The 115,343-nt window shown below is 43.9% G+C and carries 96 protein-coding genes and 2 tRNA genes (2 of these 98 running past the window's edge); 46 read left to right on the top strand and 52 right to left on the bottom strand.

Annotated elements, in window-relative coordinates; genetic code table 11:
- Both mnmA and gltX read right to left on the bottom strand, forming a co-directional pair.
- Nucleotides 1-307, bottom strand: partial view of a tRNA 2-thiouridine(34) synthase MnmA gene (mnmA, locus tag ABU615_RS09775; protein ID WP_370388924.1) — the start only. It extends 800 nt beyond the left edge of the window; only the first 307 of its 1,107 coding nucleotides appear in the window; it begins with the start codon at nt 305-307; its stop codon lies off the left edge, out of view.
- Between the two features lie 258 nt (nt 308-565).
- The gene (gltX, locus tag ABU615_RS09770) at nt 566-1,957 is read right to left on the bottom strand and encodes a glutamate--tRNA ligase (RefSeq protein ID WP_367490565.1); all 1,392 of its coding nucleotides are present in this window, start codon (nt 1,955-1,957) and stop codon (nt 566-568) included.
- Nucleotides 1,958-2,070: 113 nt separating this feature from the next.
- Here gltX and ABU615_RS09765 point away from each other — a divergent pair, with 113 nt between their 5' ends.
- The 7 genes from ABU615_RS09765 (at nt 2,071) to ABU615_RS09735 (ending at nt 12,264) form a co-directional block, all read left to right on the top strand.
- Complete coding sequence (locus tag ABU615_RS09765) at nt 2,071-3,072, top strand: asparaginase (protein WP_370388923.1); 1,002 nt, start codon at nt 2,071-2,073, stop codon at nt 3,070-3,072.
- Nucleotides 3,073-3,422: 350 nt separating this feature from the next.
- The gene (locus tag ABU615_RS09760; RefSeq protein ID WP_267403752.1) at nt 3,423-4,631 is read left to right on the top strand and encodes a sugar efflux transporter; all 1,209 of its coding nucleotides are present in this window, start codon (nt 3,423-3,425) and stop codon (nt 4,629-4,631) included.
- 423 nt (nt 4,632-5,054) lie between these two features.
- Nucleotides 5,055-6,329, top strand: a complete 1,275-nt coding sequence (gene gabT / locus ABU615_RS09755) for a 4-aminobutyrate--2-oxoglutarate transaminase (RefSeq protein WP_367489002.1) — start codon at nt 5,055-5,057, stop codon at nt 6,327-6,329.
- An 81-nt stretch (nt 6,330-6,410) separates the two neighbouring features.
- Nucleotides 6,411-7,868: an NAD-dependent succinate-semialdehyde dehydrogenase gene (locus ABU615_RS09750; protein ID WP_370388922.1), complete on the top strand. Its 1,458-nt coding sequence runs from the start codon at nt 6,411-6,413 to the stop codon at nt 7,866-7,868.
- Between the two features lie 154 nt (nt 7,869-8,022).
- Nucleotides 8,023-9,402, top strand: a complete 1,380-nt coding sequence (locus tag ABU615_RS09745) for an amino acid permease (protein WP_370388921.1) — start codon at nt 8,023-8,025, stop codon at nt 9,400-9,402.
- Nucleotides 9,403-9,551: 149 nt separating this feature from the next.
- Nucleotides 9,552-10,802, top strand: coding sequence for a kynureninase (gene kynU, locus ABU615_RS09740; protein WP_370388920.1), 1,251 nt, complete (start codon nt 9,552-9,554; stop codon nt 10,800-10,802).
- Nucleotides 10,803-10,884: 82 nt separating this feature from the next.
- On the top strand, nt 10,885-12,264 hold the full coding sequence (locus ABU615_RS09735) for an amino acid permease (protein ID WP_370388919.1): 1,380 nt from the start codon (nt 10,885-10,887) through the stop codon (nt 12,262-12,264).
- A 343-nt stretch (nt 12,265-12,607) separates the two neighbouring features.
- On the opposite strand, the gene ABU615_RS09730 is transcribed toward ABU615_RS09735, so the two are convergent.
- Complete coding sequence (locus ABU615_RS09730) at nt 12,608-13,021, bottom strand: DUF2628 domain-containing protein (RefSeq protein WP_367489010.1); 414 nt, start codon at nt 13,019-13,021, stop codon at nt 12,608-12,610.
- A 317-nt stretch (nt 13,022-13,338) separates the two neighbouring features.
- Complete coding sequence (htpG, locus tag ABU615_RS09725; protein WP_370388918.1) at nt 13,339-15,237, bottom strand: molecular chaperone HtpG; 1,899 nt, start codon at nt 15,235-15,237, stop codon at nt 13,339-13,341.
- A gap of 213 nt (nt 15,238-15,450) precedes the next feature.
- Here htpG and ABU615_RS09720 point away from each other — a divergent pair, with 213 nt between their 5' ends.
- From ABU615_RS09720 to ABU615_RS09695, 6 genes are all read left to right on the top strand, one after another.
- Nucleotides 15,451-16,551, top strand: coding sequence for a conjugal transfer protein (locus ABU615_RS09720; protein ID WP_367418160.1), 1,101 nt, complete (start codon nt 15,451-15,453; stop codon nt 16,549-16,551).
- Nucleotide 16,552: 1 nt separating this feature from the next.
- The gene (locus ABU615_RS09715; RefSeq protein WP_370388917.1) at nt 16,553-17,035 is read left to right on the top strand and encodes a low molecular weight protein-tyrosine-phosphatase; all 483 of its coding nucleotides are present in this window, start codon (nt 16,553-16,555) and stop codon (nt 17,033-17,035) included.
- Nucleotides 17,036-17,201: 166 nt separating this feature from the next.
- Nucleotides 17,202-17,930 (top strand): YebC/PmpR family DNA-binding transcriptional regulator, encoded by a 729-nt coding sequence (locus ABU615_RS09710; RefSeq protein WP_100139871.1) that lies wholly within the window; start codon nt 17,202-17,204, stop codon nt 17,928-17,930.
- Between the two features lie 69 nt (nt 17,931-17,999).
- Nucleotides 18,000-18,209: a dioxygenase gene (locus ABU615_RS09705; protein WP_100139870.1), complete on the top strand. Its 210-nt coding sequence runs from the start codon at nt 18,000-18,002 to the stop codon at nt 18,207-18,209.
- Complete coding sequence (locus ABU615_RS09700; RefSeq protein WP_267408164.1) at nt 18,206-18,592, top strand: VanZ family protein; 387 nt, start codon at nt 18,206-18,208, stop codon at nt 18,590-18,592. Before ABU615_RS09705 ends, ABU615_RS09700 begins: the two co-directional genes overlap by 4 nt.
- A 2-nt stretch (nt 18,593-18,594) precedes the next feature.
- Nucleotides 18,595-19,917 carry an aminopeptidase P N-terminal domain-containing protein gene (locus tag ABU615_RS09695; protein WP_370388916.1) on the top strand — a complete coding sequence of 441 codons (1,323 nt, stop codon included), beginning with the start codon at nt 18,595-18,597 and terminating at the stop codon, nt 19,915-19,917.
- Between the two features lie 75 nt (nt 19,918-19,992).
- Here the strand turns inward: ABU615_RS09695 and hslO are convergent, their stop codons facing one another.
- On the bottom strand, nt 19,993-20,907 hold the full coding sequence (gene hslO, locus ABU615_RS09690; RefSeq protein WP_267408373.1) for an Hsp33 family molecular chaperone HslO: 915 nt from the start codon (nt 20,905-20,907) through the stop codon (nt 19,993-19,995).
- Between the two features lie 615 nt (nt 20,908-21,522).
- On the opposite strand from hslO, the gene ABU615_RS09685 reads away from it, so the two are divergent.
- From ABU615_RS09685 to ABU615_RS09660, 6 genes are all read left to right on the top strand, one after another.
- Entirely contained in the window at nt 21,523-23,157 is a 1,635-nt protein-coding gene (locus ABU615_RS09685) for a calcium-binding protein (protein WP_267390018.1), read from the top strand.
- Nucleotides 23,158-23,691: 534 nt separating this feature from the next.
- The gene (locus ABU615_RS09680) at nt 23,692-24,561 is read left to right on the top strand and encodes a hypothetical protein (protein WP_367489021.1); all 870 of its coding nucleotides are present in this window, start codon (nt 23,692-23,694) and stop codon (nt 24,559-24,561) included.
- A 290-nt stretch (nt 24,562-24,851) separates the two neighbouring features.
- Nucleotides 24,852-25,727 carry a hypothetical protein gene (locus ABU615_RS09675; RefSeq protein ID WP_370388915.1) on the top strand — a complete coding sequence of 292 codons (876 nt, stop codon included), beginning with the start codon at nt 24,852-24,854 and terminating at the stop codon, nt 25,725-25,727.
- Nucleotides 25,728-26,015: 288 nt separating this feature from the next.
- The gene (locus ABU615_RS09670) at nt 26,016-26,888 is read left to right on the top strand and encodes a hypothetical protein (protein WP_370388914.1); all 873 of its coding nucleotides are present in this window, start codon (nt 26,016-26,018) and stop codon (nt 26,886-26,888) included.
- A 57-nt stretch (nt 26,889-26,945) separates the two neighbouring features.
- The gene (locus ABU615_RS09665) at nt 26,946-31,787 is read left to right on the top strand and encodes a hypothetical protein (RefSeq protein WP_370388913.1); all 4,842 of its coding nucleotides are present in this window, start codon (nt 26,946-26,948) and stop codon (nt 31,785-31,787) included.
- Between the two features lie 170 nt (nt 31,788-31,957).
- Entirely contained in the window at nt 31,958-32,800 is an 843-nt protein-coding gene (locus tag ABU615_RS09660; RefSeq protein ID WP_267391194.1) for a class II glutamine amidotransferase, read from the top strand.
- Nucleotides 32,801-33,509: 709 nt separating this feature from the next.
- Here ABU615_RS09660 and ABU615_RS09655 read toward each other — a convergent pair.
- The 5 genes from ABU615_RS09655 to ABU615_RS09635 all read right to left on the bottom strand — a co-directional run bounded on the left by ABU615_RS09655 (nt 33,510) and on the right by ABU615_RS09635 (nt 39,742).
- Nucleotides 33,510-34,871: a sodium-dependent transporter gene (locus tag ABU615_RS09655; protein WP_267408171.1), complete on the bottom strand. Its 1,362-nt coding sequence runs from the start codon at nt 34,869-34,871 to the stop codon at nt 33,510-33,512.
- Between the two features lie 228 nt (nt 34,872-35,099).
- Nucleotides 35,100-35,903, bottom strand: coding sequence for a carbon-nitrogen hydrolase family protein (locus ABU615_RS09650; protein ID WP_367489041.1), 804 nt, complete (start codon nt 35,901-35,903; stop codon nt 35,100-35,102).
- A 1,461-nt stretch (nt 35,904-37,364) separates the two neighbouring features.
- The gene (locus ABU615_RS09645) at nt 37,365-37,865 is read right to left on the bottom strand and encodes a Fur family transcriptional regulator (protein ID WP_267408176.1); all 501 of its coding nucleotides are present in this window, start codon (nt 37,863-37,865) and stop codon (nt 37,365-37,367) included.
- Between the two features lie 11 nt (nt 37,866-37,876).
- Nucleotides 37,877-38,629 carry an SDR family oxidoreductase gene (locus tag ABU615_RS09640; RefSeq protein ID WP_100152321.1) on the bottom strand — a complete coding sequence of 251 codons (753 nt, stop codon included), beginning with the start codon at nt 38,627-38,629 and terminating at the stop codon, nt 37,877-37,879.
- 162 nt (nt 38,630-38,791) lie between these two features.
- On the bottom strand, nt 38,792-39,742 hold the full coding sequence (locus ABU615_RS09635; RefSeq protein WP_100139853.1) for a D-alanyl-D-alanine carboxypeptidase family protein: 951 nt from the start codon (nt 39,740-39,742) through the stop codon (nt 38,792-38,794).
- Between the two features lie 409 nt (nt 39,743-40,151).
- On the opposite strand from ABU615_RS09635, the gene clpX reads away from it, so the two are divergent.
- Complete coding sequence (clpX, locus tag ABU615_RS09630; RefSeq protein ID WP_370388912.1) at nt 40,152-41,426, top strand: ATP-dependent Clp protease ATP-binding subunit ClpX; 1,275 nt, start codon at nt 40,152-40,154, stop codon at nt 41,424-41,426.
- Between the two features lie 177 nt (nt 41,427-41,603).
- On the opposite strand, the gene ABU615_RS09625 is transcribed toward clpX, so the two are convergent.
- Nucleotides 41,604-42,281: a helix-turn-helix transcriptional regulator gene (locus ABU615_RS09625; RefSeq protein WP_100139851.1), complete on the bottom strand. Its 678-nt coding sequence runs from the start codon at nt 42,279-42,281 to the stop codon at nt 41,604-41,606.
- Between the two features lie 183 nt (nt 42,282-42,464).
- Between ABU615_RS09625 and ABU615_RS09620 the strand changes: the two genes are divergently transcribed.
- Nucleotides 42,465-42,740: a hypothetical protein gene (locus ABU615_RS09620; RefSeq protein WP_100139850.1), complete on the top strand. Its 276-nt coding sequence runs from the start codon at nt 42,465-42,467 to the stop codon at nt 42,738-42,740.
- A 202-nt stretch (nt 42,741-42,942) separates the two neighbouring features.
- On the opposite strand, the gene mpl is transcribed toward ABU615_RS09620, so the two are convergent.
- The 3 genes from mpl to pnp all read right to left on the bottom strand — a co-directional run bounded on the left by mpl (nt 42,943) and on the right by pnp (nt 47,765).
- Entirely contained in the window at nt 42,943-44,337 is a 1,395-nt protein-coding gene (gene mpl / locus ABU615_RS09615) for a UDP-N-acetylmuramate:L-alanyl-gamma-D-glutamyl-meso-diaminopimelate ligase (RefSeq protein ID WP_367489044.1), read from the bottom strand.
- A 351-nt stretch (nt 44,338-44,688) separates the two neighbouring features.
- Nucleotides 44,689-44,982 (bottom strand): hypothetical protein, encoded by a 294-nt coding sequence (locus ABU615_RS09610; RefSeq protein ID WP_367489046.1) that lies wholly within the window; start codon nt 44,980-44,982, stop codon nt 44,689-44,691.
- A gap of 659 nt (nt 44,983-45,641) precedes the next feature.
- Nucleotides 45,642-47,765, bottom strand: coding sequence for a polyribonucleotide nucleotidyltransferase (gene pnp, locus ABU615_RS09605; protein ID WP_370388911.1), 2,124 nt, complete (start codon nt 47,763-47,765; stop codon nt 45,642-45,644).
- A gap of 417 nt (nt 47,766-48,182) precedes the next feature.
- On the opposite strand from pnp, the gene ABU615_RS09600 reads away from it, so the two are divergent.
- Nucleotides 48,183-48,758: an acyl-CoA thioesterase gene (locus tag ABU615_RS09600; RefSeq protein WP_180295869.1), complete on the top strand. Its 576-nt coding sequence runs from the start codon at nt 48,183-48,185 to the stop codon at nt 48,756-48,758.
- A 228-nt stretch (nt 48,759-48,986) separates the two neighbouring features.
- Here ABU615_RS09600 and rpsO read toward each other — a convergent pair whose 3' ends face one another.
- Nucleotides 48,987-49,253, bottom strand: coding sequence for a 30S ribosomal protein S15 (gene rpsO / locus ABU615_RS09595; RefSeq protein WP_100139845.1), 267 nt, complete (start codon nt 49,251-49,253; stop codon nt 48,987-48,989).
- An 88-nt stretch (nt 49,254-49,341) separates the two neighbouring features.
- The gene (gene truB, locus ABU615_RS09590; RefSeq protein WP_367490572.1) at nt 49,342-50,265 is read right to left on the bottom strand and encodes a tRNA pseudouridine(55) synthase TruB; all 924 of its coding nucleotides are present in this window, start codon (nt 50,263-50,265) and stop codon (nt 49,342-49,344) included.
- 596 nt (nt 50,266-50,861) lie between these two features.
- Here truB and adhP point away from each other — a divergent pair.
- On the top strand, nt 50,862-51,875 hold the full coding sequence (adhP, locus tag ABU615_RS09585; protein ID WP_370388910.1) for an alcohol dehydrogenase AdhP: 1,014 nt from the start codon (nt 50,862-50,864) through the stop codon (nt 51,873-51,875).
- Nucleotides 51,876-51,940: 65 nt separating this feature from the next.
- Here adhP and nagZ read toward each other — a convergent pair whose 3' ends face one another.
- From nagZ to ABU615_RS09530, 11 genes are all read right to left on the bottom strand, one after another.
- Nucleotides 51,941-53,038, bottom strand: a complete 1,098-nt coding sequence (nagZ, locus tag ABU615_RS09580) for a beta-N-acetylhexosaminidase (RefSeq protein ID WP_370388909.1) — start codon at nt 53,036-53,038, stop codon at nt 51,941-51,943.
- Nucleotides 53,039-53,213: 175 nt separating this feature from the next.
- On the bottom strand, nt 53,214-54,689 hold the full coding sequence (locus ABU615_RS09575; RefSeq protein WP_370388908.1) for a DegQ family serine endoprotease: 1,476 nt from the start codon (nt 54,687-54,689) through the stop codon (nt 53,214-53,216).
- A gap of 80 nt (nt 54,690-54,769) precedes the next feature.
- Complete coding sequence (nth, locus tag ABU615_RS09570; RefSeq protein ID WP_367489051.1) at nt 54,770-55,411, bottom strand: endonuclease III; 642 nt, start codon at nt 55,409-55,411, stop codon at nt 54,770-54,772.
- On the bottom strand, nt 55,408-56,076 hold the full coding sequence (locus ABU615_RS09565) for a thermonuclease family protein (RefSeq protein ID WP_367413066.1): 669 nt from the start codon (nt 56,074-56,076) through the stop codon (nt 55,408-55,410). Before ABU615_RS09565 ends, nth begins: the two co-directional genes overlap by 4 nt.
- 162 nt (nt 56,077-56,238) lie before the next feature.
- Entirely contained in the window at nt 56,239-56,907 is a 669-nt protein-coding gene (rpiA, locus tag ABU615_RS09560) for a ribose-5-phosphate isomerase RpiA (RefSeq protein WP_100139840.1), read from the bottom strand.
- An 81-nt stretch (nt 56,908-56,988) separates the two neighbouring features.
- The gene (gene ispF / locus ABU615_RS09555; RefSeq protein ID WP_367489059.1) at nt 56,989-57,471 is read right to left on the bottom strand and encodes a 2-C-methyl-D-erythritol 2,4-cyclodiphosphate synthase; all 483 of its coding nucleotides are present in this window, start codon (nt 57,469-57,471) and stop codon (nt 56,989-56,991) included.
- Entirely contained in the window at nt 57,468-58,175 is a 708-nt protein-coding gene (gene ispD / locus ABU615_RS09550) for a 2-C-methyl-D-erythritol 4-phosphate cytidylyltransferase (protein ID WP_370388907.1), read from the bottom strand. The genes ispF and ispD overlap by 4 nt, the downstream gene beginning before the upstream one ends.
- On the bottom strand, nt 58,172-58,909 hold the full coding sequence (gene dnaQ, locus ABU615_RS09545) for a DNA polymerase III subunit epsilon (protein ID WP_367489062.1): 738 nt from the start codon (nt 58,907-58,909) through the stop codon (nt 58,172-58,174). The genes ispD and dnaQ overlap by 4 nt, the downstream gene beginning before the upstream one ends.
- Nucleotides 58,910-59,499: 590 nt before the next feature.
- Nucleotides 59,500-60,891: a TolC family protein gene (locus tag ABU615_RS09540; protein WP_370388906.1), complete on the bottom strand. Its 1,392-nt coding sequence runs from the start codon at nt 60,889-60,891 to the stop codon at nt 59,500-59,502.
- A 96-nt stretch (nt 60,892-60,987) separates the two neighbouring features.
- Nucleotides 60,988-62,925, bottom strand: a complete 1,938-nt coding sequence (locus ABU615_RS09535) for a MacB family efflux pump subunit (protein WP_370388905.1) — start codon at nt 62,923-62,925, stop codon at nt 60,988-60,990.
- 3 nt (nt 62,926-62,928) lie between these two features.
- Nucleotides 62,929-64,125 (bottom strand): efflux RND transporter periplasmic adaptor subunit, encoded by a 1,197-nt coding sequence (locus tag ABU615_RS09530; RefSeq protein ID WP_370388904.1) that lies wholly within the window; start codon nt 64,123-64,125, stop codon nt 62,929-62,931.
- A gap of 365 nt (nt 64,126-64,490) precedes the next feature.
- On the opposite strand from ABU615_RS09530, the gene coaD reads away from it, so the two are divergent.
- Nucleotides 64,491-65,006 (top strand): pantetheine-phosphate adenylyltransferase, encoded by a 516-nt coding sequence (gene coaD / locus ABU615_RS09525; RefSeq protein ID WP_370388903.1) that lies wholly within the window; start codon nt 64,491-64,493, stop codon nt 65,004-65,006.
- A gap of 199 nt (nt 65,007-65,205) precedes the next feature.
- On the opposite strand, the gene ABU615_RS09520 is transcribed toward coaD, so the two are convergent.
- Nucleotides 65,206-65,352 carry a hypothetical protein gene (locus tag ABU615_RS09520; RefSeq protein WP_267404518.1) on the bottom strand — a complete coding sequence of 49 codons (147 nt, stop codon included), beginning with the start codon at nt 65,350-65,352 and terminating at the stop codon, nt 65,206-65,208.
- Between the two features lie 603 nt (nt 65,353-65,955).
- On the bottom strand, nt 65,956-66,849 hold the full coding sequence (locus tag ABU615_RS09515) for a LysR substrate-binding domain-containing protein (RefSeq protein WP_267391221.1): 894 nt from the start codon (nt 66,847-66,849) through the stop codon (nt 65,956-65,958).
- Between the two features lie 102 nt (nt 66,850-66,951).
- Between ABU615_RS09515 and ABU615_RS09510 the strand changes: the two genes are divergently transcribed.
- The 3 genes from ABU615_RS09510 to ABU615_RS09500 all read left to right on the top strand — a co-directional run bounded on the left by ABU615_RS09510 (nt 66,952) and on the right by ABU615_RS09500 (nt 69,632).
- On the top strand, nt 66,952-67,356 hold the full coding sequence (locus ABU615_RS09510; protein ID WP_367489076.1) for a CidA/LrgA family protein: 405 nt from the start codon (nt 66,952-66,954) through the stop codon (nt 67,354-67,356).
- 37 nt (nt 67,357-67,393) lie between these two features.
- On the top strand, nt 67,394-68,083 hold the full coding sequence (locus ABU615_RS09505) for an LrgB family protein (protein WP_370388902.1): 690 nt from the start codon (nt 67,394-67,396) through the stop codon (nt 68,081-68,083).
- 178 nt (nt 68,084-68,261) lie between these two features.
- A complete protein-coding gene (locus tag ABU615_RS09500) occupies nt 68,262-69,632 on the top strand; it encodes an NAD-dependent succinate-semialdehyde dehydrogenase (protein WP_370388901.1) in 1,371 nt (456 codons plus the stop codon).
- 100 nt (nt 69,633-69,732) lie between these two features.
- Here ABU615_RS09500 and ABU615_RS09495 read toward each other — a convergent pair whose 3' ends face one another.
- The 9 genes from ABU615_RS09495 to gluQRS form a co-directional block, all read right to left on the bottom strand.
- The gene (locus ABU615_RS09495; protein ID WP_267408193.1) at nt 69,733-70,215 is read right to left on the bottom strand and encodes a hypothetical protein; all 483 of its coding nucleotides are present in this window, start codon (nt 70,213-70,215) and stop codon (nt 69,733-69,735) included.
- A 29-nt stretch (nt 70,216-70,244) separates the two neighbouring features.
- Nucleotides 70,245-70,607, bottom strand: a complete 363-nt coding sequence (locus ABU615_RS09490; protein WP_367489083.1) for a DUF423 domain-containing protein — start codon at nt 70,605-70,607, stop codon at nt 70,245-70,247.
- Between the two features lie 263 nt (nt 70,608-70,870).
- Nucleotides 70,871-71,152: a hypothetical protein gene (locus ABU615_RS09485; protein WP_100139828.1), complete on the bottom strand. Its 282-nt coding sequence runs from the start codon at nt 71,150-71,152 to the stop codon at nt 70,871-70,873.
- 253 nt (nt 71,153-71,405) lie between these two features.
- Nucleotides 71,406-71,528 carry a cytochrome bd-I oxidase subunit CydX gene (cydX, locus tag ABU615_RS09480; protein WP_100139827.1) on the bottom strand — a complete coding sequence of 41 codons (123 nt, stop codon included), beginning with the start codon at nt 71,526-71,528 and terminating at the stop codon, nt 71,406-71,408.
- Between the two features lie 58 nt (nt 71,529-71,586).
- On the bottom strand, nt 71,587-72,735 hold the full coding sequence (gene cydB / locus ABU615_RS09475) for a cytochrome d ubiquinol oxidase subunit II (RefSeq protein ID WP_370388900.1): 1,149 nt from the start codon (nt 72,733-72,735) through the stop codon (nt 71,587-71,589).
- 9 nt (nt 72,736-72,744) lie between these two features.
- The gene (locus ABU615_RS09470) at nt 72,745-74,289 is read right to left on the bottom strand and encodes a cytochrome ubiquinol oxidase subunit I (protein WP_370388899.1); all 1,545 of its coding nucleotides are present in this window, start codon (nt 74,287-74,289) and stop codon (nt 72,745-72,747) included.
- Between the two features lie 399 nt (nt 74,290-74,688).
- On the bottom strand, nt 74,689-76,347 hold the full coding sequence (locus ABU615_RS09465) for an amino acid ABC transporter ATP-binding/permease protein (RefSeq protein ID WP_370388898.1): 1,659 nt from the start codon (nt 76,345-76,347) through the stop codon (nt 74,689-74,691).
- Nucleotides 76,344-78,047 carry a thiol reductant ABC exporter subunit CydD gene (gene cydD, locus ABU615_RS09460; RefSeq protein ID WP_370388897.1) on the bottom strand — a complete coding sequence of 568 codons (1,704 nt, stop codon included), beginning with the start codon at nt 78,045-78,047 and terminating at the stop codon, nt 76,344-76,346. The genes ABU615_RS09465 and cydD overlap by 4 nt, the downstream gene beginning before the upstream one ends.
- Before the next feature lie 38 nt (nt 78,048-78,085).
- Nucleotides 78,086-78,979 carry a tRNA glutamyl-Q(34) synthetase GluQRS gene (gene gluQRS / locus ABU615_RS09455; protein WP_367645578.1) on the bottom strand — a complete coding sequence of 298 codons (894 nt, stop codon included), beginning with the start codon at nt 78,977-78,979 and terminating at the stop codon, nt 78,086-78,088.
- 247 nt (nt 78,980-79,226) lie between these two features.
- Between gluQRS and tsaB the strand changes: the two genes are divergently transcribed.
- The 10 genes from tsaB to ABU615_RS09405 all read left to right on the top strand — a co-directional run bounded on the left by tsaB (nt 79,227) and on the right by ABU615_RS09405 (nt 88,794).
- Complete coding sequence (tsaB, locus tag ABU615_RS09450; protein WP_367434085.1) at nt 79,227-79,910, top strand: tRNA (adenosine(37)-N6)-threonylcarbamoyltransferase complex dimerization subunit type 1 TsaB; 684 nt, start codon at nt 79,227-79,229, stop codon at nt 79,908-79,910.
- Nucleotides 79,907-80,338: a ribosomal protein S18-alanine N-acetyltransferase gene (rimI, locus tag ABU615_RS09445; protein ID WP_367489118.1), complete on the top strand. Its 432-nt coding sequence runs from the start codon at nt 79,907-79,909 to the stop codon at nt 80,336-80,338. Before tsaB ends, rimI begins: the two co-directional genes overlap by 4 nt.
- On the top strand, nt 80,332-81,177 hold the full coding sequence (locus tag ABU615_RS09440) for a uracil-DNA glycosylase family protein (RefSeq protein ID WP_370388896.1): 846 nt from the start codon (nt 80,332-80,334) through the stop codon (nt 81,175-81,177). The genes rimI and ABU615_RS09440 overlap by 7 nt, the downstream gene beginning before the upstream one ends.
- 90 nt (nt 81,178-81,267) lie before the next feature.
- Entirely contained in the window at nt 81,268-83,241 is a 1,974-nt protein-coding gene (locus tag ABU615_RS09435) for a cation:proton antiporter (RefSeq protein WP_370389360.1), read from the top strand.
- A 65-nt stretch (nt 83,242-83,306) separates the two neighbouring features.
- Nucleotides 83,307-83,382 (top strand) — tRNA-Val (locus ABU615_RS09430).
- Between the two features lie 33 nt (nt 83,383-83,415).
- Nucleotides 83,416-83,492: transfer RNA gene (locus tag ABU615_RS09425), tRNA-Asp, on the top strand.
- 979 nt (nt 83,493-84,471) lie between these two features.
- Nucleotides 84,472-85,422 carry an ABC transporter ATP-binding protein gene (locus tag ABU615_RS09420; protein WP_367489124.1) on the top strand — a complete coding sequence of 317 codons (951 nt, stop codon included), beginning with the start codon at nt 84,472-84,474 and terminating at the stop codon, nt 85,420-85,422.
- Nucleotides 85,422-86,222, top strand: a complete 801-nt coding sequence (locus ABU615_RS09415; protein WP_367489127.1) for an ABC transporter permease subunit — start codon at nt 85,422-85,424, stop codon at nt 86,220-86,222. Before ABU615_RS09420 ends, ABU615_RS09415 begins: the two co-directional genes overlap by 1 nt.
- A gap of 398 nt (nt 86,223-86,620) precedes the next feature.
- The gene (locus tag ABU615_RS09410; protein ID WP_370388895.1) at nt 86,621-87,592 is read left to right on the top strand and encodes a LysR family transcriptional regulator; all 972 of its coding nucleotides are present in this window, start codon (nt 86,621-86,623) and stop codon (nt 87,590-87,592) included.
- Between the two features lie 194 nt (nt 87,593-87,786).
- The gene (locus tag ABU615_RS09405; RefSeq protein WP_267408202.1) at nt 87,787-88,794 is read left to right on the top strand and encodes an aldo/keto reductase; all 1,008 of its coding nucleotides are present in this window, start codon (nt 87,787-87,789) and stop codon (nt 88,792-88,794) included.
- An 88-nt stretch (nt 88,795-88,882) separates the two neighbouring features.
- Here the strand turns inward: ABU615_RS09405 and ABU615_RS09400 are convergent, their stop codons facing one another.
- The 5 genes from ABU615_RS09400 to ABU615_RS09380 form a co-directional block, all read right to left on the bottom strand.
- Complete coding sequence (locus ABU615_RS09400; protein WP_370388894.1) at nt 88,883-89,923, bottom strand: zinc-dependent alcohol dehydrogenase family protein; 1,041 nt, start codon at nt 89,921-89,923, stop codon at nt 88,883-88,885.
- Between the two features lie 807 nt (nt 89,924-90,730).
- Nucleotides 90,731-91,408, bottom strand: coding sequence for a protein-L-isoaspartate(D-aspartate) O-methyltransferase (locus ABU615_RS09395; protein WP_323811358.1), 678 nt, complete (start codon nt 91,406-91,408; stop codon nt 90,731-90,733).
- Nucleotides 91,402-92,154 carry a 5'/3'-nucleotidase SurE gene (gene surE, locus ABU615_RS09390; protein WP_370388893.1) on the bottom strand — a complete coding sequence of 251 codons (753 nt, stop codon included), beginning with the start codon at nt 92,152-92,154 and terminating at the stop codon, nt 91,402-91,404. The genes ABU615_RS09395 and surE overlap by 7 nt, the downstream gene beginning before the upstream one ends.
- Nucleotides 92,155-92,570: 416 nt before the next feature.
- On the bottom strand, nt 92,571-93,707 hold the full coding sequence (locus ABU615_RS09385) for a polyamine ABC transporter substrate-binding protein (protein ID WP_370388892.1): 1,137 nt from the start codon (nt 93,705-93,707) through the stop codon (nt 92,571-92,573).
- A 176-nt stretch (nt 93,708-93,883) separates the two neighbouring features.
- Nucleotides 93,884-95,461, bottom strand: coding sequence for an inorganic phosphate transporter (locus ABU615_RS09380; protein ID WP_267404546.1), 1,578 nt, complete (start codon nt 95,459-95,461; stop codon nt 93,884-93,886).
- A 650-nt stretch (nt 95,462-96,111) separates the two neighbouring features.
- Here ABU615_RS09380 and ABU615_RS09375 point away from each other — a divergent pair.
- Complete coding sequence (locus tag ABU615_RS09375; protein WP_267404548.1) at nt 96,112-97,755, top strand: lactate permease LctP family transporter; 1,644 nt, start codon at nt 96,112-96,114, stop codon at nt 97,753-97,755.
- A gap of 55 nt (nt 97,756-97,810) precedes the next feature.
- Here ABU615_RS09375 and moaA read toward each other — a convergent pair whose 3' ends face one another.
- Complete coding sequence (gene moaA / locus ABU615_RS09370; protein WP_267391243.1) at nt 97,811-98,785, bottom strand: GTP 3',8-cyclase MoaA; 975 nt, start codon at nt 98,783-98,785, stop codon at nt 97,811-97,813.
- Nucleotides 98,786-98,970: 185 nt separating this feature from the next.
- Between moaA and ABU615_RS09365 the strand changes: the two genes are divergently transcribed.
- From ABU615_RS09365 to glp, 4 genes are read left to right on the top strand one after another with little or no spacing between them, the layout of a single operon-like run.
- Nucleotides 98,971-99,219: a MoaD/ThiS family protein gene (locus tag ABU615_RS09365; RefSeq protein ID WP_367489147.1), complete on the top strand. Its 249-nt coding sequence runs from the start codon at nt 98,971-98,973 to the stop codon at nt 99,217-99,219.
- Between the two features lies 1 nt (nt 99,220).
- Nucleotides 99,221-99,682: a molybdenum cofactor biosynthesis protein MoaE gene (locus ABU615_RS09360; protein ID WP_267391245.1), complete on the top strand. Its 462-nt coding sequence runs from the start codon at nt 99,221-99,223 to the stop codon at nt 99,680-99,682.
- Entirely contained in the window at nt 99,673-100,257 is a 585-nt protein-coding gene (locus tag ABU615_RS09355; RefSeq protein WP_267391246.1) for a molybdenum cofactor guanylyltransferase, read from the top strand. Before ABU615_RS09360 ends, ABU615_RS09355 begins: the two co-directional genes overlap by 10 nt.
- 23 nt (nt 100,258-100,280) lie before the next feature.
- Entirely contained in the window at nt 100,281-101,471 is a 1,191-nt protein-coding gene (gene glp, locus ABU615_RS09350; RefSeq protein WP_370388891.1) for a gephyrin-like molybdotransferase Glp, read from the top strand.
- A gap of 489 nt (nt 101,472-101,960) precedes the next feature.
- Here glp and ABU615_RS09345 read toward each other — a convergent pair whose 3' ends face one another.
- The 7 genes from ABU615_RS09345 to fdnG all read right to left on the bottom strand — a co-directional run bounded on the left by ABU615_RS09345 (nt 101,961) and on the right by fdnG (nt 110,903).
- Entirely contained in the window at nt 101,961-102,521 is a 561-nt protein-coding gene (locus tag ABU615_RS09345) for a hypothetical protein (RefSeq protein WP_267404555.1), read from the bottom strand.
- A gap of 141 nt (nt 102,522-102,662) precedes the next feature.
- Complete coding sequence (locus ABU615_RS09340; protein ID WP_267391249.1) at nt 102,663-103,592, bottom strand: formate dehydrogenase accessory protein FdhE; 930 nt, start codon at nt 103,590-103,592, stop codon at nt 102,663-102,665.
- 253 nt (nt 103,593-103,845) lie between these two features.
- The gene (locus ABU615_RS09335) at nt 103,846-105,171 is read right to left on the bottom strand and encodes a cation:dicarboxylate symporter family transporter (RefSeq protein ID WP_100139801.1); all 1,326 of its coding nucleotides are present in this window, start codon (nt 105,169-105,171) and stop codon (nt 103,846-103,848) included.
- A gap of 89 nt (nt 105,172-105,260) precedes the next feature.
- On the bottom strand, nt 105,261-106,073 hold the full coding sequence (gene fdhD / locus ABU615_RS09330; protein ID WP_370387162.1) for a formate dehydrogenase accessory sulfurtransferase FdhD: 813 nt from the start codon (nt 106,071-106,073) through the stop codon (nt 105,261-105,263).
- Between the two features lie 133 nt (nt 106,074-106,206).
- Complete coding sequence (locus ABU615_RS09325; protein ID WP_100139799.1) at nt 106,207-106,869, bottom strand: formate dehydrogenase subunit gamma; 663 nt, start codon at nt 106,867-106,869, stop codon at nt 106,207-106,209.
- On the bottom strand, nt 106,869-107,783 hold the full coding sequence (gene fdxH, locus ABU615_RS09320; RefSeq protein WP_100139798.1) for a formate dehydrogenase subunit beta: 915 nt from the start codon (nt 107,781-107,783) through the stop codon (nt 106,869-106,871). The genes ABU615_RS09325 and fdxH overlap by 1 nt, the downstream gene beginning before the upstream one ends.
- A gap of 12 nt (nt 107,784-107,795) precedes the next feature.
- Nucleotides 107,796-110,903, bottom strand: a complete 3,108-nt coding sequence (fdnG, locus tag ABU615_RS09315) for a formate dehydrogenase-N subunit alpha (protein WP_370388890.1) — start codon at nt 110,901-110,903, stop codon at nt 107,796-107,798.
- Nucleotides 110,904-111,374: 471 nt separating this feature from the next.
- Here fdnG and modA point away from each other — a divergent pair, with 471 nt between their 5' ends.
- The 4 genes from modA to ABU615_RS09295 are packed head-to-tail and all read left to right on the top strand — an operon-like array spanning nt 111,375 to nt 114,407.
- Nucleotides 111,375-112,142, top strand: a complete 768-nt coding sequence (gene modA / locus ABU615_RS09310) for a molybdate ABC transporter substrate-binding protein (RefSeq protein ID WP_370388889.1) — start codon at nt 111,375-111,377, stop codon at nt 112,140-112,142.
- Nucleotides 112,143-112,193: 51 nt separating this feature from the next.
- Nucleotides 112,194-112,874 (top strand): molybdate ABC transporter permease subunit, encoded by a 681-nt coding sequence (gene modB / locus ABU615_RS09305; RefSeq protein WP_370388888.1) that lies wholly within the window; start codon nt 112,194-112,196, stop codon nt 112,872-112,874.
- 56 nt (nt 112,875-112,930) lie between these two features.
- Entirely contained in the window at nt 112,931-113,620 is a 690-nt protein-coding gene (locus ABU615_RS09300; RefSeq protein ID WP_370388887.1) for an ATP-binding cassette domain-containing protein, read from the top strand.
- On the top strand, nt 113,538-114,407 hold the full coding sequence (locus ABU615_RS09295; protein WP_367489193.1) for a TOBE domain-containing protein: 870 nt from the start codon (nt 113,538-113,540) through the stop codon (nt 114,405-114,407). Before ABU615_RS09300 ends, ABU615_RS09295 begins: the two co-directional genes overlap by 83 nt.
- Nucleotides 114,408-114,845: 438 nt before the next feature.
- Here ABU615_RS09295 and ABU615_RS09290 read toward each other — a convergent pair whose 3' ends face one another.
- Nucleotides 114,846-115,343: the 3' portion of a TPM domain-containing protein gene (locus ABU615_RS09290; protein ID WP_370388886.1), read on the bottom strand. The gene runs 24 nt beyond the window's last position; the window shows 498 of its 522 coding nt (coding positions 25-522); its start codon lies beyond the right edge, outside the window; its stop codon occupies nt 114,846-114,848.

Genomic DNA, 115,343 nt, shown 5'->3' with positions numbered 1-115,343 from the left:
CATCCGGATTTGGTGTGCGCCCTGCCTGATATTCCTGTAGAAAGTAGGCAAAGACATTATCTTTATACTCGCTGGCAAAATTGACAATGTCTATATCCATACCAATCACATCGGCCACTGTAACAGCGTCAAGTGAGTCCTGCTTGATGGAGCAATACTCGTCATCGTTATCGTCTTCCCAGTTTTGCATGAAAACACCGCGCACATCATAACCGCCCTGTTTGAGCAGCAAGGCAGTCACCGATGAATCCACACCACCAGACATTCCAACAACAATACGTTGAGATAAATCAGCTTTTGTATTCATTTACATTTATCCAAAATCGGCGCCGATTTTGCCACAGCCGGAGCATAGCGACAACTTACAGGCAGCATTGATACTGCATAAGGCTCGCTAACCGCCAGCATAAACACACAATACACTGCAATAAACATTAATGTGTTTACACAAGCAAACATCAATTTGAATAGGAACAAAATAAAAAACACAGGCTGTCATCACTGCGTAATCTGCCTTAAGCAAATCAATCACAATCCCGACAGCCTGTGCAAATGCAAATCAGACTCAATTCTGATGCAGGCGGTGCAATACTTCATCCCGCCCCAGTAAAGCCAATACCTGATCAATCGACGGCGTTTTGCCAGTACCACAGACTGCCAGCCGCAATGGCATACCTAATTTACCCATTTTAATATTTTCTGCTTCACAGAATGGCGCAAACAAGGCATGTATACTTTCCGCATCCCACTGTGGTAGCTTTTCCAGCTCAGCGGCAAAACGCTGCATTCGTAACGGTGCATCCATATCCCAGTGTTTGGCCACTTCTTTTTCGCTCGGTGTGGCTTTAACATAAAAATAGCTACATTCTGAGGCTAGCTGATTCAAATCCTGTGCTCGTTCCTTTACCAAAGCTATTACATCGGTCAAAGCCGGCTGTTCAGTCACCGCAATGCCCTGCTGTTCTAATCGTGGGCGTACCAGTTCAGCCAGACGTGTATCATTACTGGCTTTGATGTGCTGAGCATTCAGCCACAGCAGCTTTTCATGGTCGAAACGGCTGGCAGACGGGCTGACATCTTTTAAATCAAACCATTGCACAAATTGAGCCATCGTGAAAAATTCGTCATCACCATGCCCCCAGCCCAAGCGTGCCAGATAATTCAACAGAGCTTCCGGCAGAATACCCTGTTTATCATAATCCACCACACTAACTGCATCACGGCGCTTACTCATTTTCGCGCCTTTTTCATTCAAAATCATTGGCAGATGTGCATATTGCGGCAGCGTGGCTCCCATTGCACGCAGAATATTAATCTGTTTAGGAGTGTTATTAACGTGATCATCACCACGAATAACCTGCGTAATCCCCATATCATAATCATCTACCACCACACAGAAATTATAGGTAGGGGTACCATCGGCGCGGGCAATAATCAGGTCATCTAAATCTTGATTTGCTATAGCAATATGGCCTTTGACCAAATCATCCCATGCCGTTTCACCAGTCAGCGGCATTTTAAAACGCACTACCGGCTGCACACCCTCTGGTATTGGAGGTAGAGTTTTACCCTCGTCGGGACGCCAGCGCCGGTCGTACCAGAAATGTTCGCCACGTGCTTCTGCTTCCTGCCGCATCGCTTCCAACTCTTCACGGCTGGTGTAGTCATAATAGGCATGGCCAGAAGCCAGTAGCTCACGCAATACTTCAGCATAGCGGTCAAAACGCTGCGTCTGATAAAACGGGCCTTCATCATAGTCCAGACCTACCCAGTGCATCCCATCCAAAATTGCCTGCACCGATTCAGCAGTAGAGCGTTCCAAATCAGTGTCTTCAATGCGTAACACAAATTTACCCTGATGTTTACGCGCAAATGCCCATGAAAACAAAGCCGTGCGCACACCGCCAATATGTAGAAAACCGGTAGGACTGGGAGCAAAACGAGTACGTATCATGATAACCATTTCAGACGCAGAAAAACCGCTATTGTACGCGTAAGCCAGCCTGAACAAAACCCGTTCATGCTATGCTTGCTATTGCTACCCATAAGCTTTGGAAAGGCGGAATCTTTATGACAACACCGAAACATCTGGCTGTTTACTACACTGGCGGCACCATCGGCATGCAGTCCACTCCTGCCGGATTAGCGCCGGCAAACGATCTGCCGCGTCTGGCCGCCCCCATCTTTCAGGAATTTAGTGAAGAAGTACATTGTGATTGGTTTATCAGCGACCCCTTGATTGATTCGTCGGCCATTACCTTGAGCAACTGGCAACATTGTTTAGAATGGATAGACAGCACAGCCACAGATTATGATGGTTTGCTGATTCTGCATGGTACTGATACCATGGCTTATACTGCCAATATCATCGCACAGGCACGGCCACAGCTAGGTATTCCTCTTATCTTGACTGGCGCCATGCTGCCACTAGCAGCTGATAACAGCGATGCCCCACTAAATCTGCGCACAGCATTGGCCGCGTTTAGCTTACGCGATTTTAATCAGACCGCTATCGCATTCAACGGACAGCTCTGGCCAGCAGTTGGCAGTGTAAAAATCAGTACCGAGCGGCCGGAGGCTTTTGCCAACCCACAATTTGGCACACTGGCACAATGGTCGGCTACCGAAGGTTGGTTTAACACTAACCTTCCAGCCACACCCCCCTCTACTGCACCAGCAAGCTACCTCATTAGCAACACCGTTCGAATCCATTGTTTTACCCTTACACCGGGAGCCAATCTAGACATGATTAGCGCCAGCCTAAATCAAAACGCGCCGGACGGAGTGGTACTGCAAAGCTACGGCAATGGCAATACACCAACTGATGCAAGCTTTCTGGCAGCCATTCGCCGCATCAGTCAACAATCCATACCGGTATTAAATATCAGCCAAGTTTTGCAAGGCAACGCCTCCGCAGTTTATGCCCAAGGACATGAACTGCGCGCTGCTGGTGTGATTAATGGCGGTAAATGCAATCTGGAAACCGCTGTAGCCATTCTGACTCTCGCTGCTAGCAATCATTGGAGTAAAGAAAAAATTGAAAATCTGTTAGAAGAGCAACAGCTGATTTAACCGGTTCTACCATAATGCAGGATAATCTGTCGAAACCAACTTGTTATCCTGCATATCCCGATATACTCAAAAAAATATTATTTTTGTTTTTATCTTAATAACATTATTAATTAAAAAATTTTTTTGATTAACAAATAAAATCCTCAATTTTCATTTTCATGTATTTCCACTATTACCTGCATCCTATTTGAAATATTGTTTATCAAGCATTTATATTCACTATTTAATTTATTTATTAACAATTTCTCTGATCGCGCTTTACATATTAAACAGCCTTTGGGTACCAGCTTTTACAATGTATCAGCCGATATGTGATATAACACTTTTATTTCAGTATAGATAAATTAAGCGTGGAAGAAAAAAATAGTTTAAAACAAAAGGCCTATATTATTCTTGGTTCTTTTCTGGTGGCCGCATTCATTATTGGTATTGCCGGTGCGCTACAGGCACCCACTCTCAGCCGTTATCTGGCGAAAGAAGTGCAAGCTAACCCCTATCAGATCGGCCTATTTTATTCAGTCAATGCCATTGCTGGTATTGTTGTGAGTTTTCTTCTGGCGCAGTATTCAGATAATAAAGGTATCCGCCGCAATATTATTTTATTCTGTTGTCTGATGGGCATCGGCAACTGTATTACCTTCGCCTTTTCACGCCACTACCTATTGCTTATCTCTGTGGGTATCTTTTTTTCCGCATTCACGTCAGCTGCAATGCCGCAGATTTTTGCTTCAGCACGCGAATATACCGACCATACCGGACGTAATGTCGTGGTATTCAACGGCATTCTCCGCGCACAGTTATCATTAGCATGGGTTATCGGACCGCCCTTATCCTTTACATTGGCAGTTAAATATGGTTTTACCGCCATGTATCTGAGTGCAGCGGCTATGTTCTTGGTTGCCCTCCTAATTATTTTTATGTTTTTTCCTGCTATCAGACGTTCTGCTCCAGCCAGCAAATCTTCAGAACCAAAAGAAAAAATATTTCGCAACCGCAACGTAATGTTTTTATTTATCGCTTCAATCTGCATGGGCACAGCCAATATGATGTATTTAATTGACATGCCGCTGTATCTGAACCAGATTTTGCCATCCGCCCCATCCCTGCCCGGACATTTGATGGGCGTAGCCGCAGCCATTGAAATTCCGGCCATGCTGGTGGCTAGCATGCTGGTACCACGTTTTGGAAATAAAAACCTAATTTGCTTTGCCGTAATATGTGGCATCATTTTCTATATAGGCATGATTATCAGTCAGAAAGAATGGATACTGATTGCGCTACAACTATTCAATGGCCTGTTTATCGGTATTGTAGCCAGTATTGGACTGATTTATTTTCAGGACCTGCTGCCAGGGCGGACGGGAGTAGCTTCAACACTATTTAATAACTGTATTTCGTGCAGCATCATTCTGGCCGGTATGTTGCAAGGCACCGCTTCAGCCAATTTTGGCCATCATTTAATTTATATCCTTGCTTTAATCATGGTATCGGTTTCCCTGATTTTCAGTCTAATAATTACCAATCCGGTACATAAAAAAACCAAACACTTAAAAAATTGATTCACACATCCTGAGCCATTTCTGGCCATCTTTCAGGCTGAACTAAACGGTTCAGCTTTTTTTACAGCATATACCTAAACTCAGATTTCTGTATGGCGAGCGCCCACCAAAAAAAGAATATATGCATAAATTAAGCAATTAAATAACCATATCAAATTAGTTTGCAATACTAATTACCAACATTAATACAGATAAAATTATATAATTCCACTCATTCAGCATTTAAAACCATAATTTTTGCACATGCATCTTTCGGTTGCATTGACAGTGCAAATTTAATCCCGTAACTTAACAGAAAAATCCAAATCTTTTTTTGGTTGAATAAATACAGTCAGTTAATGACATAGTTACATCGCATTACCATACATTCAGTATGCGAAAACACCAGCTCAGGCCGGTCTACATTTTTCTGGAGAGAATTTTATGAATCAAACAAGCAACGTGCGTCAGCGCCAGCTGGCTGCCGCCCCGCGTGGCGTCGGCTTTATGTGTGACTTTTATATTGATCACGCTAAAAATGCCGAATTTTGGACACCTGAAGGCAAACGTTATATTGATTTTGCCGGTGGCATCGGCGTACTCAATACCGGTCACCTACACCCTAAAGTTCAACAGGCTGTGGCCGACCAGTTGCAGAAATTTTCTCATACCTGCTTTAATACCGTGCCGTATGAGCTGTATGCCAAAGTCGCCGAAAAAATCAATGCACGTGCGCCCATCTCCGGCGATAAACGTACAATGTTTGTTACTTCCGGTGCCGAAGCAGTAGAAAACGCCATCAAAATTGCCCGGGCCTATACCAAACGGCGCGGCGTCATTGCTTTCAATGGTGCTTTTCATGGCCGTACCAATCTAACCATGGCTTTAACCGGTAAAATTGCCCCTTATAAAGTTGATTTCGGGCCATTTCCAGCCGACATCGTTCATGCGCCCTTTCCCAACGCTTTACATGGCGTGAGCATAGAGGATGCCCTTCATGGTCTGCATAATATTTTTAAATGCCATCTGGCCGCCAGCGACGTTGCAGCCATCATCATCGAAGTAGTACAAGGTGAAGGAGGCTTCAATGTTACCCCAAATGAATTCCTGCGCGCTTTACGACAGCTGGCAGATGAACACGGCATTGTGCTGATTTTTGATGAAATCCAATCTGGTTTTGCACGTAGCGGCAAGCTGTTCGCCACAGAATGGACAGGTGTTGAACCCGATTTAATGACTATTGCCAAATCTCTGGCCGGTGGATTTCCCTTATCCGGCGTAGTAGGCAAAGAAGTTATTATGAACGCACCGGTAGTCGGTGGTCTGGGTGGTACCTATGCAGGCAGCCCGCTGGGTCTGGCTGCGGCTGATGCTGTGATCGATGTGATTGAAACCGAAAAATTGTGTGAACGCGCCACAGTGCTGGGCAACCGTTTAAAGGAACGCTTCAACAGTCTGAAACAAACGATACCAGAAATTGCCGAAGTACGCGGCCCCGGCTCCATGGTTGCACTGGAACTAGTGAAAGCAGGCACGTCCGAACCCAATGCCGAAATGACCAAAAAAGTTCAGCAGTTAGCACTTGAAAACGGACTGATGATTCTCACCTGCGGCCAGTACTATAACGTCATCCGCTGCCTGTACCCGCTCACCATTGAAGACAATGTATTTGATGAAGCACTAAACATACTTGAAGCAGCCGTGCGTCAGGCTCAATAATAACTACTCAGCAAGCTGCCGGTGCTCACCGCATATTTGGCAGCCTGTAATGTCTGATACAGTTAATTTGGAAAAAAAATTATGCAACTGCATGATCCTGCACTTTTAAAAACCCAATGTCTGATAAATGGCCAATGGGTAAATGCTGATAACAGCGCTGTTATTTCCGTTATCAATCCGGCCAACGGACACAATCTGGCCGATGTACCACGCATGGGCGCCGCAGAAGCAAAACGTGCCGTCGCCGCGGCACAGGCTGCCTTGAAACCATGGCAGGCTAAATCAGCCAAAGAACGCAGTAATCTGCTGCGCCGCTGGTTTGAGCTGATGATGCAGCATCAGGAAGATTTAGGCATTATCCTAACCTCAGAACAAGGCAAACCTTTAGCCGAAGCCAAAGGTGAAATTGCCTATGGTGCATCTTATCTAGAATGGTATGCCGAGGAGGCTAAACGCATTTACGGCGACACCATACCAGCACCATCCAACGACAAACGCATTATGGTACTCAAGCAGCCGATAGGTGTGTGTGCCGCGATTACCCCGTGGAACTTTCCCAATGCCATGATTACGCGCAAAATTGCGCCGGCGCTGGCTGCTGGGTGTACTTTTGTTATCCGTCCTGCATCACAAACCCCGCTCTCTGCACTGGCTATTGCCGAACTAGCTCAACGTGCTGGTATTCCAGCCGGCGTAGTGAATGTTATCACTGGCAGCTCAAGTGAAATCGGCAAAGTACTTACCGAAGACGAACGGGTGAAAAAATTCAGCTTCACCGGTTCCACCGAAGTAGGCCGCAAACTGATTGCGCAATGTGCCGGCACCGTGAAAAAAGTTTCCATGGAGCTGGGCGGCAATGCACCATTTATCGTATTTAACGATGCCGATATCGATGCCGCCGTTGAAGGCGCAATGATTTCCAAATTCCGAAATGCCGGCCAGACTTGTGTCTGTGCCAACCGCTTATACGTACAAAGCGCAGTTTACGATGAGTTTGTCAGCAAACTGGCACAGGCCATCGCTAAACTGAAAATCGGCAATGGGCTAGAACAAGATGTCACTGTCGGCCCCTTGATTGACGCCAGTGCTGTAAACAAGGTTCAAGAACACATTGCTGACGCAGTAAGCAAAGGTGCAGAAATTGTAACCGGAGGTACTTCAGACCATCACGGCGAACTCTTCTTTCAGCCCACCCTGCTGAAAAATGTGACACAAGAAATGAAAGTGGCACGTGAAGAAACCTTCGGTCCGTTGGCACCGGTATTCCGCTTCGACAACGAAGAAGAAGTGGTCAGCTGGGCAAACGATACAGAATTCGGACTGGCCAGCTATTTTTACAGTCGAGACATCGGCCGTATCATTCGTGTCAGCGAAAATCTGGATTATGGCATGGTAGCCATCAATACCGGCCTGTTGTCGAATGAAGCTGCTCCATTTGGTGGCGTCAAACAATCAGGCCTTGGACGTGAAGGATCCAAATACGGCATTGAAGATTACCTAGAAATCAAATACATATTACTGGCCGGTATCGATCAGTAAATTCTGAATCTGCGGCAGCATCCTTTCATGCTGCCGCATTCCCCGCTGCAATTATAAAAATCCTGAATGCTTTGCATCAATCAGGAAGACTTTTTGCGGGCTGCAATTGACTTAATTAGTCTGTCTGGCACTGATTCTTTTAGAGGAGAAAACATTGAGTACATCATCAACATTAAAAAATGGACTGAAATCCCGTCACTTGACCATGATATCTATAGCTGGCGTAATTGGTGGCGCCCTTTTTATCGGTTCGGGTTCAGTAATTTTTCATACCGGTCCGGCTGCCATATTGGCTTATGCTGCTGGTGGTCTATTGGTGATGCTGATTATGCGAATGCTCGGTGAAATGGCCGTAGCTCATCCTGACAGTGGCTCTTTTTCCACATATGCCGATATTGCCATCGGCCGCTGGGCTGGATTCAGTATTGGCTGGCTTTACTGGTATTTTTGGGCTCTACTAATGGGCTGGGAAGCTTACGTAGCCGGTAAAATTCTTAACAACTGGTTTCCGCTGATACCCATTTGGGGCTACATGCTGGCAGTAACCATCGCATTAGTCATCATCAATCTAATGGATGTTAAAAATTACGGCGAATTTGAATTCTGGTTCGCCCTTATCAAAGTAGTCGCAATTGTTTTATTTCTGATTATAGGCAGTCTGGCCATCATGCATTTATGGCCATGGGGACAGGCAGATGCACAAGGATGGTCGCATTTAACCGGTCAGGGCTTTATGCCCAATGGCATCTCATCGGTGGTTACCGCACTGCTTGGGGTTATGTTTGCTTATATAGGAGCTGAAATCGTTACTGTTGCCGCTGCTGAATCCAGCCATCCAGCAACAGAAATCCGCAAAGCAACCAAATCCGTAGTCTGGCGCATTATTCTGTTTTATGTAGGTTCAATTTTTATCACCGTGTGCCTGATTCAATACAACGACCCACATCTGAAGGATGCCACTTGGGGCACATACAGCGTGGTACTTACTTCTCTCGGTATTCCACAGGCACGCCACATTGTTAACTTTGTTGTACTCACATCCGTACTCAGTTGTTTTAATTCCGCTCTATACACCTGCTCACGCATGCTCTATTCATTAGCCAAACGCGGCGATGCCCATCAAATAATGGCCTATACTTCAAAAAATGGCAGCCCACAAATTGGCGTATTAGTATCCTGTGTCTTTACCTTACTGGCCGTATACCTTACCGCTACAGCTAAAATGAATGTTTACGACGTATTGATGACCGCTACCGGCACCATTGCTCTGTATGTCTATCTGGCTATTAGCTTCTCACAATTATTTTTACGCAAAAAACTGGAAAAGCAGGGTAAAACCATTAATTTTAAAATGTGGTGCTTTCCTTGGCTCACCTATTTGGTTATCGCTCTGATCATTGCATCCATCATCACCATGATATTCGAAGGTACCTATAAATATGAAGTAATTTACACCAGTATATTGGCTGCCGTTATCCTGCTGATGGGCATGTTGGCTCAGGTATTCAAAATCGGCAGCCAAAAACTGTATTGAATAAATCAAATGCAACATAGCCTTGCATAGGATTTCATAATCCGAAAAATATTGATACAGCTTAACCAGACTAAATATATTGTGAATTTATTTACCATCACCAGCTGCAATTCAGTACACTATTCATTTTCAGATTCAACCTGAGCACAATGATTACACAAGAACAATGTCAGCAATGGGATGCCAGCGACAAACTGGCAGCATTTAAAACCCAGTTTGAATTACCACAAGGGATAATCTATCTGGATGGAAATTCTCTCGGCGCAAAGCCCCGTCAGTCCTCAGAGCGAGCACAGTCTGTAATTAATCAACAATGGGGCACAGACCTCATTAACAGCTGGAACAAAGCCGGCTGGTGGGATTTGCCGCTGCGGCTTGGCAACAAAATCGGCCAGCTCATAGGAGCTAAAGAAAATGAAACCGTCGTTACAGATACCACCAGCCTTAATCTTTTTAAAGTACTGGCAGCCGCGGTCGATATTCAGCAGCAAAAAGACAACCGCCGTAAAATCATCATAGCCGAACGTGATTCCTTCCCCACAGATATCTACATGATTGAAGGATTCATGGCGCTGATTAATCAGGGCTATCAACTCCAATTAGTCGATACACCGGCAGATCTGGCCGAAAGCATTAATCAGCATACTGCCGTAGTTGTGCTGTCACATGTCAATTATCGTACCGGCTACCTGCACGATATGGCATCCACCAATGAACTTGTGCATAGTCATGGTGCCCTGCTTATTTGGGACTTATGTCATTCCATCGGTGCCGTACCCATTGATTTAAATAGTAGTAATAGCGACTTTGCCATCGGCTGTACCTACAAATACCTTAATGGTGGCCCTGGTGCACCTGCCATGCTATGGGTACATCATCGCTATCAAACCGCATTCAGCCAGCCATTATCAGGCTGGTGGGGACACGAAAAACCGTTTGATATGGCAGTCAGCTATACACCTGCCGACAACATTCGTCGTTACCTCTGCGGTACACAGCCAATTGTCTCTATGAGCCTTATAGAGTGTGGCATTGATATCTTCCTCCAAACTGATATGCAAGCCGTACGACACAAATCACTGCAACTGACCGATTTACTCATCAACCTCACTGAGCAGGAATGTGCCGGCCTTGGACTTACCTTGATTACCCCGCGCAAACATGAGCATCGCGGCAGTCACGTTAGCCTACGCCATCCACATGGTTATGCCATTGTACAGGCTCTGATTGCCCGCGGGGTAATTGGTGACTATCGCGAACCCGAAGTAATCAGGCTCGGCGTCACACCGCTATACCTGAGCTATACCGATATCTGGCAGGCTGTTCAGCATTTGAAACAAGTATTGATCAATCAGGAATGGGCACAGCCTAAGTTTCATATACGTGGACAAGTAACCTGATAGACCGTTCTTTCATTCAGTCAGCTAAAAGCCGAGCGTGAATCTTCTGCTCGGCTTGTGCATCTCATCCTGAGGAAAAAAGATGAGCAATTTCGAGCGTATACAGTCGCGGGAAACCGGCCTGCATAAAAAACTATCTGCCAGCCAGATGAGCATGATTGCCATTGGCGGTGCCATTGGTACCGGCTTGTTTTTAGGCAGCAAATTTGCTATCGGCTTTGCCGGCCCTGCAGTAATTATCAGCTATACCCTTGGCGGACTAATTGCATTGGCACTTATGGGCTGTCTGGCAGAAATGACCGTCCAGCACCCCACATCCGGCTCATTTGGCGCTTATGCTGAATTCTATCTGCACCCACTGGCCGGCTTTCTGGTACGCTACAGTTACTGGGCTTGCATCGTATTAGCCGTGGGTACAGAAGTCACCGCCATTGCCGAATACATGAAATTCTGGTTTCCGCAAGTAGATTCTTGGGTATGGATAGCCCTGTTTTCCTGCTGTTTGATTGGCGTCAATGCTTACAGTGTTAAAGCATTTGGTTCAGTAGAGTACTGGTTCTCAACCATCAAAATATTTGCCATCACAGTATTCATTTTGCTGGCAGTAGCTGTATTGGTATCGCAAGGCAGTATCATCCGCATTGAGCACAATCTGTTTGGCAATGGCTTTGCCCCGCACGGATTTTCGGGTATTTGGACAGGAGTGATTATTTCGATATTCAGCTATCTGGGCATCGAAATGATTGCCATTGCCGCCGGAGAAGCCACTCACCCCGAGCAAGCTGTAAAAACAGCTTTCAAAGGTACACTAGCGCGACTGTTGATTTTCTACTTACTTGCACTCAGTCTGATAGTAATGCTGGTACCATGGCAGGAACTAATCAAAACAGGTAGTACCAGCCCCTTTGTAACTGTCATGCAAAACGTCGGCATTCCTTATGCAGACAGCATCCTTAATTTTATTGTTATCGTGGCTGCACTTTCCGCAATGAATAGCATGCTCTACATCGCCACACGTATGATGTTCAGCCTGTCTCGCGCCAACGAAGCACCACAAATACTCGGTAAAGTAAAAAGCAACGGTGTGCCATTGAATGCGCTGGCTTTATCTTCCGCGGGAATTGCTGTAGCGGCTCTGGTATATATGTTTAAACCAGAAAGCGCTTTTCCAGTAATGATAGCATTATCTATGTTTGGTGCTTTATTCAGTTGGGGAGCCGTATTTTTGACCCATCTGTGTTTTCGTATCCGCATGCAGAGACAGCATCAGACACTAAAATTTCGTGTACCCGGATTTCCTTATATTACACTGGCCGGTTTAATATCCATCATCAGTATTCTGATAACAACATGGTTTACACCGATTTTCCACGCCACTCTTCTATTTGGTCTTCCTTTTCTAGTGTGCTTAGTACTAACCTATCTCATTCAGGCATGTCATAAAAAAAACACAGCAAAGTAACCCTTTCTTATTCAAATACAAAAGCAGCTTCGAGGCCTTACTCTGAAGCTGCTTTTATATTTCTTAAACATTACCACATATTATTACAAATAGATAAAATATAATTTTCTTAATATACTAAATCAAAATATGCTTTTCAAAGGCAATATAATGAATAATATTTGCACATTTATCTAAAAAATTGTCATTACTACTTCAGCACAAACTTATCATTTATTCAAAATATATAATTCGACTATTTATTTTATGAGAAAATAGAATCAATAAATATATGACGAAAATATATACCGAATAAATATCAACTAAAGTTTCACAATCATGAGTAGAGTATTATTCAGTCAGCTTAAAACACTCCTTCAAATATATTAAAAGATTTGGATTTCTTCACCCGGTGTAAATAATAAGCCGGATTGGCAAGTACCATTGAGCTAAACATATTTACAAAAATTATAATCGAATTTTTTCCACCAATAGCAGAAAGAAAAGCATCAATAAATATTAAGAGAAACAACAAGACAATAGCTTTCCGCCACATGCCTGTACATAAAAAATACAGTGGACCGAAAAATAATGAACCTATATTATTTGCTAATATAAAACGCTTACCCATAGGTAAAGCTTTAAATGCCTCTTTAAATCTTGATGCATTTTTACGTTCAGGCAAACCATTTTCTTCATAAAATTCAAATCTGAATTGCCAAGCTTTGCTTAAACCCCAATTAGAAAAAGCAAAATTTTTCTGACTATTATCATCCATCGTTTCACCTAAAACTATTGTTAAAAAAATAGAATTTTCATTACATTTAATAACGGATAATATTTCAATTTAACCAATTTTTCAATCTATCCTATTATTTTATTTACTGATATTTGAAATTTTGATTCAAAAATAGTCATATTTATATTTTAGAAGATAATAACTCTTGCCTCTGCCATTATCTGCATCAAACATGAAAAAATTCAATTCATAGCCATTAATACAAATAGCATCACTCAGCAATATATTGAAATCAAAAAATTACTTAGACATAAAAAAGCTGCCTTAAATAAGGCAGCTTAGACTAAAAAATCCTATTACTGATTCATCGTAAGTAACAAATGATTCATACGTTTCACAAATGCAGCCGGATTTTCCAGCTTACCGCCCTCAGCCAACAGTGCCTGGTCATAAACCAGTTCAGCCAACTCGTTACGCTGAGCTTCGTCTTGTTCCACAGCAATTTTCTTAATCAGCGGATGTTCGGGGTTAATTTCCAGCGTAGGTTTCGTATGCGGAATTTGTCCGGCAGCACCCGAAGCCTCAAGCATGCGTGCAAGATGCTGGCTCATATCATGCTCACCTACTACCAAACAGGCTGGACTATCTGTCAGCCGTGCAGTTGCCCGCACAGCTTCCACCTTATCGCCCAGTACAGTCTTGATCTGTTCTACCAATTCTTTATTGTCTTCTTCGGTTTTTGCCTGTGCCGCTTTTTCTTCCTCATCGGCCAAATTACCCAGATCCAGTGATCCTTTGGCCACACTCACCAGAGCCTTACCATCAAATTCCGGCAGACTATTCACTACCCATTCATCCACACGGTCAGTCAGTAGTAATACCTCAACACCTTTTTTCAGGAAGATTTCCAAATGTGGACTGTTTTTTGCTGCGGCATAACTATCGGCGGTAATGTAATAAATCTTTTCCTGACCTTCCTTCATGCGGCCAATATAATCAGCTAGTGAAACATTTTGCTCACTACTATCATTATGGGTGGAAGCAAAACGACACAAACCAGCAATCTTTTCCTTATTACTGAAATCTTCAGCAATACCTTCTTTCAGCGTATTCCCGAATACCTGCCAGAATTCAGTATATTTTTCCGGCTGGTTTTTCTTCAAATCTTCAAGTAACGACAAAACTTTTTTCACACTACCTGCACGAATCGCATCCAGATCACGGCTTTCCTGCAGAATTTCACGTGATACATTCAGTGGTAGATCACTGCTGTCTATCACGCCACGGATAAAACGCAAATAAGAAGGCATTAGCTTTTTTGCGTCATCCATAATAAATACACGTTTCACATACAACTGCACCCCATGCTTGGGTTCACGTTCATATAAATCAAATGGTGCATGTTTAGGGATATACAGCAAACCCGTATACTCATGCCGGCCTTCTACCCGAAAATGAGTCCATGCCAACGCATCATCATAATCATGTGAAACATGACGATAAAATGTCTGATACTGCTCATCACTGATTTCATTTTTCGGGCGTTGCCACAGCGCCTGCGCCTGATTCACCACCTCCAGCTCATCAGATGGTTTTACATTACCTTCTTCATCATATTCCGGTGCTTTTTTCATATAAATCGGCACAGAAATGTGGTCACTGTAAGTCGTCACAATGCGACGCAAAGTCCAGTCAGACAGCAAATCCTTCTCATCTTCTTTCAGATGTAAAATCACATCAGTACCACGAGAAGCTTTGCTAATCGGCTCAACAGTAAATTCACCGTCACCGGCACTTACCCAGCGCACCCCTTCATTTTCAGCCACACCAGCTTTACGACTTTCAACAGTTACGCTGTGGGCCACAATGAAAGCAGAATAAAAGCCCACACCAAACTGGCCAATCAAATTGGCATCTTTCTTATCATCACCTGTCAGCTTTTCCAAAAACGCTTTGGTACCCGATTTGGCAATCGTACCCAGATGCTCGATCACATCTGCTTCACTCATACCAATACCATTATCAGAAACCGTAATCGTTTTGGCTTCCGCATCCGCAGTTACCGTGATTCTGAATTCAGCATCATCACCGAGCAAAGAAGCATCATTCAATGATTCAAAGCGCAACTTATCACAGGCATCGGCCGCATTGGAAATCAGCTCCCGCAAAAAAATCTCTTTATTACTGTACAAAGAGTGAATCATCAGCTGTAACAACTGTTTAACTTCAGTCTGAAAACTGTGTGTTTGTTTCATAATTGTTCTCGAATTAACCAAAAATAATTGTTGTTAGATAAAAATAAGGGCAGCCCGATTCAGTTTCAAGCCAAACAGCTAATCAAATCCGCAGCAATCTAAAGTATAAAATTCCACGGTTCACAAACAGAAAATACCCCTGTACTCGTTTCACACAAAACTAATTGCTACAATATCACCTTTACACAAGTCTACTTAAACAGACACAACATCATGAACACACATCACTGTCTGCCTGATACAAGGGCATTTCCAACTGATCCAGTCAAAAACGACCTGCTCATGCATGCAGCCAGCTTGGCCAACCCAACATCCAAAGCACAGACCACCCTTGCCCGCGAAAGTCTGCATGTAGAAATCAGCCGCATGCTGGCCCAAAACCATTACACCAACCTCGCCGTAGCCTTGTCCATGGCAGCCAGCAGCAAGATATACAACATCCTCTGGGAAAGCCTAGAAAACGTCTTACAGGCACACACACCCACAGAAGTACAATGGCTCGCACTGCCTGTCATCGTTGTAGGTGGAGCCAAAGAAAATATACGTCTTCCCGACACTATCCCAGTAACTGCCATAGCTGAAATCTTTAAAAACCAACCATGGACAGATGCTTGGCAAACCATTCACTGGGCACCTCATCTCATTAATGACACCACTCTGACCCACATCAAGGCCAGTCAATGGTTCGCTGCCAAGCAAAATCCACAAAGCGCTGCAGAATTTCTCAGTCAGCTGCCGCACACCCCGCTTATAGTGGAAACGGGCCAGTCAGTACAAGTATTTTACGCACTTGGCTTTGCCGGCTCAGACATCCTACCAGCCCTCGGCCATCAGCTAGCAGATACCGCCCTACCCCTGATGCAGGTTTGGCAAACCCATCTAGCCAGTGCCGGAGCCACATTATTTACTAATCCGCTGCCACCGCAATCACCACTCAATGCCTTACGCAGCGGCAGTGCTATGCGTTTGCGTATGGCGTGTGATGTATTTACCACCAATGCCATCCGTTCTATTCGCTTGCAAAGCCCGCGCGTGGGCGTGGTTATCGCAGCACAAGATGGTGGCAATATCCTGTTTGGATTCAACGCTACCGACAGCGCATTCGAACTTCAGCCGCAGATTTTCCGCTGGCCGCTTACTCAAGCGGATGATATCGATACCATCGTACAAAATTTCATAGATTTACTGGCCGAATGCCATGTTGAAAACATCCACCTACTGCATGAGCCCATCAGTGCGCAAGCACAACTACCCAGCTATGCCCAATCCATCAACATGATCGGGCATAATCCACTATTTCCGCGGAGCCACTGACATGCCGGTCACCAAAGTATTATTTGTCTGTTTAGGTAACATCTGCCGTTCACCCATGGCCGAACATATCCTGCGCAAACTCGTAGCAGAAAAAGGGCTGAGTGAACAAATTGAAATAGCCAGTGCCGGTACATCCGGCTGGCACAACGGCGAAGACATGCATCAAGGCACAAAACAAATTCTCAGTGTTCATAATATCAACAGCGATGGATTTCAAAGCAGCGAGGTCAGGCCAGAAGATATCGCCATTTACGATCATATCATCGCCATGGATGACAAAAATCTACATGATTTAGCCCGTATTTTCGGCGATAGCCGTCCAGACAAAGTTTACAAAATTACCGACTTGCTACCAGAAAGTGAATACGATTATGTCCCCGATCCCTATTTCAGCGGCAATTTTAGCGAAACCTACACCATCATCCATGCAGGCTGCATTGCATGGTTAAATCATTGGCAACGCCAACATATACAAAAACTCTAGCTTGCTTCATCTCAATACAAACCATAGAGCAGCCTACTCAATAAAAAAGCAATATGGTAAAATTAATACCATATTTCAATTATTTGATGGCGTTAAAACCTGCCAAAGCCAAAAGCTTTGGCATTGTTTTGATACATAAAATCATCATAGAAACAAGGATTTTAAAATGGCAGGACACAGCAAGTGGGCCAATATCCAGCATCGTAAAGGGCGTCAGGATGCCAAACGCGGCAAAATCTTCACCCGCCTGATTAAAGAAATTACCATTGCCGCCAGACTAGGTGGTGGTGATCCATCAGCCAATCCGCGTCTGCGTCTGGCAATGGACAAAGCCACCGATGCCAACATGCCTAAAGACAATATTCAGCGTGCCATAGACAAAGGCACTGGCAATCTCGAAGGTGTCGAATATGTAGAACTGCGCTATGAAGGGTATGGTACAGGTGGTGCTGCAGTGATGGTAGACTGCCTCACCGACAACAAAACCCGTACCGTAGCCGATGTACGCCATGCCTTTACCAAGCACGGCGGCAATCTGGGTACAGATGGTTCTGTAGCCTTTCAGTTTGCTCATCAGGGCTATTTACTCTTTAGCCCCGACGTTGATGAAGATAGCCTCATGGAAGCCGCCCTCGAAGCCGGTGCGGATGATGTCATCATACAGGAAGACGGTTCAAAAGAAGTCATTACAGAGCCTTATCAGTACAGCAGCATCAAAGAAGCTCTCGAACAAGCAGGATTTCATGCTGCTGACGGCGAAGTCACCATGCGTCCGGTCAACGAAACGGTACTAGAAGGTGAAGAGGCAGAAAAAATGCAACGCTTACTTGACGCTCTCGAAGATCTCGACGACGTTCAGAACGTCTACACCACCGCGGTACTGGAAACCGAATAAAGCCAAACGGACTGCTATCCAGTCCGTTTTTTCTTACCTCCCCTCAACAGGCACAAAACGCTCAGATTCATGCAAGCCACTACCCAATTTTTTCAAACTGCTTCTGCCGGAGAATGTGCCGAAGTTCTCGATTTTTGGTTAAATGAATGCAGCATAGATGAAGCACCGGATACAGCAACCATACAGCAATGGCAACAGCTATTTTTACAGCGCGGCAATAAATTCATTCGCCTAGCATCTTTGTGCCAGCAATGGCTCAGCGAAGCAGAATCCCGATGAAAGCTACCATTTATTTCAACAAATGGCTGCTCATTGCCATCGTGTGGTTTCTAGCTAGCATTTATTTTCTGTTTTTCAAATCCAGCGGCACTCCTGTGCCTATTCCACAGTTCGATAAAATCTGCCACTTCGGCCTGTTTTTTGGCCAATTCTGGTTAATGGCCAAAGCCTGTTTCAGTGCTGGTTTCACCATACCCCAACGTCTGCTTCTCATCAGCGCCATTATCTGGGCAGCCACCAGCGAAGTCATTCAAGCACTGTTTACCACCCGCAATGGCGATATAATGGATGCCATTGCCGACCTTAGCGGTGCCATACTCGCACTATGGCTGGCTCAACAAATACAAACTGCTCGCCGCAACGGCAGCAGGGAGAAATACTAATAATGGATACTGACATCAACGTTTACCGGCAGCGACGCCAACATGTACTTAGTCAAATTGGCGAAGATGGAGTGGCTATTATTTTTGCCGCACCCGAACAAAGACGCAGTAACGACACCGAATACCCTTACCGACAGGATAGCTATTTTCATTATCTCACCGGTTTTCCCGAACCTGGTTCAGCCCTGATTCTCAACGGGCGCGAGCACAGCGCTACCTTACTGTGCCACAACAAAGACCCCGGACATGAAATCTGGAATGGTTTCCGCTATGGCTACAGCGCTGCGCGCGAAGTATTTGCGTTTGATTGCGCCGATGACATCGGCCAGTGGCCGGCTTACCTCAAAAAAGCCCTGTCCGGCCATCGCCACCTGTTTGCCCTCTGGGGACTCTATCACGACAATGATTCTAAAGTGCAGGAATTATGGTATGAAATTGCTCGCATAGCTAATTACCGCAAAACCAACGGCAGTACAATCGCACCTGAGAGCATGGTGAATCTTGCCACCATACTCGACCCTATGCGCCTAATAAAAGATGAGCACGAACAAAAAATCATGCGCATCGCTACCGAAATCAGCGCACAAGCACACATACGAGCCATGCAGACCACACGTCCGGGGCAATTCGAGTATCAGGTAGAAGCAGAAATCCTGCACGAATTCATGCAGCGCGGAGCACGTTTTCCCTCCTACAACAGCATCGTAGCCGGTGGCAAAAACGCCTGCTGTCTTCATTACGTCAGCAATAATTGCCAGCTTAAGCCAAATGAGCTACTTATGATTGACGCCGGTGCTGAGTATCAAATGTACGCCGGCGACATTAGCCGTACCTTTCCCATAAACGGCCGTTTTACAAGTGCTCAAAAAGATGTTTACGACATCGTACTGGCGGTGAATCAAGCCAGCATAGCTTCCACAGTCAAACAAGCAAACTGGCAAACTATCAGCACTGCGGCTATCCAAATGCTTACTCAAGGACTAATCGATCTAGGCTTACTGCATGGCAGTCTGGAACAAAACATCGAAGCGCAGACTTACCGCCGTTTTTACATGCATGGCCTTGGCCACTGGCTAGGTCTAGATGTTCATGATGTGGGTGGCCGTTTCGATAATCAAGAACAACCCATACTACTACAGCCAGGCATGGTCACCACTATAGAGCCCGGTTTGTACATCAGCGCCGCAGATGATATACCAAAAGCATTTCACAATATAGGCATCCGCATCGAAGACAACGTATTGGTAACGGAAAACGGCAATGAAGTCCTCACTGCCTCCGTACCCAAAACCATTCCTGAAATTGAAGCGTTAATGCAACATTAACTTAGCATCTCAGATACATCAGCGTATAAAAAAGCAGCCAGTTATTGAACTGGCTGCTTTTTTCAGCTTAAAGCATTAATGATTGATTTGTCGCGCTGCCAGCTCCTGCTGAGCTGTGGCAACCACATTACTGCCAAACAAAGCATTGACATCCGCTTCATCAAATACATAACGTTCATGACAGAAATCACAGTTCACCTCTACACTGCCTTGCTCAGCTACAGCTTCACCCACCTCTTGTCCTCCCAGCAATAATAACATATCGCTAACCTTGCCACGCGAACAAGTACAGGCAAACTCCACATTTTGCGGTGAAAACAGCCGTACATCATGTTCATGAAACAGGCGAAAAAGTAAAGTCTGCACATCCAAATTTAACAACTCATCCGCTGTCAGAGTTTCTGCCAGAGCACACAATTCAGCCCAGCTATCATCATTGATATCTTGTTCAGGCAGCCTCTGCAATAACAACCCACCTGCCTTTGATTCATCTGCGGCCAGCGTAATATGCGTGGCCAGCTGCTCAGAACGCGCCATATAATTCATCAGCATCTGTGCAATACTGTTTCCGGCTAGCTCCACTATACCCTGCCAAGATTCACCCTGAGCTGGCTGTAAAGTCAGCACAAACATACCGCCCTCACCCAGCAAATCCACGAGCGACATATTTTCATCGATTTTTGCAGACTCATCCCAGCGTGCTGTAGCTCGGCAGGTAGCAGCTGATGTAGCTTCAGCAACGAGCATCTTCAGCACACCTTTACCCTGCACCTGTACAATCAGATTACCATCAAACTTCAGATTGCTCGCCAGCAGCACCGCTGCAACAGTCAGCTCACCCAAAGCACGGTGAATCGCCTTAGGATAAGCCTTATTCTCTGCTACATGCTGCCATACTTCTTGCAAATTCATATGCAGACCACGCACCGGACAATCATCAAACACAAATCGTGTTAACTGATCCGCCGATATCAACTTAGTTTCTGCCATCATCAAAACCCCGACAAAATAAAGAATTAATATGGCTGCTACTACATAAAAATCAAGTTACATACCTCAATACAAACAATCTGCAAAACTCATTTTTTTAAGCAAACATCAGTTTGCCTCACAACCTTTAAAACCATCACATATACACTTATAAAAAAATCTTCTCCCATTCCTAAATCAAAAATAATAAGTTTAAACTGAAAAAATCAATTTTAAATAATCTTAAATAGATATAAATCTTAAAAACATAAATTCAATTAACACATACTTTAAAATATTTAATTCAGAATTAACCTTAGCACTAACAAACATCCATACCAATAGATAGTAAAAATTCATTAGAAATATTAATAGAAACACAATAAAAAATTAAATATTTCAATATACTAATCCATAATATAACTTGATGGAATAAAACATTTGTGTTATTTTAACAATTCATAACACCAATTAAACACCTATACCTATGAAAAACGAATTGGAGAACGCAATAGAATTTCGTCCAAAATTACCCAAGTCTCATCGGGTATAGACTAACCAACACTCATTTAAAAATTCAGCATAAAAACAGCTGAAATCATTTCTCCCAAGCAACGCAGATATCAGGAAATAATTATGTCCGACATACAAAATACAACAGAAATGAACACCATTATCTTATCTGAAGACAATTGCTATCAGCCAGATCGGCAGTGGAAAAGTGATCGTTATATATTTCAGGGCAGCCAAGGTAAACAGTTTATCCTTTCAGACTGGGGTATTTCTGAATTACCTTTTTTAAATCAATGTAATGAACTTGTACTAAAAGGCGCAAAGGCTTCAGATATTGTATTCACTCGCGAAGATGACGATTTAATCATCCATCCTTATGGCAACGCAGACAGCATCAGGCTACCGAGTTATTTTTTGAGCCCCCTGTACCGTGCATTCACTATTATCTCTGAAGATAAAATACTAGATGTGGTGGATGTAGCCTTAGGCGTGGCACAACAGACGGGCCAAAATGTAGCAGAAATTCTGAATCAACTCAAACAGGGGGAAGTAGAATCTGCTTCAGTGGAAGGGGATACATTAGGCCAATGGCCACTTAATAATACTGTGCCTGCTACCCACTTAATTGGAGGCAAAGGTAACGATACATTATATGGCTTAGGGAGCTATAGCATTCTTGAGGGTGGAGATGGTGATGATTATATAAGCGTTGAAAACTCAGAATATACTTTCATAAATGGTGGAAAGGGTAATGACTATATAAAGACCACTGCCCGAAACAGCTTATGTTTATTCGAAAAAGGTCATGGGCAGGATATTGTTGATGCTGCAGCATACGACAATTATGATTTTAAATACATGAATGAATTTGTATTTAAGGGTGCATCTGCTGATCAAGTACAGTTTATTCAACAAGGAGATAATCTCCTTGTTAAAGCTTATGGCAATGAAGATGTTGTCACTATTTTGAATTTCTTTATTTATGAAAAGGACGATTTCAAATTTACTTTTGATGATCGCTCATTAACCGCTAAAGATATTCCGGCCGATATCAAAGTTATACCTGCCATTGATACCAGCTCTGACAATGTAGCACTTGATGATAATGACCCAAGGCAATATGACGATCTGGTTTTAACTGGCACCGCTGGAGAAGATTTCTTATACGGAAGAAAAGGAAACGATATTCTGACTGGCGGCAGTAATACTGATAGCCTAATGGGTGGCGATGGAAATGATATTTTAGATGGTGGCAGCAACAATGATTATCTGGATGGCGGAAACGGAGATGATATTCTGATTGGTGGTACCGGCAACGATATGCTTTCCGGCGGTACTGGCAACGATACATATATTTTTGGCGCCAAACACGGAATGGATTCTATCTATGAATCTGAGTTTTTAGATGGAGAAATGAATACTCTAAATTTCACCGAATATAACAGTAATGAGCTTTGGTTCAATTTATTCCAAGGCCAGCTAACCATTACACATATTGGTTCATGTGATCAGGTAGTGGTAAGTATGTGGGGAGACTATTCTAACTCTGACCATTACAATATTGTTACTGCTGATGGCAAACAGATAGGAGCCAGCCAAATTAAACAACTGGTTGATGCTATGGCTACATTTGACACAGCTCATGGGATTGATCGTCATGATTATAACAATCAAGCAAACTTATTATTATCAGCTGATATGGTTAGCCAGATGCAGCAATTTACCCAACAATCCCAAGTTTCTTCCATGTGGGGATAAATAGTTACACGTATTTTGTTCAATCACACCTGCCATTTCCATAATGGCAGGTTAATTTATTGCTACCAAAATCTCGGTGTAGATACTAAAAATGATGAGATGTTAGCAAATAATAGTAATAAATATCCTGATAGATGGTACACGTATGATTAGCTATATAAAAGTTCAGGAGCTAATCACTATTTCTTTGCCTTTAATCATAGACAAATTCACTAGAGCGGCATAAAGAAGTAGATTATATTAGTAAGCTGATTAGTTTTATTACTTAACAGTATTGCTATTAAGTTATATTTATATCTGATTACACATCAAAACAAATAAAACACCGTTATTTCCAGATATCTCAAATCCAAATCAGCCTTAGTCTTTGCCATTTTTACAGTATTCTTCTTTTTTCTAGTTATATAAATCAGAATTAACAGTGAATATCTATAGCCTTAAAACTAATATAAAATTACAAGAATAGATATATATTTTTTTGTATCATCTAAATTTTATGCTAATTTATCCAGCAATATGACCGGAGACATCAGTATGAGAAATTTATTAATAACGTATACTAAAACTGTCTGCTTATCTGGCCTACTTTTGCTTACAGGGTGTTCTGATAATAATAAAGATAATGCAGCCAAACACCAAACCATACCTTTCGTCAATCAAGACCGGTTTGGCCGCTTTGATTCCATCGGTAATCTGGGGGGTAAACCGGTCAGTATTCCCAGTGGCGTTCTTTATACTGAAGTGAGCTATATTGGTGCCACAGAAAATTTTGATCAAAGCAGTATAAATAAGCAACCGCCTATTACCTATCAGATGCCTATAAAAGAATTAGATTTTGATTATCGACTAACCGATGGTGCAGTAAAAAGCAAAAACGAACAAACTGATAGTGATTATAAACAAGATATCAAAATCTTAATTCCAAAGGCCAAGCATTTTCCATGGGGTTATACTAATGTATATAACTTATTCAGCCCCAATCAACCAAGAACTTTCAACCAGTGGTTTAATAATATTCTGAAATCGACAAAAGAAACTTGGAATTTTGAATATTTCAAACAGGCAAATAAAATATTTGGCTTAACCTATTATCAGGCCAATAACGGTATAAACCCTAAAACCAATCAACCATGGGAAGATAATATTATCGGAAATGATTTATATATTTATCAGGATTCAAATAATGACATTAAAACCCTAATCCTTTGCGATACGGTCGGTCAGATAAAATATTGTAAGCATGATTTTTTCATCAAAAATTTTCCGGTAAAAGTCAGTATTAGTTACGACCGTACCTATCTCAAGTTATGGCAACAAACCGAAAAAAATATCGCTGCCATACTGGATAGCTGGGTGGTGACTAATGATGGCAAATTAATTAAAAAACAGGCAGGCAAGGTATAAATTGAAACAGATGCATACCCTTTATACCACTAATTGAAGTAATGATTTTTGGAACAATGCATGTAATATTGATACAACCTCATTCAGCCAATTTGCCATTTTTTAAAAGAAATTCCGGTTTGCTTGCTATTTTACGCTAATTATATTCAGTAGATAGCATATATATTAAAAACATAATAATCCATTTAGCGTTAATATTTTATTACATTAGTTAATTTTTGTGTATATTTTTGTTTGCATTATCTTAAAATTATGCTAATTTGTACTTTAGTCTGATAGGAGACATCAGTATGAGAAATTTATTGATTTCGTATGCTAAAGCTGTCTGTTTAACTGGCCTGCTTTTGCTGTCTGGCTGTTCTGATAAGGATAAAGACAAAGCCAAACAGCAGCCGGTACCTTTCATTAATCAGGACCGATTTGGCCGCTATGATTCCATTGGTAATCTGGGCGGTAAACCAGTCAGTATTCCTGACGGCGTAGTACTTCACTGGGTACGTTATGTTGGAGACCCTGGTGATTTTGATGCCAGCAAAAAAGCACAAGAATACAAACGTCCGCCTATTACCTATCAGCTACCCATTAAAAGCTTTGGTTTGTTTTATCGCCTTACTGATGGTGCGCTGATGAGCTATAAAGAACAAACCGAAATAGATTATTTGCATGATAATAAAACTTTAATTCCTGAAGGTAAGCCCTTTCCGTGGGGACATACGATTGTTTATAATTTAGTAAGTCCTAAGCAATTCAAAAATTATAATCATAGGTTTAAAAATATTTTAAAATCGTCAAAAGAAAGCTGGGATTTTGAATATTCTAAGCAGCCTAATAAAGTATTTGGCTTAACCTATTTCCATGCCAATAACGGTATAGACCCCAGTACCAATCAGCCATGGACTGATAATATTGCAGGACGGGATCTCTATATCTATCGAGATGCTAATAATAACATTAAAACCCTTATCCTTTGCGATATTGTTGGTCAAGTACGATCTTGTCATCATGATTTTTTTGTTAGTAATTTTCCAGTAAAAGTTAGTATAAATTATGACCGGCTCTATCTGAAACTATGGCAGCAAACCGAAAAAAATTTCGCTGCCATTCTGGATAGCTGGGTAGTCACTAATGATGGCAAATTAATTAAAAAGCAGGCTGGCAAGGTATAAATCTAAAAGATGCATACCCTTTACACCACTGACTGCAGAAATTATTTTTAGAACAATACATGCATAACTGATATAACCTCATTCAGCCAATTTGCCATTTTTTAAGAGAAATTCCGGTTTGCTTGCTATTTTACGCTAAATATATTCGGTAGATTGCATATATATTAAAACGTAATAATCTATTTAGAGTTAATCTTTAATTACATTAGTTAATTTTTGTGTATGTTTTTGTTTGCATTATCCTAAAATTATGCTAATTTATATGTTAGTCGGTTAGAAGACATCAGTATGAGAAATTTATTGATATCGTATGCTAAAGCTGTCTGTTTAACTGGCCTGTTTTTGCTGTCTGACTGTTCTGATAAGGATAAAGACAAAGCCAAACAGCAACCGGTACCTTTCATTAATCAGGACCGATTTGACCGCTATGATTCCATTGGTAATTTGGGCGGTAAACCAGTCAGCATTCCCGGTGGTGTGGTATCTACTTGGGTGCGCTACGTCGGTGATCCCGGAGATTTTGATGCCATCAGAAAAGCCAGAAAATATAAGCGCCCACCTATTACTTATCAGCTACCAATCGAAAGTTTTGGATTTGTATATCGCCTTACCGATGGCGCAGTTTTAAGCAGGAAAGAACAAACTGATATTGATTATATGCATGATAACAAAACTTTGATTCGTATAGGTCAGCCTTTTCCATGGGGTGATACCATTGTTTATAATTTATATGGCCCTGAACAACTTAAAACTTATGATTATAGGTTTAAAAATATTATTGAATCGACAAAAGAAAACTGGAATTTTGAATATTCTAAACAAAAGAATAAGGTATTTGGCTTAACCTATTACCAAGCCAATAACGGTATAGACCCCAGTACCAATCAGCCATGGACAGATAATATTGCAGGACGTGATCTGTATATCTATCGGGATGCAAATAATAACATTAAAACCCTTATCCTTTGCGATATTGTTGATCAAGTGAAACTTTGTGAACATGATTTTTTTATTAGTGATTTTCAAGTAAAGGTCAATATGAATTATAACCGTACCTATCTCAAACTATGGCAGCAAACTGAAAGAAATATCGCTTCCATACTGGATAGCTGGGTGGTGACTAATGAAGGCAAACTAATTAAGAAACAGGCAGGTAAGTAAAATTTCCCGACTACGGGATGATATGTATTATTAACTATTGATGAAAGGGGATGAAATATGTCTCAGCCAGCGCTATTAACCAAACAAGAACTTGATGCATGGAGTAAAAAAATCAAAACTGGAAATTTAGCTGCTATCGGCGAAGTGTATCAGGCACTGCGGGATAAGGGCTATGATTATGCCGGCTGGGCAATTGGCGTAGCCACCGGCGACAGCATCACCGGCAATGGGGCGCTGGCATTTATGCAAGCAGTAGCCAAAGATAATAAACAGGTCCTTACACAAGCAAGAGTGGATAGCGTGCGCCGCGATATGGCTTTGGGTTATTTAGATATTTTGCAAAAAAAACTAGATGATGGAGAAGGTAGCGAAGATATTGACTATGAAGAAATGTTTGATTTTCACTCAGAAGTTTTTAAAAATAATAACCTTGATATTAGCTACTGGACACTGTATGCCCCGATGTCAATTATCCAGAAGAATGCTTCAATCACCCGAGCTGACGGAACCATGATTAAAGGTGTTCAGGTTGCTAAAAATATGTGGGAAAACATTCGTAAAACCAAAGGAGAAGTTGTCAGTGGCGGGTCGATAGTAAGTTTAGAGCTGTACAATATTATGCTGGATGCCAAGAATGGCTATATTTATGTAGATAAATCCACAGGGAATGTAGTTTCCAGAAAAACAATCATTCGCACATTTACTTATTCACTTAGCCTATCTACAGGGGTGCTGGGCGAGATACTAAACAAGCCTGAGTTACCTGAACTGATAGCAGATAAGCTTGGTTTTAAAAAAATTGCCATTTCTGGCAAGGAACAACAGCAGGCACTGAAATGGTGTCGCGATACGGATATCGTAGCCGCAGGAATGGGGATAAGCGCAGAAGCGCTGGAACATAATGTGTTCAGTTTATCCAGCCATAGCTGGTATGATAAATATACCTCGCCGGAAAATAAGCTTACTGGGGAATTTTTCAGCAATAGCCACACTTCTACAACGACCAAACAACAATTAAAAAATAACTGGATACTGGCTGGCGGTGCAGCTGTAACCAAATGGATTATGGCCGCCGTACTGAATAAAAGTATCCTCAATAGCCATGATGCACTGATATCTTCGATTAATGACCAGAATTTTCTGGAAAAAGGGCTGGAGTTTGTATTTGATTCTCAATCAGGGCACCGGCAGCCGGTAAACGGCATTAAAGATGAATATGAATTCAAATATCAGCTGGACTGGATAGAAGGTGCACCTGAATCAGTACTTGATTTACTGCAAAGGTTGACCAAACAGGGTGAGACAGAAAAAGTGTCTCTCTATCTGAATGCGTTGGAAAAGCTGAATCCGGTGGTAGTACTGAATCCTGATTTTGTACCTGAGCAACGTACGCTGGCACAAATGGGTGAAGATTGGGTAAAAATACGCTGCTGGCTGCTGCAGGAATTTCGCTATGCTCAGGCTTCTGAATTCAATCAGTATGTGGATAAGCAATTCGATTATGATGGATTTCACGATTTCTTCTCTGAGCGGCCGCGCTATCAACAGCTAAAAACCTTTGTGCAATCTATACGCAAGAGTTATGGTTTTTCTGATAATGATGCCATTATGTTTAAAGATGGGGTATCCGGCCAGAGCTGGAGCACAAATCCTCAAGCCAATACTTCTGTGCATCAGGTGGTGATGCTGGCAGACAATGAAAATGGTGTTGCCCAAGGCGGAGCGGCTTCAGATGTATTGGTTGGGGGTAATGGTAATGACCAAATGATAGGTGGCGGCGGTAATGATATCTTGATTGGTGGTGCTGGGTCTGATGCTTATTACTTCAATAGTGGTGACGGGCAGGATCGTATTATTGATAGTGACGGAAATGGTGATGTTTATTTGAATAATAAGCATTTTTCTTCCTATCAGTGGATAAAAAAAGAGCTGAATCTGTGGCAGACTAAAGATAATAAATGGCAGGTATGGCTGAATGAAGAAGGCGATTTATGTATTCAATCGCTAATTAATGATAAAGATATACTTACCATCAGCGGATGGAGCAAGCAAAGTGGAAACCAGCTTGGCATTCATTTACCTGCCATGGCCACACCACCAGATAAAGACAGAAAAAAATTTATGGGTGATTCTCGGCCGAAAATAATTCATGTAGAAGGCTATTTTGATGAAGATTTGCTACCTTACAAAGGTACTTATCATAAGGATTGGGATAATCGCGCCTCAGATGGCCGTATTATCAATGGCCTAGATGAAAAAGGATTTGAAGATGTGATTTTCGGTAGCGCCAAGAATGATGAAATCTGGGGCATGGCTGGAGGCGATGCCATAGACGGCAATGCCGGTGACGATGTGATTTATGGTGGCGATGGTACGGATTTGCTCACTGGCGGTGGTGGCTCGGACACGATAAAAGGTGGAGCTGGAGATGATTTTATTTTAGCCAACAATCATTTATCTATATCTGAACGGCACTCACCGAAAGAGCGTTGGAAAATGCCGGCTTCGGGTAAGAAACTTATTTATGCTGGCCCCAACTGGGGTGTTTATCTTGATAAAAATGATACTCAGATTCTGAGTGGTGTCACTTCAAGTATAAATGAAACTTCATCAATCTCAGCCGATGCTAGCTACAATGGTGATTTTTTATATGGCGGTGATGGCAATGATTATATTCTTGGCGGTAATCTGAATGATTATATTGAGGGTGATTCCGCAGCGCCGGACAGTACTGAGTGCGGTAATGATACGGTATATGGAATGGCAGGTAATGATTATATTATCGGCGGTAAAGGAAATGATATTTTATATGGCGATGGTATTATCTTACCTGGCTATCTGAATTATGTTTCCCTTTATGAGCATGGAGATGACCGTATCGATGGCGGCGAAGGCGCTGATGAGATTATTGGCGGTGGTGGAAATGACGTGATTATTGGTGGCGATGGCAACGACAAACTGTATGGCGATTTCATTCCAGAATCAATATATCAAATGGCACCTGCTAGATATCATGGCAACGATACTATTTACGGTGGTAGCGGCAATGACTATATTTTGGGTGGGGGTGGAGACGATTTTCTTTTTGGCGGCGATGATGACGACACTATCTACGGCGATTATTATTCTGGCACTAATTTAGATGTGTATTTTCAAGGTAATGATCATATCTGGGGAGATGCTGGTATGGATAGGCTCTATGGTGGCTATGGTGAAGATGTGATTTATGGTGGCGATGATAATGATTTCATTTATGGCGGCCAGGGAAATGATACGCTTTATGGGGACGATGGTCATGATCTTATTTATGGAGATGATGATCAAAACAACGAAATAAAAGGTAACGACTATATTGATGGCGGCGCTGGCTCAGACACTTTGGTCGGTGGCGGCGGAGATGACTGGATTTATGGTGGTAAAGGTGATGACGAAATATATGGTGATGAACATGTACCCTTTGCAAATGAAGACAGCTCTATAAATGGTTCCGATCATCTCTACGGTGAAGATGGTGATGATTTAATTGATGGTGGATATGGTGATGATGTAGTTGATGGCGGAGAGGGAAATGACAGGCTCTACGGTGGAGGTGGAAATGATTATATTTATGGTGGTAATGGTAACGATGTGATAGTCGGAGATTTCCTAAATATTACTGGCTGGATAATATCTAATAATAAATTAGAACCGCTTTATTTAATGACCAAGAATATGAAATATACAGGCGATGATGTCATTTACGGTGGCGATGGTGATGACAAAATATATGGCGACCTTCACACTGAATCAGAGCTTTCGGTAGGAAATGATATTTTATATGGCGAAGGTGGAAATGATTATATCAATGGTGGATACGGGAATGACTATCTGGACGGCGGCACTGGTGATGACAAACTAATAGGCAGTGATGGTAACGATGTGATTTATGGTGGTGATGGAAATGATATTATTTATGGCGACAGTGAAAAACCTGTAGATGATAATACAAGCCGTACCACCGGTAATGATATGCTTTATGGCGGGAATGGTAATGATTTCATCAGTGGTGGTAAAGGTGATGATAACCTCCAAGGTGATGATGGAGATGATCAGTTATACGGCGGTGAAGGCAACGATAACTTATATGGCGGCGCCGGTAACGATATACTGAAAGGTGGCAAAGGTAATGATTATCTGAATGGCGGTTTAGGAGATGATTATTACATTGTGGAAAATGGAGACGGAATCACAACCATTGATGATCATAATGGCTTGTCTTATATTAAAGTGGACAACTTAAAATCGCTTTCTTTTACTGCTTATAAAGATGGGATAATGGTTAAAAACAAGGTGAATGGCGATGCTATTTATCTGGTTGGCTATGATATTAAAAACAAGAAAAAAGATTCAGATTTAGCGAATATCATTTTTACAGAAGATGGTAAGCAAGGTAAGACCTTATTAAATCTGATTACTAAGAAAAAAACGCTTAGCCCTGTCCCACAGAATGAAGCGATCAGTAGTGCTATTCAGAGCCGCCAGATAAATGCTATAGACGATAGTTTGCTGCGAGATTCAGATGATTCTTACAGTAATACTTCAGGGTTGGAACAACAATATTTCAACTGGCCGGATATAAGCACGATGCTTCCAGATGCTGGTTTTTTGAGTGACAATGATGCATATGATATGGTGGCAGAAAATACATTTGCAGCAGCGATCAGCAAACCAGTAAAGGATGTAGCAGTAACTGCAAGCGCTGACTATGAGGTTTTTAATCATGCGACGGCGGCTTTACTTAATCAGGCCATTGCCAGCATGGATAAAGGATTTGCTATTGCTGGTGTGGCGTGTTCTTCAGCTGAATATAAAGCTTTTACTTCTTCTGCTGAGATTTTATCTGCCTCATCAGTACTATAAAAGTCAGTGTCTAGTCTTGTAAGTCTACAAGTAAGCCTGTAACCACATTTACAGGCTTTTTATCATATTTTATGCGCTTGAATTATGGATTACTTTAATCAGGTTGTATAATCTTAAAATAGTGCAACATTATTATTACAGTATTTAATGATTGAAGGAGAAATATTAGTATGTGCCAGTTGTTAGGCATGGATTGCAATACCCCTACGGATATCGTGTTTTCTTTTGAAGGATTTCGTTTACGCGGTGGGTTAACTGATAATCATGCGGATGGTTTCGGGATTGCTTTTTTCGAAGGCCATGGGGTACGCCTCCTGCAAGATGATAAACCTTGTGCCAGCTCACCTGTAGCCGATTTAGTGCAGCAATATAAAATCAAATCTGAAAATGTGATCGCACATATCCGCAAAGCTACTCAGGGACAAGTGCATTTGGTAAATACTCATCCTTTTGTACGCGAACTATGGGGAGAATACTGGGTGTTTGCACATAATGGTAATCTACGCGGTTTCAAACCAGCCGAAGGAGAATATTTTACTCCGGTTGGCACCACTGATTCGGAAGAGGCATTTTGCTATCTACTGGAACAGCTTCGCCAGCGATTTCGCCATAAACCTGAGCGTGAAATTTTATTTAAAACAATTGCAGAAATCACAGCTGAGCTGCGCCAGTATGGGCTATTTAATTATATGCTTTCGAATGGCGACTGGTTAATCGCCCATGCCAGCACCCTGCTCTTTTATATTATTCGACAGGCGCCGTTTGGTAAGGCCGTGCTATCAGATGAAGATGTGGCGATTGATTTTTCTGCGGTGACTACACCACACGACCGAGTAGCTGTAATCGCCACACTACCCCTTACCTGTAACGAACAATGGCAACAACTGGCTGTGAATGAATTAGTTATGTTTAGTCAGGGTGCGATTGTATTGCGAGATTGTGTTCAGCCACCGCAATATATGAGTGTGGAAGAAGGCTTGGCAATTGCGCGCAAGGCAGGCGTAACGATGTGAAGGAGCTGATATTAGGTATTTTATTTGCTAATGCGTATATAACTAATTGCTAAACATGGTTCTGGACGTGAGGCAGAACCAGAAAATTGATTTTATTCGGGCTTGAAAAATGATTAGCCAGTGTGCTGTAGCGAGCTATTGCCACAAAAATGATTTATCCGCTTACTTCTAAAGATTTCGGTATTCGACATATCAGCAGCGCCTTGATGAAACTGCAAAAATTTAAATATTTATCATCCAAAATTTTGTTTTTTTATCATCAGATGCTAATATTTTAATTGCATCCAGTACAAAATATCGGCACAAAGATGGAGAGCATAAGTATTATCAACTTAGTTAAAAAATAATTTCTGCATAATAGTTTTTCATTACTTAAGCATAAAACAATATCACATTTTCTTTATTTTGTTGCTTAAACCAGATGGAAAAAGAATCCATTGTATTAAATGGTAGAAAAATAGATCATTTAAAAGCGAGCAGCATGACTTATACAGTACTAATTCACTATACAAAAGAAAGATTTGGAAGTTTTTATAAAAGCTATTTTAAGATTGAACTATATTTAGATAGAATATAACTATTTTATTTATTTTAATAAAAATCAAATAGTTATAAAACCTACCAATAAAAGCACTGGCCGGCATTTTTCTTTGCCGGCCAGTGCTTTTATTGGTGATAAACCTATATTCTAATAAGAATTATACCAAGATTACATAAATCCGTAAATCAGAATAGCAATCACTGCCACTGGAATAACGATTCGGCATAAAAATTTCCACCCAGCAAATATTACTGGACTTAAATTCAGTTCTTGCCGGATGGTTTCCTGTTTCATCATCCAGCCAGCAAAAATAATGGTGCCCAGACCAGTTAATGGCAACATCAGTTTACTGGTGAGGTAATCCAAGCAGTCAAAAATATTTTTACCGAAAATAGTTACATCCTGCCATTCATTAAAAGACAACAGACAGGCAATACCCAATGCCCAGATAACCACGCTACTTACCAGAGTGGCGGATTTACGGCCTAGATGCGTTTTTTCTTCCAACAGTTCGACTGTTGGTTCCAGTAATGAAATTGAAGATGTCAGTGCTGCAAAAGTGAGAAAAATAAAGAACAGAATACCGATGATAGTACCGCCAGCCATATTACCGAAAGCAATTGGTAAAGTAACGAAGATAAGGCCAGGGCCTTCGCCCGGTTGCAAACCATTGGCAAATACAAGAGGAAAAATGGCCATGCCGGATAACATGGCAACGATAACGTCCAGAATCACCACAGTACGAGCAGTAGAAATCAGATTAACATCTTTGCCCAGATAGGAGCCGTAGGCCATCATAATTCCCATACCAAGCGATAAACTGAAAAAGGCATGGCCAAGAGCCGCTAACACTGCTTTTCCGGTAATTGCGGACCAATTTGGGGTAAACAGGAAAGTGAATGCTCTACCAAAAGAAGGGCCACTGACAACCGCCGCATAAATCACCAGACCAATCAACAAAACGCCCAACCCCGGCATCATGATTTTACAAGAACGCTCCAGACCGGCTCCCACACCCATGGCAACAATCAATGCAGTTGCAAACATAAACACTGTATGCCATGTAAGCAGATGGCTTACACTACCCAGAAATTGCTGAAATACCTGACTGGTACCATCGCCATGCAGTCCTTTAAAGGTACCACTACCGGCCAGAAAGATATAATCGGTAGCCCAGCCGCCAATCACGCTATAGAAAGACAGAATCAAGAATGAGCCTAAAACGCCGATAATCCCTACCCAGCGCCATGATTTAGAACGCCCTTCAGCAGCAGCTACATCTTCCATGGTATGAATCGGATTTTTCTGACCGCGGCGACCAATCAACCATTCCGCAACCAGAATCGGCAGGCCAATGATAAACATACATATCAGATAGGTCAGCACAAAGGCAGAACCACCCATCTGCCCTGCCATATAAGGAAATTTCCAGATATTGCCCAGACCCACTGCCGAACCTGCTGCGGCAAGCATAAAGCCCATCCGCGAGCTCCATTGCGAATGCGATTTTTTCTTAGTTCCACCACTCATAACTGCCCACTGCTTCCTAAATCAAAATTTGATAGAAAATTCAACATTTAACTTTATATAGTCAAAATTTAATCGATAATCATGCCATGATTCTCTTTTTTGGACAAGTAATGATTGCTATTGTCCTGTTTAAATGATTACAGATTTGATTATTTAGACAAAACGTCTATCAAATTCGTCAGTTCCAGTGCTAAGCTTGCTATTTTTATTGAACCAAATCATTCCTGATTACAATATGCGATGCTGGAGAGCCGGTAATTTACTGCGTACTGATTGCAGAAAATTATTATCCAGCTCAGCGGTAATCACACCCTCACCTTCCGGCAAACAAGCCAGCACTTCGCCCCATGGATTAATGATCATGCTGTGACCAAAAGTGCGGCGGCCGTTTTGATGAGTACCACCTTGTGCTGATGCGAGAAGATAGCACTGATTTTCAATTGCACGTGCAGTTAATAGCGTATGCCAGTGCGCTTTACCGGTGGTATAGGTAAAAGCAGCGGGCAGTACAAGTACATCAAAAGGCAGTTGAGCACGGAAGAATTCAGGAAAACGTAAATCGTAACAAATACCTTGAGCTACGGAAACATCATCGACTTTTAACTGCGGCACATCCATGCCACGCAAAATCGTATCGGCTTCTGCATAACTTTCATTGGCACCCACAAATCCAAACAGGTGCATTTTATGATAAAAGCCAAGCAGTTCACCGGCGCGGCCGTATACCATCATAGTGTTAAGCACTTTGGCTTTATCTGTGCTTTGTAATGGTATGGTACCGCCAAAGAGCACGATACCCAATTCAGCGGCCAGCGATTTTAAAGCGGTTTGCAACGGTCCATCGCCAAATACTTCAGCCACCTTCACCTTATCAGTATCATTCTGCCCCATAATGGGCCAGTACTCTGGTAACACTACCCACTCAGCCCTAGCAGCCGCAGCTTGCCGCACCAGACGCTGCATAGACTGAATATTTTCCGCCACGTTCGTGCCAGAAACCATCTGCACAATGCCCACTGAGATGTTGTTCATATGTATCTCCTTAAACTGAATGCTGCTGCCAGAACTGTTGAATGAAAATTATTTATAGCCTCAACTTATTTTACATGCAAATTTTTTTAAGATATTAGACTGGCAAATAAATTTTTAAATTAGATTAAATATATGAATAAATGTTTGTCATACCTATTTTAATTAATATATTAGTTTATTCTGTCACTAGAAATTGTCATTAATACAAAATAATAATTCTTTATTCACTACTATTATAAAAAAGAGGAATTTTTGCTAAAACTCTACTAGATTATCATCTTGTCAATGAAGTGCCTTTCCGGCTGCTGAAGAGGTAATTATTCAAACAAACTACAATAAATTTGAGTATTATTGCATTACTAGAAACAGCTTTCTCAAAATTATTTAAAATCCTTCTTCAAACGAACAGATTTATATTGAAAGTTTGTTTCAATTACTGCTAAAAATTAATATAAATAAAGCAATACCAAATTTGACAGTGCGCTACTTTCACCATCATTACTATAGACACAGATTCATTATCGAATATAAAAGCATTACCTAAATATCTATTCTGGATGGTTTGAATTAACTGAATAACTAACTTAATAAAAATTAAGAGGATAAAAATGTGTTTGAAAACCAATTACGACGAACAATAAAAAATACATCAGAAAATATTTAGAGCCATTGATAATTTTGATAGTTATATTATTCAAGCTGGTGGGTGTGCTGATAAAACCTACATACTAATTGAGTCGTTAAAGTATTTTCTCCAGCATAGAATCAATGAATTACGTAAAAACAATTGAGGGCTATACTGATGGCCTGCTGCATGAAGAAATGTTTGGATAGAAGGAAAAACCAAGCCCGATGTAAAACTAACAGATAAACAAATAGATAAAAAATCAACAAGAGAAACTCAGCTATAAAAAAGATTCTGAACAGTGGCTTAGATTTATGACAGCAATGGATGACTTTTCAACAATGAGCACGATAAGCTGCAAACATTTCAATACAAAACGTATGATGGCACCAAGATAAAAATATAACAATGTAGCAATAATCTTGGGATATAACCTTAGGAGAAACAATAAAAATAATTTTAAAATTTTTTTTGCCAGTCTGTCTCTAGAGCCAGAATAAACCGTATACGGAAGAGGAAAATTGAAAATTGGAGAATAGGCGTAATCTGTTTTATACCGCCTGCTTTCATGCACGAAAAAAACTTTGGATTCTTTATTTGGATGATATTAAAGATATTGAAGATAACTTGAAGAAGCTGTGTACATCTATTAAGCCTTTTAAGTATCAGGAATAGTTGCTGGGGTAATGGCAATCTAATCGTTCATTATGGTTTCTAAAGAGTGAAGGCACTTTGGCAAGACTGAATAATGCTTGTTGAAATATGGCGAAAATCCGCACAGCCTGAAGTTTGGAATAGCAGGCAGGCGGAAAACTGATTGAATTCAGGGAGATATTTTAGGCTGGCTTTAGCTGGCAATGCAGGCAGATTCCGGTAAGTACGATGTGTTCATCATTCAATATGAAACCATTGTCGGCTGCACGCCGGCGTAGAGCTGCCCATTCAGAGCTCAGGCTTTGTTCATCCACAGTACCGCACTGGTTGCAAACCAGTACAAAATCGTTGTGGTGGATGTCATCTTCATGACAATCACTATCACATTCATGCTGCACATGGCGACAGAGAATATAACCGTTTACCGCTGGTATTTTATGCAATACACCCTGCTCTGCCCAAAAGTCCAAGGCGCGATAGGCAGTTGGCGGAGCGATGGTGCTGCTGCTGTGTTGCTGCATGTGTGTCAGTACTTGATAAGCTTTAATGACACCGCTCATGTTTAATACAATATCCAGAACCTGTTCGCGCAATTGGGTGATGGTGACGCTGTGCTGGACACATTGAGCAATGATGCGGGCTTTTTCTTCAGCTTTGGACTGCCACACGGTCTTACTACTCATTCTAATCAGCCTCAATCCAAATCACGGGTTACACTTAGGCCGGCAAATGTTTGTGCTACAGGCATAATTTCAATGTGGTTTACATTCATATGAGCTGGTGTCTGATAGAGCCATAACACGGTATTGGCGATGTCTGCTGGTTGCAGATAGCTGATGTGTTCGTATACAGCCGCAGCTTGCTGCTCATCGCCGCGAAAACGGACATTAGAAAATTCAGTATCGCCACACAGGCCTGGGGCGATATTGGTGACACGTATGCGGGTACCGGCCAGATCGGTACGTAGATTGAGGCTGAACTGGCGCACAAAAGCTTTGGTGGCACCATAAACATTGCCGCCTTTATACGGCCAAGAACCAGCAGTTGAACCAAGGTTGATGATATAACCGGCATTTTTGGCTACCATGCGTGGCAGTATCTGACGGGTAACATAGGTTAAACCAAGAATATTGGTATGAATCATGGTTTCCCAGTCGGCATAGTTTGCTTCCTGAGCGGGCTCCATACCCAATGCCAGACCCGCATTATTCACCAATAAATCGATATCTGCCCATGTGCCTTGCAGGGAGGCCAGCGCGTTATCTACACTTTGTTTGTCGGCAACATCCATGTGCAGGGGTAAAAAGGTGGTACCCAGCTCGGCTTGTAATTGGTGTAGTTTTTCCAGCCGCCGCGCCGCACCGATAACTTGATATCCGGCACGAACCATTACCCGGCACATTTCGGCACCAAAACCGGCAGAAGCACCTGTAATTAATATAGCCATATCTGTACCTTTCCCTGTTGTCTGTTTCAGAATTGATTCCGGTGTTTGCTCTAATGTTAGCACGTTCCGCTGTGTTGTCTAAGCTACTCAGCAGTAAGGTTTACCGGCAAGATAACAAAAACCCCGTTATCGCTAACGGGGTAATCAATGTTAGTACAGTAATCAGAGAGACTGCTGCATCGCCCATGAACGTAACGCACGAGCGTCACTAACACGAGTGGTGGAGCTTGGAGAATTAAGCAGCACGATGGTCACGGGTTGATTTTGCACACTGGTGAGCAGCACCATGGAGCGGCCAGCTTCACGGATATAGCCAGTTTTCTGTAGAGCAATCGGCCATACACCTTCACGTACCAGTGCGTTGGAATTGTGATACTGCTCTACGCGGCCATTACTGGTATAAACTGAGCCGGAATTATCAGTGGAATATTGTCTGATAAGCGGATATTGGCTGGCGCCGCGTACCAACAATGCCAGATCGCGTGCAGTAGCCTGATTACGCGGGTCGAGGCCGGTTGGTTCGTAGAAACGTGCATTATTCATACCCAGCTCGGCTGCTTTGCGATTCATGGCTTCTACAAATGCCGGCATTCCTCCTGGATAAGTGCGTGCCAGCGCATGGATAGCACGATTTTCACTGCTCATCAGTCCGATGTGGAGCAATTCGCGCCGCGTCATCACTGTGCCAACAGATAGACGGCTGGTGGAGTTTTTCAGCCGGTCTATTTCAGCATCGGTGATGGTAATCGGCTCGTTCATATTCTGATTGGCATCCAGCACCACCATGGCGGAGAGGAGCTTGGATATGGAAGCAATGGAACGAACTTGATTAATATTTTTTTGATAAAGGATTTCTCCGGTCTGATTGTTCATAATCAAGGCCGATTGTGAACTTAATAAAGGACCGGCAATTTGTGCGCGAGCTTCCAGATTGGCATCTGGGTGGTTACTGATAAATGAGCTGAGGGTGTCAGACTGGCCACCTGCCTGTTTTTGTTCGATAAATCTGCCGAGAACATCTAGATCACCGGCTACCGTAGGTACGGCAAAAAACAGGCTACTGCTTAACAAGCTTACCCACTGCCAGCGACGCAGACAAGATAAACGTGACATGATAACTTCCTTTTTGACCCTGTGTGAGGGTTATATAATTCTCTATTAGTTGCTTATTCTTAATGTACGAAAGGTGCGGCTAGGCTACACCTATGGTTGAGAGGCGTGTTTAAACGTACAAATTATCAGTACGAAATTTTGTTTCTCTTATTGATTATAAGGCAATTTCAATCACGGCCGGTATTTTCTGAGCCAATTTAATTGTTTAAAAGCTGTTTATAAACGATATTTTAATTAGTTTTGCATTGCTAAACTGATTTCGCAAGTGGATAAAACAACATCAGCATTTGGTTTGATATCAAGCTAATAACATTATATACTCGTTTTTTGGCCGGATCTGGGCAATTTGCGCTTTAGACATCTGGATCGGCTTTCGCTATAAGCTCTTTTTTCTGATGAAAACCTGTTTATGAGTAAAGAAATTCGTTATTGTTCGTTTTGCGGGAAACCGGAAAACGAAGTTAAAAATCTGATTGAAGGTGACAACGCATTAATCTGTAATGAATGCGTGGATACATGCAACGACATGCTACATAATGCAGGTGCTTCTTCTGCAGAAAAATTTAAGCCGGCAGGTACTGATACCGACAGCGGCCTAGACAAGCTGCCAACACCGGCGGAAATTGTGGCGAATCTGGATCAATATGTAATTGGACAGGAAACGGCCAAAAAATCACTGGCCGTGGCTGTATACAATCATTATAAACGCTTGCGTTTTGGCAAAGAAGAAGGACAGGTAGAGCTGTCTAAATCCAATATTCTTCTGATTGGACCAACCGGCTCCGGTAAAACGCTGCTGGCACAAACGTTGGCTCGTAAGCTTGATGTGCCGTTTGTGATGGCAGATGCCACAACCCTTACTGAGGCCGGCTATGTGGGTGAGGATGTAGAACAGATTATTACTAAATTGCTAAGCAAATGCGATTTTGATGTACAGAAAGCGCAAAGAGGTATTGTATATATTGATGAAATCGATAAGATTTCTCGCAAAAGTGATAATCCTTCTATTACTCGGGATGTATCTGGGGAAGGCGTACAACAGGCATTGCTTAAATTGGTGGAAGGTACGGTGGCTTCAGTACCGCCACAAGGCGGCCGTAAGCATCCTAATCAGGAATTCATTAATGTTGATACCACGAATATTCTGTTTATTTGTGGTGGTGCATTTGCCGGTCTGGAAAAGGTAATTCGTCAGCGCACAGAAAAAGGTGGTATTGGTTTTAGTGCGGCGGTACACAGTAAAGATGAAAATACCAATGTCAGTGAGTTATTTCAGACTGTGGAACCAGAAGATCTGATTAAATTCGGGTTGATTCCTGAGCTGATTGGCCGTTTGCCGGTGATTGCTACGCTGGCTGAACTGGATGAAGATGCTTTGATTAATATTCTGACCGAACCGAAAAATGCTTTAATCAAGCAGTTTCAGGCATTATTTGCTATGGAAGGTGTGGAATTACAAGTACAGCCTTCCGCCCTGCAAGCAATTGCCAAACTGGCTATGGCGCGTAAAACTGGTGCACGTGGCCTGCGCTCCATTGTGGAAAAGGCATTGCTGAATACAATGTATGCTCTGCCGGATTTAACCGATGTGAAAAAGGTAGTGGTAAATCAGGATGTGATTGATAAAGGTGCAGAGCCTGAATGGTTACTCGCGGATGGTAGTGTTTATAAAAGTCCAAAATAATCTAGATTTATCCAAATATAAAAAAACCGTCTGAATTCTGCCATTCAGACGGTTTTTTTATGGATTCAGATAGCACATTGGTAGTGGGCTAAATTAGTCTGGCTTATACGCAGAGATTCAATATCTTAGCGAGGTAGAATTATAAAAACATTAATTTAATATCTGCTCTGCACAATATTATAGATAGCGGCCAAACCATAAAACTTTGCCAATAATCTGCACATCGTCACTTTCGCTATCCAGCCTTATTTCGAAACTTGGATAGGCTTCGTTGGCAGAAATCACATTTACAACATTTCCCGGCATCAGCTGCAGACGTTTTACCAATAAGTTGTCGTTGATACGCAATACATACAAGCCATCACGGCGGATATGATTCATTTGCTGCACCAATATGGTATCGCCATCATTTAATACGCCTTCCATGGAGTCGCCTTTAACCGATATAACTGATAAGCCGCTCACTTCGGGGCTAATCATTGCGTTTATCCAGTCCTTGCGAAACGCCATGGTAAACATCGGTTTTTCGTTATCCACTAGACTACCGTGTCCGGCAGCAGCTTCAATGGCATAACGCGGCACATAGACAAAGTCATCAGCATTCACTGGATTACCTAGTGTATCGTGTGCCGCCTGTGTAGGCTGTTCGGGAAAAGGCTCTCCTTCTCCGGTGAGCAGCCAGTCGATACTGCATCCCTTCAATTCTTTGATGCGTTTCAGGGTTTCTGCTTTAGGTAGACCGCCTTCATGCCAGATTCGGCTGAATCCGGCCATGGTCATATCTATGTCTGTGGCAATTTTGGATTGGCGCTCCCCTGGCCAGAGCGAAGCCAGACGATCCTTAAATGTTTGCATGCACAAACTCCAGCAATTATTAGAAATAACGTTATTAAATTTGTTTTTATTATACAACAATTTTAAAAACATAAATAGTAAATTAATTTTCAAGAAATTTTTAGGTTGTTTATTTATTTTTTTCTAAGTAATATAGCAAAAAATAAATAAATTATTAGATTTATCTAATTTACGGAGTCAATCATGAATGTGTTGAAGACTGTCGGGTTGGTGGCTGTATTGTTATTACTGGGCAATTTTCGCCCTACTCCGGCCGGTGCCATGGCTGCACCAGCTTCGTTTACACAAGTGCTGAATTGTCAGTATCTGGCACAACTGACCTATACCGAGATGAATACAGTTCAGACAGAAGCAGCCAAAAGCTGCGATCAGCGCGAAGCTGCCCGTGACTGGCTTAGTACATATGGCAAGATGAACCATACTGAGTTAGCTAAAGCCATGGTAGATGAAGCATCCTGAATGATAAACTTTTTATCGGCAGCAATTGAGTGTCTGCTGTACGCTAACAATTGTGAATTGGTATGAGCTGTTTGAATATTCTGCCTAAATAAAAATAATTAAAGCCGGCTACCCACATGAGAGCAACCGGTTTAACAAACTGAGAATAGTTATATTTTTTTGGTTTTGGTTTTGGTTTGCTTTACCAATGATGATTAATCAGCTATTTATTTGCTAGTTTTATTAGTAGCTGTTGATGGATACCACCAAAGCTGCCGTTGCTCATGACCAGAATATGATCACCCTGCTTAGCTTCTTCTACAATGGCAGCGATTAGTGACGGCATATCCTGAAATACTTCCACTTTATTTTGCAACGGACTTAATGCTGTTGCTACATCCCAATCCACACCACCGGCATAGCAGTATACTTTATCGGCCTCGGCCAAACTGCTGGGCAATGCTGCTTTCATAGTACCCAGTTTCATGGTATTAGAACGCGGCTCCAATACGGCCAAAATACGGGCACCAGTGACTTTCTGGCGTAAGCCAGCAATGGTGGTCGCAATTGCGGTGGGATGATGAGCAAAATCATCATATACGGTAATATTGTTGACGACGCCCTTGATTTCCATGCGTCGTTTGACATTCTGAAAACGTGAAAGTGCGGTGCATGATTGCTCTACGGTCACACCTACATGGCGAGCGGCAGCAATGACAGCCAGCGCATTCATGCGGTTATGCTGTCCAAGCAGTTGCCATTCGATATGCCCGACTTTCTGCTTCTGAAAAAGCACATCGAAACCACCTGTTTTAGACACTTCGCCTACCTGCCAGTCGCTACCAGAGCCAAAGCCTTCTACTTGAGACCAGCAGCCTTGTTGTAATACTTCGGATAATGCTTGGGATTCATCGTTGACTACAATTAGTCCTTCGCTGGGGATGGTACGTACTAGATGGTGAAACTGAGTCTGGATGGCAGACAAATCAGGAAATATATCGGCGTGATCATATTCCAGATTATTGAGAATGGCGGTACGCGGGTGATAATGAACGAATTTACTGCGTTTATCAAAAAATGCGGTATCGTATTCGTCGGCCTCTATTACAAAAAACGGGCTGGTTTCGGCGCGGCTATCAGCCTGTGTAGCCGGTGGAATTTGTGGCAATCTGGCAGACACAGCAAAATTCTGTGGTACGCCGCCTATCAGAAAACCAGGCGCAAGACCGGCTTCTTCTAGTACCCAGGCCAACATGCTGGCAGTGGTGGTTTTCCCATGGGTGCCGGCTACGGCTAATACCCAGTGCTGTTGCAATATGTTTTCAGCAAGCCATTGCGGCCCTGAGGTATAAGGCAGATTACGATTGAGAATGGCTTCGACCACCGGCATGCCGCGACGGGCAACATTGCCGATGACGTAGATATCTGCCGGATAGTTATCCAGCTGTGCTGCTTCAAATCCTTCTACCACATCTATACCTAAATCAGCCAGCTGGGTACTCATAGGCGGATACATTTTGGCATCACAACCGGTAACGCGGTAGCCAGCCTGTTTGGCAATGGCAGCAAGGCCTCCCATAAATGTGCCGCCAATTCCGATAACGTGGATATGCTGCATTTTTTATCTCTGCGCGCTGAAAACCAGCATTATAGACCGTTGTTAATGTCTGTGACGCGTCTGTTTTGCGTTTTTGCAGCGGATAGCCATAAAAAAAGATTTTTGGCGTACTGAGATGTTTTTTATGTGTGCTAAGTAAGTACTGATAGCTATGTATCCGCACTCTTCATTCACAACATGAAATTATTAATAGTGAGCAGCGTATCTGCTAACTGAATGCTATCAGCTCAGGAGGCGCTGATGATGTAACGTTGCAGTATATTTTTCAGATTATTTTTTTGCCATTTGGCGGCTAATATAAAGTTTGGAATTTTAAATGTGTATTTTTGCTGCTCATAAACAAACGTTAATTCACCTCTGAAAAAGCCTGTTTTGTAGCTCAAATTGGTAATTTTGGTCATCGGAATAACGGTTATGGATTCGGATAAATTGGCGTTGGCCGTTAGACCAATGAGAATAATTTTTTTCAGCATTAAAATAAATCAGCATATGCCGAATAAATAAAGTTGCTAATCCAGATAGTAAAGCATATTGCCAAGCTTTGGCATTAATCATGCCATAGATGATTGAAGATTGATCTAAAGGTGGTAATTGGTGCTGTATGAAATAAGTCTTAATGTTTTCTAGTTTTAAACCATTTGCCATGATGTTACCTTGATAAATTGATATTCTTTTGTAATATTATATTCCTATGTGCTTTTTATTTAAACTAAAGAGAATAAATGTTGTGCTTTTATTTTTTGGCTGCAGTGAATATTTTTTAGCTTAAGCAATCATGTCTGCCATCAACTTATTGGAACTGATTAATCACGGTATGCTTGCATTGCTATACTCTAAGAAGATGTTAGCAGGAAAATAAATTTCTGAAATAGCGCATTGGAAAGTCTGATTAGAATTATCCACACGATAGAAATAACTTCTCTGATTAACTTTATTTTTTCAAAACAGGTTTATCAAAAGCTGTCATGGCGGGAATAAATACACATTATTCCTGTAAATATTGGGATGTTACTGCACATAAACTGTGGATAAGTAATTTAGGCTGTTGTTATAATAAAATTTTATTTAGCTGCTTAAAATTTAAGCAACTCCTTGCCATGTGTTTTGATTCCAGCTTGTTTTGCTCTCAATCTGTCAAGGATGATTGCTCTGCAGTAATGAAAAACGCTATTTAGCAGATGTATTCTGGCCTATAGTTCTCAACAGGTTGGTATATAAGGTGGATGAATCTGGCTAATCAACAAGCTTTCCACATATAAAAACTGCCTTGCGATGCAAGGCAGTTTGAATAGTGACAACTGAATTTAGTGTTCTTCAGGTTTGGTTTCCTGTGGTGCTTTTTCCAGCAGCGCTTTGATGGACAAACGCACACGGCCGCGATCGTCGATTTCTAAAGCTTTTACCTTTACCTGCTGACCAATTTGTAAGTAGTCACTAACATTTTTTACACGCTCGTGGGAAATCTGGCTGATGTGCACCAGACCATCTTTGCCTGGCATAACAGATACAATCGCACCCACATTGTTATCCAAAATCTTGATTACTGTGCCATCGTACACTTTGCCCACTTCCACTTCAGCCGTAATTTCTTCAATACGACGTTTAGCGGCTTCACCAGCTTCACTGGTAGTAGCTGCAATGGTAATGGTGCCATCTTCAGCAATATTGATTTCGGTACCAGTTTCGGCAGTAAGGTTACGGATGGTTTCGCCGCCTTTACCAATTACATCGCGGATTTTGTCTTGATGGATTTTCATGGTAAATAATCGCGGTGCATGGGCAGATAATTCCTGCGGCCCTTCTACGGCTTCCTGCATCTGGGTCAGAATTTTCAGACGTGCCTCTTTTGCCTGTGCCAGTGCAATCTGCATAATTTCTTTGGTAATACCTTGGATCTTGATATCCATTTGCAAAGCAGTAACGCCGCTAGTGGTACCGGCTACTTTGAAATCCATATCGCCGAGGTGGTCTTCGTCGCCAAGAATGTCGGTCAGAACGGCAAATTTGTTACCATCCAATATTAAACCCATAGCGATACCAGCTACATGGCTTTTCAGTGGAACACCGGCATTGAGCAAACTCAGGCAACCAGCGCAAACACTAGCCATGGAAGATGAACCGTTGGATTCTGTGATTTCAGATACCACGCGCATGGTGTAGCTGAAGTCTTCCACATCTGGCAGCACAGCCAGTAAAGCACGTTTAGCCAGACGGCCATGGCCGATTTCACGGCGTTTTGGTGCACCCATACGCCCTACTTCACCGGTAGAGTATGGCGGGAAGTTGTAATGAAGCATGAAGCGGTCAGTATATTCGCCACTCAGTGCATCAATAATCTGTTCGTCACGCTGAGTACCGAGAGTGGCTGTTGCCAGAGACTGAGTTTCGCCGCGGGTAAATAAAGCTGAACCGTGGGTACGGGGTAAAACACCGGTCTGAATGTTGATCGGGCGCACGGTACGGGTATCACGACCGTCAATACGCGGCTGGCCTTCAAGAATCTGTCCACGTACAACTTCTTTTTCTAAATCTTTGAAAATTCCCCGAATCTGGTTGGCTAGCAGTGTATCGGTTTCTTCGGTAATTAATGCGCTTTCTACTGCGGCCCAAGCTTCGTCGAGCTTGGCAGTGCGTGCCTGCTTCTGTTTGATTTTAAAAGCAGCATCAATGGTGGCTCCGGCAAGTTCGCGTACACGAGCAATCAGTGTATCGTCGGTGGCCGGTGGCAGCCAGTCCCATATTTCTGGATTAACTTCGTCAGCAAATTCGTTAATGGCACGGATAGCCGCCTGCATTTGGTCGTGACCGTAAACTACAGCACCAAGCATGGTTTCTTCAGACAGTACATCGGCTTCAGATTCAACCATTAATACGGCTTTTTCGGTACCCGCCACGACTAGATCTAGCTGAGATTGTGCCAACTGTGCTTTAGTAGGATTGAGTACGTATTCTCCATTTACGTAACCAACGCGGGCTGCACCAATGGGACCTGCAAATGGTACGCCAGTCAGCAGTAGAGCTGCGGATGCACCTAGCATGGCTGGTATATCAGAGTCGATTTCAGGGTCAATGGATACCACCATAGCCACAATCTGAATATCGTTGAAAAAACCTTCAGGAAATAATGGACGTATTGGACGATCTATCAGGCGGCTGGTAAGAATTTCTTTTTCGCTTTGTTTGCCTTCCCGTTTAAAAAAGCCACCGGGAATTTTACCGGCTGCATAAGTGCGTTCTAAATAATCCACGGTGAGCGGAAAAAAATCTTGTCCGGGTTTTACTTCTTTTGCAGCGGTAACGGCTACCAGTACCACAGTATCGCCCATGGAAATTTTGACCGCGCCGGCTGCTTGACGGGCAATTTCACCAGTTTCAAGAGTGACGGTCTGATTTCCATACTGAAAGGTTTTTATGTGTTTATTGAACATGCTGAACTTTCTGTTTCAGTTTCTGCAAAAGTCGCACCTGCTAAAAAACCTAACGATGTATACGCTTTGTACATATACATGGGTAGGGTTTCTGGCCGGGCGAGGTTTGCAAATGATGGTTGATTGGGATTAACAGGGTTGTGATAACCCTCAATACGCTTTGTATTATGGGTAAATTCTAACATATATTTTTTAGCTTATCTCTAACCTGATGTCTACTAACCAGTAGAGCCGGTTTTTGCAGGTATTTTTGGTCTTTTTTGGCTGAAAAGAACGGATATTTATGCTGATCGTACTTTTAACCAATCTGTGCGCATATTAATTGGATTGGGTTATATGTTAGAATTAATATGATTGATGTTAATTTTATTGGTTCAACCGGATTGGCTGTACCTGTTTTAATGGGGAATGATAATTATGTCCGAACTTTTGTATAAAAAACCGACTGACAGTGATGTATTGCTTTCGGTGGTCATGCATCCGGAAGATACCAATGCTAATAATACGATTTTCGGTGGCCGTATTCTGGCGCTGATGGATCAGGCGGCCTATGCCTGTGCCTGTAAGCATGCGCGCTGCGTAACAGTAACGGCAGCGATTAATACGGTGAATTTTCGTACGCCGATTTATGTGGGAGATCTGGTATCCATTAAGGCACGGGTAAATTATGTGGGAAAATCATCGATGATGATTGGTATCCGTGTGGAAGCGGAAAATCTGATTAACGGAGATATTCGCCACAGTAATTCTAGTTATTTCACTATGGTGGCGATTGATTCTGCTACCGGCAAGCCGCAAACTGTACCTGGGCTGATTTTGGAAACACCAAATGAGGTACGCCGTTTTGTGCGTTCGTATACGCGTAAAATTGAACAGCAGGAAAGTTTGAAAGAGTTTCAGGCCAAAGCTTTTCATTTAAGTAAAGACCATCTGGACTGGTGCCAAACTCAGAATGCGCGTTTAAATCCTGATTTATATAATGAAATAGGCTGATTTTTACTGGCCTGTGTTTTTTTGTTTTAGTCAAGGCTAAGCACAGGCCTTGTCTGTTTCAACGATAAGACAGGATGTGCCGTATATATGGTTTTCTGCCTACTGCTTGCATTGATGGCAAAATAAATATAGGGTGGACTTTGGTTGGGAATAATTTTTTACAAGTTACTATAGAATTAAAAAAAGCCGTCTTGTAATCAAGACGGCTTTTTTAGCAGCATAGCATGCTTATTTACGCAGACCCAGACGGCCAATCAGCTCGCGGTAGGTATCCGGTTTGGTACGACGGATATACGCCAGCAGACGACGACGGGAACTTACCATTTTCAATAGACCACGACGGCTGTGATGATCTTTAGGATTAGCTTTGAAGTGGCCGGTAAGGTCGTTAATACGGAAGGTCAGCAATGCGATTTGTACTTCAGAAGAACCAGTATCGCCTTCGGTACGCTGATAATCTTTTACGATTTGTGCTTTTTGTTCAACAGATAACATGTAATTCACTCTATTAAAAAAGCCTTTCGGCAGACAAGTTGGCCAAGCTAACAATGATGTCTGACAACGGCCAACTCCAGATAGGTATTTAGCTCTCTACATTGGTGCTCATCAGACGCAGTACTTTGAGACGGCTGCTGGCAGCCTGATACTGAACCAACCCGATGAAGCGTCCACTGGCGGCATAAATACGCAAGGGGCACATTGTGCCATAATTTTGTCCGGAATGCACGGCTATCCCGTGCTGCAATTGCAAAATTTCTTTATCGGTAAGTGTGGCTGCCGGTAAATGTTGTACCAGCACATCGCTGGGAAGCAGCCAATTATCACGTGCTGATTCATCCAGACTGCTGATAACGGCAAGGGTATGGGTCTGGTCGATACTAAACCCAGCGGTAGCGGTACGACGTAGTGCTGTCAGATGAGCCACTGTCCCCATATGCTGAGCTATATCTTCAGCTAGAGTGCGGATGTAGGTACCTTTGCTGCAGCGCACGTTGATAATCAGTGTAGGATAAGCAAACTCTACAATATCAATCTGATAAATGGTTACCTGCCGGCTTTTGCGTTCGATGGTGATGCCGGCGCGTGCGTATTCATATAATGGTTTGCCTTGATGTTTGATGGCCGAATACATGGGCGGTGTCTGGGTTATTTCACCACTGAAAGCAGCGATGGCAGACTGCACCTGTGCCAGTGTGATGTGGGTATCGGCTGTAGCCACAACTTCGCCTTCGGCATCGCCGGTACTGGTGGCGACGCCAAGCTGTAATGTCGCTGTGTAAGCTTTATCTGCATCAAGCAGATACTGGGCAAATTTAGTGGCCTCTCCAAAACATACCGGCAGTAGACCGGTGGCCAGCGGGTCGAGTACACCAGTGTGTCCGGCTTTGGCGGCACCATATAAAAAGCGCGCCCGCTGTAAAGCGCTGTTGCTGCTCATGCCTCTGTCTTTGTCCAGCAGCAGTACACCACTGAGAGCGCGTTTGCGTCGGCTGATATGTGTATTCATGATGATTCGTAGGGAGGAATTTGGTTTACTTTGTTCAGGCGCCTGCATCATAACACGGTTTCTGCGGCTGTCTGGTATGCGTATCTGTTGCCAAAAGGGATAAGTAGCGCTTACGCTTGAAAGGGCTAAATTTGCAAATTGATGTGTTGTCTTAATTCGTGGTTTGTTGCTGTTAGGCTGGTTTTAAGATGTTCTGGCTGATGCTGAAGCAGGATAAGAATTAGTATTAATCTATTATTTGAAATCTGCTATGAATTCTTAAACATATATTGTATCTGGCATTAATTTATTCTTACGCAAAGGCTTTGTTTAGAGTTACAATTATTTAAGTTTTACTGCTGGTATTGCAAGGGAGCATCTGTCAGAATCTCTGCCAGAGAATTTATACGTTAGTCCTGATTCAGGCGGCAATTAGTCGGTGTAAAAGGGAAATTCACCCTGTTAATTAATTTGATTGTCATTTTCATTCAGGACGATGCTGACGCTGGTATTGATTCTATTTGGTGATTGATTTTTTAGGTTCTACCGGTCTAACTTCTGACAACAGAAACTAACAGGCCAAACACTTCTTCTTTACTGAATGAAAAGGGTTCATTATGAAAGCAGCCGTAGTAACAAAAGACAAAAAAGTGGCCATTCAGGACAAAACTGTCCGTCCGCTGAAAGCCAATGAAGCATTGCTGAAAATGGAATGTTGCGGGGTTTGTCACACTGATTTGCATGTAAAAAATGCGGATTTTGGTGATGTGACCGGTGTGACGTTAGGACATGAAGGCATTGGTGTGGTTACTGCTGTCGGTGAAGATGTCACTTCGCTGAAAGTAGGCGATCGTGCCAGTGTGGCCTGGTTTTTTGAGGGCTGTGGACATTGCGAATACTGCAATAGTGGCCGTGAAACATTCTGTCGTGAAGTTAAAAACGCCGGCTATACTGTAGACGGTGGTATGGCAGAAGAATGTATCGTGGTAGCCGACTATGCAGTTAAGGTACCGGATGGTCTGAGTTCTGAAGCAGCCAGCAGTATTACCTGTGCCGGTGTGACCACTTACAAGGCTATTAAAGTATCTCATATTCAACCTGGCCAGTGGATTGCGATTTATGGTTTAGGCGGTCTGGGCAATCTGGCTTTGCAATATGCTAAGAATGTATTTAATGCCAAAGTGATTGCTATTGATGTGAATGAAAAACAACTTGAATTGGCACGCGAAATGGGTGCGGATATGACCCTGAATCCGGCTAAGGAAAAAGTTGAAGATATCATTCAGGAAAAAGTAGGCGGTGCTTATGCTGCGGTGGTGACTGCTGTGGCTAAATCTGCGTTTAATTCAGCCGTTGCTGCTGTACGCGCTGGCGGACGCATTGTGGCAGTAGCTCTGCCTGTAGACACAATGGATTTGAATATTCCGCGCCTTGTTCTTGATGGTATTGAGGTAGTAGGCTCACTGGTGGGTACTCGTGAAGACTTGCGTGAAGCATTCCAGTTTGGTGCTGAAGGCAAAGTAGTACCAAAAGTAACCATGCGTCCGCTGGAAGACATTAATGATATTTTTGATGAAATGGCCGCAGGTAAGTTTACCGGCCGAATGGTAATTGATTTCAAAAATGCCTGATTAAGACAAAGTGATAAAAAAGCCATAGTTTGACTATGGCTTTTTTTGTTGTCGAATGAGCAAAATTAACAGGCTTCGCCAACTTGCACTCCGTTTAGGATATCTTGCGCGGAAGCGAGGCTAGCAACCAGTTGTTGCGCTGACTGAAATTCTGGCATCTGCATGATGGCTTTGTAATCTGCCACCTTCCCTTTACCGGCAATCATTTGCCAGCGCTGTGCCAGCCGGCTATTTTCTGGCCACTGAAAATCGTTTAACAAAGTATCTACCCAATCTGGTTTGTTGCAGACCAGTGCGATATCACAGCCGGCAGCAAAAGCATGAGCTGCACGCTGGCGAATATCTCCTGCAATGCTGGCACCCTCCATGGTTAAATCATCTGAAAAAATCACACCATCAAAGTGCATTTTGTCTCTTAGCACACCTTGCAGCCAGAGTGTGGAAAAACCAGCCGGTTCGGTAGGGTCAACTTTAGGATAAACCACGTGTGCCGGCATCAGTGCCGGCATGCCATGATGAATCAAATCGTTAAACGGCTGAATATCATCCGCCCATAATTCATCCCAGTTACGGTTGTCCTGAGGAAGAGTCAAATGGCTATCTCCGCTGGCGGCACCGTGTCCGGGAAAATGTTTGCCGCAAGTAGCCATGCCACCACGGGCCAGACCACGCTGTAAAGCAAGTGCCAGAAAGCTGACAACAGCTGGTTGCTGATGAAAGCTGCGGTTACCAATCACTGCACATTCACCCCAGTCTAGATCCAATACCGGTGTAAATGATAAATCGATACCACAAGCACGTAATTCTGTGGACAGTACCCAGCCTACTGTTTCAGCCATTTTATCAGCCATGGCCGCGCCATGCTGTTCCCAGCACTGCCCCAGTGTCCGCATCGCCGGTAAACGAGTAAATTCCGGAATAAAACGCTGTACCCGCCCCCCTTCATGGTCAACTGCAACGATGAGCTCGGGTGTACGTAGGGCTTTAATTTCGGCTACAAGTGCAGTGAGCTGTGCACGAGACTGATAATTACGCCGGAATAGAATCACGCCACCAATGGCGGGATGGCTTAAACGTCTGCGTTCTACTTCGCTCAGATGAAAAGCTTCCACATCGGCCATAATCGGGCCGCGTGCTGTTACCGGAGGTTGTGCTGACAACATAGAATGATTCCAGAACCTTTAATAATTGAATTAGTAGCTTGAACAAAATTTAAAATGATGGGACAACATGATGAATCCGGTCTGAACACAAAAGTCAGTCGATAGATTAATTTACGCCTGTATACACATTGAATTGACAAGACGGTTTACCCCGCCAAATATTTTTAGTGTACTTTTAGGGCAGTATCAAAGCGATATACAAAGTATTATTGGCTCGCCGGATGAGTAAAGGGACACTTTTTCCGCTTTCCTGTACTGCCTGCTCGAAATCCTTCTCATTGTGTACCAATTTTGAACCAACAGCGACAATGACATCCCCGCGACGTAAATCAACCTGTGCAGCTAATTTTCTAACATCTTCAATCACCAGCCCTTTACTGCTTGCACGCAGCTCCAGACCAAGGTGTTGTTCTAAAAAATTATCACCGTCAGTAGGCATAATGTCGCTGGCTGCACTAGATGGAGCACTGATGGCTGGTGACATATTATCCAGTGTTACCTTAATATCCTGTTTTCGGCCTTTACGCCATATCCCGAGAATAATTTGTTTTCCAGGCGGCAGCAGTCCGACTCTGACCGGTAAATCACTGGAGGTTTCCAGTTCTTCTCCATTAACACTTTCAACAATGTCACCGGGTTGCAGACCTGATCTGGCTGCTGGTCCGCCGGCTACTACCTGTGTAATCAGCGCGCCATTAGCCTTATTGAGCCCAAAAGATTTGGCCAGATTGTAGTTCACTTCCTGAATAACCACACCCAGACGTCCGCGCTGTACTTTACCGGTGGTTTTTAGCTGTTCAGCCACATTCATGGCTACATCTATCGGAATGGCAAAAGAGATGCCCATAAAGCCGCCACTACGACTGTATATCTGGGAATTGATGCCAACTACCTGACCTTTTAGGTTAAATAGGGGACCACCTGAATTGCCCGGATTAATGGCTACATCTGTTTGAATAAATGGGGTGTAGTTCTCTTCTGGCAGGCTACGCCCTTTGGCAGAAACGATACCGGCAGTGACACTGTTGTCAAAACCGAATGGTGCACCAATAGCCGCTACCCACTCTCCAACTTTCAATTCTTTCGGATTGCCAGGCTGCACAACTGGCAAATTATCCGCATTGATTTTCAATAAAGCCACGTCAGACTGAGGATCTGCACCAATCAATTTTGCCTGAAATTCCCGTTTATCGTTTAGCAAAACTTTAATGTTGTTCATGCCATTGACAACATGTGTATTGGTGAGAATATAGCCATCCTTACTAATGAAAAAACCTGAGCCGAAATTGTATTCATCATCATTTGTCTGCGGCGTCTGAGGCACATTAGGTAACAGATGTTTGAAATATTCGTAAAACGGGTCATTATCGGGCAGCGTATCGGAGCTGCTTTCAATGTCACCGTCAAGGCTGCGGTTATCTCGGGTGGCCTGTATGTTTACCACGGCGGGACCCTGCTGGTCTACCAGCCGAGTAAAATCAGGCAACAGCATGGCTACCTGATTGCTGTTACCATCAGTGCCGGCAGGTATTTCTTTTACAAAACCCTGATTGGCTGTTTTGCCAAACCAGTGTTCCAGCCGGTCACACCCAGCTGCCGCCAACAACGCTGACAAAATTGCCGTCAACATATATTTGCGATTTATCCGCATCAACTTCCCTATCTTGTTTGTTTTCTTACACAAGCGGTGATCAATAATATTGTAACGAAAAGAGGCGTAAAGTTACTTAATCAGACAGTTAAAGTTGCCTTCGCCGGATATTCGCATAAATCATTTATCAAACAGCGTTCGCAGTCAGGTTTACGTGCTTTACATATGTAACGGCCATGTAAAATAAGCCAGTGGTGGGCATTCAAACGATACTGTTTCGGCACCACTTTCATTAATTTATCTTCTACTTCGCGTACGGTTTTGCCTGGAGCCAAACCGGTCCGGTTACACACACGAAAAATATGCGTGTCTACAGCAATGGTCGGCTGGCCAAATGCGGTATTCAGCACCACATTGGCTGTTTTACGACCTACACCAGGTAAAGCTTCTAGCTGATCTCGTGTCTGCGGTACTTCGCCGTCATATTGCTCAACCAGAATTGCGCAGGTTTCCATCACATGTTTGGCTTTGGTTTTATATAAGCCTATGGTGCGAATACAGTCCATTAGCTTACTTTGCCCCAGCGCCAGCATGCTCTGAGCGGTGGGTGCCAGCTTAAAAAGCTGCACGGTACATTTGTTAACAGATACATCGGTGGCCTGTGCCGACAGCATAACGGCGATTAATAATTCAAATGGGGTATGATATTGCAGCTCTGTGGTCGGATGCGGACAGGCGGCCTGCAAACGACTGAATATTTCCTCGCGTTTATGTGCATTCATGAAGTTGTTCTATTAGCGGTTTTCTGTTGCTGGCGAAACTGCCAAGGTGCAATAGCACGTGCATTGTGCCACAGACCGAGCCGTTTTTGGCGTGCCTGAAGCTGGGCTTGCTGATAGCGGCTAAAACTCAGCCGATCCTGCTGTTTTTTTGCAATAGAATCGTAATGCCATGCATAGCCTTGCTGTACCATCCATAAATTCATGTCTTCATTGCTCAGCATTATCTGCCCTACTTCGCGCTGATATTGGTCGATAGCCACAACATTCACAGCGACTGATTTACCTTCAATACGCGTTTTTAAAGCATCTCTACTGGCAATGCCATAGGCCTGTTTGATTTCAGGCGCATCAATACTGGCCAGTCGAATTTTGTGCATATAGCCGTTATTATCTTTAACATGGATGGTATCCCCGTCATGTACGCTGTCAACCTGTCCTGTGTAACGTCCTTTGCTCGCCGGTGCATACTTTCTGCCTTTGGCAACGTGCGGCCGACCATTGAAAATATCTTGTACGGAACGCAGAATACTATCTGCTTTCTGTATCTGGTTTTGCAATGGCGCAATTATACTGTCTGGCAACCAAACTTTAGCCAGCGTCAGTACCATCGCCAGCCAGATTAAAATTTTACGCCATTTGCTTACTGCTTTTTGTCTGTTCTGCATTTACCTCTAAAATCACCCCTCAAAAAACCCTACTGTAAGTATCTCAGACTGACAGACATAAAAATCGCCATTAAAACAATGGCAGCCAGCTGCTGGTATTGATAATAGCTGGCTGCACAGAAACAAGTGCAAATATGTTTGTTCACCTCTGCCGCAACTGATTCAGACTTTGGCTGTTAACACCTGAACGCCACTCTGGCAACCCAGCAGCAGCAAATCAGCAGGATGGTGGGTAAACAAACCGTTTTCGACCACACCTGGTATGCCGTTAATAGCATCTTCCAGTTTTATTGGTTCGCTGATATTCAAATTGGCAACGTCAAGAATCTGGTTACCGTTATCAGTTGTAAAGCCTAGACGTAATTCCGGTTCACCGCCGAATTTCAGTAGCCGGCGCGCCACCAGTGAACGGGCATTTGGCATCACTTCCACTGGTACAGGCACATGACCAAGGCGACTAGTATATTTACTTTCGTCGGCAATACAGATAAATTTTTCTGCTGCACTGGCGACAATCTTCTCATTCAACAAAGCGCCACCGCCACCTTTAATCATTTGTAATAAATGATTGATTTCATCGGCTCCATCGATGTATAACGGCAGGCCGTTCACTTCATTCAATGTGACTTCAGGAATACCAAAGCTCTTCAGAGCCGCACTAGTCTGGGCAGATGTGGACACCGCACCTTTGATTCTTTTTCTGCTTTGCGCCAATGCCTCAATAAAAAAACGTACAGTTGATCCGGTGCCGATGCCCAGATATTCGTTTTCCTGCACATATTCAACCGCTTTTTCTGCGGCCTGACGCTTGAGTTCATCTTGTGCTGCCATACTACTGCTCCTTGTTTATCCTAAATAGATGACAAATTAGTTTGTCTGTATCAAAAAATTATAGCTCAAGCCTGCATTGGATTAAACCGCTGTAAGCAGAACAACTGCCTGTGCCTCAATTGCTTCTTGTCGCCCTAAATAACCAAGTTTTTCATTGGTTTTGCCTTTGATATTAACGGCATCAACCGGCAAATTCAGTACAGCGGCTATATTTTGCCGCATTTGGTCGATGTAAGGGCGCAGTTTAGGCTGCTGGGCAATCACAGTACTGTCTACATTGACTACTTTCCAGCCTGCCGCCTGCACTTGAGCATAAGCCCCGCGTAACAACTCGCGGCTGTCTGCATCTTTATTCACAGCAGCAGTATCTGGATAAAGTTTGCCAATATCACCCAACGCAGCAGCACCTAACAAAGCATCGGTAATCGCATGCAGCAGGGCATCGGCATCTGAATGTCCAAGCAATCCTTTATCAAAAGGGATGGAAACTCCGCCTAATATCAGCGGCCGGCCGGCTACCAACTGATGCACGTCATAGCCCTGCCCGATTCTGATAGATTTCATTCAATGTTATCCTGCTGTAAGAAATAAGTAGCCAGTAAAGCATCTTGTGCACTGGTTAATTTTAGGTTCCGGATATCTCCTGCCACCAGCAGCGGTGCAAGCCCCATGGCTTCTACAGCGGAAGATTCATCAGTTATTACGTCTAAATCTGCCTGATCCAGTGCTGCAGCCAGCATACCTGCACGAAACATCTGCGGCGTCTGAGCCTGCCATAAACCTGCTCTGTTGACCGTCCTGCTGACCTGCTGTGCCGGGTCTGCCTGCTTCAATGTATCAGCCACCGGCAGTGCTGATAATCCGCCCACCGGATGATGCTGTACTGCCTTTATTAGGCGTTCAACTGATTCTGTACTAACACAGCAGCGGGCGGCATCATGTACCAGCAGCCAGTCTGTATCCAGAACGGCATAGTGCTGCTGGGCCAGTCTGATGCCATTGCGCACTGTTTGCGCTCGCGTGTCTCCACCACAGCGCAGAATAGCGATATTGGGAGGTAAAGCAGCAGATGGATATATGGTATCGATGTACTCATCCTGTGACGACACGACAATGAACACTAAATCAATTGCTGGTATTCCGGCTAATCGTGTGACAGTATGTTCGAGCACCGTTCGCCCTACTAGACGGACATACTGTTTCGGGCACTCTGCACCAAAGCGTGCGCCGACACCTGCAGCCGGAATCAGCGCAATACGCCGGCTCATGCAGATTTATCCTCTTGTTGCTGCTGCCACTGCCGCCACGCACATGGTGCACCGACAATTTTATCCAGCGTTTGTAAATATGCTTCGTGTTCCGCCATATCTTCTGCATTGGGTTTGATGACAGGAAGAGCTGTATGTTGTATCTGATATTGGCCACCACCCGCAATACTGGTATCGGTATTACCTGCCATCAGCTCATCCACCAAGCTAAACTGGCTGCGGGTCATGGCCAAATAAACTTCACCAAGCAACTCGCAGTCTATCAGCGCACCGTGCAGTACGCGCTTGCTGCGATCCACTTCCAGACGGGTACACAGAGCATCGAGTGAATTTTTCTGTCCCGGGTATCTTTCGCGCGCCATTTGCAGAGTATCGGTGATTTTCTCAGTAATGGTTCTGGTAGCGGGCATATTAAGTTTTTTAAATTCCATATCCAGAAAGCTTTCGTCAAAGCCCGCATTATGGATAATGAGTTCTGCTCCGCTGATATAATCAGCTATTTGCTGGGCAACTTCGGCAAAGACTGGAGCTTTCATCTCATGCAGTTTTTCCAATGTGATGCCATGAACTGCCACTGCTTCTTCGGGTATATCACGCTCAGGATTAATATAAAGATGCAGATTATTGCCGGTAAGCCGCCGGTCTATCATTTCTACTCCGGCAAATTCAATCAATCTGTCGCCATTACTGGCAGACAGGCCGGTAGTTTCAGTATCGAGAATAATTTGACGCATGCTAATGCTTTAAGCGGCAGAATACCGCAGATTTAAAATAACAATAATACTAAAAAATCCCATTACACGCACAATGCAATTGGCAACCAAGGTATGTTTTCTATTGAGTACAGCGATTGATTTTAATTTCTGAGCGATTCCTAGACAGAAAGGTCTCTAACCTGTTGCCAAGACCTTAAAATCAGATTTCAACCAGCTTTTTGCCCTTTTAGACAATAGACCACAAAGAAATGACTATTTTTATTTTAAATAAAAACAAATATTTAATAAAATATACTAATTATTTTTAGAAATAAAAATAATTATCATTTGCAATTGTAAAACAATTTGTTTATGATGCCCCTATGTTCACGCAACAAAACAAATTTTTCCAAATAAAGTACTGATTTATTTGAATATCCAAACTGATTTACATATAAATTGCTGCTTGCGCAACGATTTATATTGGAAGTTAACTATTGGTAGTGGTTTGTGTTCCTTTTTGCGCCCCTTTTTTAGGGGCGATTTTTTTGCCAGTATCAGGTTCTTCTGAGCAAATTAAGCCAGATCAGCTAAGAATAATCTGCCGCAACATCGTCAGATAATTCACATTATCGCGGCTGATAACGTCCGGCCATGGCTTGATATATCAGATTTTCATTTTGTAAAACGTTGTAGCGGCTGTTCAGGACATTCTGTGCAGAAGAATATTGCGTATTCAGCGCATCCAACCAGTCACTGAGCGGATTGGTACCATACTGATAGCGTGCATGGTAGTACCGGCTGTTTTTTATATCAAACTGATATTTTTGTTCGGAATTGGCTAAGGTATGACGACTAAGGGTGTATTGCTGATAATATCGTTCTACCTCATTTAGTGCCGTTGTCAGTGACTGCTCAAATGTCAGTCTAGCGCTGTCAAAATCAGCTTTGGCTTGCTTATTTTGCCAATATAAGGTCTGCCAGTCGAGAAATGGCAGGTTGACGTTAACACTGGCCGTACCAACAGGAAAACGCAAGGCAGAGTTTGCCGAATCTGAACGAGAATTTACTGCCGTACTGAGGCTGATGCCTGGATACCAGCTACGGCGAGTACCTTGCTGGGTGGCATAGGCAGACTGTAGGCGATATTCCGCCGCGCGTAGATCTGGACGATTGGCGAGAACGGATAAAGGTACATCCAGATTCACTTCACTGAATTTAATCTGATTCAAAGGTGTTGGCTGGATATCCGTTGTTTCATTTGGTCGTTGATTAAGTAAATTGTGCAGCGTCTGCACTACGTCGGCACGATTTTGTTGCAGAGAAGTCAGGCTGTTTTCTGCATTCAGTAGAGATTGTTTGGCATTAGTAGCATTAATACTGCTCACTTTACCCACCGCATACTGTGCCTGCGAGATGCGAGCAATCTGACGGTATTGCTCGATGCTGTCCTTAGTCAGGCTGATGGCGCCATCGATATAGGCCAAATGAAAATAATTATCCACTACACTGTTTATTAGTGCTAAACGGCTGGCGGCCATATCCTGCTCGCTGGCCTGATAGCGCCAGATAGCGGCATTGGTATTAGCACGGATTTTTTGCCACACATCCAGCTCATAGCTCAGTCCCAGCTGGCCGCTAAAGCTACGGCTGGATGCCCCGCCCTCTTTCAGGTCTTTACTGCTACTGGCACCAAGGGAACCATTGGCTTTAGGAAATAAATCCGTGCCCGTCAGCCGCGCAGTGTAGCGCGCTTTTTCAGCGGTTATAGCAGCCTGCCGTAAATCAATATTATTTGCCAGTGCTGTAGTAACCAGCTGATTCAATGTAGCATCTTGATAAATTTCCCACCAGTTGCCGTTTACCTGATACTTTGCGGCAATTTCAGCACTGCTGAGCATACCGGCCCGATATAGGCTCTGCTGCGGATAAGGTGTCTGAGTAGCGCAGGCATTCAGCAACACACTTAAACCTACAATTAAAGCTGCGGTGCTTTTTTTCACAGAAATATTTTTCATCATGATTGATTTTATCTTCTTGGCAGCAGCCATTAATACATTCATTTAATTACTACTGCCTACCTCTTTCCGCTACAGAATACTGGACTGGTAATTGGCTTAATCTCGCGACAGGGCATCTATCGGATTTAGCTGTGAAGCACGTTTTGCCGGCATAAACCCGAATAACACACCTATGAAGCTGGAACACAAAACCGCCATCACAATCGAAATGGTTGAGAATGACATGGCAAAATCGGTGGCCAGCATGTTAAACAACATACTGATGGCAAAAGAAAACAACACACCTACCAGCCCACCAATCAAACAAATCAGTACAGCCTCTATCAGAAACTGCTCCAGAATATTGTGCTGACGTGCGCCTATGGCCATACGGATACCAATTTCCTTCACTCGTTCTGTTACCGATACCAGCATGATATTCATCACACCGATACCGCCCACCACCAGTGAAATCAAAGCAATACTGGATATCAGCATTGTCATGGTACCGGTAGTACTTTCAATAGTCTGCTTGATGGTGTCGCTATTGCGGGTAAAAAAATCTTCAGTACCGTGGCGGGTTTTAAGTAATTCAATAATGCCCTTTTCCGCAGTCTGGGAATTTACATTGTCTTTGATTTTTACGGTAACAGATGTAATGTATTTAGAACCAGAAATGCGGTTCATCAAGGTGGTATACGGCGTATAAAGCTGTAAACTGTCGGTATCAGCAAATCCATTATTATTAGGTGCAGCTACGCCAATGATGCGCAAAGGGCGCTTATTAAACAAAATTACCTCACCCAACGGATTACTGCCGTCTGCGAAGAGTTTATTTTTGGTGTTGTCATCAATCACCACTACCTGACTGTTTTGGCTAACATCATCTTCATTAAACAGGCGGCCAAAAGCAAGTTTGATACCGCGTACATCAAAGTACTGATCTCCCACCCCATAGAGCTGGGCGGAAAGAGACTGATTTTCATAGGTGAGTGTGCCACTGGTGTTGGCACCAGGAGTAACACTGTCAACATAGTCCTGCTGTTTCAATGCTTCGGCATCGCCTACGGTCAACGTTTTAATCCGCGAAGAACGGCGATCGCCATAGCCATAACCTGGATAAACAGACACCGTATTGGTGCCCATGGCATTAATGTTTTCAAGAATTTTTTCTTGCGAACCACGTCCCAGTGCCACAACCGATACTACTGATGCAATACCGATAATGATACCGAGCATAGTAAGAAATGAGCGCATCTTATGCGCCATAATCGCCTGAATCGACATGCGAAACGATTCAAATAGTTGGTCACGGTAAAAAAGCCACGAGTTGCGCTCTTCGATACTTTCGATGCGACTTGTGGGAATATTCGGATTTTTGCTGTGGTCGGCAATAATGCGTCCGTCACGGATTTCTATTACGCGGTTGGCATTGGCTGCTATGCTTGGATCGTGGGTCACCATCACAATGGTATGGCCAGCGTCGTGGAGTTTATGCAGGATTTCCATGACGTTCTGTCCGCTGCCGGTATCGAGTGCACCGGTGGGCTCATCCGCCAGAATAATTTCCCCGCCGTTCATCAGAGCGCGTGCGATACTGACGCGCTGCTGCTGGCCACCAGATAGCTCATTAGGACGGTTGGCTTCTTTACCTGACAGGCCGAGCTGCGACAGTAATTCATCTGCCCGTTGCAGCCGTTCATCGTGTTCCATGCCCGCATATACGGCCGGTAGAGCCACATTTTCACGCGCAGTTAAGGTGCCTAGCAAGTTATAACGCTGAAAAATAAAGCCAAAACTGCGGCGACGCAGTGCAGCCTGCTCGTCTGCACTCATAGTGGCCGTTTCCACACCATCAATTTTGTAGGAACCACTGGAAGGCACATCCAGACAGCCGATGATGTTCATCAGTGTGGATTTACCAGAACCGGACTGGCCGATAATGGCAACAAAATCACCTTTTTCGATACTCAGGTTAATATCCTTGAGTACCTGAACACGGTTTTCACCCTGACCAAACCAGCGGTTAATACCTTTGATTTCCAATAGACTCATGGCTTACATTCTCGGGCCGCGCTTTTTCGGTTCGATGCTGACACCATCTTTAGCTTCAGCTTTGCTCAAAGAAGATAATACGACCTTTTCACCTTCTTTCAGCCCCGATTTCACTTCGGTCCGCATACCATCAGTGATGCCGGTGTGAATCTGTCTTTCCTGTACCTGCTGGTTATCATCGAGTACCTGAACAACTTTTTTGCCGCGACGATGTTTGATGGCCTGATTGGAAACGGTGAGTACATTTCTCACGGCTTTTACAAAAATATTGTTCTGTGTAGTCATGCCAATATGCAGAGCACCATCATCATTCGGTACCAGTGCACGGGCATAGTAATAGATGGCAGTATCGGTGGTATCGGTACTGGTGTTGTAGCTACCCTGTGACATAGTAGTCAGACCAGGGTCTACAGCATCCAATTTCGCCTGACGCATTTTGCTGTTATCGGCCAGCGTGGTGAATGTCAGATTCATTCCTGCCTTCACCTTGCTCATGTCACCTTCGGCAATCTGCATTTTATTCAGCATTTTGCTTAAGTCAGCTAACTGGACGATAGTTGGTGTGTTTTGGCTAGAATTGACGGTCTGTCCTTCTTCTACCGGAATGGAAACCACGGTACCGGCCATCGGCGCGGTAATGCGGGTATAGCCCAAATCTGCTTCTGAGGTATTGATAGCAATCTGAGTTTGGCGAATCTGAGATTTCAGCTCTGCCACATTGGCTCGGGCAGCAGCCAGATTATCCTGTGCATTATCATAATCCGCTTTGGAAGTTGCATCTTGTCCGATTAAAACTTGCTCACGTGCAAATGCACGCTGCTTCATTTTTAATGCGATTTCCGCCGATACCAACTGGGCACGATAAGTATCCAGCTTGGCTTTATTGGTATTCAGGGTATTCATCTGGGTGGTGGAATCAATATCGGCAATCAGGTCGCCTTTTTTTACCTGCTGTCCCAGTTTGACATACAACTTTTTAATCTGTCCTGAAGCTTGTGCACCCACATCCACCAGTTGAGCTGCGGCAATTTCACCGGTCGCATTCACTGTCTGGGTAATATCACTGCGGCGTACTTCATCAGTCACAAAATTCATCTGATTTTTGGGTTTGAAAAATAGGTTCCACAGGATTGCCGCTAGCAGCAACAAAACCAATAGCCATACTACCCTTTTAACCCATTTTTTTTTCATTTGCTTCATTATCCGTATCACACTTAAGTGTTTTTGCCCTTTTTAATATACCAGCGGCAAAAGATTAAGATTGTAAAGGATGAAAACCATTCTCATCAATATATCTGATGATTAAATATATAAGTCTGCGCCCAAACCTGAACCTGCATGCACTCATTAACCATTATTTACGCTTTTCAGCGTGGCGGTGCTGCAGTTACATTGGAAAGGGGCCGGCTTTGACAATACACACATAACTGATTAAGCTGCGCAGCTTTGTTTTTGCCGGCATTGAAAAAAAACACCATCGGTTTACAATCAAATCATGAATACCCAGCAATCTGTCGCATTTAATTCAATGAAATAACCCAGAAAGCTGTTTGGAACACACACTAATGACTAATTCGAATGTCCGCCGTGCTGTATATGCCGGCAGTTTTGATCCGCCGACAAATGGCCATTTATGGATGATTCGCGAAGCCCAGCCGTTATTTGATGAGCTAGTGGTTGCGATTGGCGTGAATCCTGAAAAAGCAACTACCTACACCATAGAAGAGCGTAAGGATATGTTGCGTGCCATTACCGCCAATTTTCCTAATGTGAAAATTTCCAGTTTTCAGAATCAGTATTTGGTTAATTATGCCCGTAGTATCGGTGCCGATTTCATCGTACGCGGTATCCGTACTGCTTCGGATTATGAATATGAGCGTTCGATGCGCCATATCAATCATGATTTACAGCCGGATATTTCTACAGTTTTTCTGATGCCACCGCGAGAGTATGCCGAAGTCTCGTCAACCATGGTAAAAGGTATGGTTGGTCCGCAGAACTGGCAGACGATGATACGTCGCTATGTACCAGATGCGGTGTATGAAAAAATTATGCAGGATCATTTGTATCAGGAACACTAAACAGTACAGCACGTTTAGATTCCGGCTCTGCAACCAGTAAACCAGCCAAGGTTTACTGGTTTTAATGTAATTGTCGGTTTAGTCTATCCACTCGAATTTCTTTAATTTTTGCTATTCGATTGGCTTAATACCGAGCCGGCTAAGGATTTGGTTTCTTCACTATATTTTGAACTTTTTAAAGCCTTCGATGCAATGGTTTCTATTTTTTTCCGGTTTGTTTAGTGGTACTGGATTGAGCCAAAGCAGAAGCGGCAAGCTGCTTTTGAATTTTGGAAGCATCAGGTTTTTTTAAAGTCTTAGCTGCATTGGATGCTATTGCTGAAGACGTTTTTTTATTTGCAGACATATCATTTTATCTCCATAAGTAATTTAAATATTATTTTCTGAGGTTTTAATAATTTATACTTCAAATTTATTTTAAACTTAATATTTATATTCTGAAATATATTTATATTAAATTTGCACTTAAGTTTTAATTAAAAACTTAAAAATCAATCTATCTGTTTTTTCGAAGCAGACACGTACACAATACGATATATACCCTAATAGGATACATGTATTCAGTAGATGAAGGTGTTAAAGATTTGATATTGACAGCCTGCTCTGTGCATGGCCATATAAAAGTGGCCATTCCTACTCTTACAGCATTTCTTACGCTGATTGCATTTAGAATAGCTACTATTATTTCGGCTTCATCTTTTAAATCATAGCATGATACGCACACTACTCTTACCGCTACTGCTTCTGGTAGTAAATATTCAGCTCAGTGCAAAACTTTTAGCCTTATATGTAACTCAGGTTTTCACTTATCGGTATGGCTGCGTACAGTATATATTTCTTTTACTGGCTTTTTACTAATGCGCTATTTATGCTCAAGACGAGAGGATGCAGTCTTTATGTAACGTTTTCTTATCAGACTAATATTAATAAACATTAATTGTAAAAATTGTTATTGTGCGAATTCTTGTCGCACCACATTTAGCCACGCTTTAAGTGCCGGCGTCAGCTTTTTATGGCGCGGCCATGCCATAGATAAACGCCAGTTGATTGTAGGGTCTGTGAGTGGGACGGCTGCAAACACCTTGCTATCAAAATCATCAGTGTAATAGCGTGGCAGTAAAGCAATACCTATTTCTTTCTCTACCATATCTCGCAATAGCTCCCACTGGCTAGTACAGCAAACAACATTCGGTTCAAAGCCCTGATCGCGGCAGGCATTGACAATGCGCTCATATAGAGCAAAACCTCGGCTAAACAGAATAAAAGATTCATCACGCAAGCTGCGCAGCGATATCGATTCGGGAATATTAGCCAGCCTTTTTCGTGGAAACAAAACCATCAGCGGGTAATCGCACAAGGGAATGTGGTTAAATTCATCGCTTACCGGTAGCAGCAACTGACCGGCATCCAGCCGGTTATCCAGCAAAGCAGCTTCGATATCGCGGGTACCGGATTCGATAAACGCCAGCTCAATATCTGGACATTGCTGATGAAAACGGAAGAAAACCGGCGTAAGCAGACGGCTCCCAAGCAGGGACATACCAATGCGCAAGGTACCGGATTTTAATTTGCGGTAATCCGCAACTTCCTGTTGCAAGAGATTGACCTGATTCAGTATCTGCTGCGAACGATCATAGACACGCTGACCAATTTCGGTAGGCTGTACCAGTCGTTTGCGGCCGTTTTCACCTTTATAAAGTAATGCTACATTTAGTTCATTTTCTAATGTATGTATTATTTTGCTTACGCTGGGCTGCGATAAAGCCAGTTTTTCTGCGGTGGCGGAAAAGCTATGATTCTGAACCAAAGCCACCCAGCACTGAAGTGCTTTTATATCAATCATAATTATTCAGGAAAAGAATAATAAAAAACTTATAATTCATATTACGCCTAATAAGGCTTACTATAATTTAGCGCCTGAATTAATGGCATCAGGAAAGCCAATATGAATATCTTACACCTTTGTCCGGCTAACTGCTTGCGTATCTGCAGTCAGATCGGCGTAATTATATTGTTCTGGATAGCTGGACTCGGTATTGAAAAAGTTACGCATATTCCTCTATCCGCTGGTGTAATCGGTTTATTTCTGCTGTTAGTCCTTTTACAACTAAAAATAATCAAGCTGTCGTGGGTATCCAGTGGAGCACAGGCGCTACTCGGAGAGCTGATGCTGTACTTCATGCCTATTCTGATTGCGGTGGTGCAATATAAAGCACTTTTTATGGCTGAAGGCTGGCAATTGATTGTAAGTATCGTCAGCGGCACCTTTCTGGTGATGAGTAGTACAGCTCTGACGCTGAAATACTGTTACCGCATGCGACGTGCCTGGATTAAGCGCCGCCATATCTAAAAAACCAATAATCATTTTTCCTACTTAGAAAACCTATATGAATATCATTGCTGTCGGCTGCTTTATCTGGACCATCGTGCTGTATGCATTGGCCAAAAAATGTTATCGCGCCAAACCCATTATGCTGTTATCCCCAGCTATTACATTTAGTGTCATCACCATTGCGGTGATGCAGTGGCTCAACATTAGATACGCCGATTACAATCAATACACACGTTATATATCTGGCCTGCTCGGACCGGCCACAGTGGCTTTTGCCATCCCCATTTACCAATATCGCGAGGTGATGAAGCGGCAGCTACCAATACTCTTGGCGGCCATTATTGTTGGCATGTCTGTTGGTGTCGGCAGTGCCTATCTTATGGCTCGTTTGTTTCATTTTAATCATGAAGTTACTTATAGCCTGATGGCACGGTCTGTTTCCACGCCATTTGCGATTGAGCTGGCAGATAAAATCCATGGCTCGGCCGCACTGGTATCGGTATTTACCATTATTACTGGGTTAGCCGGCATGCTGTTTGGTGACATCACACTGGCTTTCAGCCGCAGCCGTCTGCATCTTGCTAATGGTGCCGCTTTTGGTAACGCCGCTCATGGCTTCGGTACCTCACGCGCTATTCAGCGCAATGCCGATGAAGGGGTGGTTGCCAGTCTCACCATGATATTAGCTGGTTTATTTATGGTACTGGTCGGCCCGATGCTGGTGCGGTTTATTGTATGGCTGTAAAGTCTAAACCTCACTTTACAAAATATTTACCGCTGCCGTACAATGATTCTCGGCATCTTATTTCTATTCCTTATCACATTAAAGCCGCACTGGTAATTACCAGACGGCACATTTCTCTTGTCTTATATATTTACAGACAAAACATTCTTAATAGTATATCTATAGGGAGTAGCTACACATGGCATATCAATCTCTCAATCCGTTCACCAACGAACTGACTAAAACTTTCAACAATCACACAGACGCTGAAGTAGAAAACATCCTCACTCAGGCCTATACGCTGTATCAGTCTGCGTGGTCGCAGCCACAAAACATAAGTGACAGACAGGCACTTTTACGCCGTCTAGCAGATGTCATGACGCTGCATCAAGAAAAAATTGCTCGAATCATTACTCAGGATATGGGTAAACGTCTGGCCGAAAGTCGAAATGAAGTGGTTAACTGCATTGAAATCGTGCAGTATTATGCCGAACAGGCAGCCGAATTACTCAAACCAGTAGCTTATCCAAGTAAGCTAGGTAAAGGCTGGGTAGAACATCATCCCATCGGAATTATTCTGGCGATTGAACCATGGAATTTTCCAATATATCAATTGATTCGTGTGATTGCGCCAGCAATGGCTGTTGGCAATCCAGTGGTCGCCAAACATGCAAGCAATGTGCCGCAATGTGCACAACTGATGGAAGATTTGCTGCATGAAGCCAATGCACCAGCAGGCGCCTATACCAATTTGTTTGTTAACACACAGCAGATTGCCACTATTATTAGCGACAAGCGCGTACAAGGCGTGGCGCTCACCGGTTCTGAAGGTGCCGGCAGCATAGTAGCCGGACAGGCTGGCAGCAAATTGAAAAAAGCCACCATGGAGCTGGGTGGCAATGATGTCTTTGTCGTGACTGAAGATGCAGACGTGGCGGCAGCAGCACATACGGCCGTTGGTGGCCGCCTGTTCAATGCCGGACAAGTATGTATCGCCGCAAAACGATTTATCGTGCATGAACAAGTGGCCGAAGAGTTTATCCGAATTGTCAAAGAAGATTTTGCCAATGTGGTAATGGGAGATCCACTAGATGAACATACCACGCTCGCACCACTATCATCTCGCAAGGGCAAAGAGGATTTGCAGAAACAACTTGATGCAGCTATCAGCCATGGCGCCAAAGTATTATGCGGCAATCAGCCAGCTGAAGGTAACTTCTTTACCCCTACCCTGATTACTGATATCAGCCGCGACAATCCAGCTTATTTTGAGGAATTTTTTGGTCCGGTAGCGCAGCTGTATGTGGTGAAAAATGATGATGAAGCTGTCGCTCTGGCCAATGATTCTAATTTTGGGCTGGGCGGAACTGTGTTTTCGAAAGACATCGAACGCGCTAAAAAACTGGCTTCCCGTATCGAAACCGGTATGGTATTCATCAACCGCTTTGGGGATTCAGTTGCTAAGCTGCCATTTGGCGGAGTAAAACGCTCCGGTTTCGGCCGCGAACTGAGCGATCTGGGCATTAAAGAATTCGTAAACCACAAACTGATAGTAGTTGGTCAAGAATAAATTTTCTTTATTAAAAAAAGCAGTCTGTTATTCAGACTGCTTTTTTGCACTTCACCTATGCCATCTCTAGAACACATCAACACCCAACTCAAACAAATATTTATTTTCGGATATTAAAATCCACCTGCTGAGGCAAATTTTTTGGCACAATCAATAATACAAACGGATGCATCTGATAATCAAGCGCGGTACCGTTGTGGATACGTATATCTAATATCAGTTTATCCCGCGTGCGACTGAGTGCCATAGGGGTGATATCAAGCTGCCGCTGCACAATTCCAGCATCATAAACTAGAACATCGTGAGTGTTAAAATCAATCGGTGTTGGCTGACCATTAGGTCCCATCGTTGCAGCCATAGCAAAATAACGTGAAAACTCGGATGCAGTATTGATATGCCTTGGTACCGGCCGGTTGACCGTATTTTTAATAAAATAGTGTCTTGCCTCTTGATAAGGGACGGTAGTAACAGCCTGTGCTTGGGGCACCAAACCTTTTGCCGCTTTTGCTGTAACTCGATGACAGGCACTCAGAAAAGCAGCCACAAACCAAGCCAACATTATGACGTAAACCGTACTGCGCATACCATACCTCCTGTCTGGCAAAATTGCCGCTAAGACTGCTTAAACGCCATCCAAGCTAGCGTTAACCAGCCAATAATCATTGTTACCCCACCTACAGGTGTTATAGCACCCAGCCAGCGCGGTAAACCTAAAGCCATCAGATACAATGAACCACAAAAAATAATTAGCCCCAGCTGCAACAGCCAGAATGGAGTTTTAACGGCAAAAGCCGGTACAGTTCTGGCCAGCACACCGAGCATCAGCAATCCCAGTGCATGCCAAAAAAAATACTGTGTGGCTGTATGCCACCATTCAAGCTGCTGTGCACTGGCCATCTGCTTTAAACCATGTGCACCAAATGCACCGAGCATTACCGCCAGAGCTAGATTCATTGCTGCCGTACCTAACCACATATCATTCCCCTTAATTTATTCAATCATAAAATCTGTTTCACTGATCATATATCAGACACCCAAATACTGTATTGCTGCCAGATAACCACAGTATATCTTCCACCCGTGTGGATAACAAACCACATTACTACTAGGTGACCCAACACCGATCGAGCATCAATCGCTTATACCATCGCCCTGAGTCAAATTGCCAGTAAAAAACAGGCCAATCCCAACGATTGGCCTGTTTTTCATTCTTTACAGGAAAAGCTTGAATCAGCAGCTTATTTGCAACTGATACCAGCAATCTGCGGTGTCTGTCCTGTGCCTACTTTAATCACACATTTAGTACTGCTGGCGCCGGATACTGTTAGATTTCCAGCGGCCAAATTCATATTCAGAGGCTCTTTCACACCCATTTTTACAGCGGTGCTGGCCAGCTTCTGCACTTCTTCCGGTGCATAGGAAGTATTGTTGCCGTCAATTTTAATATCCTTAGCGCCAGCGCTCATAGCCAGCAGCATGGAAACAGAAAACATCAAGCCATTACGTATCAATTTATTCATCGGAGTCCTTTCCGAAGAGAATATCCATCAAACATAATAATATAAAAATGCAAAAATTTCCAGAAAAATTAATCTCTTCAACCCACATCTACCACAAAAGTAGCAACTGTGTAGATACGTGCACCACTCAATGAATATACGGCGTAAGCAATAAAAAAAGCTGTATACCCGTTATATAGGTATACAGCAAACCAAAGGAACTGTTCAGATTACCTGAGCTTATTCCGCTCAGCCTGATTCTGCATAAATTTTCTTATGACTCTGATGAGTTCTGCTCTAAAGAATCTCTATCCTGCTGATATTCGCCCCATAATGCATTCACTACACCCAGCAATATGGCAAAACCAATGCCCAAACACCAAGCAAAATACCACATAATATACTCCCGTCTGTTTAGCCAAACCTGCCGGTGCGTACCGGCAGGTACTACGTTATCAATATGCGCTGTGATCGTTGCGGCGGATATGCTCACTGGTTACCTTACCGCGCATCACACGGTAGCACCAGCTGGTATAAAACAGCACAATCGGCACAAAGATAATCGCAGCCACCAGCATTACTTTCAAAGTAAATTCACTGGAGCTAGCATCCCATACTGTTAAACTCGAACGCAAATCGGTATTGGATGGCATGATAAATGGAAACATAGCTACACCAGCAGTAGCAATCACTCCAGCTAGACCCAGTGCAGACGACCAAAACGCTGCGAATGCTTTACCATTTTTGGCCAGCAGCCAAGCCAGAATAAAGCCCAGATAAGCCAGCACCGGAATCACCAGCAACAGCGGATATTGCTGATAGTTTTGCATCCACGCACCAGTGGCGGTGACCACCTGTTTGTGGAGTGGGTCGGGTGCGGCGGCTGGTAGATAGCTACCGGCTACCATGCTGTAGCCCTTGATACCCAAATTAATCCACAGACCAGCCAAAGAAAAGGTCACCACTACTACTATCAGGGCGATGGTACTTGCATGCAGGGCACGTTTTTTCACCACATCTTCCGTACGTAAAGCCAGATAAATGGCACCGTGGAAAATCATCATTGCTGCTGAAACCACACCGCACAACAGACTAAATGGATTTAGCAGCCCCCAGAAACTACCGGTGTAGAAAGAGCGCAAATCATCATCAAAATGAAAAGGCACCCCTAAAAGCAGATTGCCGAAAGCAACACCAAAAATCAGCGGCGGCACAAAACTGCCAACAAACAATAACCAGTCCCAGCTGGAGCGCCATAGCGGATTATTAATTTTACTGCGGTAATCAAACCCCACCGGCCGGAAAAACAGCGCCCACAATACGGCCATCATGGCCCAGTAAAAACCGGAAAAAGCAGTAGCATATGCATAAGGCCAAGCAGCAAAAATCGCGCCACCTCCAGTAATAAACCATACCTGATTACCATCCCAATGCGGGCCTACCGTATTAATAATCACACGGCGCTCATTATCGTTTCTGCCCACAAACGGCAGCAAAGCACCAACCCCCATGTCTTGCCCATCCATAATGGCAAAGCCGATCAGCAGCACGCCCAGCAGTAACCACCAGATGAATTTCAATACCGGATAATCCAAGAATTCCATGCTCAACTCCTAATGCTCTGCTTCATTGGCATAGCGACCCGTGCCCAGCGAGCCCGGTCCCTGACGCGAAAACCGTACCATCAGATAAACTTCCACAATCAGCAGTATCGTGTACAAAGTCACAAAGCCGAAAATAGAACCCCATAGGTTGGCGGCAGTTAACGAAGATACAGACAGATTAGTGGGCAGCACGCCGTATACCGTCCATGGCTGGCGGCCATATTCGGCCACAAACCATCCTGCTTCACAAGCCAGCCATGGCAGAGGTAGACTCCAGAACGTCCATTTCAGCAACCAGCGCCTTTCAGCAAAATTATTTTTAACCGAAGCATAAAATGCCACTGCCATCAATAACAGCATCAGAAATCCGCACAGCACCATAATGCGGAAACTCCAGAACATCGGAGCCACTCGCGGAATAGTTTCCCGCGCCGCATGTGCAATATCAGCTTCAGTAGCCTGCCGCACATCTGGTACATATGATTTCAGCAGTAAACCAAAGCCTAAATCATCACCATATTTTTTCAGGTTTTCTTTAGCCAGCTCGTCAGAACGATTTTTACGCAATGCTTCCAGTGCAATTACTGCTTCACGTCCGTTACGGATACGCTCAATGTTGTCAACAATGATTTCCTTAATTCCCGGAATTTGCTTATCCAGCGAGCGCGTACCAATCAAGCCCATTGCCCATGGAATCCGGACTGTAAAATCATTTTTCATCGCATCTTCATTGGGCAGAGCAATTAAATTAAAAGAAGCTGGCGCCGGTTCTGTTTCCCACATGGCTTCTAGCGCAGCCATTTTGGTTTGCTGTGATTTACCAACCGTATAGCCGGATTCATCACCAAGCACTATCACCGACAAAATCGAAGCCACACCAAAACCCACCGCGATACGGAAACTTTTCTTAGCAAATTCCACATCCTGACGCTTCAACATATACCAGGCAGAAATCGCCATCACGAAAATTGCACCAGTCACATAACCGGCGGAAACAGTATGCACGAATTTATTTTGCGCCACCTCGTTCAGAAAGATTTCCGAAAAGCTGGTCATTTCCATGCGCATAGATTCAAAATTGAAATGCGCACCCACCGGATCCTGCATCCAACCATTAGCTACCAAAATCCACAATGCAGACAAATTGGTACCCAGCGCCATCAGCACTGTAACCAGCAGATGGCCAGGACGACTCAAGCGATCCCAAGCAAAAAAGAACAAACCTACAAACGTAGATTCAAGAAAGAAAGCCATCAGACCTTCAATCGCCAGAGGGGCACCAAAAATATCACCCACATAATGTGAGTAATAAGACCAGTTAGTACCAAACTGAAATTCCATGGTAATACCGGTAGTCACCCCAAGTGCGAAATTGATACCGAATAATTTACCCCAGAAACGCGTCATATCCTTATAAATTTGCTTGCCGGTTAGCACATATACTGATTCCATAATGACCAGAATCCATGTCATCCCAATTGTCAGCGGCACAAACAAAAAATGATAAAGCGCGACTAGAGCAAACTGCAGCCGAGACAGCTCCACCAAATCCATAGCCTTGTTCCTTGTTTTGATTAATTAAATTTTATTCAGTAAAATCACAGCCCGAATAGTACATATATTCCAATTACATAGATAAAATAATACTATTCAAATCGAGAATATGAAACTTAACATAAAATTTTTCAAATACTTATAATTAGAATAAATTTAAAATTGTAAAGTTTGATTATAAATTACCGAAAAGATATCACACATAATTAAAAAATACTTACTCTACAACTTAAAAAATTTATACACATATAAGTATAAATTATAAAACAATGGATTTATCAATATTTATTATCTGCACAGCATTAACTTGATTTAAATCAAACAACGTGTTTCTTTTCAAAATAAAAACAGCCACAATGTGGCTGTATCAATACGCATACTGCAACAAAGACATACCGCTTAACTCGTGCCCACTTGCAAAACCTGTGCTTGTGGCCATGGATTAGCTTGATGACTGGCCACAACCAAAATGCCATGCTGCTGATGTTGCTGAAGCATTGCAGCCAGTGCAAACTGCGTATCTTCATCCATACCTGCAAAAGGTTCATCCAGAATCAGCAGCACATAAGGGCGCAGCAACAATCGAGCCAGTGCAATCCGTCGCGCCTGCCCGCCTGAAACTGCGGCACCGTATTCTCCCAGCGGCGTATCCAGCTGCTTAGGCTGATGCTCAGCCCACACCATCAGCCCCACACTGGCCAGCACCGCCCATAGCTCTTCATCAGTCGCGTCCGCTTTGCCCAGCCGCAGATTCTCTGCCAGCGTTAAATCAAAAATATCTAGCTGCTGTGCCAGATATCCCACCTGCCTTGTCCATTGCCAATGCGCAAACGGCCTACCATTACAGCTTAGCTCACCATCATTTGCCTCCAGCTCTCCGGCCAGCACCGCCAGTAAAGTAGACTTACCGGCACCGGAGGCACCTTGCAACAATAAAATATCCCCGTTTTTCACATCGAAACTAATATGGTCAGCACCATTCAGTGCCTGTGGCCAGCGCGCACACAATTTTCTTGCCTGCAAATGCAGTTGCAGAGGTAAATCTTTTTTTGGTTCAGACACCGGCACACCGCTGGGCACAATCGCATTGAGACGGGTACAGGCAGCGCGACACAAACCAAAAGTCATCACATTCATTCCCAGCACCAATACCAGCTCAGCAAAGCCGAATATTGCCAGCAGCAAAGCTAGCAACATCGCCACAGACAACTTTCCCGTACTCAACAAAGCACTACCCTGCCACAATAGCACCGCGGCCGCTGCTGCGAGACACAACTGCTGTAGCAGCACCACTTTACCCGCCAGCCTCTGCTGACTTAGCTGCGCGCCAATATAATTCCCATCCTTAGCAAAAAAAGCAGTCGCAAAACGTGGCCATTGCTGCCATTGCAATAGTGCGGTTAGCGCCTCCAGTGGTTGCAGTAAAGCAGTTCGTCGAATTTCTGCCTGCATCGCTTGCCGACGACCCCAATTCTGCCCGTAGCCAGCAGCCAGTGCCGGAATTACCAGTGTTGCCAGAACCAAAGGAATACTCAGGGCCAGCGTTAGCCCGCCACCGGCTACAACCAGAGTTAAACCAAGAATACCCAGCAACAACATAAACGCCCACAACCATGGCAACACCACATTTAGCGGCCAATTATTCAAGAGTTCAATATCACTTAATAACCGATGCATCTGCTGAAGCGAGCTCACTTGCTGCTGTCTGGCAGCGGCCAACCGCGCAAACAGACCACTACGCAAATCAGCCAGCAATCCCAGTACCGCATCGTGCGAACCCAGACGCTCGCCATAGCGTCCAGCCGTACGTAAAATAGCCAGCAAGCGGATAACTCCTGCTGGCGTAAAATAATTAAAGGTATAAGCCGTAGCCAGACTCACCATTCCTGCCAGCCCTGCCGCCGTAATAAACCAGCCGGACAAAGCCAGCAGAGCAATACCAGCAATTGCCGTAGCCTGCCCTAGAAACCACGCCAGAATCCACGCACCCTGCCGGCTGCGTAAAAGACCCGATAACTTCAGCTCCCGCCCCGACCACAACAAATCATAACGTTTCATCGCACCAGCTCCTGCTCAGAAGACAGCATTATTTCTCGGTCAGTCCAACCTGCATAACTCACATCATGGCTCACTAGCAACACCGTCTTGCCGTAGCTGAGTCTGTCCAGTAACCGCATAATTTCTTCTGCTGTTTGCGCATCCAAATGTGCAGTCGGCTCATCCAACAGCCACAAAGGGGAATTGCGCAGCAGCATCTGTGCCAGAGCCAGACGTTGCAACTGGCCACCTGACAATCCCTTGCCTCGCTCACCCAATAGCGTATTTAACTGAGCCGGCAGCCTCTGTACCAGCACCCACAAACCCACCTGCTGCAACACTTCACGCAACTGCTCATCTGAAGCACTGGCATTAGCCAGCCGCAAATTATCAGCAATCGACAACGGCAAAATCGGCGGCGACTGCGCCAGATAAGCCACCGATTGTCTGAGTAGTGGCAGATTCAAATCGATATAATCATATTGATTAATCCGTAAAATACCGGAGTAAGGTGCAAATCCAAGCAAAGCCTGCAACAGACTCGACTTACCACTACCACTGGTGCCCCGCAGCAGCACCCGCTCGCCAGCCTGTACACTGAAACTAAACTGAGGCAACCTCACCCGCTTATCTCGCCCGTAAACCACTAGATATTCACCTCGTAGCTCAGGCGGACTCTGCAATACAAAATCCACCTCAGCAGTGGACGCTGTCACCGTTTCAGTAACTTCAAACAAAGGGATTAATGCCTCTGCTGCCGCTTCCGCTTTGGCCTTATCATGATAATTCGCACCTAGCTGGCGCAGCGGCGCATAAAATTCAGGAGCCAGCAGTAAAATAAACAACGCCCCCTGATAAGGTACCGGCACCTGACCATTTGCCCACGGCAACACACCCAGTAGCCCCAATCCCAGATACACCGCCACCAGTGCAATCGCCAAGGAAGCAAACAACTCCAACACCGCCGTAGACAGAAATGCCAGACGCAGCACCGCCATAGTACGCTTGCGGTAGGAATGAGCAGCCGAATCAATTGCCTGCTGCGCAATCTGCTGTGCCCCCAGCCGACGTAACGTCGGCAGACCACGCAATAAATCCAGAAACCGACCGCTCAATGCAGCAAGCGCAGACAATTGCGCCCGATTTTTCCGCGCAGCGGCCTGCCCTAGCAGAATCATAAACACCGGCACCAATGGTGCTGTCAGCAACAATAAAGCCGCTGCAAACGGACTGTAAAAACAGGTTGCCGCTACAATCAGCAATGGCATCAGTGCTGCCAACTGCTGTTGCAGCACATAATGGCTAAAATAACCATCTAGCGCATCCACCTGCTCCAACACCAAGGAAGACAGCGCGCCATCACTGCCATATTGGCTGCGTTCCGGCCCCAGAAAAGCCAAAGCGCTTAACAACTGGCTGCGTAGCTGCATGCGGATAGACGCACTGGCTTGCGCCACCAACCGATCTTTAAAATAATTCAGCAACGGTCGCAGCAACCAACACACCAGCAAATAAGGCAGAAACTGGCGGAGAACCGCCATCACATTCTCACCACCCAGCCACAATGCAAACAGATTGGCCAATAAAGCACTTTGCACGATAATTAATACCGCTGCCGTCAGCATCAGCATCCATGCCAGCCGGAAAGACCGACGCTGGCGCTTTTGCCACATACGCAGATAAAAACGCGCAGAAAATGCTTGAACATTTGGTGTAGCCAACCTGCTTCTCCCTTTAATCTAAAATCCCTTACCTAAAACTATTCAGCCACAATAGCGTGTGGCCGAACACGCTCTAGCCGCCAATGCAATACCGCCCATTCCAGCAAATCCGCCAAACTATCCACTTGCGGCGCCAGCGGCAGCCCCAGATAAAGCAAAACCTGCCGTAACAAATCCTCACGTCGACGCACATCCAGTGCCGGTGCCCGCGTCTGCTTTGACCACTTCTGCCCCTGCGCATTTGTTAACAACGGCAAATGAGCATACTCAGGCTGAGCAAGACCTAACAACTGCTGCACATAAATCTGCCGTGGCGTCGACACCAGCAAATCCTGACCACGCACCACATGATTTACACCCTGTGCTGCATCATCGACCACCACCGCCAGCTGATAAGCCCAGCAGCCATCCGCACGCAACAAAATAAAATCGCCCGTATCACTAGCCAGACACTGCTGCTGCCAGCCCTGTACCGCATCCAGAAAACCGATAATGGCTGTATCTGTGCGTAAACGCCATGCCGGAGGCTTATGCGCAACTGCAGATATCGCTGCATCATTTAATGCACATCTACCACCATAAATTACACCATCCACACCCATACCCCGTGCTTCAGCCTGCACCGTCTTACGACTACAAAAACAAGGATAGACTCTATTCTGTGCACGCAAGGCATCCAATGCCGCCGCATACAAATGATGGCGGCGGCTCTGATACACCACCTCACCATCCCAGTACAGCGAAAATGCCTCCAGTGTCGACAAAATAGAAGCAGCCGCACCGTGCATTTCCCGCGGCGGATCTAAATCTTCCATACGCACCAGCCAACGTCCCTGCCGGCTGCGTGCATCCAGATACGAAGCCACAGCCGTCAGCAGCGAACCAATATGCAATAAACCAGTCGGACTGGGCGCAAACCGCCCCACATACATCTCAGCCACAAACCGCTTCCATCCTGAACATCACCTGCAACTTGACATTCTATTTGCAAAAGAACAAACCACCCAATTCACATAGCAGCAAACTCTGCAAGATAAACAATTAATTATTAAAATTTACCCCATAATAGCATTTATTAGCCCTGCCCCGGTCATAATGGATACAGCAAACTCAGACATCAGGGTCATTTAAAAAGCTATAAAAAGGTATAATCCACCCATCTAAACATTCTGACACACCATGATCAGTACCAATTCACGTCTGCTGGTAATCGATACCAGCACCGGCTACCTATCATTAGGCCTTCATCACAACGGACATACCCACAGCATTTACGAAGCAGTGGGCGCAAAACAGTCTGAACTGATATTACCGCGTATCCGGCAACTGCTGGAAACAGCAAACCTAACCCTAGCCGACCTGAATGGCATAGTCTATGCACAAGGGCCGGGGGCTTTTACCGGTCTTCGCATCGGACTGGGAGTAGCAACCGGTTTAGCTTTGCCGAACAACCTACCTCTGATTGGTATACCTTGTTTGGACGCTGTGGCTGCACAGATGCCAGATCAACCATGCGTACTGGCGGCTACCGATGCCCGCATGAATGAACTTTTTTATGCCTGGTATGACACCCGTAATCTGAGCCGCCTCACTGAATATCGCGTAGACAGAGCCTGCAACATCCATCTGCCAGACGGCCATCTCCATGGCACCGGTGTCGGCAACGCGTATGCATTGGATATTGAGTTACCCGTCACAGGGCAAAACCAAATGCCGCAAGCAGACGTATATGCACAACTGGCTTTAACCGGGCACTATCCCGTAACCACCGCTGCAGAAGCAAGCCTACATTATGTGCGTAACAAAATTGCCTTAACCGCCACCGAACAAGCGGCCAGACGCTCAACAGGACAGCCAGCATGAGCATACGTCCTGCTCAACTAACCGACATTCCAGTTTTGGAAACGCTAGAACAGCTTTGCAATCCATCACCATGGTCTACAGCCCAGCTAACCAACAGCGTCTCTGCAGCTCAGCCCATCTGGGTTGTCGACCTACCCGAACATGGCATCGTAGCCATGCTAGTATGGCAAAAAATACCGAATGAAGCAGAAATTCATCTGCTTGACACCCATCCGGCACACAGACGCCAAGGCTATGCCCAGCAATTACTAAATCATCTCTTTCAAATTGTACAAGCAGAGACTATCGACCGTATATTGCTCGAAGTACGCTCCAGCAACATGGGCGCCATCAAGCTGTACAAGCGCAATGGTTTTGAAAACTGTGGCTTGCGCAAAAGCTATTACCAAAATGGTGAAGATGCCATAATCATGGAAAAACGATGTTAGACAGCCGTTATCTGTATTTACACGAAGCACTCGGGCTGGGACCGATGTGGTTGGCACAGACTGCCTGCCTGCTTCCCGTACAGCCAGCTCCGGCACAAACCGTCACAGCTAAGCAACCTGCACCGCCTGGCGAATCCGTACATTCCAGTACCATACAGAATCCAACAACAAAAGAAACTATCCATCAATCACACCGCGCAGCCCTTCAACACATCATCAGGCAGCCACCTCAAGCAGCTAGTGAAACCACGACCACCACTCAAACTGAAGAACGGCAAACCTTCTGCAGCCAGAGCACAACAGACAATTTAAAACTCAGCTACGAAGCCATACCTGCAGCATTAGCTGCCTGCACCCGCTGCAACCTGCATCAGGAGCGCTGCACGCCTCTATCTGGCTATGGTTCGGCAAATGCTCGTCTACTGGTTATCAGCACCAATCCGGCACCACCTGACGACAGCAACCAGCAACTATTCAGCGGCGAAGTCGGCCAACTGCTTAGCAATATGCTCGCCGCCATCAACATTAGCTCCGAGGAAGTTTTCTATACCAGTCAAGTAAAATGTGCGCCCAATGTTAGTCTTAAAGTAACCAGCGAACAGCTACAAGCATGTCTGCCTTATCTGAGTGCACAAATCAAACACATTCAGCCTCAGACAATATTACTTTTAGGACAAACATTCAGCCGCCTGGATCAATCAGTGCTGGCTCAGAATCTGCACAACATTCCCTATGTCATTTCTCCTCATCCGGCAAGATTATTGCGCCAAAGCCATTTAAAAGCCACAGCATGGACCGCATTAAAACAATTGCGCAAATATTTACATAAACTCACCTGAAAAAATCAGCAATACTCAGGATTATCCGCACAAGCCAAAACATCTATGTTAAAATATGATAATAAAATTTTAATTAAATAAAATCAAAGAATTATGCATATTTCTCTTGGCCCTGTCGTGATGATTCTTTTGGTAGCCGTTTTGGCCGCCATCATCTGCCGACGTCTACACATTCCCGCCATGCTTGGCTATCTCGTCGTCGGTTTTATGGCCGGTCCGGGCTGGCTGCATTTAATTAACCAAAGCCATGCCACTGAATTCATCGGTGAAATCGGCATTACCTTCCTCATGTTCAGCATCGGACTTGAATTTTCCATTGGCAAACTCAAAGCCATGCGCCGGCTGGTACTTGGACTAGGAGGACTACAAGTTATCCTTACGCTCCTAGCCCTGTTTATCATTTTTGGGCTGATGGGGATTCAGCTTACATGGGCTTTTACCCTTGCTGCTGCCATGACGATGTCGTCTACCGCTATCGTCAGCCGCATTATGGTTGAAAAAAACGAACTCAGCCAACATTACGGCCACATGATTATGGGCGTACTGCTGATGCAGGACATAGCCGTCGTACCCTTAATGATTCTGTTTCCAGCACTAGCACACAGTAGTGACGGCCTAATACTGCAAATGGGCAAAGCACTTCTAACTATGGCACTGGCACTTGGTTTGTTGCTGATAGTCGGCAGCAGAATCATGCCCGTATGGTTTCGCTTAATTGCACGTACCAAGTCCAGTGAACTTTTCATGATAAACGTATTGCTGGTGACCCTTGGCGTGGCCTATCTCACCCAATTAGCCGGCCTGTCACTGGCACTTGGTGCATTCGTTGCAGGCATGCTGATATCCGAAACCGAATACCGTTATCAAGTAGAAGACGACATTCGCCCCTTCCGCGACATTCTCCTCGGTTTTTTCTTTATCACCATTGGCATGAAGCTAAACATACAAGTATTACAATCCAGCTGGCTCATGATACTGGTTCTATGTGCTCTTCTCATTGTCCTTAAAGCAGGGGTTCTCTACGGCATTGGCCGCTACATGAAAGAAAACAGCAGCGACAGCACAAAAACAGCCTTGTATCTGGCACAAGGAGGCGAATTTGGTTTTGTTATGCTTGCCATCAGCGGTGCGCTTGGACTTATCTCACTCAATTTGCAACAAGCTGCCATCGCCGCCATCCTACTCTCCATGATACTGGCGCCCTTTATCATGAAAAGTGCAGATAAACTCTCAGGATTATTGGTAAAACGCAGCTGGGACGAACAGGCTGCAGACTTGCAAACCATACTCGTTGAAACCATGAGCAAGTCCGACCACATCCTTATCATCGGCTTTGGACGTTGCGGCCAGAGCATCGCCCGCATATTGCAACAAGAAGACACACCCTACTACGCCATTGATTTGGATGCCGAGCGCGTTGCCACAGCCAAAGCGGCCGGTGAGCCAGTCACCTTTGGTGATGCCAAACGACAGGAAGTTTTGCAGGCAGCAGGCTTGAAACGAGCCAATACCGTACTCATTACCATCAACAACATGACCGAGGCCAAACACATCCTCAACAACATCATGCTTATTGCACCCACCATGCCTGTAATCGTGCGCGTAACCAACGACGACAACATTCCAGTGTTTACCAACATGGGTGCAGACGACATCGTCTCCGACGAAAAAGAATCAAGCCTGACATTGGCCAGCCAAGCATTGCTCAGTTCCGGCAAACCATTTGATGAAGTGTATCAAATCATGCAGCGCATCCGCCAAAACCGCTATCAAGCGCTCGAAGGCCTGTTTGCTGGCAGCGATGATGAACTGTCCGAAGAAAACATACATTACTATCGTCAAGCCTTCACCCTACCACCTGATGCTTTTCTCGTCGGCAAAAGCATCAACGAACTCCCACTTGAGAAACTAAAAATCAAACTGCTTTCTGTACGCCGCAATGCACATCAGCTACGCGCATTCAGTCCTGATTTTCAGTTTAAGGCCGAAGATACACTTGTCGTACTTGGTCCCAGAGACAAAGTAATACTCTTTGAAAACTGGTCATTACAAGGTACGAGCTAATTTTTTCACATCCAACACTTGCCAGCCGACAGCATATCTGGTTTAATAGCGTCTTTCCCAAGTACGGGTGATTAGCTCAGTTGGTAGAGCGTCTGCCTTACAAGCAGAATGTCGGCGGTTCGACTCCGTCATCACCCACCAGTTTTTTGTTTTATGCAATAGCGTAAAACTTGCGCGGTGGTAGCTCAGTTGGTTAGAGTACCGGCCTGTCACGCCGGGGGTCGCGGGTTCGAGCCCCGTCCGCCGCGCCAAATAATATAAAAAAGCACAGCTTATGCTGTGCTTTTTTATTATCAGCCTTACCCAAGAATTTTCACACTAGCCAATCTTGTTAAGAATTCAACAAATATACCCCCAGTAGCGATCAACTTGCATTCTTCTCTAGAGCTAAAAATTTCTACTTCAGCATCATCCAAACAAGCCAGCACTCAAGCACTATCCTGCTTGCCAAGCTTCAACACTAATTAGAACTACATTCCAGTATTCATACTAATTAGTAAAAAAGCAATATAATCCAAATTTTTCAGAATCCCAATAAACCAAGAACTTTAGAACCAACAAAGACAAAATTGCTAATCTTTTAATAAGCCTTAAATAAACCTTGTTTCCCTAATAAAAATGTTTTTAAATCATTATTGAGAAATAAACGATATCAAAAATTTAAAGAGGTACCTAAAATACTGGGTATAAAATCAAGCAAATATATACCAATATATTTATTAATATAAAAATATTCAAAAAATTTAAAAACAACTTTTATACTAATGTAACCAATCAATTGATTTAAAAAAGATTACAACGAACTAAAAAAAAACAGCGACATATTAGTAGCCATGCCTTTATTTCTAAAAAATGTGGCCGCAATACCTCAGTGTAAAATCATCAATCTGAATAAAACAGTTGGTTACTTATCAAGGTCGAATCCGTAACAAAAAAATCAAACCCTTTTAGCTGTAGATTAAATCAATTTCACAAGTTATCTGTTAAATATCCTAGCCCAAAAAACTACAAAAATCTAAAAACTCATACATATCAACTAATGCGCACAAACATAAAAGTTACCCTGCATATTTATTAGATATAATTGTTAATTTTTGTATAATACATTATTATTCAAAAATATTTTTAAATCATTATTCATATATCTTTTCATCGGAGACAAATATGCAAAACTTGAAACTCTTGCATCAAATCGATTCACAACAAAACAAACAATAAGAAAGGCTTATCGTGAGCAATACTGATTATCTGATAGAAGTAAACCAAGTTTCCAAAAAAATTTCAGGCCGGCAGATTCTGGAAAACATCAGCTTTAAAATTGCCCCCGGACGCATCATGGGATTTATAGGGCCAAATGGCGCTGGTAAAACCACCATGCTGAAAATGCTTACCGGCCTAATGTTTCCCAATAGCGGAGAAATCAAAATCTGTGGTTATGATATCCAGAAAGATTTTGAAAAAGCGGCATTCAATTTAGGCACAATAATCGAAAACCCGGAATTCTATAATTACATGTCTGGTTTCAGAAATCTGCAAATTTTTGCCAATATGAGCCGCCGGGCCATCACCAATGAAGAGATCATGCAAACATTGGCTCATACTGGACTTAAAGGCGCAGAAAAGAAAAAAGTAAAAGGCTTCTCCCTAGGCATGCGGCAAAGATTAGGTGTTGCCAATGCCACCATTCATCAGCCTAAAGTTCTTATTCTGGACGAACCCATGAATGGGCTTGATCCAGAGGGAATAAAAGATTTTCGTAGCCTAATGAAAGACTTTGTCCGCGACGGCAACAGCATTATTATTTCCAGCCATCTCCTCTCCGAATTACAGGAAATTGTTAACGATATTTTCATTATCAATCGAGGAAAACAAATATATGCAGGCTCCATACATGATTTTCTAGGGAAATCCAATAATATCATTCATCTAGAAGTCGGAGGAAACATATTACAGGCTGAAGAAATACTTCAGCAACATGGTTATCAGGTAAACAATCAGCTTAACAGTCTCGAAATCATGATTAACCAATCGGAAGAAGACCCAAGAGCACAAATAGCCAAACTACTAATTGAACACAATATACCCCTGCTGAGCATAAAACTAACCCAAAGCTCACTGGAAGAATCATTCCTCAGCATCATTCATAACGATAATCAAAATTATCAAAAAGGAATTAAATAATGAAGTTAATTTTAAATGAATGGCGTAAATACCTTAGTAAATCCACCTACACAATTGTTATGCCATTAATATTATTGTTTGTATATATCTTTTATTATGGCGGAATATATCTCGCAGTCAGCAAATCAGATACAGCTATTACACCTGAAAAATCAGAAAAGATATTTATTTGGGGTATGACAATATGCTATTATTATTCAAATTATATTGCCATATTAATGGCATCTAATACACTGAGCACAGAAATATCCCGTGGTACAATCAAATTTATTCTTACCCGCCCTTACCAACGTTATAAAATACTACTAGCAAAAATAGGCTCCATTATTCTGCTTATGCCGGTATTACAGATATTAAGTGCAATCGGTGTTTTATTATTACAGCTATTGGCCACAGCTCATCTGCCCGAATTCAATGCAATATTGAAAACAATCGTGTTATTTATTGCACTCTCATTAGTCGTAACGATATTTTACTCCTCTCTAGCACTACTACTTTCAACCTTCACCAGCAGTACCGCCTTTATAACCGCCTTCTGTTTTATCTATTATTTCTTTGCAGATATTTTGTGGAAAATTATAAATTTACGCTATTTTGATTTATCCCCAGATAGTTTAATCTATAAATTATCCCCTCTAAACGCAAATAATTATTTGATTGAATTAATCAAAAACACATACTTTCAATCTATAGATAAAGATTTATATATTACCTTTGCGGCCAATATTGTCTATACCTGCATCTTATTTCTTATAGCAGTAATGATATTTAGACGGCGGGATATATCTTTAGCCAATTAAACTTAATCTAATAAAGAAGTTCGCGAGCTGAATTGGCATTGCAAACCTACCAATTCAGCTAAACTTACTCACACGCTGCTCTTGATATTCATCTGTACTGTTGGTATAGGCCATTAGATTAAGCCAGTATCCACTTCTCTTATACCTGTTTTATTACATCCATTCTTCAGTGTAAAAATTTCACTGTCTGGGTCTTTAACTGGCTTCATTTTTTTAGATACTGCATCATCAGTTGCTCATAATGAATTTTTTTTCAACAGATTGCAAATACCGGCAAAATTATGAAAATAAATAAATAAATTAACATTTCGCAACCAGAATACATATATTTTTTTGAAATTAAATTGATTTATACTATCTCTATTGCTGTTTTTTCATTACTTTAAACAGGGGAAAATATGCTTTATTCACCACCGCCTCAGGAACAATTACATCCAGACAATTCAGTTCTTTACAGCCGGCATCTGCCAACTATAAAGCAGCTGCAATACTTTCTGGCAGTGTGTGAAGAAGGTAATTTCCGGAAAGCTGCCAGCCGCCTAGGCATTAGTCAGCCGCCGCTATCTATGCAAATCAAGGAATTGGAACAAAAACTGCAAACTACTTTGCTGGTGCGCAATACCCGTTATGTGTTGCTGACCGAACAAGGCAGAGAATTCAGGGAAAAAGCGAAAAGCTGGCTGGAAGGTTTATCACAGGCAGTCAATTATGTGCATAATTTGCCTGCTGGTAAGGTAACAATGGGTATTACCAAGATTCTTGGTTTTAATTTTATTCCACTGTTCAGTGAATTTATCCGCCGCTTTAATCAACATATCGACTTGTTACAGCAAGATTATACTTGCAAAGAACTTATGGCTGAATTTAATAAAAGCAATATAGATATGGTGATTATTTCTGAATATAAAAACACCAGCCTTCAAGCCAAAAGTTTATTAGTTCATCGGGAAAAACTGGTTTTGGCTTTGCCCGAGCAGCATCCTGCCAGTGTAGAGCAAGAAATTGATTTAAATATGGTGCAGGATTTGCCTCTGTATTGGTGTAAGCGTTATCAGCATCCTAATTTGTACGATAAGTTACAAAAGGTAAATAGTCAACTTAGCAAGCCACTGTTGCTAAAAGAAAAGTTACCAAATTTTTTGACTATGCTTATGGAAATAGCTATGGGCAGAGCCATGTTGCTACTACCTGATTCAATGGCACAGGCTCAAGTAGCAGGCGTGGTATATAAAAAACTGACTGCGAAATATGAACAAATGCTTTCGATGGATATGCATCTTCTGTGGCATACTTCAGCTATGGATAATCCTACTATTCAGGCCATCACGGAATACTTTACACAACAAGATTTACCTAAAGAATCAGCATAAGCTAATGTTTGTGATAAGTAAAAATTTACAACCATATTGATATGTTTTTTGTATCAATAATTTTGTATTTCTCTAAACAGATTTGATTAATTACTATCAGTGTCAGCAATTAAGCATTGTTCAGAGCTGCGCCGAAAAGATAAATTCCTGAAAGACACAGTTCTGGCATTATTTCACTGATAGGAAAATCAATAATGACTCAATCTCTACCACAAAGAAAACTTGGCCAGCATTTAACCGTTTCAGCTATTGGCTATGGTGCCATGGGGCTGAGTGAATTCTATGGCGACATTGATACAGCTAAAGCAAGCTCAATGTTGCATGAGGTAATCGACAGCGGCGTTACGCTAATTGACACAGCCGATATGTATGGGCGCGGAGCTAATGAAAAGCTGATTGGTTCAGTATTAAAAACCCTGCCGGCTTCAACCCGCGCTGGGCTGACAATCGCGTCTAAGTGCGGTATAGACAGAAACAGTACTTCCGGATATAACCGCAATATTAATAACCATCCAGACTATATTAGAAAATGCTGTGATGAATCTTTGACACGACTAGGTATTGAGCAGATTGACCTCTATTATATCCACCGTATTGACCCAGATGCGGTAATAGAAGAAACCATGCAAACTTTGGCTGATCTGGTAAAAGAAGGCAAAATTGCCAATGTTGGTTTATGCGAAGTATCTGTGCCTGTATTACAGCGCGCCTGTGCTGTTTATCCGGTAGATGTAGTTCAAACCGAATATTCTTTATGGACACGCGAAATTGAAGATGACATCCTTCCAATTTTGAAAAAATCAAATATTGGTTTGGTGCCCTACTCTCCACTGGGTCGTGGTTTCCTGACTGGTAAAATTCAAAACAAAGACGAATTGTCTGAAAATGATTTCCGCCGCACTAACCCACGCTTTCAGGATGAAAATCTGGAACATAATAAACGGCTGCTACAGGCACTCGAACCAATGACAGTTAAATACAACTGCACTATGGGACAAATTGCACTGGCCTGGTTGCTGGCACAATGGGAACATATCGTACCAATTCCAGGTACCAAAAACCCTAAATACCTGCACGAAAACAATCAGGCAAGTCTGTTAAAGCTGGACGCAGCGGATGTTCAGACTTTAAATGATTTAAAAAATACTATCAACATTCAGGGCGAACGTTATACCCCTGAAGGCATGAAAGGTATCTTTTAATTTTAAAGCATAGCAATGTAAAACATTATTGAAAAAATATATTCCCTGCCAGATAGTTAATTACCGGCAGGGAATTTTTTATAATCAATTAATTATCAATAACTAACAAAGACTTAATCGCCTTACGCTGATCCATGGCTTCATATGCAGCCTGAATATTATTTAAAGCAAAACGCTGGGTAAATACTTTTCCCGGCTGAATTTTTTCATCCAACACTGCTTGAAGCAACAAATTCTTATCGTAAGTGGTTACGCTGGCGATACCGCCACGCAGCCCTATATTGCGCCAGAAAATATCACCTGTTTTGATTTCGTTTTGATGCGGCACGCCAACACAACCTACAACAGCTCCCGGCCGCGCAACCGCGATAGCAGTTTGTAAAGATTCTTCACTGCCTACACATTCCAGCACCGCATCCGCGCCTGCTCCAGCCGTCATGGACAAAACTTTTGCAACAGCTGCTTCGCCGCGTTCGGGCACAATATCTGTGGCACCAAATTCCTGTGCCAGCGCTGCCCTGTCTGGGTGGCGGCTCATGGCAATAATGCGTTTTGCTCCACGTAGTTTGGCTGCTATTACACCACACAGGCCGACGGCACCATCTCCCATCACCACCACAGTATCCCCCGCTTTAACTTCAGCACTGGAAGCCGCATGATAGCCTGTAGCCATCACATCAGCCAGTGTTAGCAACGAATTGAGCACTGCGTCTGAATAATCCTGTGGCTGACCAGGAATTTTTACCAGAGCCCAGTCAGCGTTACTGAAACGCAGATATTCTCCTTGATAGCCGCCATTGCCACCATCTTGTTTGTTCAGGCAGTTACCATCAAAACCAGCCTCACATGCAGCGCAATGGCCACAGCCATGGGTGAAAGGGACGATAACAAAATCACCTTTTCGAATATGAGTTACGGCATCGCCAACCTCATCCACCACACCAATGGCTTCGTGACCCACTGTGCTACCAGACTCGCGCTGACTGATACCGCGAAACCACCATAAGTCTGAACCACAAACACAGGCGCGAACAATACGAATAATGGCATCAGTGGGCTGCTGAATAACTGGTTTGTCCATTTCTCGTATGGCTACTTTACCGGGTTCCACAAAAACGGCAACTTTCATCTTTATCTATCCCTATCTTATTGAATCGGTTGATTCCAGATTCATTATATTGCTTATAGCGGATAATTCATCTGCTTTGATTATCTTACTTCTCCCACCGGCACTGGTAAAGTTGATACAAACTCTGCCCTAACTGACAAACCAATTTTCAGAGCAAATTTTGTTCATATCGCTTTTCCAGTAATTCTGTTTTATACAGGATTTTATTAATAGGGTAATAATTAAAGTTGTTTAGGAAATATAAAAAGTCTATTTTAGTGCTATTGTTTTTGCTGCGGTCAGGCTGTAGTACCTTCCATTTATTAGTTGTATCTGAAAGATGAGCGCAGCAACAGTGTGAATGTTTGCATCAGCATTGTAATCTAACCAGTAATGAAGATATGACCAGAAATTTCAGTGCGTTAAAGTTAGCAAAAGCTATTATTACAAGTGTTTTAAGCCTAAGCTGTATATCAGCTACGAAGTAAGAAAAATTATTTAGGCGCTTCGTTTACTGATGGCACAGTTGATACAATAGATATTTGCGGCCATTCCATCGTGGTTAGACAATACAGCCTGCATAAGAAATATGATTGTTTTCGGCTGCTATGCCTATGGATATGAGGACATTATTTGCCAAGAAGCTGAACACCAAATGGAGATAGCACCGCAAATCCTGATCTTGATGGCAGTAGTTTTGCTGATTTTCTGTTAATTTACAAAGATGGCATTTTGCTATCTGCGAAGAATGTAATCCTGATATCAGTAAGCAGCCTTTGGCTCACGGAAGAGTTGTTAACATCAAGCTTAATTTTTCCAAGGGTAGATTTATTTATCATTCACCAATGGCACAAATAAAGTCTGTTGGACACAGGTTTCCTGATAGCCTTCGGCTGTTTTATCAATTACCCACAAAAACTGCACGCCTCCCTCATCCAGTGGCAACACCATGCGCCCGCCAATAGAAAGTTGCTGCAACAGCGGCAAGGGGACTTCTTTCGGTGCAGCGGTGAGAATAATGCAATCAAAAGGTGCTTCCTGAGGTAAGCCCAGATAGCCATCGCCACATACCAGCCGTGCATGGGCAAGTAAACGAACTGCACGCAGGTTTTGTTTGGCGCGCTCATGTAGCGGACGCAGCCGCTCAATAGAATAAATTTCGCGTAAACCCAGTGCTTGTAGAATAGCCGTCTGATATCCGCAGCCGGTCCCGATTTCCAGAATACGCAGACTCGGGTTGATAGCGCGTCTGGCAAACAACAACTGCGTCATCACTGCCACGGTATACGGCTGGGAAATGGTCTGTCCCAACCCTAACGGCAGCGACATATCATCATACGCATGCGAACGCAGCGCTTCTTCAACAAAAACGTGACGCGGCACAGCAGACATAGCGGATAACACTTCCGTGCGGGTAATCCCCATTTGGCGCAGTCTTTCTACCATCCGTGCCCGCCGGAATTCATAGCCTGTCCAGCTCACGCCTTGTCCCACTTCTGTCACCACTGTACATCTTGCAAAAAAGTGCTGACTGCACCCATTTGCTGATAATCAGTTAAGTCAAGGGTAAGCGGTGTAATAGTCACGAAACCGGCTTCATTGTCGCTGAAATCCGTATCCTGCCAGCTGGTATCGGCAGGTCCTACACCACCAATCCAATACATGGTTTCGCCGCGTGGACTATCTAAAGGCACAATACATTGTTCGTGATGCCGGCGACCGAGTCTGGCCACACGATAGCCCTGAACACTCTCTGGAGTAACAGCCGGAATATTGATATTCCATAACAACGGTTGGGCTGGCTGATGTGCGCATATTTTGGTTAAAACAGTAGCTACCGCTTTTTCAGCAGTCTCCCAGTAGCGGCCACTGCGGTCATTAATCGAAAAGGCCAGTGCCGGTATACCCATCAAAAATGCTTCGGTAGCAGCAGCTACGGTACCGGAATACAAGACATCATCGCCCATATTGGCACCATGATTGATGCCAGAAAGCACTAAATCTGGTTTGAAATCGGACATGGTATGCAGCGCAACGTGGATACAGTCAGTGGGCGTGCCGTTGACATAAAAAAAGCCATTAGCAGCATTTTTTATCGACAGAGGACGATTGAGGGTAAATGAGTTACTTACACCACTTTGGTCGCTTTCCGGTGCCACGACTCTTACTTCGGCAAACTCTGCCGCCACCTTCGCTAGTAGAGCTAATCCTGCGGATAAATATCCATCATCGTTACAAATTAAAATTCTCATACCTATCCCAGTTAAAAATCTTTGTCTTGCTACAACTGGGCTACTTTAAGCCCATAGAAATTGCTGGTAGCCTGTTTCAATTATTGAAATAAAAGGCTGGAGACACCTGAAAGCCATCTGCAGGCAACTGCCAGAATCTCTGCTGAAACCTATCTGCTTTAAGCTCAGCCACTAATTATAAGGGTTTACACCTGTTCTGACAGCTATATATGCTGATTTTGTGCCAACAAACAAGAATGCAATGCAGATATTCTGTGTAAAAACGACCAGACAGGATGTATTGATTAACTGTTATCAATGGAAACTGTGTAAAAGTAATAACATAAAAAACGAACCGAAACGGTTCGTTTTTTTAGACTACTAAGTAAGATGCAGGCCCTGAAAGAATTGAGCATTTGCATTTCAGCAATCAATCGCTATTGACCTGCTTTTACCTGCTGAAACAGGCGTACCGCCAGACGCACTGCATCCTGAGATTTGGGTGATACCACAAAACTTTTATCCAGCACTGCCTGTGTGGGGAATATACTTGGATCACTACTGATTTCGCTATTCAACAGAGCCCGTGCCGGTTTGCTGGCAGGAGCAAACGTTACATAATTACCATTTTTGGCAGCCACTTTAGGATCCAGAGTGTAATTGATGTATTTAAGCGCATTGGCAACATTCTGAGCATCTTTGGGAATCATAAATGAATCAATCCAAATACCCACTCCCTCTTTCGGTGCCAGTACCTCTAAATGAACGCCGCTTTTGGCATCCTCAGCTCGTTTTTTGGCTATATTCAGGTCGCCGCCATAGCCTGTAGCTACACACAGGTCTCCGCGCGCCATATCATCTATATAGCCTGAAGAACTAAAGCGCTTGATGTCATTACGCACAGATTTAATCAAATTGGTTGCCGCACGGATATCCTCCGGCGCACTACTGTTCGGGTCTTTACCCAGATAATGCAGAGCCAGAGGATACAGCTCGGTAGGGCTGTCAAACAGCGAAATGCCACAGCTTTTGAGTTTATGCGTATAGGCAGGATTGAATACCAAGTCCCACAGATTATCTGGCAGCTTGCCGTCCAGTGCTTTATCAACCAGAACCTTATTGATGCCAATGGTATTCATACCCCAGAAATAAGGTACTGCGTATTTATTACCTGGATCGACCTTATCCATCATTTTTAGCAGATTAGGGTCGATATTATTGTAGTAAGACAGCTGGCTTTTGTTAACGGGCTGATAGGCGCCCGCCTTGATTTCGCGGCCGACATTGGCTATAGACGGCACCACCAAATCATAGCCGGAACGGCCAATCAGGATTTTAGCTTCTAGTGTTTCGTTACTGTCATAATAGTCGTAACGAACTTTGATTTTATTTTCTTTTTCAAAAGTTTTTACGGTATCAGGGTCTACGTAATCCGACCAGTTGTAGATATTGAGCTGATCTGTGGGATTCATGACTCCGTTAGTGGAGGCCGCATTTTTGTTTGCTGTACCGGCATCCGAGCATGCAGCAATCAGCACACTGACGATGGCTGACAATACCAGTGATTTTTTCATACACGATTTCCAATTTGTATGCCCACAGTAATGAGGGAAGCAAGTATCTATATGACGTGCACCAGCACAGCCACCTCTAAACCGACATTAAACTGTGAAATACAGCACCACGCAAGAGTATTTGGCAAATTATTACAGTGTATGCACCCAGCAAGGACACAAACTTGCCCGATATGCTAAAAAATCGTACGGAAAAACCAAAATAATACACCGGCCAGCAGTATGGAAACAGGTAGAGTCAATACCCACGCCATAACCAGATTGCGGATGGTAGACTTTTGCAATCCACTTTTATTGGCAGCCATGGTACCGGCAATACCCGAAGTCAGTACATGTGTGGTGCTGACCGGTAAGCCAAAACGGTCGGCAGCAAAAATCAGCGAAGCAGTCACCAGCTCGGCAGAAGCACCCTGTGCATACGATAAATGAGTTTTACCGATTTTTTCGCCCACTGTTACCACAATTCTCTTCCAACCCACTAGTGTACCTAGTCCCAGCGCTAGTGCCACCAGTACCTTCACCCACACCGGAATATACTTGGTAGCATGGTCTATAGACGTATGATAAGCCTTCAAACTCGCTATTTGTGCCGAATTAAGATTATATTGGCGATGCAAGCTATTTTTTTGCAGCAAGGTTAGCGATTCTGACACCAAATACATATCATTGCGAATATTGCCTACCTGCTCCGGCGGCAGATTACGCAGGCTGTCGCTTTTACTGACATCATGCGCCACAATATGCACCAGCTGCGCGAGCGCTGCCAGCTGCTGCGGCGTACCCTGCTTGTCTTCTACCAAAGCAGTGACCTCAGCACGTGCATCTGCATTTTGCGGCAGTACCAAGCCCGCTGGCAGCAATCCTTCTATAGTTTGCTGGGCAGAAAGCGAATTAGCCGAAAACTTCACCCATTCTTCTCTGGGCACAGCATGATTCAATGCATAGGCCATTGGGACGGTTCCTATCAAAATCAGCATAATTAGTCCCATGCCTTTCTGACCATCGTTCGAACCATGTGCAAAGCTTACCGTGGTACAGGTAAAAATCAGCAATAGGCGTATCGGCCACGGTGGCGGAGCGTCATTTTCCGGTGCACGGTACAAGGCTGGTATTCGCAGCAATTTTTTCGATAAAATCAGCAGCAGACCAGCCAGCACAAAACCAAGCAGCGGAGAAAAAAGCAGGGATTCGCCCACATTGATCACCTGTTTCCAGCTCACGCCACTGGTACCCAGATGAGCAGACATTAGCTGATTGGCCACTCCGACACCGATAATCGAACCAATCAACGTATGCGAACTGGATGCAGGCAAACCCAGCCACCAGGTACTAAGGTTCCAGATAATTGCTGCGGACAATAATGCAAATATCATTGCATATCCGACGCCACTGCCCATATGTAGAATCAGTTCAACCGGCAGCAGTGAAATCACACCATAAGCAACAGCACCGGTAGATAGCATTACCCCAAGAAAATTAAACACACCAGACCAGATTACAGCAGTATTAGGACTGAGCGAGCGCGTGTAAATCACGCTGGCTACGGCATTGGCCGTATCATGAAACCCATTCACAAACTCAAATGCCAGTGCAATCAGCAAAGCAACTGTTAATAAGGCATAGACCAGCAATGAAGACCGGGGAATACCCTGCAGATCATGATAGATACACACCGCAGCATAAGCTAATCCGCTAAGCAATATCAGCAGAAACAAAACAATACTTACTTTACCCGTTTTCCCAGATACAGACATAATTGCCCCAGACGACGAGGTCGTAGACGAAGCAGACACAGTTTTCTCCCTATTAGCAGGTGCTATCCTGACTTATTGTAAAAGACCAACATGACAACTTTGTGACAGACACAATAATTTTGCCGGCTGTTGGTTTTTCTCCTTAAAAGCCTATTTTTTTTCGCTGTTCAAGCAGCGACTTATCACATACTAATCTCAGCAAGACACAGCTTTGCTTAGCCTCAACCATATGGAATTCATTCGCTATTTTGTTACATTGAGTATACAGACAGTCTATATAATCTGCCACGATTTACCGGAGTCAATCTGTTTACTACCAGATACAGTGTCAGCCAATTCTCAGTGACGTACATACTTGTGCTACTGCCGCAAGCTTATCTAGCCGGCTTTCTCAATCACACACTTAGCTCATGCAGATAAACATTTATTAGCCGCAACAGCCACATTCAGTCAGTCGTTTATCATTACATTTATTGAAATAAAACCACAAACATTGACGATAACATTTTTATTTCTTAAAGTAACAGTCACAGCAGCATTACGGCCACAATACCATTAATTTGATTCATAAAAATCAACACTAATCACAAATATTCCGCATATACCAATCAATTTTAAGCCAACATACTCACACATTGAGGAGAAACCACATGCAAACATGGGTACAAAACTACTCGGCATTAGGCAACAGTGTCTACCTGACCCTACTGGCTGCCCTGTTACCCATAATATTTTTCTTCGTGGCACTTACTGTCTTGCGCATGAAAGGCCATATTGCCGGAGCCATCACCTTGGTTCTTGCAATTATCGTGGCCGTAGCAGCCTATAAAATGCCGCCGGTACTTGCATTATCGTCCGCATTATATGGTTTTTTCTATGGCCTGTGGCCAATAGCTTGGATTATCATTACAGCCGTATTTCTGTATAACCTGACCGTTAAAACCGGCCATTTTGACATCATCCGCGCTTCGATTCTCTCTATCACCGAAGATCAGCGTCTACAACTGCTGCTCATCGGTTTTTGCTTCGGCTCCTTTCTAGAAGGTGCAGCTGGATTCGGAGCACCGGTTGCTATTAGTGCGGCACTGCTGGTAGGGTTGGGTTTCAGACCCTTGTTTGCAGCTGGCTTATGCCTGATTGCAGATACTGCTCCGGTAGCCTTTGGGGCACTGGGTATTCCGATTCTGGTCGGTGGACAGGTTTCTGGTATCGATCCCTTTCATATTGGCCAGCTGGCCGGTCGCCAACTGCCAATGATGTCTGTTGTTATACCGTTTTATCTGATATTTATCATGGATGGCATGCGGGGTATCCGCCAAACCTGGCCGGCACTGCTGGTGTCTGGCGTATCCTTTGCCGGCACACAGTTTATTACCGCCAATTTCATTGGCCCCGAATTACCTGATGTAACTTCAGCCCTCGTTAGTATGGTGTGCCTGACTCTGTTTTTACAGAAATGGCAGCCCAAACAAATATTCACCTTTAACGGCATGCAGCAGTCCAGCACTCAGCGCAAAACCACAGAATATAGTAAAAAACAAATTATGCTGGCATGGTCACCGTTTGTTATCCTAACTGTGTGTGTGGCCGTATGGACAATCAAACCGCTGCAATCATGGTTGAATTCATTCAGTCAGATTAAGATTCACTGGCCAATGCTGGATAATTTGGTTATCAAAACAGCTCCTATCGTTGCTGAAAACGCTCCGATAGCGGCTGAATTCAAGCTGAATATTCTTGGCGCTGTTGGTACCTCCATTCTGCTGGCAGCCATCATTTCCGTGCTTATCCTGAAAATTAAACCACGTCTTGCCATTGATACATTCAAAAGCACTCTGTACGACCTGCGTTTTCCAGTGCTTTCTATCGGGCTGGTATTGGCCTTTGCCTATGTGGTTAACTACTCAGGCCTATCCTCAACACTGGCTCTGGCACTGGCTGATACCGGCAAAGCATTCCCTTTTTTCTCACCATTTCTCGGCTGGATAGGCGTATTCCTAACCGGCTCCGACACTTCTGCAAATGCCCTGTTTGGTGCACTACAGGCTAATACAGCCTTGCAGGTAGGCATGGATCCTGTATTGGCTGTGGCAGCCAATTCTGTTGGTGGGGTAACTGGCAAAATGATATCCCCACAATCTATTGCCATTGCCTGTGCTGCAGTGGGGCTGGCGGGCAAGGAATCTGATTTGTTCCGCTTTACTGTGCGTCACAGTCTGTTTTTCTGTCTGATTGCCGGTATATTTACATTGGTGCAAACCTATCTACTTCCATGGACACTGACTCTGTTTTGATTGACACAAAAAAGCCCGCTAAACCAGCGGGCTTTTTTAGGGCGTAACTTCAGTATCAGCCACCTGTTTTGGCCATAATGCGCACAATCTTATCCGGCTGCTCATTAAATTCATGCTTTTCCGGTTTTAAATCCACTGCATCCCGGATGGCTGCTTCTAATTGCTCATCGCTACAGCTTGCAGCCAGCAAAGGCTTCAGAGCCATACTTTGATCCTGACCCAGACACAGATACAACGTACCATCAACCGACATCCGCACCCGATTGCAGGAAGCACAGAAATGCTGCGAGCGTGGTGTAATTAACCCTAGCGTAAAACGACCATCAACACTTTCCCAATATTTAGCTGGCCCGCCACCATAAACACGCTGGCTCTCATGCAATTGATATTTTGGCCGCAGATTTTCAATTAGTTCGAGCAGATTGAAATACTCCAGTTTACGTCCGCTCATACCCATTGGCATAACCTCAATCAGGCGCAAAATAAAGCCGTTTTCAATACAGAACGCCACCATATCGTCAATATCAGCAGTATTAACGCCGGGCAGCGGCACCATATTGATTTTAATCCGTTCAAAGCCGGCATCGCGTGCCGCCTGCAAACTGTCTATTACTTTATCAAAACTATCCTTGCCGGATATCTCCTGCACACATTCTCGTCGCAAGGAATCAAGGCTAACATTCAGCCGATTGAGCCCTGCCTGGCGCAATTCAGAAGCATATTTCTTTAGCTGCGTGCCATTGGTGGTTAAAGACAAATCCTCTATCCCTGGCAATGCTGCCAGCCGCGCCACCAGTTCGGGCAAATTTTTTCGCAGCAACGGCTCACCGCCGGTTAACCGAAACCGCGACACCCCCATGCGCGCAAAAGCTCCGGCCACCCGCTCGATCTCCGCAAACGACAACCAGTTTGCTGGCTTTTCAAATTCTGTAAATCCTTGCGGAATACAATAAGTACAGCGTAAATCGCATTTATCCGTTACCGAAATGCGCAGATAATCAATACGTCTGTTGAAGCGGTCAATCAGCATGAGTAAAGTAAGTGCCTGATAAAGAATATTATTCCCGTAATGGCAAATTTCTAGAAAACTTGAGAAAAAACAGCTATTTTATATTATTTTTCTGCATAAATACAATTGCATCAACAGCAGCCATCTGCCACAGCAGGAAAAAAAACGGCATAATAAACCATTATTGATTGCTATATGTTTGCTTCATGATTACCGTGATTTATCTGGCACGCTTTGCCGAAGAGCTTGGTCTGACACAGGAACAGCTTCCTCTAAACGTTACCGACACTAATACCCTTCTCTCCCACCTACGTCAGCGCGGCAAACCTTGGCAACAGGTACTGGCTGAGGGGAATGTCTACAAAATTGCCGTCAATAACGTTATCCGGCATGGCAATACCAGCCTACAGGACGGAGACAGCATCGCACTGCTGCCACCAGTAACCGGAGGCTGATATGCAGACAAGGATTCTGATACAGACGGAAGATTTCAATCTCAGCCACGAACTGGCACTGGCAGAAGCCAGTGCACCAGATTGCGGAGCTGTTGTCAGCTTCATTGGCAAAGTGCGAGGTAATGACAATCCGCAGCAGCCTCTCAGCCACCTTTTTCTCACCCACATGCCCGAAGCTACAGAGAATGAAATCAGCAATATCATCACTCAGGCGGCACAACGCTGGACATTACCTTATGTTTGCGTGATTCATCGCATCGGCAACTTGCCCGTAGGCGCTCAGATCGTACTTGTCCTTACCGCCAGTGGCCATCGCGAACATGCTTATCAGGCCAATCACTTCATCATGGATTATCTTAAAACCGAAGCACCATTCTGGAAAAAAGAATGTTTTGCCAATGGTAAACAGCATTGGGTAGAAATGAAACACAGCGACCAACAGCGTAAGCAATCATGGCAATAAATGCACAGCTTGGCCTGATTATACTGGCCGGCGGACTCGGTACTCGTGTTGGCGGAGCCAACAAAGCCCTACTGCCACTTAACGGACAACCTCTGCTCACGCTTGTTCTACAACAGCTGCATCATTGTAGCGAGCACATCATCATTAGTGCCAATCGCGATATCGACAAGTTGAGCCGCTACGGATATCCCGTCTGTACCGATATACCTGACTATCAGCAAATGGGACCACTGGCCGGAATAGTCAGCGCTGCGCAAACCTTACCATCACACATCGAATATGTGCAGATAGTACCTTGCGACCTGCCCTTTCTAAACGCTGAGATTATTAACGGCCTGTTTCAGAGACTGTATCAACAGCCAGAGCTGGATATCGTTTGTGCCGCAGACAATAGCAATCTGCATCCCATTGTCTGCCAGATGCGCCGGCATCATTTAACAGCTATTCAACAACAACTGCACAGCAACGGCTCACACAGCATGCGCTCAATTATTCAACCATACCGCCATGCTATCGTTACCTTTGCCAACAGCCACCCTTTTACCAACTACAACAGCAGCGCCATGTTTACCTGACTACGCTGCGGAGTAACAACATCATGATGGATTTTTATCAGGGACAGGAAACCCTGCTACAACAGACCGTCCGCGTAGTAGATAGCGAGACTGTAACACTGAATCAGGCTGCCGGTCGCATTTTGGCACAGACGCTCATCGCCACGGCCGATGCGCCAGCTTTCGACAACAGTGCCATGGACGGCTACGCCGTGTGCGGACTGGACTGCACAGAATGGCAGCTTATTGGCACAGCTGCGGCTGGAGACAGCCGGCAACAGACCTTGCAACACGGACAGGCTATGCGCATCTACACCGGCGCCGGCATTCCGCTTCAAACTGACGCCGTTATCATGCAAGAAAAAACCAGCGTCAATGGAAACATTCTTACCAGCACCCATACAGTTAATACTGGTGAAAACATACGCCGTCAAGGCGAAGAACTAAAGCAGGGCACTGTTTTACTACCGGAAGGTGCTTTGCTTACCCCTCAGGCCATCGGGCTAGCAGCTTCACAAGGTGCCAGTGAACTGCCAGTGTACCGCAAACTACGCGTCAGCGTATTCACCACCGGCGATGAACTGGTAAGCGGCAATTACAAGCTCGAGCAGCATCAGATATACGACAGCAACCGGCCAATGCTGCTAGCCTGTTTGCGCCAGTATGCATTTATCGAGGTTATTGATGGCGGCATTTTGCCGGATAAGCTCGACATCATTACCGATACTCTCGCCCGCGCAGCAGCCGGCAGCGACAGTATTATTATTTCCGGAGGCGCCTCAGTTGGCGACCGCGATCTGGTTAAACCAGCTTTACAGCAGCTGGGCACCATCGAGCACTGGAAACTGGCAATAAAACCCGGTAAACCTTTTGGATGGGGCACAATCGACCTATGCCGTGTCATGCTCCTGCCTGGCAATCCGGTGGCCAGCTTCGTTACCTACAAACTAATGGGACTGCCAGCACTACAAACCGCCGCCGGCCGCCCTATTCAGCAATCCCTACCCGCATGCTATCAGGCTAAAGCAGCCTTCAGCATCGCTCCAAATCATCAGAAAAGACGAGAGTTTCTACGTGGTACCCTATGCTTTACCCAAAATGGTCCTGAAGTTCAGCTTCTGGATAAACAAGGCTCACATATGCTATCTAGTTGCGTAAATGCTCAAGTTTTAATCGATATTCCACCGCAAACTGATATTCATCAAGGGCAATGGCTGACAGTACATCCCATATAAATTATTTACTCTACTGAAAACTTCAAAAGCCTGTAGAAAAACAGGCTTTTAATTTAATTTCGAAACAATTGAATTATATTCAGATTGAAATTGAATTTAGCCTACCAAAATTCAAACATTTACTTTTATAACTTGAAATTTTATTCTTGCCTGACCTATGAATGATAAAAAAAATTCTTTATCTATAGGTTTATCAGACCCTTTTTTAAAAGCAAACAATACATAAGTTATGAAAAGCATTAAAGCTTTCTAAACAATTAGAATTTGGCACTACTAAAATTAAAAGTCTTTTAGTCCAATTTTTACATTTGTAGCAGAGTTTTAAAAATACTTCTTATCGTTTGCTGAAAACATAGCACATCTATATATATTTGTATTAATGTATCCAATAAAATAAAGATCTAATATATCAGATTATATATTATTAAAATACTTTAAAAAATAATAAAATATGGTTACTTAATCAATTAAAACACTGATTAAATTTCACTATCGTTTTAATATTCCTATATCCTTATAACAAATTACGGTAAAATATATTCCAAGCAAAATACACAATAAATCTTCATATATAACATAAGGATTAGGTATATCCGGCAATACTTTCGCATACTCCAAAGGTAAATTTATGTTCGGATTATAAGGATCATAAATGATTTTTTCTGTAGAATATTGATTCGAATCCCATTCACTAGAAGGGATATATCGCATTCTGCCTCTAGTGAGCGCATAGCCCTCGCTAAATACCCGTAGATTATCATTATTATAAGTTTTACCATTAACTTCAAAGTAATAACGATAATGATAAATAGGTGCCCTAAGAGATTTACTATTATTATTTGTTGAATATTCTGAATAACTATATATTATTTGTCCTTCAGTGACACATTTCTTAAGCTTACAATTCAGACTCAATAGATATTTAGCTTTATTTTGTAGTGAAATATAAAATTTTTGTTTATCAACTATGGAATGTACTAAACAAGACATCCCCAGCATGATGATAAATGGCCCGATGGTCATAAAAAAAAATTTCTCAAATTTGGTCATTTAATCTAATTTCTATATACAGATAAATGTTCACGTACGGTTCCGGCTAATAAATGTCTTATTGAAATTGATCGTCCAAATTGACTGTTTAAATCTATTATTTTCAATAAAGGTAAATAATTAAATAGCTTATCATTAATTTTAATGTTTAGGTATCTTTCCCATCAGTAAAAATGGATTGGCTCCGCCACGTTGCCAGCCTTCATCACTCAGAAGCATATCCAATATCAAAGAAGCCAGATCATCTGCTATTGGATCAGCATACTGCTGTTTAGCCAGACGATAACGTTTACGGTAAGCATTACAGCTGGGGCAACATTCTGCTTCAGTTGCAGCCAGAACACCTTCTGTAGCCTGCTCTATACGCTGTATACCTAAATCACGACTATTATCACAGAAGCTACAGCGAGCGCGCACACTGTGCCAGCGGCTATTACACAGGCCACAACAGAGATAGCGCAAACCTTCAAGTTCACCATGACCGATTATCACAGCACCAACGGCATCGGTACCACAGCAAGGACAAAATCCAGGTTCTGGGTATGGTTTTACTGTGTCTGCTGCTAAGCTTCTTGCTACCAATGTATAGATAACCTGTACAACAGCGTTCAACCATATTTGATAATCCTGCTGTGCTAGACCTAGCTGCTGATTGATTGCCAGCTGGCACAACCGGATACGCTCCTCGCTGCTAAGATGCAATATTTCCTGCCATACTTGTACCGCCGTAGGTGACAACTGCTCGTGGAGCAAAGCATATAAATCAGTAAACAGCTGGTCGGCTAAGCCACGATTCTCACTCAGCAAAGCCGGTGTGAATGGTAAATCTCCCTCATTAGTGGCAGGCAATACCCAGTCTGCCTCTGTATAACGCTCTAGTAAACTCTGCTGAGCTGTACATATCTCTGCCAGTAACAGCAAATATGGCTGCCAATCGCTACTGTCTTCAGCGGCCAGTTCGTTTAGGCGCAAGGCACGCTGGCTAAAAATATCAGCAGCGGGTTGCTGCCAAAACGGGATATGGAAGAATGGCTGAGCCTGTATGGCTTCCGGTGTTGCTTGTGTTTTCATATATCATTGTTTATGTGAATGATAGCTGCGTAACCATTGCTAACGTTAAACAGCTAGTATTAGGAATAAAAATAACCAAGTTTAACTAAAAACATGCTTTTTGTCTGGTTTTACCACTGTGTCTAGAATCTAATTGGCCAAACAACGCCAGTAGAAATATTGCAGTACAGCATATACCTGTTTCGTCTGAATCACTAAGGTACATAAAAAAAGGTTCAGATGTCTCTGAACCTTTTTAGTGCCTCAAAGTGAATTATTTGATGCCCAATGTTTTTTCATAGGCACGCGCTTTTTCATCATCGAAATCATGCTCCCAGCGCGAAATAACCAGTGAAGCCAGTGCATTACCGATTACGTTTACAACGGTGCGACCCATGTCCAGAATACGGTCGATACCAAGGATAAAGCCTAAACCTTCCAATGGTATGGAAGTAGTGGCCAGCGTGGCAGACAATACCAGAAAGGATACGCCCGGTACACCAGCAATACCTTTAGAGGCCACCATCAGGGTAATGACAATCATAATCTGGTCTGTCACAGACAGGGAAATGCCGTATAGCTGAGCCAGAAAAATTACGGCAATACTCTGATACAGAGTAGAACCATCCAAGTTAAAGGAATAGCCGGTAGGGATAACAAAGCTGGTAATGGATTTCGGCGCACCATAGGCTTCCATTTTCTCAATCATTTTGGGCAGCGCTGTTTCAGAGCTGGAGGTTGAGAACGCCACAATCAATTCATCTTTAAGAATTTTGATGATGGTGAAAATATTAAAGCGGCAGAAATAGGCTACACCACCCAGTATCACCAGCGTAAACACAATCATGGCCAAATATACAATCAGAATCAGCTTCATCAGCGGTATCAGGGAGCCGAAACCGAATTTGCTGATGGTTACTGTCATGAGACCAAACACACCAATTGGCGCATAGCGCATAATCATATTGGTGATTTTAAACATCACGTCTGAAATGACTTTCAGAAAATCAGAGAAAAACAAACGCTGATTATCCGGCAGTTTGGTCAATCCCAAACCAAAGAATACACAGAAAAAGATTACAGGTAAGATTTCGCCGGTGCTAAGTGAATCAAAGATATTATGCGGAATCATGTCCAGAATCATGACAACAAGGCCATGCGGCTTTTCAGCCAAGGCTTCACTTTTCTGCACATACTGGGTAACGTTGCTGTGCTGCAGATTAGATATATCGATACCACTGCCAGGATGAAACAAATTACCAAACAGCAGACCCACGCCAATGGCAATGGTGGTAATGATTTCGAAATAGAGAATGGTTTTGCCACCTAGTCTACCCAGACTTTTGGAATTACCCAGTCCGGCAATACCAAGTGTGAGGGTACTAAGGATAATCGGCAAAACAATCATTTTAATTAGGCGGATAAAAATATCGCCCATGGGCTGTAATACGTTGACTACCCAAGATTGATAGGTTTTGTAGTATGGATGAGACGGATCTGAAAAGGTATGCAGATACAATCCCACTGCTACCCCCATAATCAGGGCAAAGAGAATTTGCCAGGCCAAATTACGGCTATATCGTTTAATAATCGATAACATAGTCGTCCTTACAGTAATTGGTAATATAGTTCTTATTCAGTCTTACAAGCGAAACAAAAACAATAGAGTATACCCTATTATTTTTAGTTTTATGTATGCGTTAAGGATGAAAAAAATTGAGGGTGGGTATAAATTACTTGGCGATGATGACGCGCAAAACCCACCAGCGTGATATTAGCCTTGTGAGCTAAATCAATGGCATAGGTGGTGGGCGCAGATACAGCCACGATACACCCGATACCGGTAATTGCTGATTTCATTACCATTTCAAAACTAGCGCGACTGGACAATACCACAAAACCCTGCTTCCAATCCACTTTTGCTTGCAACCCCCAGCCAATTAGTTTGTCCAAAGCATTGTGTCGGCCAATGTCTTCACGCGCGGTTACAATTGTGCCATCACCATCAGCCCACGCCACACCATGAACGGAACCAGTTTGCGCGCGCAGGCGTTGGTGATGGTTAAAATCGGTCAAAGCAGCGCCTATTTTGCTAAATTCGAGATTCACTGAACGCATTATAGGGGTAATTGCCGGCTGTACGGCTGCGAGGCTATCGAGACCACATAAGCCACAGCCGCTACGTCCACTCATTTGCCGGCGCCGGTTTTTCAGGCGGGCAAAAGCTGCACTGGCCAGCTCAATGTCTGCTACCAAACCATGCTGATGTTCGCTAATTTCAATGGCGTAAATCTGTTCCTTGCTTTCAATGATACCTTCACTAAAGCTGAATCCGAGAGCTAGCTCGGCAATGTTATCCGGCGTAGCCATCAGTACCACGTGGGATATACCGTTATAAACCAGTGCTACTGGGATTTCAGCACTGATATTGTCACAGATGCTGCTGCATTTTCCGTCCTGAGCTACCCAGACAGTACGGCTTTCGGCGGGAGTGTGAATCATAGGATTTAGGTCCCTATATGCAGGGAGTAGTGCTAAGAAACTGTCCTGAATATTCTTCAGGACAGATTAGAGAATCAATATTTACCTGTCTTTATAATGTCACCAGACAGGCTAGCTGATAAAGGCACGCGTTTTATTCGCTACTTTGCGTGGTAGATGTTTGCTGCGCTTTGGCGGCTTTTTTGGCCATCATTTCACGATACCAGCGCGGATGATGTTTTTTCGCCCATTCCTGCGTCACTACACCTTCAACCATAGCTGGAATGGTGCCTTTTATCCACAGAGCCGCATACACATGGATAATGATACCAACTATCAACAAAATGGCAGAAGCCGAATGCACCAGCAAGGCAATCCGCACCACCCAAATAGGAAAATAGCCGGAGAAAAACTGCCGCCACGCAATTAGACCACTGATAAACAGCAGCGCCATGCTGATTGTCATCAGCCAAAACATGCATTTCTGTCCGGCGTTGTATTTACCGGTATCACCGATTTCCTTACCCAGCAGGATGTGCTTGATACCCAGCATCCATTTGATATCGTCGCGCTCGAAAAAATTATGTTTCACATAGCGGAAAAACTGGATAAAAAATCCTAAAAACATAATGACGCCGATAAACGGGTGCAAGATGCGCGCCAGCTGCGGAGAGCCAAATACTTCTGTGAGCCAGAAAAAAGAGGGATAGAAAAAGCCAAGACCGGATACGGCCAGCAGTACGAAACAGCCGGCTACAACCCAGTGGTTAAAACGCTCGGATTTTTTATAGCGCTGAATTAATAATTTTTTGGTCATTATGCGTCGCCTTTGTCTTCGAGGATTTCACCATCACGATTCAGAACTTCCTGTTCATCATCATCAGGACGATTGGGACCAATGGTAATGTAGTGTAGCCAGCCAGCAAAAGCGGCGGCGGCAATACCAAAGGCGGCTATTGGTTTAAGCATACTTTTCCATAGCTTAACTGTGGTACTGATATGCGGATTATCCGGCAGACCGTGATACAGGCTGGGTTTATCGGCATGATGCAAAACATACATTACATGGGTACCGCCTACTCCCTGCGGGTCGTAAAGTCCGGCCTTTTCAAAGCCACGCTGTTTTAAATCCTTGATGCGTTCACTAGCCAAAAACTTCATGTCTTCCTTGCTACCAAAATGTATGGCACCAGTAGGACAAGTTTTCACACAAGCCGGTTCCTGCCCCACGGCCACACGGTCGGAGCACAATGTACATTTGTAGGCACGGTTGTCTTTTTTAGAGATACGCGGGATATTGAAAGGACAGCCGGAAATACAGTAGCCACAGCCAATACAGTTTTCCTGATGAAAATCCACAATACCATTCTCATATTGAATGATGGCACCTGGAGAAGGACAGGCTTTCAGACAGCCAGGATCGGCACAGTGCATGCAACCATCTTTACGAATTAACCATTCCAGCTTGCCGTTTTCTTCGGTTTCAGAAAAGCGCATAACGGTCCAACTATCGGCGCTCAGATCGATAGGATTATCGTAAACGCCATGATTAGTACCAATTTCGTCGCGAATATCATTCCATTCGGAACATGCGGCCTGACAAGCCTTGCAGCCGATGCAAGTAGAAACATCTATTAGTTTGGCAATTTCAATTGGTTTACGAGCCTGTGGTAGCGGCGTGAGCTGATTAGTAGCCGAACGCCGTTTAATATCTAATGATTGTAAAGCCATGATTTATTCCCCTCACGCTTTTTCGATATTGCACAAAAAGGTTTTGTATTCCGGTGTCTGAGTGTTGCAGTCACCGACAAATGGTGTGAGTGTATTAATGAGAAATTGTTTTTTCTCACCAACATTCACCCAGCCACCATGCAGGGGAATACCAATCTGATGCACGGTCTGGCCGTTGATGTCCAGAGGGCGCAAACGTTTGGTTACAACGGCTTTGGCTTCTACCCAGCCGCGTTTAGTACTGATTTTAACGGTATCACCTTTGGCAATTTTCTTTTGTGCTGCCAGCTCTTCGCTGATTTCCACAAACTGTTCTGGCTGAGCAATCATCAGCAATTTCACAGACTTGGTCCAAAACTGGAAATGCTCAGTAAGGCGATAGGTGGTACCGACACATGGGAACTCGTCTTTGTTTCCGATGCGTTCTTTTACGCTGTCAAACAGGCGTACAGCGGGAGTATTGAGAACTTTCGGATACAGTAAATTTTTACCTACTGGCGATTCCGTGGGTTCGTAGAATGTCGGGAATGGACCATCCACCAATTTTTGAGTACAAAACAGACGGCCTACACCTTCTTCATTCATGATAAACGGATTCATATCCGTATCCGGCGCCTGATCAGCTTTGTAATCAGCTACATCAGCACCAACCCATTTGCTGCCATCCCAGTGAATCAGTTTACGTTCGGGATCCCACGCCCGGCCAGATGGGTCGCAGGAAGCACGGTTATACAGGATGCGGCGGTTGGCCGGCCACGCCCATGCCCAGCCGGGGGTATTGCCCAAACCGGCATTACTATTGTCTCGCCGAGCCATCTGGTTTCCGTTTTTGGTCCATGAGCCGGCAAAAATCCAGCAGGCACAGGCGGTGCTGCCATCATCGCGTAATTGAGCAAAACTATCTAGCTGCCCACCTTTGGGCACAATAATATTGCCTTGTTCGTCTTTGATATCGGCCAACGCCCAGCCATTGGATTCCTGTGCCATTTCTTCCGGTGTGGGCGAATGCGCTACTTTGTACGGCCAGCTCAGATTGATAATCGGCTCGGGAACTTTTCCGCCTTCTTTTTCATACAAAGCTTTGATACGCAGATGTAACTCGGCCAAAATTTCCAAATCAGCTCTAGCATCTTCCGGTGCTTCTGCGCCGGCATAGTGCCATTGCAACCAGCGTGAAGAATTAACAATAGAGCCGTTTTCTTCGGCAAAACACGGTACCGGCAGACGGAATACTGTGGTGAGAATGGAGCTGGAATCTACATTATGCGCATCGCCGTGATTTTCCCAGAAGGTGGCTGTTTCCGTATTCAGTGGATCCATCACCACCATCCATTTGAGGCGGGAGAAGGCTTCAACGATACGATTGGAATCTGGGAAAGAACCCATGGCGTTGAATCCTTGCACCAGCAAACCATGCATCTGCCCCTGGTACATCATTTCCGCCATTTGGAGGACATCGTACATTTTGTCCCACTTCGGTAGCCAATCGTAGCCCCAATTGTTTTCTTTGGTGGCTTTGTCACCGAAAAACCATTTGAGCAGGCTGACCATGAATTTGGGCGTATTGCCCCAGTAATTGAGCTGCCCCGGGCGCATTGCTTTCGGTGTCTGTACGCTCAGATAGTCTTCAAAAGTAGGATTTTTCTTTTCATTTGGCAGACTAAGATAGCCCGGCAAGCTGGTGGAAAGCAAGCCAAGGTCTGACAGTCCCTGAATATTGGAGTGGCCGCGCAAAGCATTCACACCGCCACCGGGCATACCGATATTGCCAAGAATGAGCTGAATCATGGCCATGGTACGGATATTCTGCGAACCATAGGTATGCTGCGTCCAGCCTAATGCATATAAAATCGTACCGGCTTTATTTTTAGCTGAAGTGGCACCCAGAGCCTGACAAACCAGTAAAAAGTCTTCTATTGGTGTGCCAGTAATTTTGTGCATCATTTCCGGTGTGTATTGGGCATAATGGCGTTTCATGACCTGCCACACACAACGCGGGTTTTCTAAGGTTGGGTCGGTTTTGGCAAAGCCGTTTTCGTCCAGCTCATAAGTCCAGCTAGCATTATTGTAGACAGCGCCGCCCTTGGCTCCTTTCGGCGCTGCTTCGGGTGTCGGACGTCCATCTGCACTGGTGTAATCAGCATGACCGGAAAATAGTCCTTCGTTAAAACCATAATCATCAGCAAGAATAAAAGCAGCATTGGTATAGTTTTTAACATATTCCCATTGCACTTTATCATTCTTAATCAGCCAGTTGATTACTGCGCCCAAGAAAGCAATATCCGTACCGGAGCGTATCGGCAGATAATGGTCGGCTACGGATGCGGTACGGTTGAAACGCGGGTCACAAACGATAAGCTTGGTGCCTTTTTGTTTTTTAGCTTCGATTACCCATTTGAAACCAACAGGATGCGCTTCGGCAGCATTGCCACCCATTACCAGAATAAAATCTGCATTCTGGATATCAGTCCAAGTATTGGTCATCGCACCGCGGCCAAATGTAGCAGCCAGTGCGGATACAGTAGGACCATGACAAACACGTGCCTGAGAATCTGTGCCTACCAGCCCGAGCGAGCGCATGAATTTCTGGGTCAGAATACCGGTTTCATTGGAGCTAGCTGAAGCACACAGCATACCAATTGTTTCTAGCCGGTTTACAGTGACGCCGTCAGCATTTTTTGCAATCAGGTTGGCATCACGCTCGTCTTTAATCAGGCGGGCGATGCGGTCCAGTGCTTCATCCCAGCTAATGTCTTTCCATTCGTTGGTTCCTGCTTCACGCACTTGCGGATGCAAAACCCGATTGGGACTGTTAACAAAATCTATCAGGGAAGCGCCTTTAGGACAAAGACTACCGCGGCTGACTGGATGATCCGGATCGCCCTCTATATGAAATATTTTCTTTTTAGCGTTTTTTGCTCCGTCCCCCAGACTGTACAACAGCGTACCACAGCCTACGGAGCAGTAAGTACAGTTATTGCGTGTTTCGGTTGCGCGTAAAAGTTTATATTGACGGACTTCGGCAAAGGCTGTGGCCGGTGCCATGCCCATTACCGCTAATCCTGTCGCGCCGGCACCAGCTGCGGTAACCTTGAAAAACTGGCGTCTTGTCAGGTTCATGTGTGTTGGTTCCTAATTAAATTTTTTTTATATCTTGCAGTGAAACTGAATGCTGTCCTGCTTGTGATAAGAGAGAAATTTATAATTTCTAACATTTAACGCCATTATAATACCTTATTTAAACTATTATGTGGTTTTATCTGTTTTTTTTAATTTGAATAAATAATTATAATTTTCATTTAAATTATTTATTTACGTATTGCTAAGATTGTTTTAATTTAAACAATACAATTATTAATTGAAAAAATATTGCAAGATTATTACGCTAATTAATTATTTCTCTTAATTATTAATATTTTGTCTTTAAACTCATTAATCATCTAATTTTTTTGTATTCCAGCTGTGAAGCATAGCCAGCCTGCAATTTAGTATTCGTTATATAGTCAGGTATATTTCGAAACAGTTTTACTTTATAATCAGATAATTTTTAACCCTGCTGGAATATTAGTTCTCTTTGATTAAGGATAATTTATGCGCTCTCTTTCTGCCCGTCTTAGCACTTTGATAACTACTGCTGGTATGTGCGTACTGAGCACCACTTCTTTGGCTGCCGACCTCACCGTTTCCGCTGCCGCCAGTCTGACCAATGCATTTAATGACATTGCTAAAGCATACCAACAACAATATCCACAAGATAAGGTGCGACTAAATTTTGGCGCGTCAGGTTCATTGCTGCAACAAATTCAGAATGGTGCTCCGGTAGATGTATTTGCATCGGCAGATCAGCAGACTATGGATCAGGCACAGGCCAAAAATCTGGTGCGGGCAGCAGACCGAGTTAATTTTGTAAATAATACTCTGGTACTGATTACTCCTAAAAACAGCAATTTAAACATACGCAATATGAAAGACTTGCAACAGGCTAGTATCCACCATATTGCACTGGGCAATCCGGCTTATACGCCAGCTGGCCGTTATGCACAGGCTGCGATGGAGCAGGCAAAAGTCTGGAGTAAGGTACAGCCGAAAATTGTTAATGTGAATAATGTGCGGCAGGCGCTGGACTATGTAGCCAATCAGTCAACAGAGGCCGGTTTTGTTTTCGGCACGGATGCGGCTATCATGCCGGACAAAGTACAAGTAGCAGCTACTATTCCCACCACTAAAGCAATCAGCTATCCGATTGCCCGCACAATAAATAGTAAAGAGCCGGCTGCAGCCAACCGTTTTATTGGATTCGTTCGCTCGGCCAAAGGGCAACAGATCCTAAAACGCTATGGTTTCCAGAGTGTGCGCTAAATAAATAATGCTTTTATCATAAGCGGATAAATCTTCCTGCAAGGAGAGAGAATGGCTGCGGCGTGGATTGCTCTTGCCCTGTCGCTTAAAATTGCTCTGTGGGCTACAGTTTTCAATCTGATTCTTGGTGTAGGTATCGGCTATCTGTTTGCACGCAAAGCGCTGTGGGGACGGGAGTTGCTGGATACCCTTCTCACTCTGCCAATGGTGATGCCGCCAACGGTGCTCGGCTATTATTTATTGGTCGTACTGGGTAAAAATGGTTTTATCGGCCAATTCTTACAGCAATATTTAAACATCAATCTGATTTTTACGTGGCAAGGCGCAGTAGTAGCTGCTACGGTGGTTTCGTTTCCGCTGGTTTTTAAACCGGCACGTGCTGCCTTCGATAGTCTGGACCCGCAGCTGGAGCAAGCGGGTCGTGTATTAGGCATCAGTAATGTCGGCGTTTTTCTGCGCATTACTCTCCCGCTGGCTTGGCGCGGTATTCTGGCCGGCGTATTACTCGCTTTTGCGCGCAGCATGGGAGAATTTGGCGCTACGCTGATGGTAGCAGGCAGCATTCCTGGACAGACGCAAACCTTGTCGATTGCGGTTTATGAAGCAGTACAGGCTGGTGATGATCAACTCGCTAATACGCTGGTGCTGATTATATCGGTGGTATGTATTCTGATATTGTTGTTAACCAGCAGACTGCTGTCTGGCAAAGTGCCAGTAGCAAATCTCAGATAAAGCTATGTTCCTATAAGAAGCCGCCTTGGTCATATTTGATTCACTCCAATGACGCTATGTTAGATATCAATTTCCAGAAAAGCATTCATCGTGCCGATGGCAGCCAGTTTACTCTAAATATCAACTTACACACTCAGGCACCACGTACCATAATAATGGGGGCTTCGGGTAGTGGCAAAAGCCTGATGCTCAAAGCCATTGCCGGCTTGCTGACGCCTGAGCAGGGGTATATTATTGTTAACGGAAAAACGCTTTATCAAAGTGAGCAGCAACTCAATCTGTGTCCGCAAGAACGCAGATTGGCTTATGTTTTTCAGGATTATGCGCTTTTTCCTCATCTGAATGTGCGCCAAAACATCGCCTGCGGCATCCGGCATGGTTTGTTCAATCCGCGCAAGCGCAGCCGGCAGGCAGAAGTTGAACACTGGCTCAACGCCATGCAGCTTGATATGGTTGCAGAACAGTATCCGGCACATTTATCAGGCGGCCAGCGTCAGCGTGTTGCGCTGGCACGTGCACTGATTGCGCGGCCGCATGCTATTTTGCTGGATGAACCATTTTCTGCCTTGGATACCCAATTGCGCGCACAAATGCGCACTGAACTGGCGGCGTGGCAGCAGAAGCTAAATTTACCCATGCTTCTGATTACCCATGATCCGGCAGATGCCGCTGCTTTTGACGCTGCTATTTGGCACATGGATAATGGTCGCCTACATTCTGCTCCTAATGACCATAGACATGCATGAATTCAATCTGGATACCGAGCTGATTCCCACTATAAACGGCCAACGAATGGGAAACAGCAAACGTATAATCTTGCTCGAAAACATTCAGCGTTTCGGTTCCATTACTCAGGCAGCCAAAGCAGTACCAATGAGTTATAAAGCGGCTTGGGATGCGATTGACGCGCTAAATAATCTGGCACCGCAGCCGTTGGTGGTACGCCAAACTGGTGGACAGGGCGGCGGTAAAAGCGCTTTAACTACCTATGGTGCGGCTTTCCTCCAGTATTACCACACCATGCAACAACGCCATCAACAGTTGATGCAGCAACTGCACAACGAGTCTGACCATAGCCATTATGGCCTGTGGCAAAGAATGAATTTGGACTTAAGTGCCGACAATCAGCTAGCTGGAACAGTAAGCCGAGTTATAGAAGGCAAAGTGAATCATGAAGTTCATTTACGCTTGAGCAGCGGACAGGAACTGGTGGCCATACTCACACGCCACAGCTGTGAACAAATGGAGCTTACAGAGGGTGTAGATGCGCTGGCACTGATTCAAGCCTCTGCCATCATACTGGCTCGCCCTACCCCCAATTTTAATCTTTCTGCTCGCAATCAAATTCGCGGTCGCATACGCCGGATAGACACCGGTGCCGTGAATAGTGTTGTGACCGTAGATTTAGGTGCTGAGCTGAGCTTGTCTGCCAGTATTACTCGGCACAGTGCTGAAACGATGCAATTGGAAAGCGGCGATGAAATCATGCTGCTAATTAAAGCGCCAAGCATTATTCTCGGACGCTTACGCTAAACATTTTTTAGATTCAAACCACAAAGTAATCATGAATAAAATGAAGCCAGAATAACCATTTTAGCAATGAGTTTATTCTGGCTGTTGTGACGCCTGATAGACAGGCTATCAGCGGCCATACATGCGCTCTTTGTTTCAATCTGTCATTTAAAGCCGCAACTTATTGTAAACCCAACCTATCTGTAAATTATATTTTCATTGAAATTTTATTCAAAAAAAATTATTTATATCAATTCAGAGAAGTTTATTGATAATAAATATCAATAATTACCATTATTGCGTTTTTTCTATTGTGGCAATATTGGATAAAAATATCGTTTCTAATGCCGCTGATCACTTCCGGAGATGAAATTGCTTTTCGCACAGAACTAACCAGCCGGATAGCATATAATCTGCGGATACTTACAGATACTCAACCCCCATGTTATTCTGCAAGTATCAACGCAAAATCACATCATCGGCCAGTTCGTTTCTTCCAGCCTGAGTACGCGGGAAATACTGCACCAGCAAATCTGTTAGTTCTTCCAGTCCGCGGCTTAAACCATCCACATAATTCTGCTGATGAAAAGCCGTAAGTATGTGCGTGCATATTTCCTGCCATTGCGCAGCACTAACACAGGCATCTATTCCACGATCGGCGATAATTTCTACAGCGCGGTCTGCAAACAGGACATACACCAGAACGCCACAACGTGCAGAAGTATCCCAAATACCCAAATTGTTGAACCAATACTGCGCACGCTGTCGAGGCGTTGTATGGTGACACAAACTGGCCGTATTGATACGCGATTCAATCACAAAGCGTAATTGTCCGGTATGGCGCTGTTCAGAATTGGCAATGTGTGTGGTCAATTGTTGCAGCACTTCTTCAGGAAAATACTTACTCACCCGCTGGCGCGGATGGGTCCAGTGACGCCATAATCGGGGCAACATTCG

The organism is Snodgrassella alvi (genome assembly GCF_040741455.2).
GTDB classification, from domain to species: domain Bacteria; phylum Pseudomonadota; class Gammaproteobacteria; order Burkholderiales; family Neisseriaceae; genus Snodgrassella; species Snodgrassella alvi_E.
This window is presented reverse-complemented; position numbering and strand designations above follow the sequence as displayed.

Bases quoted from the DNA above. Each gene is read 5' to 3' on its own strand.
- ABU615_RS09765 (WP_370388923.1), top strand. From the start codon at position 2,071: ATGACAACACCGAAACATCTGGCTGTTTACTACACTGGCGGCACCATC.
- gabT (WP_367489002.1), top strand. From the start codon at position 5,055: ATGAATCAAACAAGCAACGTGCGTCAGCGCCAGCTGGCTGCCGCCCCG.
- ABU615_RS09750 (WP_370388922.1), top strand. From the start codon at position 6,411: ATGCAACTGCATGATCCTGCACTTTTAAAAACCCAATGTCTGATAAAT.
- kynU (WP_370388920.1), top strand. From the start codon at position 9,552: ATGATTACACAAGAACAATGTCAGCAATGGGATGCCAGCGACAAACTG.
- ABU615_RS09735 (WP_370388919.1), top strand. From the start codon at position 10,885: ATGAGCAATTTCGAGCGTATACAGTCGCGGGAAACCGGCCTGCATAAA.
- ABU615_RS09730 (WP_367489010.1), bottom strand. From the start codon at position 13,021: ATGGATGATAATAGTCAGAAAAATTTTGCTTTTTCTAATTGGGGTTTA.
- htpG (WP_370388918.1), bottom strand. From the start codon at position 15,237: ATGAAACAAACACACAGTTTTCAGACTGAAGTTAAACAGTTGTTACAG.
- ABU615_RS09720 (WP_367418160.1), top strand. From the start codon at position 15,451: ATGAACACACATCACTGTCTGCCTGATACAAGGGCATTTCCAACTGAT.
- ABU615_RS09715 (WP_370388917.1), top strand. From the start codon at position 16,553: ATGCCGGTCACCAAAGTATTATTTGTCTGTTTAGGTAACATCTGCCGT.
- ABU615_RS09710 (WP_100139871.1), top strand. From the start codon at position 17,202: ATGGCAGGACACAGCAAGTGGGCCAATATCCAGCATCGTAAAGGGCGT.
- ABU615_RS09705 (WP_100139870.1), top strand. From the start codon at position 18,000: ATGCAAGCCACTACCCAATTTTTTCAAACTGCTTCTGCCGGAGAATGT.
- ABU615_RS09700 (WP_267408164.1), top strand. From the start codon at position 18,206: ATGAAAGCTACCATTTATTTCAACAAATGGCTGCTCATTGCCATCGTG.
- ABU615_RS09695 (WP_370388916.1), top strand. From the start codon at position 18,595: ATGGATACTGACATCAACGTTTACCGGCAGCGACGCCAACATGTACTT.
- hslO (WP_267408373.1), bottom strand. From the start codon at position 20,907: ATGGCAGAAACTAAGTTGATATCGGCGGATCAGTTAACACGATTTGTG.
- ABU615_RS09685 (WP_267390018.1), top strand. From the start codon at position 21,523: ATGTCCGACATACAAAATACAACAGAAATGAACACCATTATCTTATCT.
- ABU615_RS09680 (WP_367489021.1), top strand. From the start codon at position 23,692: ATGAGAAATTTATTAATAACGTATACTAAAACTGTCTGCTTATCTGGC.
- ABU615_RS09675 (WP_370388915.1), top strand. From the start codon at position 24,852: ATGAGAAATTTATTGATTTCGTATGCTAAAGCTGTCTGTTTAACTGGC.
- ABU615_RS09670 (WP_370388914.1), top strand. From the start codon at position 26,016: ATGAGAAATTTATTGATATCGTATGCTAAAGCTGTCTGTTTAACTGGC.
- ABU615_RS09665 (WP_370388913.1), top strand. From the start codon at position 26,946: ATGTCTCAGCCAGCGCTATTAACCAAACAAGAACTTGATGCATGGAGT.
- ABU615_RS09660 (WP_267391194.1), top strand. From the start codon at position 31,958: ATGTGCCAGTTGTTAGGCATGGATTGCAATACCCCTACGGATATCGTG.
- ABU615_RS09655 (WP_267408171.1), bottom strand. From the start codon at position 34,871: ATGAGTGGTGGAACTAAGAAAAAATCGCATTCGCAATGGAGCTCGCGG.
- ABU615_RS09650 (WP_367489041.1), bottom strand. From the start codon at position 35,903: ATGAACAACATCTCAGTGGGCATTGTGCAGATGGTTTCTGGCACGAAC.
- ABU615_RS09645 (WP_267408176.1), bottom strand. From the start codon at position 37,865: ATGAGTAGTAAGACCGTGTGGCAGTCCAAAGCTGAAGAAAAAGCCCGC.
- ABU615_RS09640 (WP_100152321.1), bottom strand. From the start codon at position 38,629: ATGGCTATATTAATTACAGGTGCTTCTGCCGGTTTTGGTGCCGAAATG.
- ABU615_RS09635 (WP_100139853.1), bottom strand. From the start codon at position 39,742: ATGTCACGTTTATCTTGTCTGCGTCGCTGGCAGTGGGTAAGCTTGTTA.
- clpX (WP_370388912.1), top strand. From the start codon at position 40,152: ATGAGTAAAGAAATTCGTTATTGTTCGTTTTGCGGGAAACCGGAAAAC.
- ABU615_RS09625 (WP_100139851.1), bottom strand. From the start codon at position 42,281: ATGCAAACATTTAAGGATCGTCTGGCTTCGCTCTGGCCAGGGGAGCGC.
- ABU615_RS09620 (WP_100139850.1), top strand. From the start codon at position 42,465: ATGAATGTGTTGAAGACTGTCGGGTTGGTGGCTGTATTGTTATTACTG.
- mpl (WP_367489044.1), bottom strand. From the start codon at position 44,337: ATGCAGCATATCCACGTTATCGGAATTGGCGGCACATTTATGGGAGGC.
- ABU615_RS09610 (WP_367489046.1), bottom strand. From the start codon at position 44,982: ATGGCAAATGGTTTAAAACTAGAAAACATTAAGACTTATTTCATACAG.
- pnp (WP_370388911.1), bottom strand. From the start codon at position 47,765: ATGTTCAATAAACACATAAAAACCTTTCAGTATGGAAATCAGACCGTC.
- ABU615_RS09600 (WP_180295869.1), top strand. From the start codon at position 48,183: ATGTCCGAACTTTTGTATAAAAAACCGACTGACAGTGATGTATTGCTT.
- rpsO (WP_100139845.1), bottom strand. From the start codon at position 49,253: ATGTTATCTGTTGAACAAAAAGCACAAATCGTAAAAGATTATCAGCGT.
- truB (WP_367490572.1), bottom strand. From the start codon at position 50,265: ATGAATACACATATCAGCCGACGCAAACGCGCTCTCAGTGGTGTACTG.
- adhP (WP_370388910.1), top strand. From the start codon at position 50,862: ATGAAAGCAGCCGTAGTAACAAAAGACAAAAAAGTGGCCATTCAGGAC.
- nagZ (WP_370388909.1), bottom strand. From the start codon at position 53,038: ATGTTGTCAGCACAACCTCCGGTAACAGCACGCGGCCCGATTATGGCC.
- ABU615_RS09575 (WP_370388908.1), bottom strand. From the start codon at position 54,689: ATGCGGATAAATCGCAAATATATGTTGACGGCAATTTTGTCAGCGTTG.
- nth (WP_367489051.1), bottom strand. From the start codon at position 55,411: ATGAATGCACATAAACGCGAGGAAATATTCAGTCGTTTGCAGGCCGCC.
- ABU615_RS09565 (WP_367413066.1), bottom strand. From the start codon at position 56,076: ATGCAGAACAGACAAAAAGCAGTAAGCAAATGGCGTAAAATTTTAATC.
- rpiA (WP_100139840.1), bottom strand. From the start codon at position 56,907: ATGGCAGCACAAGATGAACTCAAGCGTCAGGCCGCAGAAAAAGCGGTT.
- ispF (WP_367489059.1), bottom strand. From the start codon at position 57,471: ATGAAATCTATCAGAATCGGGCAGGGCTATGACGTGCATCAGTTGGTA.
- ispD (WP_370388907.1), bottom strand. From the start codon at position 58,175: ATGAGCCGGCGTATTGCGCTGATTCCGGCTGCAGGTGTCGGCGCACGC.
- dnaQ (WP_367489062.1), bottom strand. From the start codon at position 58,909: ATGCGTCAAATTATTCTCGATACTGAAACTACCGGCCTGTCTGCCAGT.
- ABU615_RS09540 (WP_370388906.1), bottom strand. From the start codon at position 60,891: ATGATGAAAAATATTTCTGTGAAAAAAAGCACCGCAGCTTTAATTGTA.
- ABU615_RS09535 (WP_370388905.1), bottom strand. From the start codon at position 62,925: ATGAGTCTATTGGAAATCAAAGGTATTAACCGCTGGTTTGGTCAGGGT.
- ABU615_RS09530 (WP_370388904.1), bottom strand. From the start codon at position 64,125: ATGAAGCAAATGAAAAAAAAATGGGTTAAAAGGGTAGTATGGCTATTG.
- coaD (WP_370388903.1), top strand. From the start codon at position 64,491: ATGACTAATTCGAATGTCCGCCGTGCTGTATATGCCGGCAGTTTTGAT.
- ABU615_RS09520 (WP_267404518.1), bottom strand. From the start codon at position 65,352: ATGTCTGCAAATAAAAAAACGTCTTCAGCAATAGCATCCAATGCAGCT.
- ABU615_RS09515 (WP_267391221.1), bottom strand. From the start codon at position 66,849: ATGATTGATATAAAAGCACTTCAGTGCTGGGTGGCTTTGGTTCAGAAT.
- ABU615_RS09510 (WP_367489076.1), top strand. From the start codon at position 66,952: ATGAATATCTTACACCTTTGTCCGGCTAACTGCTTGCGTATCTGCAGT.
- ABU615_RS09505 (WP_370388902.1), top strand. From the start codon at position 67,394: ATGAATATCATTGCTGTCGGCTGCTTTATCTGGACCATCGTGCTGTAT.
- ABU615_RS09500 (WP_370388901.1), top strand. From the start codon at position 68,262: ATGGCATATCAATCTCTCAATCCGTTCACCAACGAACTGACTAAAACT.
- ABU615_RS09495 (WP_267408193.1), bottom strand. From the start codon at position 70,215: ATGCGCAGTACGGTTTACGTCATAATGTTGGCTTGGTTTGTGGCTGCT.
- ABU615_RS09490 (WP_367489083.1), bottom strand. From the start codon at position 70,607: ATGTGGTTAGGTACGGCAGCAATGAATCTAGCTCTGGCGGTAATGCTC.
- ABU615_RS09485 (WP_100139828.1), bottom strand. From the start codon at position 71,152: ATGAATAAATTGATACGTAATGGCTTGATGTTTTCTGTTTCCATGCTG.
- cydX (WP_100139827.1), bottom strand. From the start codon at position 71,528: ATGTGGTATTTTGCTTGGTGTTTGGGCATTGGTTTTGCCATATTGCTG.
- cydB (WP_370388900.1), bottom strand. From the start codon at position 72,735: ATGGAATTCTTGGATTATCCGGTATTGAAATTCATCTGGTGGTTACTG.
- ABU615_RS09470 (WP_370388899.1), bottom strand. From the start codon at position 74,289: ATGGATTTGGTGGAGCTGTCTCGGCTGCAGTTTGCTCTAGTCGCGCTT.
- ABU615_RS09465 (WP_370388898.1), bottom strand. From the start codon at position 76,347: ATGAAACGTTATGATTTGTTGTGGTCGGGGCGGGAGCTGAAGTTATCG.
- gluQRS (WP_367645578.1), bottom strand. From the start codon at position 78,979: ATGTATGTGGGGCGGTTTGCGCCCAGTCCGACTGGTTTATTGCATATT.
- tsaB (WP_367434085.1), top strand. From the start codon at position 79,227: ATGATCAGTACCAATTCACGTCTGCTGGTAATCGATACCAGCACCGGC.
- rimI (WP_367489118.1), top strand. From the start codon at position 79,907: ATGAGCATACGTCCTGCTCAACTAACCGACATTCCAGTTTTGGAAACG.
- ABU615_RS09440 (WP_370388896.1), top strand. From the start codon at position 80,332: ATGTTAGACAGCCGTTATCTGTATTTACACGAAGCACTCGGGCTGGGA.
- ABU615_RS09415 (WP_367489127.1), top strand. From the start codon at position 85,422: ATGAAGTTAATTTTAAATGAATGGCGTAAATACCTTAGTAAATCCACC.
- ABU615_RS09410 (WP_370388895.1), top strand. From the start codon at position 86,621: ATGCTTTATTCACCACCGCCTCAGGAACAATTACATCCAGACAATTCA.
- ABU615_RS09405 (WP_267408202.1), top strand. From the start codon at position 87,787: ATGACTCAATCTCTACCACAAAGAAAACTTGGCCAGCATTTAACCGTT.
- ABU615_RS09400 (WP_370388894.1), bottom strand. From the start codon at position 89,923: ATGAAAGTTGCCGTTTTTGTGGAACCCGGTAAAGTAGCCATACGAGAA.
- surE (WP_370388893.1), bottom strand. From the start codon at position 92,154: ATGAGAATTTTAATTTGTAACGATGATGGATATTTATCCGCAGGATTA.
- ABU615_RS09385 (WP_370388892.1), bottom strand. From the start codon at position 93,707: ATGAAAAAATCACTGGTATTGTCAGCCATCGTCAGTGTGCTGATTGCT.
- ABU615_RS09380 (WP_267404546.1), bottom strand. From the start codon at position 95,461: ATGTCTGTATCTGGGAAAACGGGTAAAGTAAGTATTGTTTTGTTTCTG.
- ABU615_RS09375 (WP_267404548.1), top strand. From the start codon at position 96,112: ATGCAAACATGGGTACAAAACTACTCGGCATTAGGCAACAGTGTCTAC.
- moaA (WP_267391243.1), bottom strand. From the start codon at position 98,785: ATGCTGATTGACCGCTTCAACAGACGTATTGATTATCTGCGCATTTCG.
- ABU615_RS09365 (WP_367489147.1), top strand. From the start codon at position 98,971: ATGATTACCGTGATTTATCTGGCACGCTTTGCCGAAGAGCTTGGTCTG.
- ABU615_RS09360 (WP_267391245.1), top strand. From the start codon at position 99,221: ATGCAGACAAGGATTCTGATACAGACGGAAGATTTCAATCTCAGCCAC.
- ABU615_RS09355 (WP_267391246.1), top strand. From the start codon at position 99,673: ATGGCAATAAATGCACAGCTTGGCCTGATTATACTGGCCGGCGGACTC.
- glp (WP_370388891.1), top strand. From the start codon at position 100,281: ATGATGGATTTTTATCAGGGACAGGAAACCCTGCTACAACAGACCGTC.
- ABU615_RS09345 (WP_267404555.1), bottom strand. From the start codon at position 102,521: ATGACCAAATTTGAGAAATTTTTTTTTATGACCATCGGGCCATTTATC.
- ABU615_RS09340 (WP_267391249.1), bottom strand. From the start codon at position 103,592: ATGAAAACACAAGCAACACCGGAAGCCATACAGGCTCAGCCATTCTTC.
- ABU615_RS09335 (WP_100139801.1), bottom strand. From the start codon at position 105,171: ATGTTATCGATTATTAAACGATATAGCCGTAATTTGGCCTGGCAAATT.
- fdhD (WP_370387162.1), bottom strand. From the start codon at position 106,073: ATGATTCACACTCCCGCCGAAAGCCGTACTGTCTGGGTAGCTCAGGAC.
- ABU615_RS09325 (WP_100139799.1), bottom strand. From the start codon at position 106,869: ATGACCAAAAAATTATTAATTCAGCGCTATAAAAAATCCGAGCGTTTT.
- fdxH (WP_100139798.1), bottom strand. From the start codon at position 107,783: ATGGCTTTACAATCATTAGATATTAAACGGCGTTCGGCTACTAATCAG.
- fdnG (WP_370388890.1), bottom strand. From the start codon at position 110,903: ATGAACCTGACAAGACGCCAGTTTTTCAAGGTTACCGCAGCTGGTGCC.
- modA (WP_370388889.1), top strand. From the start codon at position 111,375: ATGCGCTCTCTTTCTGCCCGTCTTAGCACTTTGATAACTACTGCTGGT.
- modB (WP_370388888.1), top strand. From the start codon at position 112,194: ATGGCTGCGGCGTGGATTGCTCTTGCCCTGTCGCTTAAAATTGCTCTG.
- ABU615_RS09300 (WP_370388887.1), top strand. From the start codon at position 112,931: ATGTTAGATATCAATTTCCAGAAAAGCATTCATCGTGCCGATGGCAGC.
- ABU615_RS09295 (WP_367489193.1), top strand. From the start codon at position 113,538: ATGCCGCTGCTTTTGACGCTGCTATTTGGCACATGGATAATGGTCGCC.